Source organism: Terriglobales bacterium (assembly GCA_035651655.1).
Lineage (GTDB): Bacteria > Acidobacteriota > Terriglobia > Terriglobales > Acidobacteriaceae > DASRFG01.
The window spans coordinates 230,687-346,029 of record DASRFG010000023.1 but is presented as its reverse complement, the minus strand read 5'-3'; the positions used below and the strand labels follow the sequence as shown (position 1 = coordinate 346,029).

Annotated in this window: 100 protein-coding genes, 2 tRNA genes and 3 pseudogenes (2 of these 105 running past the window's edge); 56 read left to right on the top strand and 49 right to left on the bottom strand. The window is 56.9% G+C overall.

Features of this window, described 5'->3' with window-relative positions; genetic code table 11:
- The 3 genes from VFA76_09940 to VFA76_09930 all read right to left on the bottom strand — a co-directional run.
- A protein-coding gene (locus VFA76_09940; GenBank protein ID HZR32156.1) for a response regulator crosses the window boundary here: on the bottom strand, positions 1 to 307 show its 5' portion. The gene continues 125 nt to the left of window position 1, outside the view; the window shows 307 of its 432 coding nt (coding positions 1-307); the start codon lies at positions 305 to 307; its stop codon lies beyond the left edge, outside the window.
- Positions 304 to 2,289 carry a PAS domain S-box protein gene (locus tag VFA76_09935; protein HZR32155.1) on the bottom strand — a complete coding sequence of 662 codons (1,986 nt, stop codon included), beginning with the start codon at positions 2,287 to 2,289 and terminating at the stop codon, positions 304 to 306. Before VFA76_09935 ends, VFA76_09940 begins: the two co-directional genes overlap by 4 nt.
- A gap of 188 nt (positions 2,290 to 2,477) precedes the next feature.
- Complete coding sequence (locus VFA76_09930) at positions 2,478 to 2,951, bottom strand: MEDS domain-containing protein (protein ID HZR32154.1); 474 nt, start codon at positions 2,949 to 2,951, stop codon at positions 2,478 to 2,480.
- A gap of 257 nt (positions 2,952 to 3,208) precedes the next feature.
- Between VFA76_09930 and VFA76_09925 the strand changes: the two genes are divergently transcribed.
- The 4 genes from VFA76_09925 (at position 3,209) to VFA76_09910 (ending at position 5,219) form a co-directional block, all read left to right on the top strand.
- Positions 3,209 to 3,613 (top strand): hypothetical protein, encoded by a 405-nt coding sequence (locus VFA76_09925; GenBank protein HZR32153.1) that lies wholly within the window; start codon positions 3,209 to 3,211, stop codon positions 3,611 to 3,613.
- A 52-nt stretch (positions 3,614 to 3,665) separates the two neighbouring features.
- The gene (locus VFA76_09920; GenBank protein HZR32152.1) at positions 3,666 to 4,205 is read left to right on the top strand and encodes an MEDS domain-containing protein; all 540 of its coding nucleotides are present in this window, start codon (positions 3,666 to 3,668) and stop codon (positions 4,203 to 4,205) included.
- A 155-nt stretch (positions 4,206 to 4,360) separates the two neighbouring features.
- Positions 4,361 to 4,434 (top strand) — tRNA-Gln (locus VFA76_09915).
- A 167-nt stretch (positions 4,435 to 4,601) separates the two neighbouring features.
- Positions 4,602 to 5,219: a YceI family protein gene (locus VFA76_09910; protein ID HZR32151.1), complete on the top strand. Its 618-nt coding sequence runs from the start codon at positions 4,602 to 4,604 to the stop codon at positions 5,217 to 5,219.
- Here the strand turns inward: VFA76_09910 and VFA76_09905 are convergent.
- Positions 5,112 to 6,059: a hypothetical protein gene (locus tag VFA76_09905; protein ID HZR32150.1), complete on the bottom strand. Its 948-nt coding sequence runs from the start codon at positions 6,057 to 6,059 to the stop codon at positions 5,112 to 5,114. The two genes, VFA76_09910 and VFA76_09905, sit on opposite strands and share 108 nt — an antisense overlap.
- A gap of 198 nt (positions 6,060 to 6,257) precedes the next feature.
- Between VFA76_09905 and VFA76_09900 the strand changes: the two genes are divergently transcribed.
- Positions 6,258 to 8,549: a DUF5916 domain-containing protein gene (locus VFA76_09900; GenBank protein HZR32149.1), complete on the top strand. Its 2,292-nt coding sequence runs from the start codon at positions 6,258 to 6,260 to the stop codon at positions 8,547 to 8,549.
- A 129-nt stretch (positions 8,550 to 8,678) separates the two neighbouring features.
- Positions 8,679 to 10,895: a discoidin domain-containing protein gene (locus VFA76_09895; GenBank protein ID HZR32148.1), complete on the top strand. Its 2,217-nt coding sequence runs from the start codon at positions 8,679 to 8,681 to the stop codon at positions 10,893 to 10,895.
- Positions 10,896 to 10,992: 97 nt separating this feature from the next.
- On the opposite strand, the gene VFA76_09890 is transcribed toward VFA76_09895, so the two are convergent.
- The 3 genes and pseudogenes from VFA76_09890 to VFA76_09880 all read right to left on the bottom strand — a co-directional run bounded on the left by VFA76_09890 (position 10,993) and on the right by VFA76_09880 (position 13,556).
- On the bottom strand, positions 10,993 to 11,802 hold the full coding sequence (locus tag VFA76_09890; GenBank protein ID HZR32147.1) for a hypothetical protein: 810 nt from the start codon (positions 11,800 to 11,802) through the stop codon (positions 10,993 to 10,995).
- A 292-nt stretch (positions 11,803 to 12,094) separates the two neighbouring features.
- A pseudogene (ftsZ, locus tag VFA76_09885) lies at positions 12,095 to 13,081 on the bottom strand (cell division protein FtsZ).
- Between the two features lie 130 nt (positions 13,082 to 13,211).
- Positions 13,212 to 13,556 carry a DUF4118 domain-containing protein gene (locus tag VFA76_09880; protein ID HZR32146.1) on the bottom strand — a complete coding sequence of 115 codons (345 nt, stop codon included), beginning with the start codon at positions 13,554 to 13,556 and terminating at the stop codon, positions 13,212 to 13,214.
- 318 nt (positions 13,557 to 13,874) lie between these two features.
- Here VFA76_09880 and VFA76_09875 point away from each other — a divergent pair, with 318 nt between their 5' ends.
- Positions 13,875 to 17,162: a DUF3857 domain-containing protein gene (locus tag VFA76_09875; protein HZR32145.1), complete on the top strand. Its 3,288-nt coding sequence runs from the start codon at positions 13,875 to 13,877 to the stop codon at positions 17,160 to 17,162.
- Positions 17,163 to 17,267: 105 nt separating this feature from the next.
- Here the strand turns inward: VFA76_09875 and VFA76_09870 are convergent.
- The 4 genes from VFA76_09870 to VFA76_09855 form a co-directional block, all read right to left on the bottom strand.
- A tRNA-Leu gene (locus VFA76_09870) sits at positions 17,268 to 17,356 on the bottom strand.
- 85 nt (positions 17,357 to 17,441) lie between these two features.
- Positions 17,442 to 17,711, bottom strand: coding sequence for a hypothetical protein (locus tag VFA76_09865; protein ID HZR32144.1), 270 nt, complete (start codon positions 17,709 to 17,711; stop codon positions 17,442 to 17,444).
- Positions 17,712 to 17,943: 232 nt separating this feature from the next.
- Positions 17,944 to 18,849, bottom strand: a complete 906-nt coding sequence (locus VFA76_09860) for a GGDEF domain-containing protein (protein ID HZR32143.1) — start codon at positions 18,847 to 18,849, stop codon at positions 17,944 to 17,946.
- A gap of 86 nt (positions 18,850 to 18,935) precedes the next feature.
- Positions 18,936 to 20,000, bottom strand: coding sequence for an alpha-L-fucosidase (locus tag VFA76_09855; GenBank protein ID HZR32142.1), 1,065 nt, complete (start codon positions 19,998 to 20,000; stop codon positions 18,936 to 18,938).
- A gap of 260 nt (positions 20,001 to 20,260) precedes the next feature.
- On the opposite strand from VFA76_09855, the gene VFA76_09850 reads away from it, so the two are divergent.
- Positions 20,261 to 22,024 carry a D-aminoacylase gene (locus VFA76_09850; protein ID HZR32141.1) on the top strand — a complete coding sequence of 588 codons (1,764 nt, stop codon included), beginning with the start codon at positions 20,261 to 20,263 and terminating at the stop codon, positions 22,022 to 22,024.
- Between the two features lie 85 nt (positions 22,025 to 22,109).
- The gene (locus VFA76_09845; protein HZR32140.1) at positions 22,110 to 22,457 is read left to right on the top strand and encodes a hypothetical protein; all 348 of its coding nucleotides are present in this window, start codon (positions 22,110 to 22,112) and stop codon (positions 22,455 to 22,457) included.
- A gap of 450 nt (positions 22,458 to 22,907) precedes the next feature.
- Here the strand turns inward: VFA76_09845 and VFA76_09840 are convergent, their stop codons facing one another.
- Positions 22,908 to 24,107 carry an aminotransferase class I/II-fold pyridoxal phosphate-dependent enzyme gene (locus VFA76_09840; protein HZR32139.1) on the bottom strand — a complete coding sequence of 400 codons (1,200 nt, stop codon included), beginning with the start codon at positions 24,105 to 24,107 and terminating at the stop codon, positions 22,908 to 22,910.
- A 76-nt stretch (positions 24,108 to 24,183) separates the two neighbouring features.
- Complete coding sequence (locus tag VFA76_09835; protein HZR32138.1) at positions 24,184 to 25,134, bottom strand: branched-chain amino acid transaminase; 951 nt, start codon at positions 25,132 to 25,134, stop codon at positions 24,184 to 24,186.
- 128 nt (positions 25,135 to 25,262) lie between these two features.
- On the opposite strand from VFA76_09835, the gene VFA76_09830 reads away from it, so the two are divergent.
- From VFA76_09830 to VFA76_09775, 12 genes are all read left to right on the top strand, one after another.
- Positions 25,263 to 26,027 carry an SDR family oxidoreductase gene (locus tag VFA76_09830; protein HZR32137.1) on the top strand — a complete coding sequence of 255 codons (765 nt, stop codon included), beginning with the start codon at positions 25,263 to 25,265 and terminating at the stop codon, positions 26,025 to 26,027.
- Positions 26,028 to 26,249: 222 nt separating this feature from the next.
- Entirely contained in the window at positions 26,250 to 29,798 is a 3,549-nt protein-coding gene (locus tag VFA76_09825) for a carboxypeptidase-like regulatory domain-containing protein (protein ID HZR32136.1), read from the top strand.
- Positions 29,798 to 30,055, top strand: coding sequence for a hypothetical protein (locus tag VFA76_09820; protein ID HZR32135.1), 258 nt, complete (start codon positions 29,798 to 29,800; stop codon positions 30,053 to 30,055). The genes VFA76_09825 and VFA76_09820 overlap by 1 nt, the downstream gene beginning before the upstream one ends.
- A 60-nt stretch (positions 30,056 to 30,115) precedes the next feature.
- Positions 30,116 to 30,364 carry a hypothetical protein gene (locus VFA76_09815; protein ID HZR32134.1) on the top strand — a complete coding sequence of 83 codons (249 nt, stop codon included), beginning with the start codon at positions 30,116 to 30,118 and terminating at the stop codon, positions 30,362 to 30,364.
- A 1-nt stretch (position 30,365) separates the two neighbouring features.
- Positions 30,366 to 31,568, top strand: coding sequence for a pyridoxal phosphate-dependent aminotransferase (locus VFA76_09810; GenBank protein HZR32133.1), 1,203 nt, complete (start codon positions 30,366 to 30,368; stop codon positions 31,566 to 31,568).
- Entirely contained in the window at positions 31,569 to 32,906 is a 1,338-nt protein-coding gene (locus VFA76_09805) for an amidohydrolase family protein (protein ID HZR32132.1), read from the top strand.
- Between the two features lies 1 nt (position 32,907).
- The gene (locus VFA76_09800) at positions 32,908 to 33,312 is read left to right on the top strand and encodes a cupin domain-containing protein (protein HZR32131.1); all 405 of its coding nucleotides are present in this window, start codon (positions 32,908 to 32,910) and stop codon (positions 33,310 to 33,312) included.
- A gap of 158 nt (positions 33,313 to 33,470) precedes the next feature.
- Positions 33,471 to 34,808, top strand: a complete 1,338-nt coding sequence (thrC, locus tag VFA76_09795; protein HZR32130.1) for a threonine synthase — start codon at positions 33,471 to 33,473, stop codon at positions 34,806 to 34,808.
- Complete coding sequence (thrB, locus tag VFA76_09790) at positions 34,805 to 35,773, top strand: homoserine kinase (protein HZR32129.1); 969 nt, start codon at positions 34,805 to 34,807, stop codon at positions 35,771 to 35,773. Before thrC ends, thrB begins: the two co-directional genes overlap by 4 nt.
- A gap of 154 nt (positions 35,774 to 35,927) precedes the next feature.
- Positions 35,928 to 36,710, top strand: a complete 783-nt coding sequence (locus VFA76_09785; GenBank protein HZR32128.1) for a BON domain-containing protein — start codon at positions 35,928 to 35,930, stop codon at positions 36,708 to 36,710.
- A gap of 187 nt (positions 36,711 to 36,897) precedes the next feature.
- Entirely contained in the window at positions 36,898 to 37,065 is a 168-nt protein-coding gene (locus tag VFA76_09780; GenBank protein ID HZR32127.1) for a hypothetical protein, read from the top strand.
- Between the two features lie 6 nt (positions 37,066 to 37,071).
- The gene (locus tag VFA76_09775) at positions 37,072 to 38,244 is read left to right on the top strand and encodes a SagB/ThcOx family dehydrogenase (protein HZR32126.1); all 1,173 of its coding nucleotides are present in this window, start codon (positions 37,072 to 37,074) and stop codon (positions 38,242 to 38,244) included.
- On the opposite strand, the gene VFA76_09770 is transcribed toward VFA76_09775, so the two are convergent.
- The 3 genes from VFA76_09770 to VFA76_09760 all read right to left on the bottom strand — a co-directional run bounded on the left by VFA76_09770 (position 38,233) and on the right by VFA76_09760 (position 44,756).
- Positions 38,233 to 40,593: a protein kinase gene (locus VFA76_09770; GenBank protein ID HZR32125.1), complete on the bottom strand. Its 2,361-nt coding sequence runs from the start codon at positions 40,591 to 40,593 to the stop codon at positions 38,233 to 38,235. The two genes, VFA76_09775 and VFA76_09770, sit on opposite strands and share 12 nt — an antisense overlap.
- Before the next feature lie 150 nt (positions 40,594 to 40,743).
- Entirely contained in the window at positions 40,744 to 42,441 is a 1,698-nt protein-coding gene (locus tag VFA76_09765) for an alkaline phosphatase family protein (GenBank protein HZR32124.1), read from the bottom strand.
- Between the two features lie 215 nt (positions 42,442 to 42,656).
- Positions 42,657 to 44,756 (bottom strand): alkaline phosphatase family protein, encoded by a 2,100-nt coding sequence (locus tag VFA76_09760; protein ID HZR32123.1) that lies wholly within the window; start codon positions 44,754 to 44,756, stop codon positions 42,657 to 42,659.
- Positions 44,757 to 44,940: 184 nt separating this feature from the next.
- Between VFA76_09760 and VFA76_09755 the strand changes: the two genes are divergently transcribed.
- Both VFA76_09755 and VFA76_09750 read left to right on the top strand, forming a co-directional pair.
- Positions 44,941 to 45,408, top strand: a complete 468-nt coding sequence (locus VFA76_09755) for a hypothetical protein (GenBank protein HZR32122.1) — start codon at positions 44,941 to 44,943, stop codon at positions 45,406 to 45,408.
- A gap of 260 nt (positions 45,409 to 45,668) precedes the next feature.
- The gene (locus VFA76_09750; protein HZR32121.1) at positions 45,669 to 46,043 is read left to right on the top strand and encodes a hypothetical protein; all 375 of its coding nucleotides are present in this window, start codon (positions 45,669 to 45,671) and stop codon (positions 46,041 to 46,043) included.
- A gap of 36 nt (positions 46,044 to 46,079) precedes the next feature.
- Here VFA76_09750 and VFA76_09745 read toward each other — a convergent pair whose 3' ends face one another.
- Both VFA76_09745 and VFA76_09740 read right to left on the bottom strand, forming a co-directional pair.
- Entirely contained in the window at positions 46,080 to 46,766 is a 687-nt protein-coding gene (locus VFA76_09745) for a PilZ domain-containing protein (protein HZR32120.1), read from the bottom strand.
- 85 nt (positions 46,767 to 46,851) lie between these two features.
- Positions 46,852 to 47,832 (bottom strand): SDR family oxidoreductase, encoded by a 981-nt coding sequence (locus VFA76_09740; protein ID HZR32119.1) that lies wholly within the window; start codon positions 47,830 to 47,832, stop codon positions 46,852 to 46,854.
- Between the two features lie 171 nt (positions 47,833 to 48,003).
- Here VFA76_09740 and VFA76_09735 point away from each other — a divergent pair, with 171 nt between their 5' ends.
- Together VFA76_09735 and VFA76_09730 are read left to right on the top strand one after the other, a co-directional pair.
- Positions 48,004 to 49,413, top strand: coding sequence for a UDP-glucose/GDP-mannose dehydrogenase family protein (locus tag VFA76_09735; GenBank protein HZR32118.1), 1,410 nt, complete (start codon positions 48,004 to 48,006; stop codon positions 49,411 to 49,413).
- Positions 49,414 to 49,422: 9 nt separating this feature from the next.
- On the top strand, positions 49,423 to 50,385 hold the full coding sequence (locus tag VFA76_09730; GenBank protein ID HZR32117.1) for a UDP-glucuronic acid decarboxylase family protein: 963 nt from the start codon (positions 49,423 to 49,425) through the stop codon (positions 50,383 to 50,385).
- A gap of 24 nt (positions 50,386 to 50,409) precedes the next feature.
- On the opposite strand, the gene VFA76_09725 is transcribed toward VFA76_09730, so the two are convergent.
- From VFA76_09725 to VFA76_09705, 5 genes are all read right to left on the bottom strand, one after another.
- Positions 50,410 to 51,336, bottom strand: a complete 927-nt coding sequence (locus VFA76_09725) for a PilZ domain-containing protein (protein HZR32116.1) — start codon at positions 51,334 to 51,336, stop codon at positions 50,410 to 50,412.
- A gap of 116 nt (positions 51,337 to 51,452) precedes the next feature.
- Entirely contained in the window at positions 51,453 to 52,052 is a 600-nt protein-coding gene (gene yihA, locus VFA76_09720; GenBank protein ID HZR32115.1) for a ribosome biogenesis GTP-binding protein YihA/YsxC, read from the bottom strand.
- Between the two features lie 83 nt (positions 52,053 to 52,135).
- A complete protein-coding gene (locus VFA76_09715; GenBank protein HZR32114.1) occupies positions 52,136 to 52,615 on the bottom strand; it encodes a DoxX family protein in 480 nt (159 codons plus the stop codon).
- 51 nt (positions 52,616 to 52,666) lie between these two features.
- Positions 52,667 to 53,665 (bottom strand): tagatose 1,6-diphosphate aldolase, encoded by a 999-nt coding sequence (locus tag VFA76_09710; GenBank protein HZR32113.1) that lies wholly within the window; start codon positions 53,663 to 53,665, stop codon positions 52,667 to 52,669.
- A 197-nt stretch (positions 53,666 to 53,862) separates the two neighbouring features.
- On the bottom strand, positions 53,863 to 54,999 hold the full coding sequence (locus tag VFA76_09705) for a DegT/DnrJ/EryC1/StrS family aminotransferase (protein ID HZR32112.1): 1,137 nt from the start codon (positions 54,997 to 54,999) through the stop codon (positions 53,863 to 53,865).
- 145 nt (positions 55,000 to 55,144) lie between these two features.
- Between VFA76_09705 and VFA76_09700 the strand changes: the two genes are divergently transcribed.
- The 7 genes from VFA76_09700 to VFA76_09670 are packed head-to-tail and all read left to right on the top strand — an operon-like array spanning position 55,145 to position 61,578.
- A complete protein-coding gene (locus VFA76_09700; protein ID HZR32111.1) occupies positions 55,145 to 55,603 on the top strand; it encodes an ArgR family transcriptional regulator in 459 nt (152 codons plus the stop codon).
- Positions 55,603 to 56,649: an N-acetyl-gamma-glutamyl-phosphate reductase gene (argC, locus tag VFA76_09695; GenBank protein HZR32110.1), complete on the top strand. Its 1,047-nt coding sequence runs from the start codon at positions 55,603 to 55,605 to the stop codon at positions 56,647 to 56,649. Before VFA76_09700 ends, argC begins: the two co-directional genes overlap by 1 nt.
- Positions 56,646 to 57,431 (top strand): acetylglutamate kinase, encoded by a 786-nt coding sequence (gene argB / locus VFA76_09690; GenBank protein ID HZR32109.1) that lies wholly within the window; start codon positions 56,646 to 56,648, stop codon positions 57,429 to 57,431. Before argC ends, argB begins: the two co-directional genes overlap by 4 nt.
- 27 nt (positions 57,432 to 57,458) lie before the next feature.
- Positions 57,459 to 58,472, top strand: a complete 1,014-nt coding sequence (gene argF, locus VFA76_09685) for an ornithine carbamoyltransferase (GenBank protein ID HZR32108.1) — start codon at positions 57,459 to 57,461, stop codon at positions 58,470 to 58,472.
- The gene (locus VFA76_09680) at positions 58,465 to 59,673 is read left to right on the top strand and encodes an argininosuccinate synthase (GenBank protein HZR32107.1); all 1,209 of its coding nucleotides are present in this window, start codon (positions 58,465 to 58,467) and stop codon (positions 59,671 to 59,673) included. The genes argF and VFA76_09680 overlap by 8 nt, the downstream gene beginning before the upstream one ends.
- Positions 59,670 to 61,073 (top strand): argininosuccinate lyase, encoded by a 1,404-nt coding sequence (argH, locus tag VFA76_09675; protein ID HZR32106.1) that lies wholly within the window; start codon positions 59,670 to 59,672, stop codon positions 61,071 to 61,073. The genes VFA76_09680 and argH overlap by 4 nt, the downstream gene beginning before the upstream one ends.
- Positions 61,060 to 61,578, top strand: a complete 519-nt coding sequence (locus tag VFA76_09670) for an N-acetyltransferase (protein ID HZR32105.1) — start codon at positions 61,060 to 61,062, stop codon at positions 61,576 to 61,578. Before argH ends, VFA76_09670 begins: the two co-directional genes overlap by 14 nt.
- Positions 61,579 to 61,584: 6 nt before the next feature.
- Here VFA76_09670 and lhgO read toward each other — a convergent pair.
- Positions 61,585 to 62,817, bottom strand: a pseudogene (lhgO, locus tag VFA76_09665) (L-2-hydroxyglutarate oxidase).
- Positions 62,818 to 62,958: 141 nt separating this feature from the next.
- Between lhgO and VFA76_09660 the strand changes: the two are divergent.
- The 5 genes and pseudogenes from VFA76_09660 to VFA76_09640 all read left to right on the top strand — a co-directional run bounded on the left by VFA76_09660 (position 62,959) and on the right by VFA76_09640 (position 66,661).
- On the top strand, positions 62,959 to 64,134 hold the full coding sequence (locus VFA76_09660) for a Re/Si-specific NAD(P)(+) transhydrogenase subunit alpha (GenBank protein HZR32104.1): 1,176 nt from the start codon (positions 62,959 to 62,961) through the stop codon (positions 64,132 to 64,134).
- Positions 64,131 to 64,427: an NAD(P) transhydrogenase subunit alpha gene (locus tag VFA76_09655; protein HZR32103.1), complete on the top strand. Its 297-nt coding sequence runs from the start codon at positions 64,131 to 64,133 to the stop codon at positions 64,425 to 64,427. Before VFA76_09660 ends, VFA76_09655 begins: the two co-directional genes overlap by 4 nt.
- Positions 64,424 to 65,809: an NAD(P)(+) transhydrogenase (Re/Si-specific) subunit beta gene (locus VFA76_09650; protein HZR32102.1), complete on the top strand. Its 1,386-nt coding sequence runs from the start codon at positions 64,424 to 64,426 to the stop codon at positions 65,807 to 65,809. Before VFA76_09655 ends, VFA76_09650 begins: the two co-directional genes overlap by 4 nt.
- A 51-nt stretch (positions 65,810 to 65,860) precedes the next feature.
- Positions 65,861 to 66,313: a hypothetical protein gene (locus VFA76_09645; protein ID HZR32101.1), complete on the top strand. Its 453-nt coding sequence runs from the start codon at positions 65,861 to 65,863 to the stop codon at positions 66,311 to 66,313.
- 12 nt (positions 66,314 to 66,325) lie between these two features.
- Positions 66,326 to 66,661 (top strand): annotated as a pseudogene (locus VFA76_09640) (redoxin domain-containing protein).
- Between the two features lie 26 nt (positions 66,662 to 66,687).
- Here VFA76_09640 and VFA76_09635 read toward each other — a convergent pair.
- Positions 66,688 to 68,622, bottom strand: coding sequence for an ABC-F family ATP-binding cassette domain-containing protein (locus VFA76_09635; protein ID HZR32100.1), 1,935 nt, complete (start codon positions 68,620 to 68,622; stop codon positions 66,688 to 66,690).
- A gap of 223 nt (positions 68,623 to 68,845) precedes the next feature.
- Between VFA76_09635 and VFA76_09630 the strand changes: the two genes are divergently transcribed.
- The 3 genes from VFA76_09630 to VFA76_09620 all read left to right on the top strand — a co-directional run bounded on the left by VFA76_09630 (position 68,846) and on the right by VFA76_09620 (position 71,002).
- On the top strand, positions 68,846 to 69,475 hold the full coding sequence (locus tag VFA76_09630; GenBank protein ID HZR32099.1) for a DNA starvation/stationary phase protection protein: 630 nt from the start codon (positions 68,846 to 68,848) through the stop codon (positions 69,473 to 69,475).
- Between the two features lie 120 nt (positions 69,476 to 69,595).
- Positions 69,596 to 70,435 carry a polyphosphate kinase 2 family protein gene (locus tag VFA76_09625; GenBank protein HZR32098.1) on the top strand — a complete coding sequence of 280 codons (840 nt, stop codon included), beginning with the start codon at positions 69,596 to 69,598 and terminating at the stop codon, positions 70,433 to 70,435.
- A 243-nt stretch (positions 70,436 to 70,678) separates the two neighbouring features.
- The gene (locus VFA76_09620; GenBank protein HZR32097.1) at positions 70,679 to 71,002 is read left to right on the top strand and encodes an antibiotic biosynthesis monooxygenase; all 324 of its coding nucleotides are present in this window, start codon (positions 70,679 to 70,681) and stop codon (positions 71,000 to 71,002) included.
- Between the two features lie 50 nt (positions 71,003 to 71,052).
- On the opposite strand, the gene VFA76_09615 is transcribed toward VFA76_09620, so the two are convergent.
- A complete protein-coding gene (locus VFA76_09615) occupies positions 71,053 to 72,027 on the bottom strand; it encodes a sugar phosphate isomerase/epimerase family protein (protein HZR32096.1) in 975 nt (324 codons plus the stop codon).
- A 305-nt stretch (positions 72,028 to 72,332) separates the two neighbouring features.
- Here VFA76_09615 and VFA76_09610 point away from each other — a divergent pair, with 305 nt between their 5' ends.
- The 3 genes from VFA76_09610 (at position 72,333) to VFA76_09600 (ending at position 75,783) form a co-directional block, all read left to right on the top strand.
- Entirely contained in the window at positions 72,333 to 74,273 is a 1,941-nt protein-coding gene (locus VFA76_09610; protein ID HZR32095.1) for a c-type cytochrome, read from the top strand.
- Between the two features lie 182 nt (positions 74,274 to 74,455).
- A complete protein-coding gene (locus tag VFA76_09605; GenBank protein HZR32094.1) occupies positions 74,456 to 74,698 on the top strand; it encodes a hypothetical protein in 243 nt (80 codons plus the stop codon).
- A 74-nt stretch (positions 74,699 to 74,772) separates the two neighbouring features.
- Positions 74,773 to 75,783: a hypothetical protein gene (locus tag VFA76_09600; GenBank protein ID HZR32093.1), complete on the top strand. Its 1,011-nt coding sequence runs from the start codon at positions 74,773 to 74,775 to the stop codon at positions 75,781 to 75,783.
- Between the two features lie 130 nt (positions 75,784 to 75,913).
- On the opposite strand, the gene VFA76_09595 is transcribed toward VFA76_09600, so the two are convergent.
- Positions 75,914 to 77,098: an aminotransferase class I/II-fold pyridoxal phosphate-dependent enzyme gene (locus VFA76_09595; protein ID HZR32092.1), complete on the bottom strand. Its 1,185-nt coding sequence runs from the start codon at positions 77,096 to 77,098 to the stop codon at positions 75,914 to 75,916.
- A gap of 177 nt (positions 77,099 to 77,275) precedes the next feature.
- On the opposite strand from VFA76_09595, the gene VFA76_09590 reads away from it, so the two are divergent.
- The 4 genes from VFA76_09590 to VFA76_09575 all read left to right on the top strand — a co-directional run bounded on the left by VFA76_09590 (position 77,276) and on the right by VFA76_09575 (position 82,231).
- The gene (locus VFA76_09590) at positions 77,276 to 78,268 is read left to right on the top strand and encodes a zinc-dependent alcohol dehydrogenase family protein (GenBank protein HZR32091.1); all 993 of its coding nucleotides are present in this window, start codon (positions 77,276 to 77,278) and stop codon (positions 78,266 to 78,268) included.
- Positions 78,269 to 78,342: 74 nt separating this feature from the next.
- Positions 78,343 to 80,322, top strand: a complete 1,980-nt coding sequence (gene acs, locus VFA76_09585) for an acetate--CoA ligase (protein ID HZR32090.1) — start codon at positions 78,343 to 78,345, stop codon at positions 80,320 to 80,322.
- Entirely contained in the window at positions 80,303 to 81,151 is an 849-nt protein-coding gene (locus tag VFA76_09580) for an arginine deiminase-related protein (protein ID HZR32089.1), read from the top strand. Before acs ends, VFA76_09580 begins: the two co-directional genes overlap by 20 nt.
- Before the next feature lie 135 nt (positions 81,152 to 81,286).
- Entirely contained in the window at positions 81,287 to 82,231 is a 945-nt protein-coding gene (locus VFA76_09575; protein HZR32088.1) for an alkaline phosphatase family protein, read from the top strand.
- A gap of 338 nt (positions 82,232 to 82,569) precedes the next feature.
- Here VFA76_09575 and VFA76_09570 read toward each other — a convergent pair whose 3' ends face one another.
- Entirely contained in the window at positions 82,570 to 84,933 is a 2,364-nt protein-coding gene (locus VFA76_09570; GenBank protein HZR32087.1) for a DNA translocase FtsK, read from the bottom strand.
- Positions 84,934 to 85,290: 357 nt separating this feature from the next.
- Between VFA76_09570 and VFA76_09565 the strand changes: the two genes are divergently transcribed.
- Positions 85,291 to 85,482: a hypothetical protein gene (locus VFA76_09565; GenBank protein ID HZR32086.1), complete on the top strand. Its 192-nt coding sequence runs from the start codon at positions 85,291 to 85,293 to the stop codon at positions 85,480 to 85,482.
- A 56-nt stretch (positions 85,483 to 85,538) separates the two neighbouring features.
- On the opposite strand, the gene VFA76_09560 is transcribed toward VFA76_09565, so the two are convergent.
- The 8 genes from VFA76_09560 to VFA76_09525 form a co-directional block, all read right to left on the bottom strand.
- Positions 85,539 to 85,910 carry a hypothetical protein gene (locus tag VFA76_09560; GenBank protein ID HZR32085.1) on the bottom strand — a complete coding sequence of 124 codons (372 nt, stop codon included), beginning with the start codon at positions 85,908 to 85,910 and terminating at the stop codon, positions 85,539 to 85,541.
- 56 nt (positions 85,911 to 85,966) lie between these two features.
- Positions 85,967 to 86,284, bottom strand: a complete 318-nt coding sequence (locus VFA76_09555; GenBank protein ID HZR32084.1) for a hypothetical protein — start codon at positions 86,282 to 86,284, stop codon at positions 85,967 to 85,969.
- A gap of 244 nt (positions 86,285 to 86,528) precedes the next feature.
- Positions 86,529 to 87,458, bottom strand: coding sequence for an undecaprenyl-diphosphate phosphatase (locus VFA76_09550; GenBank protein HZR32083.1), 930 nt, complete (start codon positions 87,456 to 87,458; stop codon positions 86,529 to 86,531).
- A gap of 24 nt (positions 87,459 to 87,482) precedes the next feature.
- The gene (locus tag VFA76_09545) at positions 87,483 to 88,487 is read right to left on the bottom strand and encodes a hypothetical protein (GenBank protein ID HZR32082.1); all 1,005 of its coding nucleotides are present in this window, start codon (positions 88,485 to 88,487) and stop codon (positions 87,483 to 87,485) included.
- Positions 88,484 to 90,118, bottom strand: a complete 1,635-nt coding sequence (locus tag VFA76_09540; GenBank protein ID HZR32081.1) for a pitrilysin family protein — start codon at positions 90,116 to 90,118, stop codon at positions 88,484 to 88,486. The genes VFA76_09545 and VFA76_09540 overlap by 4 nt, the downstream gene beginning before the upstream one ends.
- Positions 90,118 to 91,599 (bottom strand): pitrilysin family protein, encoded by a 1,482-nt coding sequence (locus tag VFA76_09535; GenBank protein ID HZR32080.1) that lies wholly within the window; start codon positions 91,597 to 91,599, stop codon positions 90,118 to 90,120. The genes VFA76_09540 and VFA76_09535 overlap by 1 nt, the downstream gene beginning before the upstream one ends.
- A 60-nt stretch (positions 91,600 to 91,659) precedes the next feature.
- Complete coding sequence (locus VFA76_09530) at positions 91,660 to 92,640, bottom strand: threonine/serine dehydratase (GenBank protein ID HZR32079.1); 981 nt, start codon at positions 92,638 to 92,640, stop codon at positions 91,660 to 91,662.
- 67 nt (positions 92,641 to 92,707) lie between these two features.
- Positions 92,708 to 94,375, bottom strand: a complete 1,668-nt coding sequence (locus VFA76_09525) for a ribonuclease J (protein ID HZR32078.1) — start codon at positions 94,373 to 94,375, stop codon at positions 92,708 to 92,710.
- A 108-nt stretch (positions 94,376 to 94,483) separates the two neighbouring features.
- Here VFA76_09525 and VFA76_09520 point away from each other — a divergent pair, with 108 nt between their 5' ends.
- Both VFA76_09520 and VFA76_09515 read left to right on the top strand, forming a co-directional pair.
- Positions 94,484 to 95,146, top strand: coding sequence for an EcsC family protein (locus tag VFA76_09520; protein HZR32077.1), 663 nt, complete (start codon positions 94,484 to 94,486; stop codon positions 95,144 to 95,146).
- On the top strand, positions 95,143 to 95,820 hold the full coding sequence (locus VFA76_09515) for an HAD family hydrolase (GenBank protein HZR32076.1): 678 nt from the start codon (positions 95,143 to 95,145) through the stop codon (positions 95,818 to 95,820). Before VFA76_09520 ends, VFA76_09515 begins: the two co-directional genes overlap by 4 nt.
- A gap of 3 nt (positions 95,821 to 95,823) precedes the next feature.
- Here the strand turns inward: VFA76_09515 and VFA76_09510 are convergent, their stop codons facing one another.
- Complete coding sequence (locus VFA76_09510) at positions 95,824 to 96,648, bottom strand: 2,3,4,5-tetrahydropyridine-2,6-dicarboxylate N-succinyltransferase (protein ID HZR32075.1); 825 nt, start codon at positions 96,646 to 96,648, stop codon at positions 95,824 to 95,826.
- 107 nt (positions 96,649 to 96,755) lie between these two features.
- On the opposite strand from VFA76_09510, the gene VFA76_09505 reads away from it, so the two are divergent.
- Entirely contained in the window at positions 96,756 to 97,556 is an 801-nt protein-coding gene (locus VFA76_09505) for a PIG-L family deacetylase (protein HZR32074.1), read from the top strand.
- Positions 97,553 to 98,638, top strand: a complete 1,086-nt coding sequence (locus VFA76_09500; GenBank protein HZR32073.1) for a glycosyltransferase — start codon at positions 97,553 to 97,555, stop codon at positions 98,636 to 98,638. Before VFA76_09505 ends, VFA76_09500 begins: the two co-directional genes overlap by 4 nt.
- Before the next feature lie 24 nt (positions 98,639 to 98,662).
- Here VFA76_09500 and dapA read toward each other — a convergent pair whose 3' ends face one another.
- The 5 genes from dapA to asd form a co-directional block, all read right to left on the bottom strand.
- Positions 98,663 to 100,096 (bottom strand): 4-hydroxy-tetrahydrodipicolinate synthase, encoded by a 1,434-nt coding sequence (gene dapA, locus VFA76_09495; protein HZR32072.1) that lies wholly within the window; start codon positions 100,094 to 100,096, stop codon positions 98,663 to 98,665.
- Positions 100,097 to 100,140: 44 nt separating this feature from the next.
- Positions 100,141 to 100,821 (bottom strand): 4-hydroxy-tetrahydrodipicolinate reductase, encoded by a 681-nt coding sequence (gene dapB, locus VFA76_09490; protein HZR32071.1) that lies wholly within the window; start codon positions 100,819 to 100,821, stop codon positions 100,141 to 100,143.
- A gap of 208 nt (positions 100,822 to 101,029) precedes the next feature.
- A complete protein-coding gene (locus VFA76_09485) occupies positions 101,030 to 101,326 on the bottom strand; it encodes a hypothetical protein (protein HZR32070.1) in 297 nt (98 codons plus the stop codon).
- A 148-nt stretch (positions 101,327 to 101,474) separates the two neighbouring features.
- A complete protein-coding gene (gene lysC, locus VFA76_09480; GenBank protein HZR32069.1) occupies positions 101,475 to 102,848 on the bottom strand; it encodes a lysine-sensitive aspartokinase 3 in 1,374 nt (457 codons plus the stop codon).
- 13 nt (positions 102,849 to 102,861) lie between these two features.
- Positions 102,862 to 103,914, bottom strand: a complete 1,053-nt coding sequence (gene asd, locus VFA76_09475) for an aspartate-semialdehyde dehydrogenase (GenBank protein ID HZR32068.1) — start codon at positions 103,912 to 103,914, stop codon at positions 102,862 to 102,864.
- 96 nt (positions 103,915 to 104,010) lie between these two features.
- On the opposite strand from asd, the gene galT reads away from it, so the two are divergent.
- Positions 104,011 to 105,030: a galactose-1-phosphate uridylyltransferase gene (gene galT / locus VFA76_09470; GenBank protein ID HZR32067.1), complete on the top strand. Its 1,020-nt coding sequence runs from the start codon at positions 104,011 to 104,013 to the stop codon at positions 105,028 to 105,030.
- Between the two features lie 6 nt (positions 105,031 to 105,036).
- On the opposite strand, the gene VFA76_09465 is transcribed toward galT, so the two are convergent.
- From VFA76_09465 to VFA76_09440, 6 genes are all read right to left on the bottom strand, one after another.
- Positions 105,037 to 106,125: an AI-2E family transporter gene (locus tag VFA76_09465; protein HZR32066.1), complete on the bottom strand. Its 1,089-nt coding sequence runs from the start codon at positions 106,123 to 106,125 to the stop codon at positions 105,037 to 105,039.
- A 47-nt stretch (positions 106,126 to 106,172) separates the two neighbouring features.
- Positions 106,173 to 106,814, bottom strand: a complete 642-nt coding sequence (locus tag VFA76_09460; protein ID HZR32065.1) for a hypothetical protein — start codon at positions 106,812 to 106,814, stop codon at positions 106,173 to 106,175.
- A 128-nt stretch (positions 106,815 to 106,942) separates the two neighbouring features.
- The gene (locus VFA76_09455) at positions 106,943 to 107,617 is read right to left on the bottom strand and encodes a shikimate kinase (protein ID HZR32064.1); all 675 of its coding nucleotides are present in this window, start codon (positions 107,615 to 107,617) and stop codon (positions 106,943 to 106,945) included.
- A gap of 41 nt (positions 107,618 to 107,658) precedes the next feature.
- Positions 107,659 to 108,546 (bottom strand): DUF4097 family beta strand repeat-containing protein, encoded by an 888-nt coding sequence (locus VFA76_09450; GenBank protein HZR32063.1) that lies wholly within the window; start codon positions 108,544 to 108,546, stop codon positions 107,659 to 107,661.
- 22 nt (positions 108,547 to 108,568) lie between these two features.
- Positions 108,569 to 109,258, bottom strand: a complete 690-nt coding sequence (locus VFA76_09445; GenBank protein ID HZR32062.1) for a hypothetical protein — start codon at positions 109,256 to 109,258, stop codon at positions 108,569 to 108,571.
- Positions 109,259 to 109,278: 20 nt separating this feature from the next.
- On the bottom strand, positions 109,279 to 109,881 hold the full coding sequence (locus VFA76_09440) for a sigma-70 family RNA polymerase sigma factor (GenBank protein HZR32061.1): 603 nt from the start codon (positions 109,879 to 109,881) through the stop codon (positions 109,279 to 109,281).
- Positions 109,882 to 110,341: 460 nt separating this feature from the next.
- Between VFA76_09440 and VFA76_09435 the strand changes: the two genes are divergently transcribed.
- Both VFA76_09435 and VFA76_09430 read left to right on the top strand, forming a co-directional pair.
- Positions 110,342 to 111,139, top strand: a complete 798-nt coding sequence (locus VFA76_09435) for a GAF domain-containing protein (protein ID HZR32060.1) — start codon at positions 110,342 to 110,344, stop codon at positions 111,137 to 111,139.
- 228 nt (positions 111,140 to 111,367) lie between these two features.
- Positions 111,368 to 112,984 (top strand): GAF domain-containing protein, encoded by a 1,617-nt coding sequence (locus VFA76_09430; protein ID HZR32059.1) that lies wholly within the window; start codon positions 111,368 to 111,370, stop codon positions 112,982 to 112,984.
- A 3-nt stretch (positions 112,985 to 112,987) separates the two neighbouring features.
- Here VFA76_09430 and VFA76_09425 read toward each other — a convergent pair whose 3' ends face one another.
- Entirely contained in the window at positions 112,988 to 114,448 is a 1,461-nt protein-coding gene (locus tag VFA76_09425; protein HZR32058.1) for an amidase, read from the bottom strand.
- Positions 114,449 to 114,513: 65 nt separating this feature from the next.
- Here VFA76_09425 and VFA76_09420 point away from each other — a divergent pair, with 65 nt between their 5' ends.
- Positions 114,514 to 115,343: the 5' portion of a Gfo/Idh/MocA family oxidoreductase gene (locus tag VFA76_09420; GenBank protein ID HZR32057.1), read on the top strand. The gene runs 304 nt beyond the window's last position; 830 of the gene's 1,134 nt are visible here — the first part of the coding sequence; the start codon lies at positions 114,514 to 114,516; its stop codon lies beyond the right edge, outside the window.

Below are 115,343 nucleotides of genomic sequence, written 5' to 3'. Positions count from 1 at the left end.
TCTGCGCAGTAGCTGCCTGCCCGGAAAAAAGTAATACGCGGCACGTTGAGTATTCTCGTTTCACGGCGATTCCCAACTCGATTCCGCTCATGCCGGGCATGACAACGTCCGTAATGAGGAGGTCTGGGATGCGTGCGTGACATGTCTCGAGAGCAGTTGCACCGTCGTAGGTTGCCCTGGATTCATAGCCTTTGGACTCAAGAATGGCGGTTAACGTGTCTGCGATACGTTTTTCGTCATCGACGACCAGCACGTACCGTTGGCGCAGGTCCCGGTTCGAAGTGTTTGTTGCGCCATTTTCTGTCATACAGCCTGTCTCAGGGTTTCCTGCACGGCAGGTCGTTCGAGCGACGGCAGAACAATCGAAAAAACAGTCCAGCTGTGTCCATGCCGCGTGCTACTCTTCATCCGAATTGAACCGTGGTGTTTCTCAACAATATTCTTGCAGATCCACAGCCCCAGACCGGTTCCAACCTCTCTCTTCGTGGTAAAGAATGGTTCGAACAGTCGCGACCGAAGTTCCGGAGGGATTCCCGGACCATTATCGGCCACCGTAATTCGGATTTTGCGTGCGGTGGAAGCGCCATCCAATGTGTTCAACCTGATGCGCACAACTCCACCCTGATCAACAGCGTCGATGCTGTTGCTTAACAGATTGGCGATGAGTTGGCGCATTTCGCCTGGTACAGCGCAAATGTCGCCATCATCGCGAATCTCGGGCCGAATCATGACGCCTTTGTTTCCTGCACGAGTCGCGAACACGGATACGAGCGGGTCGATAAGCGATCCGACACTCAACAGGGTAGGAGTCGTCGTCTCACGGTAAAACCCCAAAGTTTGTTTGGTGAGATGGGAAATACGGTCCAGTTCGTCCTCGACTGCGCCAAGGAACTCCCGGACGTCACTACGGTCCGCACGGTCCTTGGCCAGGTAAACAAGATTCGTGACTGCCTCAAGCGGGTTGTTGATTTCGTGGGCGACTGTAGCGGCCAGGCGCCCGACGGAAGCGAGTCGCTCGGCTGTTCGGAGAGCTTGTTCGGCTCGTTTTTGATGAGTGATCTCGCGCGCGATCTTAGCTGCGCCAATAATGTTGCCTTTTTCGTCCCGCACGGGCGAGATCGTGAGCGACACGTCAATGCGTTCACCCGCCTTGGTAAGGCGGACGGTTTCAAAGTGCTCGATTCTTTCACCTTTGCCGATCGCCGCTAATATCTCGTCCTCGTCGTCCTGCAACTCGGGAGGAATGATTCTTCTGATCGACCGACCGACCATCTCTTCGGCCGAGTAGCCGAAAATTCGTTCTGCTGCTGGATTCCAGCTGCTGACAATGCCTTTCAGATTCTTGCTGACGATGGCATCGTCGGATGAGTCGACAATCGCTGCTAGTCGCTGGGAAGCAACGAGCGTCGTCTCCAGCGCTTCTCTTGCTTTCACTGCGTCAGTGACTTCCATGGCATGGACGAGAACGCCATCGACGGTTCCTGCCGCCTTCTTCACCGGCTGATAAACAAAATCGAAATAGGCTTCTTCTGGTTGACCCGTATGTGCGCGGTTAAGAACTGCGCGGGCGCCGCGACCGACGTAGGATTCACCGGTTCGGAAGACCTCGTCGAGAAGTGAGACAAATGGCTGTGTCTCGATCTCCGGCAAACTTTCCAGTACCGTTTTTCCGAGGAAATCGGAAGAGCTGCTCCGTCCCGTTAGGCGGACATACTGTTCGTTGACGTACACCCAACGATGTTGAGGTCCGCTCGTCAGCCCAATCGCAGCAGGAGCCTGTGCGAGTAGTTCTTCGACACGGCCGCGCTCAAACTCGGCTTTCGATCGCAGGCGTGCGGTCTGCACCGCCACGGCGCCTTGGTTCGCCGCAACTGACAGAAGCAGGCCATCCGTTTCGCTTGGGAAACTCCGATTCGAACGTGCGACCGCGACAAAACCCTCGTCGGTCGAAAGCCCAATCGGGCAAAGCGCCACTCGTAATTGCGACGGCCAGTCCGGTAACCCGGCGCTCCCGACAAAAAGCGCTGCGTTGCCAGCTTCGGCTCGCAGCCGCTCGGCTTCGCCTTTGAAACCGGGATATTTCGCGGCTCGAAGGCTCTCTGTAACGTTCCCGGAATAGAGCCCGACATATACAGCTTCGGCGCGTAATGTGTGCAGCAGAGTGTCGGCAATTCCGTCGGCGATTTGTATTAGATCGCGACCGACCCAGCCGGCTGGTGTGGTGGCAAGCGCAACCAGATCACGGATGAGGCGGCGTAGCTCCCGGATTTCAGTATCGTGCTCTTGCACGTCGAAATGTGACCTCAAGCAATTGCGCGTGACACTGTGTACGCCCCGCGCTCTCGGAGCTCCGCGAGGAACTCGGCGGGCGGTACGAAGAACGGATTCCGTTGCAGGACGCCTCCAAGAATCACCATCGGATGCGTCCGCAAAATGTCCATTGCGATCCCAGCGCCAAACTTGGCGCAGTCATACGTTCATATAACGGGATCATTGTACTTGGGTAAGACAAAATTCAGCCGCGTTTCGTATTCCACGAGGTCGTCGACGCCGGGAAAATCTTCGAGCGCCCATTCCATATGCGCGACCAGGCGAGTGAGAGTGTAGCCCTCTGCCGGTCCCGCCGACAGAACCTCCTCGATCAAAGCCAGCATTCGATCTTGATCAAAGTGACCATCACGCAGATAGGCGTCTTGCCAGCGCTTCACCAGGAGTTGACCACGCGATCGTGCGCCATCGGCATCGATACCGGCCTCACGCAGTCGAGCGAGATGATCGTCGATCAGACGTGGATCCACGATGTGAAATGCCTTCTCGCCTCGTTCAATGCCTTCTCGAATGAATGGCAACAGAACGCGGTACTCCTCCTCCGGAGAATGGAAGAAGGCGCATATGTGGCGTTGCCTACCGAGCGTCGCACTGGCGAAATGGATCGGCTGTTCCGCAGTCATCACATTGCACCTCGCTGAAATTTTCGACTCTGGGGAATCCACAAGGCACACTTCACCCTCCCCGTGGGATGCAACAATAGCCAGATCGGCTGCTCGGCGCATTAATATCGGCGATTCTGTCAGTTACGGAGCGGAGGGCCGTTGCCGCTCTTTTCCTTTACCACTCTCGAACTGTTGCGCCTGCGATGCGCAGCAAGGCGCTTTTCACTCTCCGCCAACTTAGGCTAACATGTCATCCGTCTGCCGAGGCATGGACGGTGGCCCGTATTCTCTCTATCTCCTATGACACGACGCTCTTGCGAACGCGCGAGCTTTTGCTCACCGGCAAGGGTCATGACGTTGTCTCCGCCCTGGGGTTCCATCGCGGCGCCGAGGCTTGCCAAGCCGGCGGGTTCGATCTTTTCGTCCTCGGCCACAGCATTCCGCAAGAGGACAAACTGGATCTCATCCGATGCTTTCGCGAGAAGAACCCTGGAGTGCCCGTCATAGCGCTCACCCACCCTCACGAGTCGCCCCTGAAAGAAGTCGATCGGTATCTTGACCCTGGCGATCCGGCCGAACTCCTACGGAGCCTCGCTTTCCTGATCGACCCCGCCGCTGAACGTCGCCGTGCAGTCGGTCAGTCCACCCCAATAGCGCTTGTCCGAAAAAAATCGCCTTAGCCGCGAGAGAGACAGCGGAATGCGGTATGCTATTTGGATACGAGGTGAGGAGATGCCGAGCCACCTGCCGCCTGTCCACTCGGTTCACGTGTACGAACACGAAGTGGACCTGATCACCCGCCTCTGTGCCATCGTTTCGACGAGCCTTCGCCTGGGCGATGCTGTTCTCGTCGTCGCGACGGGAGATCACCGCATTCGGCTGCTTGCCGAACTCGAAAACGCCGGTATTGACGTATGCAGTGCGGCGCTCGAGCAACGCTACATCATGCTAGACGCCGCCGAGACATTGGCCACTTTCATGCTCGACGGGTTTCCTGACGCGACGCGGTTTTCCACCAGCCTTGGGACAGTGTTAGAAGATGCTCGCGCTCGCGCTAAGAGCAAGAATCAGGGCCTCACCGTGTTTGGCGAGATGGTCGCGGTTCTCTGGAACGGCGGTCAAAAGGAGGCAGCCCTGGCCCTTGAAGACATCTGGAATTCCGCCCTTGCGGGTAGCACCTTCAACCTGCATTGCGCCTATCCTCGCGCCGTATTATCCGATCCAACCGAGCTACGTTCGGTTTGCGAGGTTCATTCCCACGTCCTGCAGTAGTTCCTACCCTATAGCTCATCCTGGAACGACGGGAGGATGGCGAAGAAGAACACGGCGCAAGCTCGACTGACTCCAGCAGTGCTGTTTTAAAGGATTCCTGGCCTTGGCGGCTCCGATTTGACCAGAAGCCGTAACGTAATGAATAATTTGATGGTTGCCCCCTCGTTCAATGGTAGGACAGCTGACTCTGGATCAGCATATCGGGGTTCGAATCCCTGGGGGGCAGCCAATAAAAATGCGGTTCCCACGTCTGTAATGCCTTTTCTCCTGTTCTGTGTAACCACGTGGATTACCTTGCTCTAATTGCCGCTCCTTCGCATAAAGGTCCGCCGGCGTGGCCTCATCGTGAGCGCAACTCTGATTTATCCGAACGCACCATGTGTAACGGAGGCAAGATTGCGATTAGTAGCGAAAAATGTGCTTAAATCATCGAACGTCGTCGTCTTCTTCTGCGCGTTTCTGCTGTGCCACCTCTCTGTCGCGCAGGATAACGTCGTGCAACTGGATCCGGCCAAAACAACTGTTAAGTTCACCCTCCACGACGTGCTTCACACCATCCATGGAACCTTTCGGTTGAAATCAGGCGTGATCCATTTTGATCCCTCAACTGGAGAGGCCAGTGGGAATGTGATTATTGACGCTACCAGCGGGGAGAGCGGCAACCAATCGCGCGATAAAAAGATGCATAAGAACATTCTCCAGAGCCAGCAATATCCCACGATAGAGTTTTCCCCCAAACAGGTAATCGGAAAAGTGGCTCCACAAGGTTCTTCCCAGGTACAGGTCAAAGGGACTTTTCAACTTCACGGCTCACAGCATGATGTGACTCTCGCATTGCCCGTTCAGGTGACTGGAGACCAACTCTCCGCCACGACCCACTTCGATGTTCCCTATGAGGCGTGGGGACTAAAAAATCCAAGTACGCTCTTTCTGCGCGTCAGCAACACGGTTCAGATTGATATCACTGCGGTCGGAACTTTCCAGGCGCAGCATGGGACAGGGGTTTCCCGCTAGAGCCGCCGGGTGGGGTGAGATGTGAGCCAACTCCTTGCGATAGAGATCATTTTGGGGAAACTCGCACGCGAGGCCCTCAAGCAAATCCCGCGCCGTGTTTTGGTCCTTATCGCGGAGGGCCACCACGGCGAGCAGCAAACGTGCGTACGGCGCAAGATAGTGTCCCTTCTGAGCGGTGAGCCGCAGCTTCTGAACACCCTCGGTTTTATCAGTTTGCGCGCCCCCAAGTCGCAAGATCCACCGGATCGGTGCGGGGTGCAAGCTCAACAGATAATTCTCTACTCCGACCGCAAGATGTGCGTCATAGCAGGTGGGATCCGCCGATAGAACTTTCTCCGCGAGCTCACGTGCCTTTTTTATGTAGCTCAAGGCCGCCAGATTTCTCCTCTCAATGAGGGCCGCGTAATCCCCGCGCAGGCCGTTCGCCATGAGCAAAGCCAGGAGGGCATGTGCGTCATTCGGCGTCGCTGCCAGTTTTCGATTTGCAAGTTGGTCACTTCTTGAAAGTTCACTTTCAAAAGAGGTCTTCACCGTGGGATCGGGAGCCAATTTGGGCCGCTCCTCAAATTTAGCGTTCTCGGTGAACAGATCGAATTCGAGGGTTTTGAGCCGTTTGAACTCGGCGAACAGATAGGCCGCCGCATTTGATACCGGACCTAACGGATCATCGGGATGCAACTGTTCCCATTGGGCGAAAGTCTTGTGAGCTCCTACAAAGTCGAGGTTATACATCTGCCTGTAACCGGTGTTGAGATCGAGTGCCACCGTTTGGGTGTGAGCGGGCGAGTTGGCGGCGATCAGCAATAAGGCAGTTGCGATGCCGTAGTTGAGGAATCTCATGCGCGTTTTCAATGCTAGTGCAATTGTAAGCGCAATCATTGCCCGCCATCGGGGGCTACCCCGGCGGTGAACAGATAGTCTCAATAGAGGAGCTACTCGTTCTGTAAATCTTTACCCCTGCTGCCCATTCCTTGCTTTCATTCTCTTTGTCCGCCCGTCAAAAGCTGCAACGCGGAAGTTCAATGCGTTCGCCGAACAATGAAGCTGCTCACTCGAATACCGCTGGGCCGTTCGGTAGTTCTGGCTCTCGTCTCGTTTTCGGCGGCTTCGTTGGCAGCCCAAGCACCAGTTAATCGGCCATCTGAGCGTGCGGTAAGCATCCCACATATGCAGCAGGCGCCGACAATAGAGGATTTTCTCTCCATGGAGCCGAGCCCACGCATGGCGGGCAAGATGGCCCGCATCGAGGGTTTCCACCAGTGGATTCCGCACGACGGTGAACCGGTTAGCCAACGCACAGTGGCCTATCTGGGATACGACAGAAAGAACTTCTACGCGGTATTCGTCTGTTTTGACAAGGAACCGAATAAAATCCTCACCCACCTGGGCCACCGTGATGACATTTGGGACGATGATTTTGTGGACATCTGGATAGACAGTTTTCACGATCATCGTCGAGCCTATGAGTTCGTTGTGAACCCCTCTGGCATCCAGGGCGACGGTCTGGCCACCGACAATACCGAGGATTTCAGTTTCGATACTGTCTGGTATTCCCGTGGGCAGATCACTACCCAGGGCTGGGTGGCGTGGATGGCCCTTCCATTCAAGTCGCTGCGATTCAGCAACGCTCCCGTCCAGAGCTGGGGGATATCCCTACAACGGGAGATTCATCGCGCCAACGAAAAATCCTTCTGGCCATCAAGCAGCCGCCGTAACGGAGGGATCATCGCCCAGAATGGCGAGATGAACGGGATAGAAAACATCTCGCCTGGGCGCAACATGCAGTTCATCCCTTATGGCCTGATGCGTGCCTTTCGCGGCTTGGATCTGCGTGATCCTAATGCTCCGCGGTTTGACTCTCGCGATGCCAAGTTTGACGGCGGTGTGGACGCCAAGTTCATCATCAAGGACAGCATGGTTCTGGACGCCACCGTTGAGCCCGATTTCAGCCAGGTCGAGTCTGACCAGCCGCAGGTCACCGTCAGCCAGCGTTTTGAAGTTTTCTTCCCGGAGAAGCGTCCTTTCTTTCTGGAAAATTCCAATTACTTCGACACCCCTATCAATCTGTTTTTTACGCGCCGTATCGCTCAGCCCCAATACGGAGTTCGGCTCACCGGAAAAATGGGGAAGTACTCCATAGGCACGCTGGTGGCCGACGATCGCTCTCCTGGTCTGCTCGTCCCCGACAACGATCCGCTGGCCAATAAACGTGCCTACTTCGGCATTGCGCGTGTGAGCCGCGACGTAGGAAAGGATTCCACCGTCGGACTGATGTACACCGACCGCGAGTTCGATGGAAGTTTCAACCGCGTAGGTGGGGCCGACGCCACGCTGCGCCTCTCCAAGACAACCGTCAGCAGATTTCAGGCGGTTGAGAGCTCCACTCGTCAGACGGACGGAACCTACCTGGCCGGCCCTGCTTTCGAGGGAGAGCTAAGCCGCAATGGTCACAGTTTGTATGCCAACCTTCACTACACCGGACGAAGCGATGGCTTTCGCACGGAGACCGGGTTTGATCCTCAACCAGACATCCATAATGTGACCGCCGAGATTTCTTATGATTTCTGGCCAAAGAAATATCTTTTGCGCTGGCAGCCGGATTTTCAGGTTTACCGCATATATGACCACGAGGGGGATCGGCTGAACTGGGGCTACATCCCGCAGCTTACCTTCGAGATGCCGCGGCAGACGAAGCTTCAGGTTGGTTACGCTGAGGAGGCCGAACTGCTCCGTCCGAGGGACTTTTCTGTGTTGAAGGAGAATAGAGATTTTGTTCGTAATACTAGATTCTTCACCTTCCGCTCGGCCCCGTTCAGGCAGGTCATTTTCAATGTGGACTATCGCTGGGGTCGCCGTATTAACTACGCACCTCCGGTTGGCATAGACCCATATTTGGCGCGCCGCAACAGCATCACTACCGATCTAAGCGTTATACCGAGTAAACATCTGCGCATTGACAATACTTACCTCTGGTTCCGCCTGGCGGATGTGAACCACCGTGGCGTTGCCTTCAACAATCACATTCTGCGCTCCAAGTGGAATTATCAGTTCACTCCCGCACTCTCGGCTCGCGTGATCCTGCAGTATTCCACGGTGCTTGCCAACCCATTGCGTACCAGTCTTCCTACTACAAAAAACTTCAACACAGATTTTCTAATCGCGTACCTGATCCACCCCGGTACCGCGATCTACGTCGGATACAACACCAACCTGCAGAACCTCGATCGAGCACTCGCCATTGCGAACGGCGACTTGGTGCGCACTCGCAGGGCTTTTATCAACGATGACCGTCAGTTCTTCGTCAAGGTATCTTATTTGTTCCGATTCTGAGATGTATCTGCGTTTGTTTGAGGTGCTCCTGGAAGCGGCCCGCAAGCCCTCAAATGTGAGCCGCTAGCCGCCTTGATAAGCAGTCTCTTGGCGTGCTAATCTCCGCGATCCGACATGCTCCAGATGATAATGGCAGGGGGAATTGTCACGATCCAATCTGTAAAGGTAAGAACTGCCGCTCGATTTAACATTACTGCCATTTTGGCCTTCACTGTGCTGTTTGCGTCGGGGGAGTCCAGAACAGCTCCCGCTCAATCAAACCCAAGCGTCGGAAGCCAAATCCCAACCGTGCGCGTGGATGTTACTCCAGGCCATGTCATTAATTCCTTCGACCCGGACAGCGCTCTCGGCAGCTCGGTTGATGTTTTGTCTCACGACGACATAGACAAAGTTTATTCTCCCCATATCATCCAGGAATCGCTTTCGGCGGGCTGGGGCCCGATCACCTATCGTAACAACACCGAGCTCCGCATGGCGGTCTGGCACTGGAACGAGAGCGGAAGCTGGAGCGATTCCTCCCACAAGAGCGGGTATTTCACCGGCAGCACTGAACTGATGGAACCGATTCGTTACATTCTGGCTTACGCGTTGCCGCATCGCGGTTTTTCAACCAGCGGCGATCGCCCGGTGCAAGGCCCTAACCTCACTTATTGGAAAAGCAATCCTTATCTCACCAGCAAGTTCACAGGCGAGAGCGACACGTTGCATCCACAATGGGTGGTGGTGGATCTCCAAGTCGAAAAGCCGGTGAACGCCGTCCGCATAGCCTGGGAAAATCCCTTCGCCAGGAGCTACCAGGTTGAGTACTGGATCGGAAAAGATGCGCTCGATTTCGACGGTGGCCCGCAGGGCCAATGGAGAGTTTTTCCGTCCGGAGCGATCAACGATTCCAAAGGCGGAACAGTCACTCTGAAACTGGCGGATGTCCCCGTTTCAACTCAATTTCTTCGCGTCCTGATGACGGAATCTTCCAATACTTGCGATCTTCACGGCTCGGATGACCTCCGTAATTGCGTCGGCTATGCCATTCGGGAGGTTCGAGCTGGCAGCCTGGATTCCAGCGGGGCTTTTGTGGAGGTGCAAAAAGCCTTCAGCGATAAGCCCACCACCTATACTTCTTCTTCCATAGATCCCTGGCACTCCGCTGGCGACGTGAACGCAACCGGCAGTTACCAACACACCGGCTTCGATCTTTTTTTCACCAGCGGCATTACTAACAACCTACCGGCGATGATTCCGGTGACTATGCTTTACGGAACTCCGGAAGATTCCGCCGCCCAGATAGCCTACATTGAAAAGCGCGGCTACCCAATCTCGTACATAGAAATGGGGGAAGAGCCGGATGGGAAGCACGCGATGCCGGAAGACTACGCTGCTCTTTACATTCAGTGGGCCACCGCGATTCAGAAGGTTGATCCCAAACTCAAACTGGGAGGGCCGATCTTCGAAGGCGTGAACGAAGACATCCGGGTCTGGCCAGACGCTCAGGGCCGGACCTCATGGATGGGGCGCTTTGTGGATTACTTGAAGTCGCATGGCCATCTCTCCGACCTTGCGTTTGTCTCGTTTGAGCACTATCCCTTTGAAGCTTGCGACATCACTTGGAAGAGTCTTTACCAGGAACCGCAATTGATGAAACACATTCTCCAGGTGTGGAGACAAGATGGCGTACCCAAGGAAGTCCCTCTGATGGTGACTGAGGACCACCTGGCGGCGCAGCTCACGGGTCCTATGACGACCATCTTCGCGGCGCTGTGGCTCGCCGACAATGTCGGATCGTTCTTTGAGGGTGGAGGCGCCGTATTCCATCATTCCCCGATCCAGCCTCAGGACGTCCACAATACCTGCCTGGGCTGGGCTTCGTGGTCGAATTTCATCTCCGACCAGGACTACAACATCCGGGGTTACACCTCTCCTTATTTTGCCGCCCACATGATCAACCTGGAGTGGGTACACCACCGCTCAGGTGTGCATCACATGTTTCCTTCTTCTATTGATATCAAAGACAGGGAAGGGAACGCGCTCGTCACTTCTTACGCGCTGCATCGGCCGGACGGGAACTGGTCGTTAATGCTGGTCAACCGAGACGAGAACGATCCGCACTTAGTGAGAGTTGTATTTGACGATCTCAAGGCAAAGCGGAACGTGTCATTCGCCGGTCCGGTGAAGCTCGTGACCTTTGGCAGCGAACAATATGTTTGGATCAACGACGGTCAAAACAGTCATGCAGATCCGGACGGCCCGCCGGTTGCCAGCAGCATTGTCGCAAACCCTCAAACTACATTTACGCTGCCCAAAGCATCCATCACCGTTTTGCGCGGCCGGGTACCAGGTGTAAAGGAGTGAGTTGCCGCACACCAGTGTTGGGAAGTTGAACAGAACTCCCGGATTCCGTACAGACGCGAACAGCCTATGCGACTGCTTCGGAGCTTGCGGACACGAACTACGCAACTCGTCGTTGCGGCTTGTCCCCGGTTGAGCTTCTCAGCCTTTGCCCGTACTCTCGTCCGCGCTCATATCCGCGCACGAAAATAGGATCTTCACAAATCTGAGGAGAGGTTCGGCTGAGCAACTCTTTACACTCCGCATAGGTTTTTCCGCGAGTGTCAGGCCGTAGAGCGGCTTCATATCCTGACCGGTAAGTGCGCTCGCGCTCGGCGGCGCTGTCCCCAGGGGCTTGATAGTGTTCCTGTTCCGCGTCCCGCAGGCCGATCCACCAGGTCTCACGTGCCGCGTCAATGCTCTCCGCCCCTCGGGCGGCAAAGATCTTCCTTGCGGCTTCCAACTGCTGATTTTCGTCGCTGAAGACCACAACTACCGTACGGCCCCGCCGCAACGCATCTTCGTAGAAGAAGATCTCATCCTCGGGAAGCCCGGCGGTGTTTGCAGTTTCGAATTTCTCGCCCGCAGCCGCTCCGACCGCGGCACCCCCTACGCCCAGAAGACCGGCAGCTGCCAGTCCGGCGGCAATTACGGGTCCAATGCCGGGAATAAATAAGCTAGCTATCGCCGAACCTGCCGAGAGCCCGCCCGCCGCACCGATTGCGCCACCGACGAGGGCGCCGATTCCTTTCCCAATGCCCGGCTGCTCGGTCTCACTTTTGGGAAGCTGGGCGAGTTCTTGCTCTACAGTATTAAGGTCGCCGGGGGTGAGCAGGTTAATCTTTTCCTGGGGAATTCCGGCTGCACGAAGATCGGCCACGGCTTCATTGGCCTCAGAAATCGAACGAAAGATTCCAACCGCGCTCTGCATCGTTAGCTCCTCCATATTGAGAGAAGCACAGGCGCAAAGCCGGGTTGCAGCGAAGTACTCCTGGCGGGGACATTTAGTTTAAATCCGGCTGCCGCTCAGTTCGGGTGAATACAAGAGGCCACCTCCCCGCGTCTGGAACGTGGATCGGTGACCCTTCTTAGCTCTGGTTTACTGCCGCACGGAGCGGCTCAGCCGGTGCCAATCTCTCGTTAACTTCCCGTGCTTTATAGCTGGATGCAATCCTGGCCTGCGAAATGGCGAGCGACGCGGAAGAAATCCCGGGGTCCCGCTGCTCGGTAGCGTCATAGCGGAAGCCGGTGGCGATCACGGTGATCTTGATCTCGTCTTTCATGCTTTCGTCAAGCACAGCACCGAAGATGATGTTGGCGTCGTCGTCGGCCGCGCCCTGGATGATGCCGCAGGCCTCATTGACCTCGTGCAAGGTAAGCGTGCTCGAGCCGGTAATGTTGATCAGAAGACCCCGTGCGCCAAAGATACCGCCGTTATCCAGCAAAGGCGACGAGACGGCGCGCTTGGCGGCCTCCATGGCGCGGCGCTCCCCGCTGGCGCGAGCGGTACCCATCACCGCATAGCCCATACCCTCCATGGTGGTGCGGACGTCGGCGAAGTCGCGGTTGATAATGCCGGGAATCGTGATGATGTCTGAAATGCCCTGGACGGCCTGCCGCAAGACATCGTCGGCCACACGGAAGGACTCGAAAAATCCGGCGTCTTCAGCCACCGTCAATAGCTTTTCATTGGGGATAACGATGACCGTGCCCACGGAGTGCATGAGTTCCGACACTCCGGATTCAGCCTGCTGCATGCGGCGTTTACCTTCGAATTTGAAAGGCTTGGTGACCACGGCCACGGTGAGCGATCCCAATTCTGCCGCCAACGAGGCAATGATGGGAGCAGCTCCGGTGCCGGTGCCGCCACCGAGTCCAGCCGTGACAAAAACCATGTCCGCGCCCTCCAGGGCGTCCAGGAGTTTGTCCGTGTCTTCAAGCGCTGCTTTACGGCCGATCTCGGGATTGGCCCCCGCGCCTAAGCCATTGCTGAGTTTGCTGCCGAGCTGAATCTTCACGGGCGCGCGCGAGCTGCGTAGGGATTGCAGATCGGTGTTGGCCACCACAAATTCAACCCCTTCGAGCCGGGCCTCAATCATGCGGTTAACGGCGTTAACACCGCCTCCACCAACCCCAATCACTTTGATCTTCGCAGGTGGCATCACACCTGCGTCCAAGCCGACTCGCAATTCCGTGACTTTCTCGCTCATACACTTCTCCCGCGGCGCCAAATTTGATTTGTTGCACTGACCTTAGGGCGATCGTGGGAAACACTCAATAAGGTGATCAGCGTAGAGGATGTAATAAAGTGTGGAAAACGAAGCCATTGCAGATCAGGCGCTACTGCCGGTGGTGGGTGTGCCGGCCGCTCGGCGGGGAAAGCAGATACGAAAGGGCGACTCCTGCCAGCACCATCCAGCCAAGATTGGCGCGCGCGCCTTCATCGGAAACGGCGAGGCTGCCAATGGGTCTATAGGTGAACACGGCGAAGATCAGCGCGGAAACGATACAACCCACTATGCCGGCACTCACACCGAAGCGGAGCGATACACAGAGCACAACAATAAGGAAAACCAGCGGCAAGTTCTCAGGCGCAGGATGGCCAAAGTAACGTATTGCCGTCAATGCGGCAGCGGAGCCACAGATTAGAACTCCGATTATGGGATGAACCCAGTTGATCCTCATGGCACTCCTACTATGATGCCAAATTCCAGAGTTCCGGTCTAAAAACGAGACCCCCGCGCCGTGGAACCTGCAGTACTGTGTTTTCTTATGTTTGCCGGATTCCAGCGCTAGAGCAACAGTGCGGCACACATTACGTCGAAGGTGCTCGGCTAGTCAACAAAATTAAGCTTTCAAAACAAACATCTACCACCGTGAAGCATTCCGAAATTTGGAACAGACATTAACTTCAGTTTGAACTGTCGGCCCCATCGGGGTACATTACTCGTCGCCGCCGGCTTGAGCGGCGGCGTGAGACCATTCCGTTTTCGTAGGTTATGAATGAGAATTAGCAGTGTGGTATTGACGTTATGTCTAGTTTCCTGTTTTGCGCCAATTGCCGGGTCACAGACCTCCAAACCTGAAAGCACTAAGCCGGCCGATTCCAAACCTGCTGACGCCAAACCTGGTGACGCCAAACCTGCCGATTCCAAACCTGCCGACGCCAAGCCGGATTACTCCAAAGAGCCATTCGTAGATGAAGAGGATTCCACCAAAATCGTTTTCGAAAACGACGGTACGGGGACACGGGAGAGTTCGGTACGCGTGCGCATCCAATCCGATTCCGGCCTGAAGCGCTTCGGGGTGCTGACATTTCCTTACCAGGGTGCGGTGGAAAACGTTGAAATTGATTACATTCGTGTGCACAAGCCGGACGGTACGGTAGTGACCACCCCCGCAGAAAACATTCAGGACATGCCGTCTGAAATCACCCGCCAAGCCCCGTTTTACAGCGATTTACGGGAGAAACAAGTGGCAGTTAAGGGCCTCAGCGTGTCTGATGTGCTGGAGTGGCACACCCGCTCGGCCCTAACCAAGCCCCTGGCTCCTGGACAGTTCTGGACTGCGTTTAATTTCCCGCACGATTCCATCATCCTTCACGAAGAGGTCCAAGTCAGTGTTCCCCGGGAGCGGACCGTGCAGTGGAAGAGCCATGATTCCAAGCCGGTGATCACGGAAGTTGGCAAACGCCGCTTGTTCACGTGGACAACCTCCCAGCTGCAGCATCCGTCGCCTGAGCAACAGGAGAAAGAGCAGGAAGAGAACGTCTATCTGGCGGCTCGAGGGAAGTTACCTCCACCCCAGGTCCAGCTATCTTCTTTCCAAAGCTGGGAAGAAGTGGGTGCCTGGTACAACAAGCTGCAACGAGAGCGCATATCACCAAGCCCGGAAGTTCGTGCAAAGGCGGCTGAACTGACGAAAGCCGCAACTGACGAAAACAGCAAGATGCATGCCATCTACGACTACGTCAGCACACAGTTTCGGTACATAGGAATAGCTTTTGGCATTGGGCGATACCAGCCGCACTCCGCGGCTGAGGTGATGGCCAATCAGTATGGCGACTGCAAGGATAAACATACTTTGTTGGCCTCGCTGTTTGATGCGGTGGGCATAAGAGCTTACGCGGCGCTCATCAACAGTTCGCACGAAATCGATGCCGATGTCCCCTCTCCAGGGCAGTTCGATCATGTGGTGACGGCGGTGCCAAAGGGGACCGACTTCATTTGGCTTGACAGCACTGCAGAGGTCGCGCCATTTGCATACCTTCTCAGTGCTTTGCGCGACAAATCTGCCTTGGTCATTGCGGGTGATAAACCGGCCACCTTGGTGACCAGCGCAACTGATCCGGCGATCCCTGCGCTGCGGACATTCCGAATTGATGCCAAGCTCAGCGCGGCCGGCACGCTCGAAGGGAAAGTTGAGCACTCGGTAGCCGGCGATGACAGTGAGGTCGTGCTACGCAGTGCCTTTCGCCGAGTCCCCATGCCCCAATGGAAGGATCTGATCCAACAGATCTCTTACGGTTCAGGATTTGGTGGGGACGTGAGCGAAGTAACCGCCAGCTCTCCTGAAAAAATCAATGAACCATTACATTGGAACTATAAATACACACGCAAGGAATATTCAGACTGGTCTAATCGGCGCATTACACCGCCACTTCCGCCAATATTGTTGCCAGATCCGGAGACCAAACCATCACATCCGGTTTGGCTGGGCTCTGCGCGGGACATGGATCTCGAATCCGCAGTCGAACTTCCGAAAGGCTATCGGCCGTTACTCCCTGCGAAAGTAGATCTAAAGGAAAATTTTGGCGAGTACCACGCCAGGTATAGCGTCAAGAATGGAGTGCTCAAGGCCGACCGCAAGCTGCTTGTGAGGGTCCGCGAAGTTTCGCTCAGCGACTATGACGCCTACAAGAAATTCGTGAAGTCAATCAATAACGACCAGAACTTCTATATCGCTCTTTCCGAGAATGGCGGGGTCACGCCATTTTCCTATATGGATGCTGTTTGGGAACTTCCGTACAGTGACAATCCAGAAGCAGCTCGGGCCTATGATGAAGCGAAAGACGGATACCAGAGACACGATACCGCGGGAGAAATCGCTTCTCTGAAACATGCCGTCGAGCTTGATCCTAAATTCACGCGCGCCTGGCTCTGGATGGCAGACATCTACAAGTATGAAAGGCAGATGGACCTTGCGCTCCAGGCTTATCACTCTGCCATCACCAATGACCCGCAGCAGCCGCTGAGCTATAAAGCCTTGGCTTTTACTCTCATGACCATGAAGAAGCCGGACGACGCCATTCCGGTTTGGCGACAGGTAATTTCACTCGAACCTGACGACCCTGACAATTTTTCCAATCTCGCCGCCACGTTCTTTCTATCAAAGCGTTACAGTGAGGCGAGTGCCGCATTGGAGTCGGCTGTTAAGCTGGCCCCCGACAATCCGGATCTGCACCTGCGACTTGGGTCAAGCTACGTGCGGGCGGGCGACGAGGCGAAAGGAGTAGCCGAACTCAAGAAAGGCCTCGAACTCGATCCCAAGCCGGTGTGGTTCAATAATGCTGCATACGCATTGGCGGAAGCCAATAAACAATTGCCGTTGGCACTTCAGTACGCAGAAAAAGCGGTGCGGGAAGAGGAAGAAGCCTCTGCGAAAGTAAAGTTGGCCGAGTTGAAGAAAGAGGACCTAGGCTACACCCAAAGTTTGGCCGCCTTTTGGGACACTCTAGGATGGGTACATTTCCGCATGGGAAATCTAGACCGCGCGGAGAAATACTTGGATGCTGCGTGGACGCTCTCTCAATGGTCGGTGATAGGGGACCACCTCGGCCAGGTCTATGAGCAGGAGCATAAGAAACAGCAGGCAGTGTACACGTATCAACTTGCACTTGCTGCTGCGGGAGTATCCGGTCGGATGCCCGAGACGCAACTGCGGCTTGAGCACCTGAACGGCAAGACGACTTCAGATCGGCTTGATAACAGCGTGGCTGCGGATTTGAGCCTTCGCCGGACATTCAAACTGCGTCGAATTACGCCAGAAACGGCGAGTGCCGAGTTCTTCCTGGTGCTGGGGCAAGGATCCAAAGTGGAAGAGGTGAAGTTCATCAGCGGCTCGGATAAGCTGAAATCGGCCGACAAGGTTCTCAGCTCATTAAATTTCAAAACGCCTTTGCCCGACGACGGTCCCACTCGTTTGGTTCGAAGAGGGATTTTGAGCTGTTACTTAACAAGCGGCTGTAGCTTCGTGTTTTTAACCCCAGATATGGTCCGGTCGGTGAATTAGCTGACGGTCGGTTGCGCAGTCTGTCGCTGGCTGCTGCCACTGGGCACTGCGTATCGGTGGTAGCCGAAATTCCGAGCGAGGCCGAGCGATCTCTCTCCCAAAACCTGGTGCCCGGGGCCGGAATTGAACCGGCACGCCCCTTTCGGGGCCCGGGATTTTAAGTCCCGTGCGTCTGCCAGTTTCGCCACCCGGGCAATCGCCTCACCTTATAATACTGCTCGGCTGGGGTGTTGGCTCGGCGAAGACCAGGCAGCAGCGGCTCTGGGCCGGACACATTAATCAGTCACCAAGCCTTGAACCTTCTCTCTCTTCCTTCACCTTCACGAACCACAGGTAGATTTCGTCCACTTTGCGTATGTCTTCTGCCAGGATCTCGTAATCCGCATATTTCACTATATCCGCTTCATTGTGCCTGTGTTGTAGGTTCTCAACAATGTTATGCAGTTCATCCACCTTCGAATGCATGATCCGAAGATCGCTGATTAGCCTGACTTCCTGAATATCCAGGGTGAGGCCCTCCATGTCCTTCTTTGAACGGGCGGACATCATGACGGTGCGCCTCCTATGAAAAATATAGCTCTCCCTGCGATCCACATCTCTGTGCAGGAATCGGTGAAATTGTAGCAGTAATGCTGCTGATGAAATCCTCAGACGGGGAGATTATCCATGGTGATCACGGGAAGACTACATGTGGCCAAGGTTCCGTCGGGCTTCTACGCTCCGCCAGCAGACTGCAAGGAGTTCTTCGGGTGCAGCTGTGGAATCTAGTGAATGGACCCCTTTACTTCCCGGCGGCGGCGCCGGCGCCCGACGGCCTAGGCATCATCTCCACTTTTTTATTGGGCTGGGCGAGCGGCGGATGTTTTTTCAGGAGCATGTTGTCCTCGGCCCGGCGCAATACGTCAATTAGTGTGAGCGCCGGAACGTAGGGAGTGGCTACCCAGTCGAACGCCATTTCGTAAGGCGCATTGCTGCTGACATTCCAAAGATCTACTTTCTTCGCGAGCCGGCTGATCGACGGCTCAACTTCGGCTTCCGTGGTATCCGGCATCACTACAAGAAACTCGTCACCGCCATAGCGATAAAGGCCATCGCCCCCGCGGAATGTGCTGGTGAGGAGCCTGGCAAAATGGATGAGCAGTTGGTCGCCGGCTGTTTGTCCTAATCGAGCGTTCAATCCCTTGAAGTCCCGCAGATCGAGCAGCACAAAAATCAAGTTGCTTCCCAGGCGATTAGCGCGTGAAATCTCCCGCGGAGTAATCTGCTCCATTCCGCGCCGATTGAGAAGTTGAGTGAGAGGATCCACCAGCGAAAAATGTTCAATGCGTTCGTTGAACACCAGTTCGCGAACCAGTCTCCGCCGCGTATGATCCAGGGACCGCCGCTGCGCGACTAAATAGACATTCAGCAGGACTACCAGAGAAACCAGTCCCAGAAAGAGCTGAGGCAGGTAACGGTTATCCACCAGCATGGGGCTCGCTTCCGCGGGTAGGTTGGGTCGGACGAGTGTCAAAAAACCCACTGTAAGCACCAGAATCACAAGGCTCCCAATGCCCCATAGTTGCCAGTCGCGTCCGGAGAGCCCCTGAATCTGTGCCTGGATCTCAGCCGAATGGGCGGATTGCCCTAAGTTGGTGTCCCCACGTGCATCCTTGGAAGCCACACTTCCCACAGTTTGGAGTTCCATGTCAATTTGAGAGTTCCACAGGTTGCTAAGCGGCGGCAATATAACGGAGGTGCGGAGATAAATAAGGTCTTCTAAAAAATCGCCGATCACTTCTTAATACGCTTCGCCTTAATACGCTTCGCCACTTCTCGCAGTGTTTCAACCGCCTCGTCCGGCAGGAGGCCACGTTTATCGGGAGATAAATTCAGCAGCAGATTGCAATTGCGCTGCATGCAGTCGCGATACACCTGCGCGATGTTAGCCGCATCCATGGTTCTGAACTCCTCGCGCCAAAACCAACTATGCATCGGAGGCAGCGGCTTGTATGGCGGCCCGGTCGGGATCCACGCCTCCATGGGCATGTAATAGGTTTTGCCCTCGAACCCAATGTGCGGATTGTGCCCTTCGGGAGGCGGCAGCGTGTCCTCAGCGTTGATGACGTCCGTGGGCCAACTCTTGGGCTCGCAGATGCGGCCCAGGTTGCGCCGGCTCTGGTAATACGCCTGGTTCATGACCACAATACAGTTCGGGCTGTAGTGCTTGATGAGCCGATACAGTTCCCATCGTTGTTCCGGCGAAATCTTCCAGGTGATATCGAGGAGCTGGTAAAAGGTATGCGGATATTTGGAGTGCAGCTCCGTCAGATGGTGCTTGATGAGTTGGTAATATTTGTCCCCGATGGGTGCGTCCCAGTCGAACTTACCTTCGTTGTGGGGGTCGAGAATGCAATAATAGAAGCCCGGCTTCAAACCATATTCGCGGCAGGCTGAGACGAACGCCGCGACTACGTCCGTTTTGTTGCCGCTCGCGGCCACATCATAGTCATAGCCCTTTGAATCCCAGAGACAGAAGCCTGACATGTGCTTCGCGGTAAGCACTGCATAGCGTGCTCCGAGGTCTCGCGCGACCCGAATCCACTGCCGCACATCGAGGTGAGTTGGGTTGTAGATGGTGGCGGGCACTTTGCCGGTTTCATAATCGTCACCGGTGAACGTGTTCATGCTGAAGTGGTAGGAAACTCCGAAGCGCAGACGCTCGTAGGCGGCGAGCGCAGGTGTGCGCTTGGTGGCCGGCGCCGGCGTAGCGGCGGCGACAAGCGGCTTCACCAATCCCGGCGCCAAAGCTCCCGCGGTTGTTCCCACCGCGAGTTTCAGCAATTCTCGTCGATTCAAGATCTCAGCCCCTCACGGTATTCCTCGCTCGAATACAGCTCTCCTATGACTGCCCGCCCCGGCGGCAGCTTGCACTTGAATGGGGATCGAACCTGGGCCAGGGTGGAGAAGCAGGGCGGCAATGATCGACGCATCGGCGGTGCAGATTATACGACGGCTGCACACAAGATGACCGCTGGCCCAATCGAGATCTCGGCGATTTCCCTACTGTGTAAGCCTCGGTCAGGTAAGATGCTCTCCACAATTCTTGGGGAGGAAAAATGCTCAAGCGGCTGTCGTGGATAGTCTTGTTCGTCTTCGCGCTTGGATCATCACTTTGGTGCCAGATTCAACCCTCCGACGTTCAACCCTCCGCCGTTCAACCCTCCGCCGTTCAAACCTCCGCGGTCCAGCCCTACGACCTCGTGATCCGTAACGGCCACATCATTGATGGCACCGGCTCCCCGTGGTATTCCGGCGATGTTGGAATCCGCGATGGACGCATCGCAGGCATCGGCAATTTGGCAGATGCACCCAGCAAGCGAGCCATTGACGCGCACGGAATGGTAGTAGCTCCGGGATTTATTGACATGCTGGGACAATCTGAACTGACCATCCTGGTGAATCCCCACCTGCCGTCCAAGATTTTTCAGGGCATCACCACCGAAATCACCGGCGAGGGCGGCTCGGTGGCGCCGCTGAATGACGCCATCATCAAAGCCGACCAGGTAACTTTCGATCACCTGCAGATCACTCCCACCTGGCGCACTCTGGACCAGTACTTCGCTCGCCTGGAGAAACAGGGAATGGGCATCAACCTCGCCACCTATGTGGGCGCAACCCAGGTGCGGCGCATGGTGCTCGGCGATGTTGATCGCGCGCCCAGTCCGGCAGAACTCGAGCAAATGAAGCAGTTGGTGCGGCAGGCAATGCAACAGGGAGCGGTCGGCGTTTCCACGTCGCTCGAATACGCGCCCGCTCCCTATGCCAAGACCGATGAGTTGATCGCCCTGGCTAGCGAAGCATCGCGGTTCGGCGGCATCTATGCCTCTCACATGCGTAGCGAAGGCGACGCCGAGATGGCGGCGCTCGACGAGGCCATACGCATTGGGCGCGAAGCCCACCTTCCAGTGGAGATTTGGCACTTGAAGGTTGCGGGCAAGCAGAACTGGGGCAAGATGCCGCAGGTGATCGCAAAAATCGAAGCTGCGCGTGCATCGGGCGTGGATGTCGCCGCTGACACCTACGCGTATCCGGCATGGTTCAACAGTTTTTCAGCATTCATTCCTCCGTGGGCACACGATGGCGGCGATGCAAAGATGATCGAGCGCCTCAAAGATCCCGCGATACGCGGCCGCATCCGCAAGGAGATGCAGAATCCGAGCGCGGATTGGGACAACGAGTGGGACGAGATTCCCGGGCCACAATCAATTCTGATTGGGGTCGTACAAAAGCCCGAGCTTGTCCCGTTACAGGGAAAGACGCTGGCCGAGGTCGCGAAACTTTGGAACAAAGATCCCATTGACGCGCTCTTCGATCTTCTCATTCAGGACAATGCTTTTACCGAAGTTGCCGTTTTCGGAATGTCCGAGCCGGATGTCGCGCTCGCACTGCAGCAGCCCTGGGTCGCAGTGGACAATGACTCTTCGGGCACAGCTCCCACAGGGATCTTGGGAAAGGAGCATCCGCATCCGCGCGCGTATGGCACTTTTCCTCGCATTCTGCGCAAGTATGTTCGCGAAGAGAAAAAGCTGCGGCTGGAAGAAGTTATCCGTAAGTTTAGCGCGCTGCCGGCGCAACGCATGCGGCTGGTGGATCGCGGTGTGCTGAAAAGAGGCATGTGGGCAGATGTGGTGGTGTTCGATCCCGCAACCATTCGTGATCTGGCGACCTTCGCGAATCCCAATCAGCTCTCGCAAGGCATGGAATACGTGCTGGTGAATGGGGTGCCGGTGGTGGATGGGGGGAAGCCCACTGATGCTTTACCCGGAAAAGTGCTTCGCGGAGCGGGACACGACATCCCGGTGTCATGGGCAGCTAAGTGATCTCGGAAAGTACCGCGAAAGAATAAGGCCGACCTCAACAGTCGGCCTTTGTTTGTAGTTGTAACCGCTTTACCGCTGCGGCGGAGTGCTGCTCGCAGGAGGAGTGGTCCCGTTGGTGCTGCTCGGCGGAGTCGCGGTGTTCGGACTGCTGCTCGGCGACGTCGTGCTGCCCGGAGTAGTCGTGCTGGGGGATGTTGTGCTCGGAGGCATGTTGCTCGGGCTGGTGCTCGGCGTCGTGGTGTTGGTGCTGCTTGGGGAGGTAGTTGCAGGCGTTGTGGTGCTGGGCGTCGGCGAAGCAGTGCTCGGTGTTGGACTCGCTGTGCTGGGAGCCGGTACTGGCGTTGTAGCGCTCGGCGAGCTGGCACTGGGAGCCGGCGTCGGGGACGTTGTGCTCGGTGAAGTCGTGCTGGTTGACCCCGGTGTCGTAGTCTGATTCGGAGTAGCGGTAGATGGAGTCGTCGTTGTCGTCCCGGTTTGGCCAGGCATAGTGCTGTCTGGAGTAGTAGTCGTGGTGGTCGTGCTCTGAGTGGAGCTGCTTCCGGTGGTCGCACCCGGCGTTGCCGTGGTGCCCTGAGTTGCGGTGCTGCCGGTTGTGCCTGTACTGGTGGAACCCGTTGTGCTCTGTGCCAGGGCAAGCGCCCCTGTCATCAGCAGTGTCGCTGGTATTAGCAAATATGTTCGCATTCCCTGTGCTCCCTTATTTTGAAGATTTTTTGGCAGAGTGGCTCAGCTACACAATCCCATCGTGTCCTCAGTAGTTGGATGGCTATTCGCTAAGGGCGGTGGGCCCAAAATCGAGAGCAGGAACGGCTTGCAGCAGAGAAGCCGACGTGCAGAGACTCTACTCTGCAGTTCAACTTGCGACGGTCGAATCCATGCAGGTCTACCCTACGTGGGCGTGCTGCCGAGCGGTGATGGCAGCGAATGCCTGGTCGAGATCCGCGATCAGGTCATCCGCGCTCTCAATTCCGATCGCCAGACGCACCAATTGATCGCTGATCCCCATCTTCTTTCTTTCCTCCGGCAGGACCATGGCATGAGATGTGAGCACGGGGATGGTAACCAGCGAGTCCACCCCACCGAGACTGGGCGCCAAAGCGAAAAGATTGAGTGACTCTACAAACTTCCGAGTATCTTCGCCGCTGCCATCAACCTCAAAGCTGAGCAGGCCACCGCCGCCATTCATCTGCTTGGCAGCGAGCGCATGCTGAGGATGAGTGCTCAGGAAAGGGTAGTGCACGCGCTTTACCCGCGGATTGTTTGCCAGAAATTGGGCCACGCGAAGCGCGTTTTCATTCTGCCGCTCCACCCGAACTGCCAAGGTCTTAATCCCGCGCAGGAGAAGAAATGCCGCGTGCGGGTCCATCACCCCGCCCAGTTCGGTGCGGGTGCCATGAATTTCGTGAATCAAGTCGCGCCGTCCAGCGGCGACGCCACAGATCAGGTCGCCATGGCCACCTAGATACTTGGTTGCCGAATGCAGCACAACATCCACCCCAAACTCTGCGGGCCGCTGATTGATGGGCGTGGCAAAAGTATTATCAATCAGCGTGACCAAGTTGTGCTTTTTTGCGATTCCCACCGCGCGTTCCAGGTCCAGGAGCTTGAGGGTTGGGTTAGTGGGTGACTCCAGATACATCAATCGTGTGTTGGGCCGGATCACGCGTTCGAATTCTTCGACCTGCGTGGTTTCAACAAACGAGGTTTCGATTCCCAACTTCGGCAACCACTGGCTAAAAAATTTGAGGGCGCCGCCATAAAGATCGGCTTGCGCAACAATGTGATCGCCTTTACGAATCAACGCCAACACTGAAGTGGTAATGGCTGCCATTCCGGAAGCGAATAGCAATGCAGCATCGGCGCCTTCCAGGCTCGCAATGGCTTCTTCGACCACGGTATGGGTGGGATTGCCATATCGGGTATAAAACCGGTCGCCAGCGATGGCCGCGGTCTGCTCGTCGTTGTCGGCCACCTGGAATGTCGAGCTCTGATAAATCGGTGTGTTGATGGGGCCGCTCTTATGTTCCGGCAAGGATTCACCGCGCACTGCAACGGTCTCAATCCGATATTTTTTGCGTGACATGATTCAGCTCCTGGCTGCAGCTTCGGGCGAAGCTCTGCGTAATTCGATGACTAGCAATCTGTCGAGCTACAATATTTCAAACCACTTTTGACGCAGTTCGGCCCTGCCCGACTTCCACCGGAGTCAGCCATTCAGTCGAACGCCGGTGTCGTCCCCGCGTAAGCGCCTCAAATTCATCCTGCAGCGCAAGCGTTATCGGACCAGCCTTCCCGGAGCCGATTTTGCGGCCATCAATTTCGCGCAGCGCGATCACTTCGGCAGCAGTTCCGCAAACGAATACCTCATCAGCTATATAAAGCTGGTCGCGGGAGATCGGCTCCTCAACTACGGTGTGCCCCAGATCGCGCGCTAAAGTGATGAGAGCGTCGCGAGTAATGCCTTCCAGGATGGCCGCCGTGGATGGAGTGAAGATGGTGCCGCGTCGAACCACAAACAAGTTCTCGCCCGTGCACTCGGCCACATACCCTGTTGGGTCCAGCATGATGGCTTCGTCAAAGCCCAGCCGCTGTGATTCGCTTTTTGCCAGCACCGAGTTCACGTAGTTGCCGGCGATCTTCGCTTTGGTCATCGCGATGTTTGGGTGGTGCCGCGTAAACGAGGCGATGTTGGCGCGAATGCCGCGCTGCTTGGCCTCCTTACCGAAGAATTCCTTCCACTCCCAAACCGCAACCGCGAATTCCAGCGTTCCCGACTCGATCACCAGGTTCATGGCGCCGTCGAGGTGAATGATCGGTCGTATATAAGCGTCGCCGAAGCCATTGGCGGCCAGTGTCCTCTTAATGGCATCAACCACGCCCTCGCGCGTGACCGGAAGATTATGAAAGCCAATGACGTTTGCCGAATCGAGCAGGCGGTCCACATGTTCATCCAGACGGAAAATCGCAGGGCCATTCTGAGTGGCATACGAACGGATGCCCTCGAAGACGGCGATGCCGTAGTGCAGGCCGGCATTAATCAGGGGGACCTTTGCGTCCTTGGAATCGACCAAGGCGCCATTCATCCATGCATAACGGGAAAGCGGAGGCATTTGGGGTCTCGAAACTCAGCCTCCAGCGTACCTTTTGCGGCGCTACTTGGGCAAGTCATAGTTCACGAGGAGCTGCGCAGGGTTATTTGTATAATCCTTTGCCTATGGAAACAGGCTTGAAAGACCGAGTGGCAATCGTAGCCGCGTCGAGCCAGGGGTTGGGAAAAGCCACCGCCGAGGGATTGGCTGCGGAAGGCTGCAAGCTGGCGATGTGCTCGCGCACGCAATCCAGCATCGACGCCGCGGCTGCACAGATTTCCAAGAAGCATAAAGTGGAGACCTTCGCCCAGGCGCTGGATGTCGCCGATCCGGAAGCGGTGCGAGCCTTCGTTGCCAAAGTGGCAGAGCGTTTCGGTCGAATTGATATCTGTGTCACCAATGCCGGTGGTCCACCCGCCAAAGGCTTCCTGGCCACCACCCTCGAAGAATGGCGCCGAGCTACAGAGCTCAATTTCCTGAGCGCGGTTTATTTCGCGCACCAGGTGATCCCGCACATGCAGCGCAACCAGTGGGGCCGCTTCATCACCATCACCTCGGTCACGGTGAAACAGCCGGTTCCGGATCTTGTCCTTTCCAATGCTGTCCGTGCCGCAGTGGTTGGGTTGATGAAAAGCTTGTCCAACGAATTCGGTAAAGACGGCATTCTGGTCAACAATGTGAGCCCAGGCTACATGGCCACTGACCGGCTAAAGCAACTCGCTACAACCCGGGCAAAGGCCACCGGAAAGAACGAAAAGGAAATATTCGAAAGTTGGGCAGTTGACAGCGCGGTGAAGCGCGTCGGCGACCCTCGCGAATTTGCCGACACGATCGTGTGGCTGGCTTCTGAGCGGGCTTCGTATGTTACCGGCCAGACAATTCTTGTGGATGGCGGCGCCTACAAAGGACTTTAATCGCGCGTCTCCGAACCATAAAAATTCAGAGTTAAACTTGAGACCGTCTTTCCAAGTTGCCGTCTAAGGTGTAAACTTGCGGGCCAATCCCCAGTAAGGCTAGCCCGGGATACCGCTGATCTCAAGCTGTTTCATATGAAGCGGCGAGCTCGTGCATTCGTGTAGCCGAGCACTGCTGTTCGGAATAACCGCCCAGCGGAAAAGTTCAGGATGAGGTGGGTTATGAAAAGAGCTGCAAGCATTTTACTTTCGTTTTTGTTCTTGATGGCCTTACCCGCCAATGTTTTTGCCCAAGGCGGCGCTACCGGCGCCATCACCGGAACAGTGACTGATCCCACCGGCGCGGTTGTTCCCAACGCCGAAGTGCGCATCGTCAACAAAGGCACCGGGGAAGTGGCGCGCGTGGTGAAGACAGAGCCTAGCGGCGTGTTCAATGCTCCGCTGCTACCAGTCGGCAACTATGACATCACTGTTTCTGCCCCCGGATTCGCCAGCGGCACCGTAGCCGATGTCGTGGTCCGTATCACCGAAACCACGCGTATGACGGCGAGGCTGCGGCCAGAAACTGTTCAAGAGAAGATTGAAGTCACGAGCGAAGTGCAGACGGTGGAGACCACGACCGCCACCACTGGGGAGTCAATCAACGCCCGCACCATCCGCAACCTGCCCCTGGCGACGCAAAACTTTCAGCAATTGCTGACTTTGTCGCCAGGTACGGCCAGCGCCCTGAATGCTTCCGCATCCCTGGGCCGAGGCGATGTCCGCATTGAAGTGAATGGCCAGCGTGAAGACAACAACAACTATCAGATCGAAGGCATCAGTGCCAGCGACTACAACGTAGCCGAGCTCACCAATACACCGCTGCCGAGTCCGGACGTGGTGCAAGAATTCAAAGTCCAGACCAGTTTGTACGATGCCACTCAAGGTCGCAATGGCGGAGGCAACATCAATGCCATTCTGAAGAGCGGCACCAAGGATTTTCACGGTGATGCATTTGAGTTTTTCCGCAACGATGCGCTGAACGCCAATGAGTTTTTCCTGAAGGGACACGGCCAGCCTCGTCCGGTGGTGAAGCAAAACATCTTCGGAGGCAGCCTGGGCGGCCCGGTGCTGCCAAGCGGAAAACTTGGCTTTTTCTTCTTTAATTACCAAGGAACACGGCAGCGCAGCGGCTTGTCTCCGGGGACCTTCGTCAGCACCATTATCCCGTCGCTTCCCACGGATCGCTCCGCGACTTCATTGGCCACTACTCTTTTGGGAGGCCCAGCGTTTGCGAACAACATTGATCCTGTTGCCCTGAAGCTGCTGCAGTTCAAGAGTAACCAGTTTGGCGGCGCAGGCGGCGGCTGGCTGATTCCTTCCGTGCCTAATGGTCAACTGACCGTCAGTACCCCAGGAAAATATACCGATGACCAATTCACCGCCAATTGGGACCGCGAATTCCGCGGCGGCAATGACCACCTCTCCGGCCGTTTCTTTTTCTCCAACTTTGAGTCGCTGCTGCCTTATGGCGCAGGTGGACTGACCGCGACCCTCGGCGGAGGGATTGTGCCCAGTGACCTGAACTTCCCCTTGGACGAACCGGTGCATGATCGCTTTCTCAGCTTGGCGGAAACCCACGTGTTCAGTCCACGTGTGGTCAATGAGCTACGGTTCGGGTACGTGCGGATTGATAACAAGGCGATCAACACCCCGATCGTCAACGTAGGCGACCTGGGCATTAACCGGCCCAATGACAACATCTACAAGACGATTTACAAACTTACACTCTCCACCATTAACATCGGACCCACCCCGGGAGCGGACCAGAGCCAACTGCAGAACAACTACACCTGGTTGGACACGGTGAGCTGGACACGTGGCACACACCGCCTGCGTTTTGGCGGCCAGTATGACAAGATCCTGTTGGACAAGAACTTTCCGCAAACGTTTAACGGAGAGTTGTTCTTTGCGCCGTCGCCTCAGCCGACTTCGTTACCGGCGTTCGTTTGCGGAAAAGATCTTACGAATCCCGCAGTTCCCGCGCCGTGCTCCGATTTTCAGAACCTCCTGCTAGGCGCGCCCTTCTTTTCGTTTGGCGGAAGTGGCGTTTCCAACCATGAATACCGCATCAATGACTACGCGTTCTTCGGTCAGGACGACGTTAACCTCACCCCCAACCTGACCATGAATGCCGGCCTGCGGTTGGAAATCACCGGAGCAGTTCGTGACAATCTGGATCACATAGGTAATACGGTGGCCGCGCTAGCGGCGGCGGGACAGAGCCCGTTTATCTACCCAAAAGGTGTGAACCGATTCAAGATTCCTGGTTTCGTCGGCACTGCCAGCGAAACTACAATGAACAATAACTATGCGAGAAATTGGGGACCGCGCATCGGGTTTGCCTACGATGTTGGCGGTCACCACACCACTGCCGTTCGCGCCGGCTATGGCATCTTTTACGTGCGTGAGGACGTTGGAACCATTGATCAATTGTCCTTCACCACGCCCATTCTGCCGATCACATTTGCTTCTGGGCCTCCGGGAACTATGTCCACACTTTTCTCCACGGGACCGGGAAAACTTCCGGCCGCTGGGGTTATTGATCCCGCCTACGTCCCAGTGTACTCGCACTTTCAGGGCTTCGTGGACTGCGCATCGGGTGCTCCGACCACGGACACCACACAGTGCCCGGCTTTTGACGGCAATACCATTAACCTGTTCGGACTGGAAGTGCCGCGGCACTTTGTTTCCCCCAACACTCAGCAATGGAACCTCACGGTCCAACGTGAAATCAAAAAGGATTGGATCGTTGAGGTGGGATACGTGGGCACCAAGGGCACGCACTTGCGCGAAACTCGCGACAACATTCAGGCCAGGATAGCGAGTCCGAGCAACCCTATCGTGCTCACCACGCCCGGTGGGCAGACGTTTAGGATTACGGAAAATAGCGCGACCAACGCCGCGGCACGTTCCCCCGCGTTAGGTTTGGCACCCTCCGGTTATCAGCTTTTCGCGAATGACGCCTATTCGCACTATCATTCGTTTCAGACCAGCCTTACGCATCGCTTGTCTAAGGGCGTGTACGTGCTGACCTCATACACCTTCTCCAAAGCAATTGACGCCACCTCCAGCGGCAACACGGCATTCAACACCGCCTTCAACGATCAAACCAGCCTCGATGCTTCCCGTGGTCTCTCAGACTTCGACCGGACTCATCGTCTGGTTATCAGTTACACCTGGGACTTACCATTCTTTTCGACGGCAAAGGGATTCACCGGCGGGCTGCTGGGTCACTGGGCTTTGAGCGGGATTACCACCTTCCAATCGGGCGTGCCCTTCAGCATTATTGACTCTGCTGGTGGCAGCGCCTACTCGCTCAGCAGTCCCAACACCACCACGGCAAATCTGGCGCCGGGCGCAACCATTGACAGCGCGCTGACCCATGGCGGAACCGAAGATCGGCTCAACAATTATGTCAACATTAACGCCTTCGCGCCCGTCCCGGCGGTCCCTTTCGCCGCCGACGGTGTAAAGGGCTACGGCACTCTGGGGCGCAACATCTACCGCGGGCCGTTTCAGCAGAATTGGGACTTCTCATTGGCCAAGACATTCCACATCACCGAACGGCAGAACTTTAAGTTCGGCGCCGATTTCTTCAACCTGTGGAACCACCCTGCGTTCAACGCGCCCTCGTTCACTGACATCGAGAACCCGGCGAGCTTCGGCCATATAACTTCAACTGCTGGAACTCCGCGACTGATTCAGTTCTCCATGAGGTACGCGTTCTAATGAAAGGTCATGATCACGGCCGGATTCCGATGCTGGAGCGCGACCAGGTCACGCCCGAGATTCGCCAGCTTTACGACATTCTGCTCGAGCAGCGCGGCGTGGTGCCGAACATGTTCAAGACCATCGCGCACGACCCACCTCTAGCCTTGGGAATTGCAGGCTTTCTCAAGCCTTTGATGGGCGATGGCGCTTTGCCGGGATGGTACAAGGAGCTGGTGGCCACACGAGTGGCGCTGCTGCAGGGGTGCGATTATTGAACTTCTGCTCACTCTGCTTCGGCGAAGCAGAAAGGCGCCACCGACGCGCAGGTACACGGCTTGCAGGATTACGAGCGCGGACCGTATAAAGAATCGGAAAAGCTGGGCTTCCGGGCGGCTGATCGGCTGCATCGCTCGCCCTACGAAGTTGACGATGACCTTTACGCAGAGTTGAGGCGGGCTTACACCGAACCGCAAATCATCGAACTCATGTGTACCGCTGCCGCTTTCGAATTCTTCACCCGCTTTGTTGACGTTCTGCGGATTCCCACCACCCCGGTGCCAGCCCTGGCCGAGAGGAAGGCGTAACGTGCGCAAGCCAGCTTCGCGCATCGGCGTGATGAGCGGCGAAGGCGCGCTCTCGGTATTTGCGCGCGCCAAAGAACTGGAGGCCGCCGGGCGTTCGATCATTCACCTTGAGCTGGGCGAGCCAGATTTCCATCCCGCCGCCGATGTTGTTCAGTCGCTCAAGGACGCCCTGGATGCCGGCAAGGACCGCTACTGTCCAGTCATAGGAATTCCGGCGCTGCGCCAGGCTATAGCTGAGTATCTGCGGAATACACGCAATATTTCTGTAGACGCGCAGAACGTCGTCATCGCGCCGGGATGCAAAATTGCTCTCTTTATGGCGATGATGGCCTTGATCGAGCCGGGAGACGAGGTGCTCTATCCCGATCCTGGGTTTCCTGGATACGCATCCATTACGCATGCCTTCGGCGGAGTGCCGGTGCCGTTCCAGTTGGCTGAGCGCAACCAGCTCCAGCCTGATCCCCAGGAAGTGAGTTCAAGGATTACTTCAAGAACCAAAATCTTGATCACCAACTCGCCGGGAAATCCCACCGGCACGGTATACAGCGACGCTGTCCAGCGCCGGCTCGCTGAGCTCGCCGTGAGGCATGACTTGCTCGTCCTCTCCGATGAGATCTACGCCCGCATTGATTACACCAGTGGCTTCAAGTCCATGCTCAGCTACCCTGGGATGCAGGAGCGCACCTTCATTATTGACGGCTTCTCCAAAAGCTTCGCCATGACCGGATGGCGGCTCGGCTACGCGGTAGCCCCGGCGCGATTTGTTTCCGCTCTCGATATGCTGGCGGTGAATACCTATACCTGCGTCGCGGAGTTCACTCAATACGCTGCCATTGAAGCGCTGCGCGACCAGCAGGGAATGACGAAGCGGATGGTGGGCGAGTTTGCTGCGCGCCGCCAGCAGTTCATCGGTGATTTGAACCGCGTTCCCGGTTTCCGTAGCCTGCCTCCAGATGGCGCGTTCTATGCCTGGGTAAACGTTTCAGATACCGGACTCAGCGCCGAAGAATTGTGCCGGCTCATGTTGGAAGAAGCGGGCATCGCCGCCATTCCCGGAGCCGCATTTGGTGACGTGGGCAGGGAATTCGTGCGCTTCTCCTTCGCTTCCTCTTCCGTAATACTTAGAGAAGCGGTTGAAAGAATCCAGAAGCTCTCGTCGGTGTGGCGGCGTGCTACCGACCGGGAGCTGGCGGGTAAACCATAAATGAACCTTCGCCAATTCATTCGCGCGGTCTGCGTCTTCGCTGTTGCCGCATTCGCAACCTCGGCATGGGGACAGGCGCGGCCTTATCCGGGGCCTGATCTACAGGCCACGTATCAGCGGCTCCTTGCCGCGATCGAGAAGATTCCTATCTTCGACCATCACGCGCACCCTGGATTTCCGGATGATCCCGATGTTGACGCCATGGCCGCCCCGCCGGGAAGTGCTCCTTTGCGCGAGCGCCTGGATAATCCCGAACTTGTTGCCGCAGCTAAAGCACTGTGGGGCTATCCTTACGATGATCTTTCTACCGAGCACGCCCGCTGGCTCATAGATAAGAAAGCCGAGTTGAAGAAGGGCGGCGGCACCGCCTATTTCGATCAGGTACTGGACAAACTAGGTATCGAAACTTCTGTCGCCAATCGGGCAGCCATGCACGATTATTTGGATCCCAAACGTTTCCGTTGGGTCTTCTTTGTAGATTCCTTCATGTACCCCTTTAACAATCGACAATTGACCGGGCGCAATCCCGATCAGCAGGTCTACATTCCACTGCAGGAGAAAATGCTGCACCGTTATATGCAGCAGGCGAGCCTCAACCAGTTGCCGCCGAACTTCGACGGCTACTTAGCCTTCATTTCGCGCATACTGGAGGAGAACCAGAAAAAAGGCGGCATCGCCATGAAGTTCGAAGCGGCCTATTTCCGGCCGTTGCGCTTTGGCGATCCCAGCCGCGAACAAGTAGACCCGATCTACCGCAAGTATCGGATGGGCGGAGTGCCCACACTTGAGGAATATCGTACCTTCCAGGACTACATTTTCCGCTACTTGGCAAAAGAGGGAGGCCGCCTGGGCCTGCCGGTGCACATTCACACGGCGGTCGGGATTGGAGATTACTACAACATCAGCGAGGGCAATATCCTGAACCTGGAAAATGTATTGCGCGATCCTCGCTACTCTAATGTGACCTGGGTAATGATTCATGGCGGATACCCATACGAGCGGCAGGCCATCTGGCTGGCGGCCATGAAGAACGTTTACATGGATTCGTCGTTGATAGAGATTGATCTCTATCCCTCAGAGTTCAAGCACTCCTTGAAGGAATGGCTGGAGCTTTTTCCGGATAAAATCACCTTCGGCTCAGACGCCTTCCCGTACAATGAGGCCTTGGGGGCGGAAGAGAGCTACTGGCTGGGGGTACAGTCTGCCCGCATGTCACTGGCGGCGGCCCTGGCGGAGATGGTCTCAGCCGGCGAAGTGAACGAGACCAAGGCTTTGGAAATGGCGCACGCGTATCTGCACGACAACACCGCACGAATTTATCAGGAGAGGGCGCACTGACATGGCCACTGCCTCGCACACCAAAGGATCAAAAGAGGAAGCTTCCAAGGGCGAACTGAAGTACCTTCGCTGGAAGAACGTCGAGCTGGAAAATCTGAATCCGCTCCTCCAGCGGCAAATGGTGGTCGGCCAGGATGTGATGGTCGCAAGAGTGCTCCTTAAAAAGGGCTGCGTCGTCCCTCTGCACAGCCACTTGAACGAACAGGTCACCTACATTTTAGAAGGCGCCCTTAAGTTCGAAATTGACGGCAAAGAAATCGTTGTTTCCGCCGGCGAAGTGCTTTGCATCCCGCCGCATATGCCTCACAAAGCTACCGCCATGGCGGACACGGTTGATCTCGACATCTTCACACCTCCGCGTGCTGACTGGCTGGGCAAAACAGACGACTACCTGCGCCGCGGCTGACCTCATTCGCCGCGATTCCCCGACCAGCTTCTGGTCTATGATTGCTGTTCTCGTGTGCATTCCAATTCTGTGACCCTTGTTCAATGACTGACGCGGCCAAAGCCAAGACGCAAACCCTTCACGGAAGAGCGCCGAAGGGAAGTGCCCGGCAGAAAACAGTGGCTTCCTTTCGCTGCGTCGGATGTGGCGCTCTGACTAACAGCCCGGAGCAGAATTTTCGCTGTATCGCGTGCGGCGATCTGCTGGAGATTTTCTATCCGACCTGGACTTCGGCTGATGGTCGAGCGCATGCCCCCGATCCGAATGTCCTGAAGCAAACCTGGCTTCAGCGAAAGGTTTCGCGGGAGTCAGCCGATGAAAGCGGCGTTTGGCGATTCCGAGAATTGCTGCCCTTCGGCGATGACGAAAAAATCATCAGCTTGCGCGAGGGCAATACCCCGGTTTACCAGTTACCGCGCTGCGCTCGCAGTGCCGGAATGAAGCGGCTCTTTGCCAAGCACCAGGGCATGAATCCCACCGGATCATTCAAGGACACGGGGATGACAGTTGCCATTTCGGTTGCGGCGCAGAATGGCTTCCGTTGGGTGGCATGCGCCTCCACCGGGAACACCTCGGCTTCTATGGCAGCCTACGCGGCACGTGGCGGGCTGCGCTGTCTGGTGCTCATACCCGAAGGCCGAATTTCCTGGGGCAAGCTTGCGCAGTCCCTCGATTACGGAGCGCTTACGTGCCAGCTGCGCACCGATTTTGATGGTTGCATGCGCGTGCTTAATGAAGTAATGAAACAATTCCCCGTGTACCTTCTTAATTCACTAAATCCCTATCGCATTGAAGGCCAAAAGACGGCTGCAATCGAATTGCTGGAGCAATTGGACTGGCAGGTCCCGGACCATGTAATCGTCCCTGGCGGTAATCTGGGAAATTCTTCGGCACTGGGCAAAGCGTTTCTCGAATTGCGGGAGCTCGGGTTTGTGCAATCCTTGCCGAGGATCTCGATTATCCAAGCGGAATGCGCAAATGCACTGGTGCGAACCATGCAGGAGAATGGCGGCAAGAAATTGATCCCCGTGCAGGCGGAGACGCTCGCAACCGCAATTCGCATTGGCAATCCGGCCTCATGGAAGAAGGCCGTGCGTGTGCTGGAGGCAACAGGAGGACGCTGCGAACAAGTCAGCGAGGCAGAGATCGCCATCGCAAAAGCCGAGATCGGATCTGACGGCGTAGGTTGCGAGCCAGCTTCCGCGGTGACTCTGGCAGGACTGAAGAAACTCGTCCGCAACGGGTTCGTCAAGACAAACGATCACGTGGTTCTGGTCCTTACCGGCCACTTGCTCAAAGATCCTGAGTACACCCTGAAATTTCATCAAGGTGAGCTCTTCGATCCGCGCGACGCACAGCAGGAAGCGAAACTCCGTGTACATCGCCGTACGCCGCAGGTGCTCGATGCTGATGCGAGTGCTGTCCTGAAACTGCTGGAGCAGTCAGGCGCAGCGTGACCGTGCCAGAAAAAAGGAAATCCGCGCGCCTGCTGGATCTCAAGTTGCCGGCAACCTCCGCGAACCTGGGCCCAGCATTCGATGCGGCCGCCTTGGCCATGGACATTTATTTGCGCGTGGAAGCCGTCTCCGCCGACAAATTCTCTATCATTGCCCAAGGCCGAGACACCGGCATTTGTGAAAGTCTGAAAAATAATCTGATTGTGGAAACCTATCGTGAAGTTCTGCGAGCAGCAGGGAAGCAGCCACAACCCGTACATCTACACATTCGCAATGAAATTCCGATTGGTAAAGGCTGCGGTTCATCCGCCGCGGCGCGCCTTGCTGGAATTGCACTGGCGGTGCGTGTGGGTAAGCTTGGCTGGGATGACAACCGCATTATTGAAGAGGCTTCCAGACGTGAGGGACACCCCGATAATTCAGCAGCGTGCTGGCTGGGGGGCGTCGTAGTGGCGCGCATGGGGACCGGGCCGGCGAGCAAACTCGAAGCAGCGCGCATCAACCCCGCAAAATCGTGGCCTCTGCTGCTCGCCATCGCAGATCAGCCGTTCTCAACCGAAAAAGCGCGACGCGTCCTCCCCCAACAATACCCGCGTGCGGATGCGGTGGCTAACGTGCAGAATGCAATGCTTCTATTGGCGGGTCTTGTTCAGGGCAGCAATGAGCTCTTAGCCGCCACTCTGAACGATCGCATCCACGAGCCTTATCGCGGGCCGCTCTGCTCCCTGCTGCCAGTGTTGCGAGAACTGGCTCCCCGCGACGGCATCCTCGGAGTCGCGCTGAGCGGCGCAGGGCCATCGGTGCTGATGTTTCTCAATACAAGGAGTTCGGCTGAGAAGATCAAGAAGCTCGTCGCCGCACACCTTCGCAAACGTAATCTTTCGGCCGAGCTTTTGTTGACTTCGATTTCAGACCATGGAGCTACGCAAAGCTTCCGTTCGGCAGCGCTTTCGGAGCGCTCGTAAATTACCCAACTAACACTGGCATACTGTTTAACCCGCAAGGCCCACGAACCCCTGCCAATCTGCCCGAATCCAAATTCCACGCTCCGCATCCAATTAATTAACCAAATAGTTAGTTCTGTAAAGTTTTGTAAAGAGCACATGAAAGAGGGTAAGTATGATGAAAAGCAAACAACTTTTGCTATTGGGTGCTTCGGTCCTGGCTGGTGTACTGGTGATCAGTTCGGCTTCGCTTCCGGCGCTGGCCAACACCGGAAGCGCGTCTCGTTATGACGCTGCAATCCAATCCAAGGTCTCGCAGTTGCTTACGAAGGATGAGTTTCGCAACGTGCAGGCCAGCACTGAAGATGGCATCGTGACGTTGCAAGGATCCGTGGATCGTTATCGCGCCAAACTGGACGCAGAGAAAAAGGTCCGCAAGGCCGATCACGTTCAGGGAGTCCGCGACCTACTGGATGTTGCCGGCGCCTCCATCCCTGATTCTGAGCTGCAGGCGAAACTGGCCCGCAAGCTGGCTTATGATCGCTATGGATACGGTCATGTTTTCAATGCGCTGACACTCGGCGTGAAGGATGGTGTTGTCACTTTGGGTGGGGAAGTAATCAACTATCCTGATCGCGATTCCGCCATCAGCTTGGTTCAGAACGAGCCCGGCGTTAAAGATGTAGTGGCCAACATCAAGGTGCTGCCCACTTCGATTTTTGACGATCAGCTCAGGTTGCGCCTGGCACGCGTGATCTATGGTGACCCAGTGCTGAGCCGGTATGCGATTGATCCACAGGCCCCGATCCGCATCGTGGTTGACAACGGGCACGTTACGCTTCTGGGCATGGTGGATTCGGCTATGGACAAACAGATCGCCGGCATCCGGGCAAGCTCGGTGTTTGGCGCGTTCAGCGTTGACAACGATCTGGCGGTTGCCAAACCGATAGCACGCTAGTTTCAGTTCACATCGAAGTGCGCACAAGCTGCAGAGCGACTCCGAGCGGGGTCGCTCTTTCAGCTTATGAATCACCCACTCCTTGACTTCTGTCTAGCTCATCACTACACTCGCCCACACTTCGGGTAACCGGGCCGAACCTCAGAAGAACACCCCTTTTTTCCATTTCCCTATTCAGGAGGAGAACATGGCCCGCAAACGCCGTCCGAGAGGGAAGAAACAACCACCTTCGATAGCGGAGATCCGGAAGCAGATTCAAAAAGTGAAGCGCGAATTGTCCAAGGAAGTCAAAGGCCTTGAGGTGACGCTTGAAAAGCTGACCCTCCTTCCCTGCAGGGGCTTTCAGCGCTCCTAGTGCTCCATGCATAGGAGCCGACAGGGCGCGGCTCGCAATCATTCAGCGGCGTCCCGAGCAGACGTTAAGAATTCCAAAGAGATTCTTTACCGGCGTTCTCGTCACCTCGTCTTTTACTGGAAGAACGGCGCACTCGTGGTCGAGAACTATTTGTCCCAGACGCGGACTTCCGCTGCTCCCACCGTATTGCCCATACTGGAGTTTTTCGGCGGTTGGCGCTCTGCAGACGCCTTTTGCCGCCATATGCGCGGTTACAGCCGGACGTCGCTGCGCAGGATCCTAGCTGAACTGGTCAGACATTCACTTCTACAGCGATCCGATCGTCCTCCCAACAATAATGAAGACAAGCTAAAAAACTGGACAGAGTGGGGACCCTCAGCCAGCTTTTTCCATTTCTCCACAAAGAATGGCGACTACGAGTTCGACCCTGTTACCCTTCGCCGCCAGTCATGTGAGCGCGCTGCACATTACGCAAAACCGAAGCAGGTCAAGCGCTACCCTGGCGTGCGGCAGGTTCCGCTTCCGCGACCTCAGCTCCAAGCGGAGCTTCCGCAAGTCTTGCTCGCCCGCCGCACTTGGCGGCGTTTTTCGACGGCACCGGTGGGCTTGTCTGATATCGCCACCCTACTCGGTCTCACGTTCGGCGTGCAGAGTTGGGTGAAAGAGCCTATCCTAGGGCGCCTACCGCTGAAGACTTCTCCATCGGGCGGCGCGCGTCATCCGCTGGAAGCGTATGTGCTGGCCCGCGACGTGACGGGTTTGCAACCTGGTCTTTACCATTACGCGGCTGACCAGCACCAACTGGAATTTTTAAGGCGCGGCGCCACGCCGGGGCAGATCTCGCGTTACCTTGCCGGCCAAAAATGGTTCGGTGCAGCGGCTGCCGTGATGTTCATGACAGCAGTTTTCCCGCGTACGCAATGGAAGTATCAGTCCCCGCGTGCCTATCGGGTGGTGCTGGCGGAGACCGGGCATTTCTGCCAGACATTCTGTCTTTTGGCGACCTGGTTAGGATTGGCGCCTTTTTGCACCATGGCTCTGGCTGACTCCTTAATAGAAAAGGATCTCGGGCTGGACGGAGTTACCGAGTCAGTGTTGTACGCCGCCGGTGTCGGAAGTAGACCCAAAGGGATCACCGGGGGCGCCTTGGCAGGGGTGACGTACCCTCTATTCAGGTAATCCGATTTTGCGTAACAGTTCCTGGAATCGTTGGTCAGCATGCAAACGCTGAAACGCCGGGTGGACCCGCAGATTCCCCATGCGGACGTCATGCTGGCGGTAAGCCTGCTCCAGATACTTCAAAGTCGCGTCACCGTCACCCAAGCCCGCGTACGCCATGGCAAAAGGGTAGGCTGAACCGACGCGACTTCTGGAACCCATCTGGCTGATCACGGTGAGGGCCTGCTGTTTCTGGTGAGAAAGAGCTAACGCATAAGCCAATTCGCCTTCAATCGAGAGGTCTCCAGAAGCAAGAGCTGCGGCTTTTTGAAGCTCGGCCACAGCTTGTGAGCTGTCACCGGTTTCAGCGTATGCCTGGCCCAAGTATTCGTGCGCCACCGGAAACTGAGGGTAGAGCTCCAGCGTCTTGCGCGCCTGCTCGATTGCCCGGTCATACTGGCGTGCCAGGTAATGTATCCATGCCACGTTGGAAGCGATGATTGGTGACAGCGGATCAAGTTCTTGGGCCCGCCGGATTTCCTTGAGCGCCTCTTGAGTCCGTCCCAGCGCTGCAAGATAAAGAGCGTACCAATGATGAGCGGTGGCATAGCTGGGGCTCAGATCCAAGGCGCGCCGATACTGATCTTCGGCTCCCGCCCAGTCCCAATCAAGATTCTGCGCCACGTTGGCGAGTGCGGTGCGTGGCTCGGCCAGCTCAGGGTCGAGTTGCAGCGCTTTTTCTGCGGCCGCCCTGGATTTAGGCAAGGCTTCCGATGCCGGCAACATGCTGTATCCGGGCAGCAATCCGTAGCCGTCCGCTAGGCCGGCATAGGCGAGTGCGTAATCGGGCTGTTTCGCAATAGCGTGCTGAAAGTAGGTCACGGCTTTCTGCAGTGCCGCTGGGGTGCGCTCATTCAAGTTGAAGCGCCCATGCAGGTAATCTTCATAAGCTTCAGGATTCACCGATTGCGCGGCACGCAATCCCACCTTCTCCTGCGACGTCAGCGTGACGTTAATCTCCTGCACGATGGTTCGTGCCACGTCCCGCTGTAAGCTCAGGACGTCCCGCAAATCGCGTTCATAGCTCTCACTCCACAATTGTCGGTCGTCGGCGGCGTGAACCAGCTGCGCATTGATGCGCACCCGATTTCCTGCGTGTAACACCGAACCCACAACAATGGCATCTACCTTAAGTGCCTGCGCAATCTCCGGAAGTGGTTTGTTGACGCCTTTGTACTGCATCACGGAGGTTCGCGAGATCACACGTATCGCCTTCACCTTGCTCAAGTCGGCGATGAGTTCATCAGTCATGCCGTCCGCAAAATAGTCCTGCGTCTGGTCATGCGAAAGATTTTCCAGTGGAAGGACCGCCATCGAGGTAATGCCGCCACCGGCGTAAGTCGGATGTCGACGGTTTCTTGCCAGGAGCCAGGCCGTGAAAGCTACTACAACGAGCGCTGCGACTATTCCCAGTGGAAGCAGTTGGCGCGCGCGATGAGGACGTGCATACTGAAGCGGCATGCCCTGGCGCAGGCGTTGCAGGTCCTCACCGAGTTCCTTGGCGGATTGATACCGCCGCCCCGCATCCTTTTCCAGGCATTTCAGAATGATGTCCTGTAAATGCCTGCGAATAGAGGCGTTGAAAAGCACTGGAGGCGGAGGGCGACGGTGCAGGATGCTGCTCATCAGCACTGTCGTGGTCTTGTCCTCAAAAGGCCGATGACCGGTCGCCATTTGATACAACACGGCGCCCATTGAGTAAAGGTCGGTACGCACATCTGCCGGTTCGCCCCGAAGCTGCTCCGGAGCCATGTAGGCCAGGGTGCCGGGAATAGGAGCTGAAATCGTGGCGCTGGTAGTGACGTCTTCATTCTTCGGCGTCACCAACAGTTTGGCGAGCCCGAAATCGAGGAGCTTGACCTGTCCTTTGGGCGTCACCATGATGTTCCCCGGCTTCAGGTCGCAATGCACGATGCCGGATTCATGCGCTAATTGCATGGTGCTCACGATCTGCTCGGCTATTTCAATCAGCTCTTGATCGGGCAAGGAACCGGTTCCAAGCTTGTCAGCTAGCGTTGCTCCGGCGACGTACTCCATTACCAGGAAATCAATTCCATCAACACTGTCGAACTCATATACCGTGGCGACATTGGCATGATTGAGCTTTGAGATTGCCAAGGCCTCGTTGCGGAACCGCTTGCGTGCTGAATCTTCCCTCAGGGCTCCGGGAGGAAGCACCTTAATGGCGACGTCACGGTCGAGCCGTTCGTCGCGTGCCCGGTATACGACCCCCATTCCTCCTGCGCCGATCTGCTCCACTAGAAGGTAGGGTCCAAGTGTCCGGCCGGCGATGGGGAAAGAACTCGCCATAGCCGGGAATGTTAGGCCGGCAAGTTAGGGCGGTCAACTTCTGAAACAAACGTCGAAAAGAGGCAAAGCTGGGGCGGACTCTCTTCAGTAACTGAAAACGAGATGATCTCCTGAACGCCCGGAAGTTCAGACCAGATTACAAGTTACTACTTACGGCAGGTGATTTAGATAACATCTGCCGGGGAACCTCACTTGAGCTGGCGGCGCCGGAGGAGTCTCCCACGGCATCTTTTCAAAGTCGAAAAATTCGGTCATGTCAGGCTGCGCCGCGTCCCGCTTCGTAAGAGGATCAAGGCCGAAGCGGGTCTCGATCAGCTTCAAAATGGCTGTGTAATCAGCAGGGGTGTTGGAAACGTAGTTCTTCTTGCTGAACGGCGAAACTACGATTAGGGGCACCCTAAAGCCGGTGTACTTGAAGTCACAAACGGGACTTGGATTTAGGCTCCCATCCGGCCTCATACAGATGTCAGTAGGTCGCAAATCCAGCGGCTTCACATTATCGGGGCTTACCGTTTTGAAGGGTGGGACGTGATCGTAGAATCCTCCGCCTTCGTCCCAGCTCAGGATGAAAACCGAGTCTTTCCACGACGGACTCTGCATTAAGGCATTAATAAGGGATGAAACGTAGGTAGCTCCGCCCTGTACGTTGCCCGAGGGGGCGGTGTCGTCGCCACAAGGGTGTTCGTCCGATCCACTGCTGTAACCGCCTTCGATCATTGCTACCTGAGGCAGCGTCCCGTTGGCCACGTCCAGCTTGTATTCTGCAACCGGAACTACCTTGGACCTCACTGCCGGGTTCCTATAGTAATAGCTGAACATTGTCAGATAGTTCTCAGGGGAGTTGGGATTGCCCCCGACGTAATCGGTAACGTAGACCTTCCAGCTAATGTTGTGCTGGTCAAGCGCCTCGAAAATAGTTTTATTGGGCAGCGGTTTTCCTCCGACCGGAGGAATTGGATAGACGTGCCCAGCGGACGTGCCGGCCATTAGAAACATGCGATTCGGCTGAGTGCGTGACATCACCGGTGCAAACCAGCGATCCGAAGTCCCGAAATTCGACGCCATGAAATAGTAGTAATTCAGGTCTTCTCCGTTGTAATAGCCCATCACTCGCGCCCCAGCCTTGTCGAAGTACGGCTGACCTTTTAATGGACCAGCTTGATTGGTCTGTCCGGCTGCCGTGTGCACGAAGCCGTTCATCTCTGGATTGGTTGAGTAAACATCGCGCAAGTTCCAGTCAGAGTGACTCTCATTCCATGACGGGCTGGGATTTTCCAGGCACATCGCATTCAAGTGGAACGCGGTGATGCTCGAAGAACCGTCTGCAGTGGGGTTCGAGGCATGAAGCGGCTCTGCGTCGAAGTGGGTTCCGTTCGTAAGCTGAGGGTAGTTGTGCGCCTGCCAATAATCCGGAAGGTGACCAAAATAGTGGTCCATTGACCGGTTTTCCTGGAGCATGAAAATGATGTGGTTGATCGCACTGATGTCGCCGCCGCCCTTCTTTTCTTTTGTGAACTCCGCGGCTACCGATTGATCAGTAGTAAGCGTCAGCTGGCAGGTTTGCTCGCTGCCGCTACAGGCTGCGTCCCATTTCACAAAACGAGAATTTCCCGATGGCTCGGCGCTTAAAGTGACGGCCGTCCCCGCCGGAAACCTCGCGCTGCAAGTACCGCTTGTGCAGGTGATTCCGCTCGGGTTGCTAATAATGGTGCCTTTGCCTGGGCCTGAAACCTTCACCGTCAGTTGGACGTTACTTAACGGCGAGCCATTCCCACCGGTCGCCGCATCGCACCCGCTGAGAACGGCTAGACAACAACTTAGTAATAGGAGAGTGCCGAGCGATTTCATCCTCTTGATCCACTTCGAAAAGACTCGCAGATGGGATGATGCCACCCAGGATTACTGTTGCATCAGCAGCTTCGCTTGGCCGAGTAACTTCCACTATGCCGAAATTATCACCAATTAAAGGCAGCTACCGCTCCACCGTTCGGTTCATTTTCGAGTTGAGCCTTACGTGTTACAGCTTTCTGCAAATTCCGGTGTTGCGCACTGCTTCTGCGCTACTAGGGAGAAACCGTTATGTCTTCGCTGCTAGCTACTGGAGTGCTCGAATTACTGAGCACTGTGATCTTATGTGTCTCGGGTACTGTTACCAGTTGAGGCGCAGTATAGAAGCCGCTGTCCGTGATCGTCCCCACCGTGGCATTTCCGTTCAGGATGTTATCCACATACCATGACACGCTGTTAAGCATTGGGGGATCGTTTGCTGTCACGGTGAATTGTTGAGACTGGCCGGCAACTACGGTGATGGGCGCGGGTGGCCCAATTGTGATGTTCGGGAAAAAACAAGGGCCGTTCATCACCTGCGTAGGAGGAGTTGGCGGTGTAGCCCAGGGTACGTTCACGAAATCAAAGAACTCGGTCATGTCCGGCTGAGCGGCATCGCGGGCGGTCAGTGGTGGGAGTCCAAAGCGCGTCTCAATAAGCTTGAGCATGGCCGTGTAATCCATAGGTGTGTGGGAAACGTAGTTCTTCTTGGCGAAGGGTGAAATCACAATTAGAGGTAAGCGGTAACCAGTAGCCTCGAAATTGCAAGCCGCGAGACTTGTGTTCGGGTGACCGGTAGGAGTGCCGTCTGGGATCAGGCACTTATCTCCGGGTCTCAAGTCAATCGGGGCTATGTTGTCCGGGCTGACCGCGATATTCCCTGGGTCATTGGTTCCCTTTACTTGTGGTGAAACGTGGTCGAATAACCCGCCGGCTTCGTCGAACGTAAAGATGAACGCCGAGTCTTTCCAAGATGGCCCGGACATCACGCTATTGATCAAAGATGCAACGAACTTGGCGCCAGCTTGGATCTGGACGGGAAATTGGGTGCTGTCCGAAGGATGTTCGTCGAGTGACGATTCAGATGGGGGATCAATGTAGGCCACCTGCGGCAGGGTGCCATTTTGGGCGTCTAAGATGAATTGATCTGTGGTTACTATTCTCTCGGGATGCGTGTGGAGAATAGTTCCTCCGTATTGGAACATATTGATGTAGCTCTGTCCGAACAAACAGGGAGCAGTGGTACACGGCGGAGGTTGACCTGGCTTTTGTGAGGTCGGGTGTACATATATTTTATAGGAGATACTATTGGCATCCAGTGCTTCGAAAATCGTCTTCACCGCCAGAGGTTTGTCACCAGGATTACCTTTAGAGGGTCCATGCAACGGATACGTATGCCCCGCCGAAGTGCCCGCTAGCATATACATGCGGTTGGGCTGAGTGCGCGACATGATGGGCGAGAACCAGCGGTCCGAAGTTCCGAAATTCGAAGCCATGAAATAGTAGTAGTTAAGATCATCGCCGGTGTAATAGCCCATCACCCGTGATCCAGCCAGATCAATCGGAGGCGGACTTGACGGCGTAACCGGGCCTTCCTGTCCAGCTGTGTGAGCAAAGCCGTCTCCAAGGTAAGCAGGAGGAATAGATCCCGACCAGTTCGCGTGCCAGTTAAAGTCCGTGTGACTCTCATCCCATGACGGACTGGGATTTTCAATGCACATGCTTCTTGCGTGATAGATCGGCAGGATGGCGCTGGCTAAACCTGATGCAGGCGGGTTTCCGACGTTGCAAAAATCAGCTGCGCCGGTGCAGGAACCCGGCACCGGATTGGTAGACGGCTCTCCATCAAGGGTGGTTCCATTTGTCGCCTGTGGGTAATTGTTCTTCACCCAATAGTCCATCAGATGTCCGAAATAGTGGTCAAACGACCGGTTTTCCTGCGACATGATGATGATGTGATTAATCGAGGTGATGTCACCGCCGGGGCTGCTCTTGGTGAAAGTCGCAGTTACCGACTGATTGGCGCTCAGCGTCAATCGGCATGCGCCAATACCACTGCAGGCGCCGCTCCACCCACCAAAGGTTGAATTTTGAGCCGGTGCAGCAGCGAGCGTGATCGCAGTTCCTTGCTGAAAAGTTGCGCTGCAAGAACCTGTAGTGCAATTCATGCCAGCGGGTGTGCTGGTCACGGTGCCCGTGCCCGTGCCTGCCAGATTAACCGTTAATGTTTCCTGCGGAGGAGGAGGAGGCTGTCCGCCAGAATCTTTTACTGCATTACATCCACTCAGAAAAGTTAGACCTGTAAATACAAGACTAATCGCTAGGACAGCTCTCATTGGCGGGCGCTACTCCTGGGGAACGACCCCTTGGTGTGGATCGGTACTGCGAGACATGAGATGCCCTGCTCACGTGTTGCTGTTGCATCCGGCAGCTTTGGTCTCATTTCTCAGGGTTTTAGCCTAGAGACGCCTCCAGAGGAGCGGGCTATAGTCGACTATTCCCCCAGAAAAGGCCGGCTAGATGCGAATTGTGGGCTGTGGCGTACTGCTCATCGCACTCGGTTTGCATAGTGCTGCACAGGAAGCTCGACTGAACGCCCCCCCAACGCCCACAATTGTTAGGGAATCGCAACCACCGCTTAGCGGAGTGCTTTCGCAGCCAGCGCCTTTGGACGAACAGCACGTCTTTTTTGATAAACGAAATGGAGTACTGCACTCGTGGAACCTGGCAGCGGAGACTTTTGACGCCGTCACCACTCGCCGCGCTCAGCACGGCAGGCCCATTAATGAGCTGAATCCGTTCGGCGCGGTCTTTGTCAACCGCGGTTGGGGTGGGCAGGTTGCATTCAGTTATGGATTTGGAGTAGGCGGACCGCTGCTGACCAGCTATTTATTGCACCGCACCGGCCATCACAAACTGGAACGCTGGGTACCCGCATGCAACGCGGCCGGATCCACATTTGCCGGTTTCTGGAATCTAAAGCACTGAGCAGCTGGCCCATCCATCACCAAGAATGTGCAATGTGTTGCGCCATCGTTTGCAAGGCGCTCGTCCTTAAACTTTGAGGCTTCTGGTCTACCGGCGGCCATGGCTTGCCTAAGTCAAGAGAACTAGGACACTTACGTGTCTTTGTCGGAGTGGTAAGGCACACCCGCCTCGGGTTTATGGGGATGGAATCGCTCTTGCACCTTTCTTCAATTGTGCCGCAGTCGTTTTCAGCCTATGCTGAGTAGTCCCGGGAAGGTGGTATGGTAAGTATCGGTTTACCGCTGGTTAGAAAACTACGCATTATTGCGTCTGACGACCCCAGCAAGAAGCAAAATGGCCGGAAAGGCGTTTCCCGCTGGTTGTGGCCCATCGGCGTGGTAGGTACCGGGGTTGCTGCTGCAGCTGTGGTTTTAATGCGTGGTTGCTGGCATCGCAAGATGAGCTGGCCTATCCGGGTGGAAGGTTATTCGTATCAGGTCTGCCTGGGGTGCGGCATCAAGCGCTTGTTCGACGAAGCTACATTCCACGGATTTGGGCCTTACGACTACGATCTTCGGCAACTGATCGCCCGCGACCGCGCAGCACGGATAAAGTCCTTGCGCGACGCCGAAGAAGAAATCAGTTCTGCAAGCTAGCGCACGGGCTGAGAATTATCCGAAAATCAGGACCGCTCAGGCATTCATCCCTGCGAAGTATTTTGTTGCCAGCCACTGCTCCAGGTTGCGCTGCATACGCTCAGAGATTTGGCTGAAGCGAATGCCGATGTTGCCGCGGGCGTCAGTCCACGCAATTTCGCCGCGGGCTTCCACGAAACTGTCAATTTCCGGCAGGTCGAAGCGCAGACGCATGCCTTCCTCAGGATCCAGTGATCCCGCCATGCGTAGGCCAACCCCGCCCTGGCTAAGATTGGTGATTACCCCATCCATACGTTCTCTCTCGGCGAAGGTGAGTGCCACGGGAATCTTTACCTCCTGCCGAAAATAGCGAAGCCTGCCACGCAGCATCATATTGCGGGCCGCGGAAAGAGTGCGGACTGCCTGTTCGAGAGCAATTGGTTTTTCCAGCACGAACCGCGCTCCTAGTTCGGAGAGCTGGGCAAGTCCCACACCGCTGCTCGCGATGGCCATCGGGACAGAACTGCGGCAGGATGGATTCATGCGCAGTGTACGCAAAAATTCCTCTGCCCCAGGCACTTCACAGTCAACGATCACCGCGTCATATTTGGAGCGGAGCAGACGGTCATGCGCTGTGGCTGGTTCGGCGTCAACGTGAACGCCGATTCTTAAGTTGCCGAGAACGCTTCCCAAGACGCTGATCGCTTGCCAGTCGTTGGAGAGGACAACCGATTCCAGCGTCATAATCGCTCATGTTATCTGCCGTTTTGTGCGGGCCGAAGATCACGAAAGTAGGTAGACCATCAGACCAAAAGAGGGAGGAGAGGGGCTAGCTGCCGATTTTTCTGCTCACCGCTACGCTCGGGGTCCCCATTTGCTCCCGATACCAGGCGACAGTACGTTGCAGTCCATCTTCAAACCCAACCCGTGCGTGATATCCCAGGTGTTTAGCGGCCAGTGACACGTCAGCAAGTGAGTGTTTGATGTCGCCGGCGCGCTCCGGGCCGTGATGGACAGGGCCGCTGTAACCCGTCATTTTTTTTAGAAGAGTCACCGTCTGGTTGAGCGAAATGCGGTGTCCGTTGGCAATATTAAAGACTTTCCCCGCCACTTCGTTGGCGGGCGCGGCACACGCCAGCACGTTGGCATCAACTGCATTGTCCACGTAGGTAAAATCGCGGCTCTGCTCACCATCGCCGAAAATCGTGGGCTGTTCTCCGCGCAGCATCATCATGATGAAGCGGGCCAGGACACCCGAATAGGGTGAGTTTGGGTCCTGCCTGGGGCCGAACACGTTGAAATAGCGCAGGCAAACGGTTTCCAATCCATACACTCGATAAAAGCACCGCATGTACATCTCACCCGCCAGCTTTGAAACCGCGTAGGGAGAGATTGGATCAGGCGGCATGTCTTCGCGTTTAGGCAGGGTGGGCGTGTCGCCGTATGCCGAGGATGACCCGGCATAGATTAGACGTTTGACCTTGGCCTCACCGGCAGCCACCAGCAAATTGAGCGTGCCATCCACATTGCTGCGGTTGCTTTCTAGCGGCTGGGCGACGGATCGCGGCACGGACGCGATCGCTGCCTGGTGCAGCACATAATCCACTCCTTCGCAGGCCTGCTTAACGCCCTGTTTGTCAAGCAGATCTAATTCCCGAAAGTCGAGCTCACGAGCGATTTCGTCCAGATTCTCGCGATGGCCGGTGGAAAAATTATCGAGACCTCGGACTTTGCCCCCATTTTTGATCAGAGCACGCGCCAGTGCTGATCCGATGAATCCAGCAACACCCGTGACCAAGTATGTGGCCATGGCAGAATGATAAGCGAAAAATGAACGCACGGCTCGAGCGAAACTGCTACTATTCTGCTGATTACAGCTAGGTTGAACTTGAAATGAGCAGCACGGCGTATTCACTTGTGTGCAATATAGCCGGGCAACTTCCTAAGAAAAAAGCTAGTTCCTAATAGTGGGTATCATTCAATGCAAATTGCCATTGTAGGATCGGGATACGTCGGATTGGTTGCCGGCGCCTGTTTTGCTGAATTGGGCCACCAAGTGGTTCTGGTGGACAATGATCAAACCAAATTAAAAGCCTTGGAGAACGGCACTGTTCCCATCCATGAACGTTTCCTTCCGGAACTGCTGCAACGCCATCGCGGATCGCGATTGCTGTTTTCGGATGATCTGGCGAGGGCCGCGAGAGACAGTTCTGTAATCTTTATTGCAGTCGGCACTCCTCCCACCGAGCACGGGGAGGCCGATCTCTCCTACGTGGAGTCTGTCGCGCGCGAGATCGCAGGCGCCCTGAACGGCGGCTATAAGGTGGTCGTGGAGAAGAGCACCGTACCTGTCTACACCAGTACCTGGATTCAAAAGGTAATGCTATTGAATGGCGCGTCGGCAAACTCCTTTGACGTGGCGTCCAATCCAGAATTTCTGCGCGAAGGCACGGCAGTTACAGACTTCCTCTACCCCGACCGCATCGTTCTCGGTGTGGACAACGAGCGCTGTGCGGCTGTTTTACGTCAGGTTTATGAGCCACTCTCCAATGGCAGCTACTATCGCGGGAAAAATGTCATCCCGGAGCCAGATGGGGCCAACTTTCCCCCGCCGGTGATTGTGACCAGCGCGAAGAGTGCCGAGCTCATCAAGCATGCTTCTAATGCCTTTTTGGCGATGAAGATTTCGTTTATCAACGCAGTTGCTTCGGTCTGCGAGAGTGTTGGCGCTGACGTGGAGCAGGTGTGCCAGGGGGTTGGATCGGATTCCCGCATCGGGCGACGCTTCTTGCGTCCGGGAGTCGGTTATGGTGGCTCGTGCTTCCCCAAAGACCTGATGGCATTCCGCGCTGTTGCGCGTGACAGTGGTTACGACTTTCGCCTGCTTGATGAGGTAATCCGTATTAACGAAGACCAGCGGCAGCGCTTTGTGCGCAAGGTTCGCAATGCATTGTGGACCCTCAAGGGAAAACGGCTGGCGGTGCTCGGCCTCGCCTTCAAGGGGGGCACTGACGACATTCGCGAATCTCCGGCGATGGAGTTGATCGAACTGCTGTTGAAAGAGGGAAGCCAGGTGTCAGCCTACGATCCTGCCGCTATCGAGCGTGCGCGAGAGGTTCTGGGCGATCGGGTGAACTTCGCGGCCAACGCGTATGAAGCCGCTGAGGGTGCCGATGCTCTTCTAGTGCTCACTGACTGGGAGGAGTTTGCTTCTCTGGATCTCGATCGTGTTCAAACCGTGATGCGTTATCCTATCGTGGTTGATGGCAGGAACATGTACCGTCCCGAGGACATGGCGGCACGAGGATTTTTCTATTACAGCGTCGGACGGCCCCTTGCTGCGCCGAAAAGTCAGCCTGCCCGCGCGGGAAGCGGCCAAGGAACTGAATAACTCCCACCTATGAGCAAGCTGCGCGTACTGGTAACTGGAGGCGCCGGCTTTCTGGGCTCACATTTGTGCGATGCCCTTCTGGCTGACGGCCATTCGGTAATCGCAGTAGATAATCTGCTCACCGGAAACACCAGTAATCTTGAGCACCTGCGGGCCGAGTCGCGTTTTGAACTGCAACAGCACGACATCTGCGAACCGTTCGACTTCGGTAAGGTGAATTATGTTTTTCATCTGGCCTCGCCGGCCAGCCCGGTTGACTACGGCATCCACGGCATCGCCACGTTGAAGGTGGGCTCGTTGGGAACATTCAACGCCTTGGAGGTTGCTCACAAATACGGGGCCGGTTTTTTCCTTTCTTCTACCTCGGAGTGTTACGGCGATCCCGAAGAGCATCCCCAAAAGGAAACTTATTGGGGACACGTGAATCCCATCGGCCCCCGGTCGGTGTACGACGAAGCCAAGCGTTTCTCCGAGGCGGCGACGGTCGCCTATCGTCGTTATCACCAGGTGAACACCCGCATCGCTCGCATTTTTAATACCTACGGCCCGCGCATGCAGATCAATGACGGCCGGGTAATTCCTAACTTCATGAAGCAAGCATTGCGCGGCGAGGAACTTACCATTTACGGCGATGGCAGTCAGACTCGCAGCTTTTGCTACGTCTCTGATGAGATTGACGGCCTCTTGCGGCTCGCCTGGTCTGACGAGGCTGGCCCAGTCAACATCGGTAACCCAGCGGAATTCACCATTCTGGAATGCGCGCGCCGCGTGCTCGATGTAACTGATTCCAAGAGCAAGCTGAAATTTCTGCCGCTACCACAAGACGATCCCAAGCAGCGTCGGCCCGACATCACCAAGGCACGCTCTGTGCTGGGCTGGGAGCCGAAAATTGACCTGGATCACGGCCTCAAGCTGTCGCTCGACTACTTCAGGAAAGCAGTGTCAAGCCTGGAGCAGGCAGCAAGAAAGTGACTGAGGCAGTGAGCGCCTCGTGCGCTATTCAGGATCGGCACCCTTGGATTGCTCCAAAAACCGCCTAAACTCTTCTCTGGTAAGCAAATCGTTTTCGCTGAAAAATTCTCGCACGGCTGCCAGAAATTTTACGGGATCGCATTGTGACTTCGGCGCCCGGGCACGATTGGTTGCTGGAGGTGGCGCTTCTGTGGCTTGCGGCGCCGGAACTTCCAGTGCCAGCCCGGAATTCGAAGGACTGCTGGTTTGTGTCGCCGGCTCTGGGGTCGGGGACGTCTTGCCTAAAATCTTAGGCCGGGCTTGACTGAGTATTTCCTCAAGACGCTGGCGAGCATCGCCTTTGAATGCGGTAAATTCCACGCCCATTCCCAGACCCGTCACTGAGGTTCGCACCTCGCCGGAAACGGCGAATTCCAGTCCCCGCGCCTGAAGCCTGAGTTCAACCTTGCTGTTCTTGGGTGCAGGCATGGCCACTTCGATGTAACAACCGCCGAGGCTCAGGTCCGCCAATTTACCCCAGGTACTCCGTTCACATCCTGGCGCGAGGAAGCCGACGTCGCCCGGAATGCGGTATCGCACGTGCTGCCTACGCTCGCGCTGCTGTGCGCCCGCAACTGTGAATCCTATAAGGCGCTCTTGTTGCAGTGCGGACGGCAGAGCCTGTTGCCAGATGCACTTTTCTGGCTCCAAGGCGCGGATGCCGATCTGATCGGTGGGTGTGCCCTGAGGACCTATCCATACCACACGAAAACGCGCCTTTTGTTCCTGATATTGAACGCCGACAATTTCGCCCACGCTCTTGATTGAATTGATCCCGTCCAGCCGCGCCCCATGGGAACTCAACTCACTGGCCAGCGCGGTGACGCTGAATGGCTTTCCATCAGAACCCATGCCCCAAACTCTCACGGGCAAGCCTTCCACCTTCGCCGCTGATGTACCGCTTTCCGGCATTTCTCAGACATAGAACGACCGCCGCGGCCAAGTTCGACCGCCGTCGCCATGCTGAGAAAAGTGTGCTGTCCGCCAGGCAGGGTCAGCAGATTACGAAGGACTACGATGCACTAACTTCAGGGCAGTTCGGCCTTGGCCACTCCGGCCAGAGCGTCCGTCGCGGCGCGAATTTGCTGCCATAGTTCTTCGCGTCCGTGCCCGCTGCGCGCGGAATAGGTAAGAATTCGTTCTGTTCCCAGCGCTTGTGCCAGAGTTTGCAGCGATTGCCGAAGCTGGTTGCCGGAAACACGATCAGACTTGGTCGCCACCGCCACAAACGGACGCCCGTAACTATGTAAGGCCTCGCACAGTTGCTCGTCGGATTTTTGCGGTGGAATATTCGAATCCACCAGCACCACACAAAGTGCCAGGTTGGAACGTTCCTTCAAATAAGGCTCTATGAAGCTCGGCCATTCCGCCGAAATCTCGCGCGAGAGCTTTGCATATCCATATCCCGGAAGATCGGTGAACATCACTTCCGGCCGGGGTCTGCCCGGCCATCGCACCGAGTAAAAGTTAATGCTGCGAGTGCGACCTGGGGTGGAACTGGTGCGCGCCACCTTGGATCCGAGCAGGGAATTGATAACACTGGATTTCCCCACATTAGAACGCCCGAGAAACGCAACCTCCGGCGCTACTGGGACAGGAAACTGGCGCGCGTCAGTGGCTGCGGTCACGAATTGGGAGAGGACCCTCAACGTCTCATAGTTTAGCCTGAAGGGAAGGAGTTGTCCGGAAGGAAGAACGGTAAAGCTTCGGCTCACGCCCTCGAGGGCACTGGGGTGGAGGCGCTGCGAGTCAGGGAACGGCTAACAGCATGATCTAAGGAAAATGCACCAGCTCCTCTGACGAAGATGGCAATCAGCAGCGCTAATGCCAACAGATGAAATTCGTATCCCTCGCCTTTTTGCGTGCCCAACCAGTTCATGAAAAACCCATAAGGGAGATGGACCTTGAAGATTGCGACAACCATGTCCACCGCAATGCCCAAGGCAGCTACCCTGGCCATAAAACCGATGATCAGGCCAATGCTGCCAAGAAATTCGGAAACGATGGCGAGAAAACCGAACACCGGCGGAATCCCCTCACGTGCAAAGCCAGCAATGCTGGCGTGATAACCGTAGCCACCAAACCAACCCAATAGCAGTTGCGCGCCATGAGGGAAGATCACAATTCCGACTACCACCCGCATCAACGTCAGCACCCAATCGTCTTCAGTGTTGAGCACCTTCCGGAGCACAGGATCTTCCTCCAAGCGCGGCTGGCAGGCCCTTCTTCGGGACCGCTTAGTTTATGCGCCGACCATCGCCGGCTCTTTCACCTCGTAGATTGCGTACCAGGAAGTTGCCGCCTTCAGCCGTTGGTTGACGTTCTCGATGTTCTTCACGCCCTGGTCCAACAACCACTTGCGGAAAGCTTCTGGGCCTTGCTGCGCATAAATCGGGATGCCGTCTTTCCAAGTTGCGCGGCCACACAGCACACCATTGAATTTCACCTGGGCCTCGGCCGCCAGCTCCAGCGACTCGGTGAATTCAGCGTTGCTCACTCCCGCTGAAAGATAAATAAATGGCTTCTTGGCAGCGGCTGCGGCGCGGCGGAAGTGGTCCATGGCTTCTTTCTTGGAGTATGCCTTCTGCCCGGCGAATGCCTTCGTGCCCTCGACGAATTTCATGTTCACCGGCACCTCGACCTTCAGCACGTCAACCCCGTAGCGTTCTTTGCTGAATTCCTCGATGCTCCGGGTCACAATCTCGGGCTTCTTTTTCGCGTAGTCCAAGCCCTTTTCGTCGGCGCCTTCTTCATAGCCGACAAATTCCAGGAAATAGGGAATGTCGTTGCCGCGGCATTCGTCGCCGATGCGCTCCACCCAGGCATGCTTTCTTTCATTAATGTCCTTGGGATCGAAGGGCGTGTAGTAGAGAAGGATCTTGACGGCGTCCGCGCCGGCTTCTTTCAGGCGGCGGCCTGACCAATGATCTAGCAGATCAGGCAGACGGCCGGGCCCGGTCTTGTCATAGCCTGTCTTCTCATAGGCGAGCAGCAGGCCGGCGTTCTTGGCGCGGCGCTTGGCGGCGGGAAGGCCCCACTCGGGATCGAGCAGGATGGCACTGGCATGCGGCGTCAGCACCTCTGTGACCAGCGCTTTGAATTCGGTAAGTTGCGCGTCTGTGGCGTTGGCACCCAGAGCTTTTTTTAGCGAGCCGCGCTGGTCCATTGCGGCGGCAGCGATAACGCCGCGCTCGTTCGAAACGGCCTTCAGGCCTTTCAGCTTTCCCGGTGTGAGCTTCATATATAAGTCCTCCCCATGAGTACACGAATCCCTTACAAGGGCTTTCATTTTATAGTGTGATCGCCGGGAAGGCCACACACCGTGGGGCACCCGCAGAAGGTCGGGTAGCGCGGGCGCTCTCGCCCGCGAGAGTGCTGCAGGGCGTGCGGCGGATACCAGTGTCCGCCGCATATTTCTTACGCTTAACTCTTAGTTTCTCAGTCTGCACCCGCCGCCAGGCGCTGAGCGCTAGTGCTCCAAGCCAGGACTTCTTCGGCCACCCGCTCGACCTCGGCGTGAGTAAGTTCGGGATACATCGGGAGCGAAAGGACGGTCGCCGCCGACCTTTCAGAAACCGGCAGCGGACTTAGTTTCGCAGCCCGCCCCCACGGAAATCCTTCCTGCTGGTGAATCGCAATCGGGTAGTGCGTGAGTGCGGTAATGCCTTGGGAGGCGAGATACGCCTGCAGATCATCGCGGTCAGTGCATTCGATCACATACAGGTGATAGACATGCTCGTACCCCGCAGGGGTGTAGGGGAGTGCCATGGGCGCGTCTTTTAATACTTTGTCATAAACCCGCGCCAACGCGCGCCGGGTCTCGCTCCATTCGTCTACTCGCTTCAGCTTTACCCTCAAAATCGCTGCCTGCAGCTCATCCAGCCGGCTGTTGTAACCAATGCTGTGATAAGAGCGCTTCAGTGAACCGTGATTGCGCAGCCTGCGGATAGAGGTGGCCAGCTCTTTCTGGTTCGTGACCACGGCCCCACCATCGCCGAAACAACCGAGGTTCTTCTGAATGATGAAGCTCAAGCACACGGCGTCACTCAGCTCGCCAATAGCAAAGGTGTCGCCGCGCGCGCCGATAGCCTGGGCGCAGTCCTCCACCACGAATAGTCCGTGCGCCTTGGCAATTCTTGCTACTGCCGGCATGTCGGCGGTCAATCCATACAAGTGCACCGGCACAATGGCGCGCGTCTTCGGGGTGATGGCGGCTTCGATCTTGGTCACGTCAATGTTGCGTGTCTTCGGCTCGGAATCCACGAACACAGGGGTTGCGCCTGCCAGCCAGATGGCCTCAGCCGTCGCAAAGAATGTGTTCGCGGTGGTGATGACCTCATCCCCCGGGCCGATTCCCAAAGCGAGGAAGCTCAGCAAGAGTGCGTCTGTGCCCGAATTCAGGCCGACCGCCTGCTGCGTGTTCATGTATTGCGCAAGCTCTTCTTCGAACTTCGTGAGTTGCGGGCCGAGCACATAGGCGCCGCTCTCCAGGACGGAGTGAATGGCTTCATCAATCTCCTGTTTGAGGCCGTGATACTGCTTGACGTGACCGTAGAACTCAATTTTGTTGGTCAAATTCTTACGCTCCTCCCTGCCGTTTCTGCCTGGGGGGCCCAGTTGGGCGGTTTTCTGGTCAGGTCCGATGGGTCCGGTGCCGAACTTCAGGCTTGACAGCAGCAACGATTGCCTAGGACAATAGCACGAATAATTATTCGTTGTCATGAATATTTTTTCATACGGGAAAACGGCACGGCAAAAAGCAATCCTGGAGTTAGTCAGCAAAGACTCTATCGGTAATCAGGATGAGCTGCAGCATGCGTTGAGCAAAAAAGGATTCAAGGTTGGGCAGGCCACTCTCTCTCGCGACGTGCACGAACTCGGCTTGGTCAAGACCGGGAGTGGTTATGCGCTGCCGGAAGGTGGGCTCGCTCTCGAAGCCGCTCTGCCTTCAGTCTCACGGCTGGTGTGGGAGTTCGTGCTCGAGGTGCGGGCGGCGCAAAACCTGCTCGTAATCAAGACCACCGTGGGCAGCGCGCAGCCTGTCGCGGCGGCGCTGGACGCAGAGAGCTGGCCGGAGGTGGTTGGAACGATTGCAGGAGACGATGCGATTTTGATTGTGACTCCAGACAAAAAGGCGGCCAACAAGCTGGCGCTCAGGATCAGGGAGATGCTCGCGTAATGCCCTCGCAATTGAAGGTCGCAGTGTTGGGCGTCACTGGTTATGCCGGCCTGGAACTAGTGCGTCTCCTCTCTCACCACCCACGCCTCGCGAAGCCAACATTCTTGCGGCGCCAGAATGGGGAAGTCGGACCGGAGAATCTCGCGGACGTATTTCCCGCCTTGTCTGGGAACGGCGGTTATCCTCTCGAAGCATTTTCATGGTCAAGGCTGAAAGAAAGTGGTGTGGAACTCTTGTTCCTTGCCACTCCCCACGAAGTTTCCCGCAGCCTGGTGCCGGAGGCGGCCGAGGAAGCTCTTCGGGTAATAGACCTGAGCGGCGCGTGGCGACTCAAGCAGGCGCAGTACCGAGCGGTGTACGGCTTTAACGACGCCGACCCGGCGACTGCCGCCACGCTTATTGAAAAGGCCGTGTATGGCTTACCAGAGCTGAACCACGATGAAATTGCCAGAGCAAGCCTGGTCGCAAATCCCGGTTGCTATTCGACATCCGTGATTCTTGCGTTGGCGCCGTTGCTGCGGGCCAGCCTCGTGGATCGCGAGCGCGGAATTGTTTCTGATTCTAAATCCGGCGTATCCGGGGCAGGGAAGGAGCCGAGCTCGCGCACCCACTTTGTCTCCGTGGCGGAGAACGTGTCGGCATATTCGGTTTTCGGACACCGACACACCGGAGAAATTCTTGAGCAGCTGGCTCTAAAGAACTGCGAGCTGACCTTTACACCGCACCTGCTGCCGATTCCTCGCGGCATCATGTCCACCATCTATGTGCATTTGCGCCAGCCCACAGATACGGCAGCCATAGAAGAGTGTTTTCGCAGTTTCTACAGTGGCCGACCGTGGATTCGGGTTTTTGCCCCGCCAACTCTGCCTCAGATCCAGTTCTCGTTACGCACCAACTACTGCGATCTCGGCTTCTGCCTTGCCGAGGACGGACAGCGCCTGGTGGTGATTTCCTGCGTGGACAATCTGCTGAAAGGCGCGGCTGGCCAGGCGATCCAGAACATGAACGTCATGTATGGCTGGAATGAAACGGAAGGCCTGAATTGAAAGTAGTGGTCAAACTCGGCGGGGCCGCGCTGGAAGATAAATCAGTGCTGCACAAATGCGCGCAAGCGGTGGTTCAACTGGCTCAGGACGGCCACAGCATCGCCGTGGTCCATGGGGGCGGCGCTGCTTTAACGCGCGCTCTGAAACACCTCGGAAAAGAGAGCGAATTTGTAAACGGGTTGCGTGTTACAGATGCCGAAACCCGGGACGTTGCGATTATGGTGCTGGCAGGAATTGTCAACAAGACTTTGGTGGCGGCGATCAGCGCCGCTGGACGGCCCGCAATCGGCCTCTGCGGCGGCGATGGCGCCAGCTTCCGCGCACGCAAGAAGCAGACAGACGGCTGCGACCTCGGGTTTGTGGGCGAAATTGCGTTGGTTGAATGTCGCTGGCTGGAGGCGATCTGGATGAATGGCGGCATACCGGTGATCGCCAGCGTGGCTCTCGGATCCGATCGCGAGTATTACAACGTCAATGCCGACCAGATGGCGGCCGCCTGTGCGGTCGCCTGCCAGGCCAACGCGCTCATATTTCTAACCGATGTTCCCGGAGTAAGAAACGCAGATGGATCCGTCATGCCCTGGCTCGACCTGAAAGAGATCGCCGGGCTGGCAGCAGGCTCGATCATCGGCGGCGGCATGATTCCCAAACTCGAGGCCTGTGGTCACGCTCTTAAACGCGGCGTGCGCCGGGTGCGTATCCTGCCAGCCGCTCAAGCCGATGTTCTACCGCAATTTTATTTTTCCAAGCTCGACTGCGGCACGGAGGTAATCGTCGCATGAACTTTCCTTTAGTAGGAGGGACCCAACATGGCCACCCGCACGCTTGATGCTGCGCCAGTCACCAGCACTCAGGTTGCGAAGGGATTCTGGTCGCAAGACTTGATTTCGATTCGCGACCTCACGCCCCATGACGTACGGGCTGTGCTCGATCTCGCTAGTCTGATCAAGGCTCGACCGCACGATTTTCGCGCCGCCCTGGCGGGCAAACAAATGGTGATGTTCTTCGAGAAACCTTCGCTGCGTACCCGATTGACTTTCGAGGCTGGCATGGCGAGCCTGGGTGGGACTTCTTTCTTCGTGGACCAGACGGCGGCGCGCATTGACGCTCGCGAACCCCTCAGCGATGTGGCCCATAATCTGGAGCGCTGGGTAGACATAATTGTTCTGCGCACTTTTGATCACGCCACTGTGGAAGGGATGGCCGCGAATGCCTCCATTCCAGTAATCAACGCGCTCAGTAATCTTGAGCACCCTTGCCAGGCGCTGGCGGACTATTTCACCTTGCAGGAAAAGTTCGATGACCTGCAGAGCATTCACCTGGCCTACGTCGGCGATGGCAATAACGTCGCCAATTCACTGCTTCTTACCTGCGCCTGCCTGGGCTCCTCGATTCGGATTGCCACTCCCAAAGGTTACGGGCCGGATCCACACCTTCTGGCAGCCGCTCGCAAAATCGGCCGCAAGACCGGGGCCACCATTGAGGTCGGGCATTATGCGCAAGTCGCAGTGTGCGGTGCAGACGCTGTCTACACCGACACTTGGACGAGCATGGGCCGCGAGCAAGAGGCCGAGCAGCGAGCCGCGATTTTTGCCTCCTATCAAGTGAATGAAGATCTGATGAAACTGGCCGCGCCCCACGCCGTTTTCATGCACTGTCTTCCGGCACACCGCGGCGCTGAAGTCACTGCCGGAGTCATTGATTCGCCGCGCTCGGTTGTTTTCGACCAGGCGGAGAGCCGCATGCACGTGCAAAAAGCCATTCTTCTATTGCTACTCGGTGGCGGAATGAACCGTTTTCCGGTAAGGAGCGCCAATGCGTGAAAAAATCGTCCTCGCATATTCCGGAGGTCTGGATACCTCGATCATTATTCCTTGGCTGAAGGAGAACTATTCCTATGACGTGATTGCCATGGTCGGCGATGTCGGCCAGGGTGATGATCTCGAGGCCGTCGTAAAGAAGGCATACGCCACCGGCGCCAGTAACGTCGTGGTGGAGGACCTGCGCGAGGAGTTCCTTACTGACTACGTCTTTCGGGCACTAAAGGCAGGCGCGGTGTACGAGCACAAATACCTGCTAGGCACCTCGCTGGCGCGACCTGTAATTGCCAAACACCAGGTTGAGGTCGCCTTGCGCGAGGGCGCTACCGCCGTCGCACACGGCTGCACCGGCAAAGGCAACGACCAGGTTCGTTTTGAACTGGCGTATCAGGCGCTCGCACCCGAGCTGAAAGTCATCGCGCCGTGGCGGGAGTGGAACCTCAAGTCTCGCGAAGATTGCCTGGATTACGCCGAGCAGCACGGCATCCCGGTGGCAGCGAGCCGGGAGAAGATCCACAGCCGTGATCGGAATTTGTGGCACATCAGCCATGAAGGCGGTGAACTGGAAGATGCTGCCAATCCGCCGTTTGCCAGCACCTGGCAACTCACCCGCTCACCGCAAGATGCTCCCGATCGGGAAGAGCAGGTCGAGATCGGCTTCGAAAAGGGCGTGCCGGTATCCGTGAATGGGATGTCTATGGATGATCCCGTTTCGTTAGTGGAACTGCTGGATGAGATTGGCGGCCGCAACGCAATCGGTAGAGTGGACCTGGTAGAGAACCGGTTCGTGGGAATCAAGTCACGTGGCTGTTATGAGACTCCGGGTGGCACCCTGCTTCTGACTGCACACCGCGAACTGGAGGCGCTCTGCCTGGATCGCGATCTCATGCATTTCAAGCAGCACATCGCCCTCAAATATGCCGAACTGGTCTATTTCGGGCTATGGTTCACGCCGCTGCGCGAATCTCTCGATGCATTTGTGGAGACCACGCAGAAAGACATCACCGGCAGCATAATGCTGGGTCTTTACAAGGGAAACATTGCCGTCCTCAGCCGGCATTCCGTACATTCGTTATACCGTACTGATCTGGCAACGTTCACCATGGGCGACAATTACGATCAAAAAGACGCAGCAGGTTTCATTCGCATTCTCGGATTGCCATCACGGTCACGCGCGCAGGTGCGCACTGAGGTGACCAAATGAAAATGTGGTTGGGGCGTTTTCGGCAGCCGCTCGATCCTGAGTTTGAAAGCTGGCAAAGATCATTTCCCTTCGATCAGCGACTTTTGACCCACGAACTCGCCGCCAGCCGTGTGCATGCACATGCGCTGAAGAATGCCGGAGTGCTGTCGCCTGCCGAGCTGGATGCAATTCTTGCGGGCCTTGATCAGATCGGGGAGCAAGCCTATGTCTCACCAACATTTCTAAAAGATGCCGATGCCGAAGACGTTCATCACTTCGTCGAAAAGCATTTGGTCATGCTGATTCGTGACACCGGTTACAAGCTGCATAGTGGCCGCAGTCGCAACGAGCAGATCGCCACGGACCTGCGGCTCTACATCCGCGACAGCATTGATCAGCTGCGAAGCGAGATTACCGAGCTAGGCAACGCACTGGTATCTCGTGCCGAGCAGGCTGGGAGCGCCGCCATGCCCACTTATACCCATCAGCAGCGCGCTGAGCCGGTACTTGTAGCGCATTGGCTACTGGCATACGTCGAAATGTTACTTCGTGACCTCGGCCGATTGGCCGATTGCCGGAAGCGGCTGAACCTTTGTCCGCTCGGCTCTGGGGCAGTTGCGGGCGCGACATTACCGCTGGACCGGCGCGCCATGGCTGCCAAGCTTGAATTCGAGGCGCCTACGGCGAACAGCATTGACGCCACCACCGATCGCGACTTTGTGCTGGAATTTGTGAATGCTCTGGTCCTCTTGGGCCTGCACCTCAGCCGCTGGGCTGAAGAGATGGTTCTTTTCTCTACTCAGGAATTCGGGTTCGTGGCCCCGCCGGAAAAATACTCAACCGGCAGCAGCGCCATGCCGCAAAAGAAGAATCCAGACCTGCTGGAGCTGACCAGGGCAAAAGTCGCTCGAACCATTGGTGATTTCACCACCCTGGTAACCGTGCTCAAAGGCTTGCCCCTGGCCTACAACAAGGACCTTCAGGAGACGCAGGAACCATTGTTCGACGCCACTGAAGGTCTGCTCTCGCTTCTTCCGCTGGTTACGGGATGGATGAAAGCGGCGGAGTTCAATTATCCGCGCATGCAGCACGCCGCCCAATCCGGTTTTCTGAATGCGTGGGCCGCGGCCACATACCTGGTTGGGCATGGAGTGCCATTCCGCCTGGCTCACGAGCGCGTCGGCAACGCCGTCCAGCATTGTCTGGCAAAGGGCTGTGAGCTTCAGGATCTCGCGCTCGAAGAACTTCGCCAGTTCAGTCCCGAGTTCGAGAAAGACGTCTATTCCCGCCTCTCTCTGGAATCCGTGCTTTCCATTCATGATGTCGAGGGCGGCACCGCCCCGGCACAGGTGGCGCATGCAATCGCGGAGGCAAAGCAAAAGTTAACATCGGTTCTTGAGGAGGCCCATGCGCACGCGTGACGCCGTCCTCCGTGACGCCGAGCAAATACACGAACTCATCGCGAGCTATTCTGGCGATGGCACCCTACTGCCTCGTCGCCTGGCTGAAATCTGCGAGAATATTCGTGATTTCGTGGTGGTCGAAGATAGGGGACGAATTATCGGCTGCGGCGCGCTGCACCTTTACGGATTGCACTTGGCGGAAGTCCGCTCCATTGCGGTCCACCCGGAATACAAGGGCAACGGCTCCGGCAAAAATCTGGTAAATGCTTTGCTGAAACACGCTGAAAAGCACCGGGTGAGCTGCGTATGCCTGTTCACACGCATTCCGGAGTTTTTTGAGAGGATGGGTTTTGCCGTGGCCGAGCGGCAACAACTCCCGGATAAAATCTACAAAGATTGCTGCAATTGTCCCCGGCTGCACTGCTGCGACGAAGTCGCAATGGTAAAGGGAGTCCTGCCTAAATTCGCCATTCTCGAACCAGCGGTCGAGTTGACCCAAATCATGGATTCAAGCGCAAATTAAGCCGTTTCAGTCCGCTTGCACCGCCTGTTCAACCGCAACACCCTCCACAGCCATCCGCGCAATCACCCGACCGATGGGAAGGGAAGCGGTTGCCGCCGGTGAGGGAACATTGCACACGTGCAGCATGTTCTTGCTTCGCACGAACATGAAGTCGTCCACCAACTTGCCATCGCGACTGACGGCTTGAGCCCGTACCCCCGAACCACCCGGGCGTAAGTCGGACGCCTGCAATTCCGGCACAAGCCCCTGCAGCGCTTTCAAGAATGCCTGCTTGCTAAATGATCGCCGAAATTCGTTCACGCCGGTCCGCCAATGTTTTATCGCCATGCGCCAGAAGCCTGGGAAAGCGAACATCTGCATTACCTCTCGCGGACTGATGCTACTGGGAGTGTAGCCTTCGCGGCTCAGGGCCAGCACCGCGTTCGGCCCGGCATCCACTCCTCCGTGCACGCGCCGCGTAAAGTGGACACCCAGAAACGGCAGCTCCGGATCAGGCACGGGATAAATCATGCCACGCACCAGGCCGGTGCGCTCTGCCACCAATTCGTAGTACTCGCCCCGGAAAGGCACGATCGCTAGGTTCGCTTTCTCCCCCGCCATTCGAGTCAGAAAGTCGCTGTATAGTCAGGCACAATTGATCACGTAGCCTGCACTGAATACGCCGTTCGTAGTTTCGAGAACGACATCGCCAGCATCACGCCGCAGCCCAGTCACACGGTTGTTCGTCAGGAGCTTTCCGCCGCCGTGTCGGATCAGCTCGGCGAACTTACCACAAACCGCAGAGTAATCGGTTATAGCTGCGCTGGGAACATGCAGCCCTCGTATTCCCGCACAGTGGGGTTCCAAGTCACGCACCTGCGGCCCATCGATCAATCTAATGTTTGGCACGCCGTTCTGCCGTCCACGTTCAAGCAGTTGTTCGAGCCGCGCGGCTTCGTTCTGGCCTGTTGCCACTATCAGCTTGCCGCAAACCTGATGCGGAATCCCATGCTGTTCACAGAATTCAATCATCGCCGCTGCACCTTCTACGCACAGCCGCGCTTTGAGTGAGCCCGGACGGTAGTAGATTCCAGAGTGAATCACCCCACTGTTGTGGCTGCTCTGGTGGGTTGCAATGCGGTCTTCCTTTTCCAGCACCGCCAGACCCAATCTAGGAAAACGCCGTGTGATCTCCAGTGCTGTCGCCAATCCGACGATACCTCCACCAATGATCACCACCTCGAAATGCGCATCACGCATAGAATTCCGTCCGCCGTTGCCCGAAGCTGATTGGATCAACCTCCGTCAGGTATATTGTTTGGTGCGACTCACGCCTGAAATTCGACTCAATTTATCAGTGCCCCATGCACTTAGTAAAAGGAAGGGCCCGTGATTATTGGTGTGCCAAAAGAGACCTATCCGGGAGAGCGGCGGGTCGCTCTGGTTCCCATGGTGCTTCCAACCCTGAGCAAAGCTGGGTTCGAAGTCGTCATCGAAGCCGGTGCAGGTGAGCAGGCAGGATACCCGGACCGTTTTTACGCCGAAAAGGGAGCCAGGATTCTCGCTGAGCGCGCGGCGGTGTTCAGCGCCGCCGATATCGTGGTGCAGATCCTTTGCTACGGATCGAATGATGTAAGCGGCAAGGCCGATCTGCCGCTTCTTCGTCGGGAGCAGGTCCTGATTGGATTTCTTCGCCCAATGGGCTCACTCGAAATTACCCGGCAAATTGCCCAAACCGGTGTGACCTCGTTTGCGGTTGAGTTAGTTCCGCGGACCACCCGTGCGCAAAGCATGGACGCCCTCTCCTCCATGGGCACGATCTGCGGTTACAAAGCTGTGTTGCTGGCTGCGGACCAACTGCCGAGGCTCTTTCCTATGCTCACTACAGCCGCCGGAACCATCACTCCCGCTCGCGTTTTTGTGATCGGTGCCGGGGTGGCCGGGCTCCAGGCCATTGCCACGGCGCGTCGGCTGGGCGCGGTCGCGTCAGCCTACGATCTCCGGCCCGCGGCCAAAGAACAAGTGCAGAGCCTGGGCGGCAGATTCGTCGAGCTTCCCGTAGAGGCCAAGGATGCTCAGGATGAGCGCGGCTATGCACGCGCTCAGGACGATACTTTCTACCAGCGCCAACGTGAACTTCTGGGCAGCGTAGTGCGGGAGAGCGATGTGGTGATCACCGCCGCCGTTATCCCCGGCAAAAAATCGCCAGTGCTGGTGACGCGCGAGATGGTGAAGGGAATGGCTCCGGGTTCGGTGATTCTCGACTTGGCAGCTGAGCGCGGCGGCAACTGCGAACTCACCCGCACCGGTCAGACGGTTGTCGAGGACGGCGTCACCATTATTGGCGCCATTAACCTCGCCAGCGGCGTGCCCTACCATGCCAGCCAGATGTATGCCCGCAACGTCACAGCCTTCCTGCTGCACCTCGTCAAAAATGGGAAGCTTCAGCTCGACCAGGATGACGAAATCATTCGCGACACGCTGGTCACTGCCGCCGGCGAGATCGTAAATCCACGCGTGCGCGAGTTTTTCTCGCTGCCGCCCCTGGTTCCGGCAGAACAATTGGAGGGACGATGAGCACCGATGTAATTAATTTGCTGTTCATCTTCATGCTGGCTGGGTTTATCGGCTTTGAAGTCATCCGCCGGGTTTCACCGTTGCTCCATACCCCACTGATGTCCCTGACCAATGCTCTCGATGCGATTGCGGTGGTCGGAGCGTTGGTCATCGTCGGCGAACACAAGAGCAGGTTGTCCACAATTCTGGGAACGATCGCTGTCATCGCGGCCACCAGCAACGTAGTGGGCGGATTCCTGATCACCGATCGAATGCTCAAGATGTTCAAGACCGCCCGCCCACCCAAATCATGACCGATCAGCCCATCATTCAGATCGTCTATCTGATCGCCAGCGCACTTTTTATCCTTTCGCTTCACTGGATGAGTTCGCCGGCAACGGCGCGGCGTGGCGTTCAGGCTGGCGAGCTTGGCATGCTGCTGGCAATCGGCGGAACGTTATTGCACCGCGGCATCGTGGACTACAAATGGATCGCTATCGCCCTGGTACTGGGAACGATCATCGGAATCCCGCTCGGGCGCGTGCAGATGACGGCAGTCCCCCAACGGACAGCTTTGAGTCACGCCTTCGGAGCGCTGTGCGTCACTTTGGTCGGCACCGCAGAGTTCTATTTGCGAACTCCCGACGTTCCACCATTCATGATGGCCGTGCTCTCGGCTGAGGTCATTTTGGGATCGTTGACCTTTACCGGCAGCCTGATGGCCGCGGGCAAGCTCCAGGAAATTCTGCCCCAGAGGCCGATCACCTATCGTGGCCAGAATTTCGTAAATCTTTCCTTGCTAGCGGTCGCGGTTGGAATCGCCGTTCACCTGGTGAAGCATCCGGAATCGGAGCATCTTTTCCCGGTCATGCTGGGGATTCCGCTGGTTTTTGGCGTGCTCATGGTCATCCCCATTGGCGGCGCCGATATGCCGACGGTGATCTCCTTACTCAACTCCTATGCTGGTCTTTCGGCTGCGGCAATGGGATTCGTGGTTGATAGCAAGCTGTTGATCATCGCCGGGGCCCTGGACGGTTCCTCCGGCTTCATTCTGTCAGTAATCATGTCCAAGGCCATGAACCGTTCGTTTACCAACGTTCTATTCGGCGCTTTTGGACAAGTGCAAACCTCAGTCACCGCTGGGCAGGAAGCAACGCCGGTTCGAAGCGCCACTCCGGAAGAAGCCAGCGCAATCCTTTCCGCAGCCAACAAGGTTGTAGTGGTACCGGGCTACGGCATGGCGGTCGCCCAAGCGCAGCACAAAGTTCGCGAGCTCTATGACCTCCTTACCAAACGCGGCGTTGACGTGCGCTTCGCCATCCACCCCGTCGCCGGCCGCATGCCGGGGCACATGAACGTCCTGCTCGCGGAGGCAGACATTCCCTATGATCGCCTAATCGAGATGGACGAAATCAATGGCGATTTTCCTCAAACCGATGTCGCCCTGGTCATCGGTGCTAACGACGTCACGAATCCAGCCGCGCGGACTGATTCCGCCAGTCCCATCTACGGAATGCCTATTCTCGACGTGGACAAAGCCCGCACGGTGATGGTGATTAAGCGCGGTATGAGCCCGGGCTTCGCCGGCATAGATAATCCGCTCTATTATCTGGATAGCACTCTGATGTTGTTCGGTGATGCCAAAGCGTTTGTGGGCAGCATTGTGAATGAGCTTGGCGGGAGAGGCCATGGATGATTTCTGTATCTTCTTGCTTTTTTCTTCGTCTATTTGGCTGAGCGAGGCGGCATGAATAAACGAAACTGGAACTGGATGTTGTGGGTGGGATTCCTGCTGGCCTTGCTGGCGCCGATCGCCTACCTGAAAGTTTTTGTGAATTTCCCCTGGACGCGGGATTTCCCCTGGGGCAGCGCAGCAATGGTTGCTCTCGCGGCGGTGCTGTTGATCCTGGGCATCCGCCGGGCCTCCAGCCGGCCGGATTTATATCGAGGCAAAGTTGCGGGTCCGGTTCTCGCCGTCCTCAGCGCTGCTATCTGCGGCTTTTTTGCCTTCGGCTTGATCCATGCCTCTGCTGGTCTTCCTTTATCCGCAGGCTCTCCCCGCATCGGACAGAAAGTTCCCGACTTCACCCTTGCGGATACTCATAACAAGCAGGTATCACTTCACGATCTGCTCTCCGCCCCTATTGGAAACACTGCTCCCAAGGGCGCTCTGCTTATCTTCTACCGAGGATATTGGTGACCGCTTTGCAACTCCGAGTTACGGGGTGTCGAGCATCACTTGGTCGAATTTGAATCGCGGGGAGTTCGGGTGGCAGCCATCAGCGTTGACCCGCCGGAGGTCTCGCGGAATCTTTCCGCAAAACTGGGTTATACCTTCCCGATTTTGTCGGATCCTAATGCGGACGTAATTCGACGTTACGATCTCCTGCATCCTCATGCCGGCCCGGAGGGCCACGATATTTCGCGACCAGCCGAATTCCTAATAGATGCCAATGGAGCAGTGCGCTGGTTAAATCTTACGGAAAGCATCCTGGTCCGTGCCCGGCCGGAGCAGATGCTGAAAGAAATGGATAAGCTAGCGAGGTAAGGCAGGTGCCTAAGAGTAGAGAAAGTCTAGTTCACGCTCTCCAGAGATTGCGAAACTTGTTCCCACTCCGCTAGCATCTCGCTGAGCTCGCGGCGGCGCTCCTCGAGCCGAGTTGTCAGCCGGACAGTCTCTTCGGCGCTTACGAAGGTCAAGACACCTTGCTCGAACTCGCTAATGTCTTTCTCGGCGCGTGAGATCTCTAGTTCGAGTTCCTTGCGCCGATCTTCCATCTCGCGCAGTTTATAGGGGTTGATCTTTGGCTTTTTTGGTTTTGGCGGCGAGACTGACTCGGCCGAGTTGCCATTCCCGGATGGCTTGGTGGCAGCCGCCTCCGGCATGGTGGCAGGGATCTCTCCTCGGTTCTGCTTCCGCCATAGGTAGTCTTCGTAGTTTCCGGGGAAAACGTGTACCTCTCCGGCGCCAATCTCGAACACACGAGTCGCGAGTTTGTCTATGAAGTAGCGGTCGTGCGAGACGAATACCACGGTGCCTTTGAATTTCTCCAATGCTTCCAGCAGCACATCTTTAGCCCGCAGATCGAGGTGGTTCGTGGGCTCATCCAGCAGAAGAAAATTCGAGGGCTGCAGCAGCATGCGGGCCAGGGCATACCGATTTCGCTCCCCGCCGGAGAGCACCCCGAGCCGTTTGAAAACATCGTCCGCCGAGAAAAGAAAGCACCCCAGCAGGTTGCGCAACTCCGTCTGGGTGGAATGGCGCGCCACCTGCCAAATGTCATCGAGCATGCGCGCGTCCGGATTGAGTTCCTTGTACTGGTCCTGCGCGAAGTAGTCCGGCTCCACGTTGTGGCCCAGGCGCAGTTCGCCTGCAGTCACCGGTTCAGCGCCGGCCAGCAACTTGATCATGGTGGATTTGCCGGCTCCGTTCACGCCCACCAGGGCCACGCGGTCGCCGCGTTCTATAACGAAGTCCACCCCACGAAAAACTTCCTTCGCGCCATAACTCTTGGCCACTCCTTTGAATTCCGCGACAATGCGCCCACTGGGCTTGGGCTGCGGAAATGAAAAGTGGATCGTCTTCTCGTCCGGCGGGACCTCGATGCGCTCGATTCGTTCCAGCTCCTTAATACGGCTCTGTACCTGCTTCGCCTTGGTGGCCTGGTAACGGAAGCGATTGATAAATACTTCCAGCTGCTCGATCCGGTCACGTTGGTTCCGGTATGCGGCTTCCAGTTGCGTCTTGCGCTCGTTTTTCTGCTTCAGGAATTGCTCGTAATTTCCCGTATAGAAGGTCACCCGCTTGTTCCAGATTTCCGCGGTCTTGCTGACGGTCACGTCGAGGAAATAACGATCGTGTGAAATCAGCACATAGGCATACGGATACTCTTCCAGGTACTCCTCCAGCCAGTTGCGGGCTTCAAGATCCAGGTGGTTCGTCGGTTCGTCCAGCAATAACAGGTTCGGCTTTTGCAGCAGCAGCTTGGCCATGGCGAGCCGCATTTGCCAGCCGCCGCTAAATTCTTCTGTGCGCCGTGTCCAGTCTTCTTTGCCAAAACCCAGTCCCACCAGCACTGCCCCGACTTGCGCCTCTAGGGCATATCCGTCGCGCGCATGGAACTCGCCCTGAATGCGGTGGAACCGGTCGGCAATCTGGTCGTACTCGGCACTGGTATGGTCCACCTCAGACATGCGGGTGGTGAGCGACTCCATCTCCCGCTCCATGGCATGCAAGTCATCGAATACGGACATGCACTCTTCAAATACAGTGCGCCCGGAGAGAGTTAGCCCGTCCTGCGGAAGGTATCCTGCGGTGATCCCCTTCATGGCCGTCATGGAGCCATAGTCGAGCGATTCCAGGCCCGCGAGGACCTTGAGGAGCGTAGATTTCCCGGTGCCGTTCGCGCCCACCAGGCCTATGCGATCGCGGGGCGTGATCAGCCAATCGAGATTTTCGAAGAGAATTTTAGGGCCGAAGCGCTTTCCGGCCGCGGATAGTTGAATCATTCAGTACAGCTATTGTCTCAGAGCGGCATGTTTTTCGGAAACTTCAACATCTGGGCCTTCGGGCGCCCAAGCGCCGTTTCACGCCCCGCCGTTGGGCCGAATAGCAAAAACATGCTCCCAATACAGGAATTCGAGCATCAACACAACGGGCCGCCGAGTCTTGTTTGACGGGCTATGCAATAATGTCGCCCGGCTCATGTTGCGAAATTTAAGGAGAACTTCGATGGCGAAGAAAGAATCTCGCGGAAATCACAAACAGAATATCATCAGCGCGCAACCTCGGCTTCATCAGAAAGCGCGCGAAATTCAGGCATATGGCACGGTCGAGTTCCTGCTGCCCCTCGATCTGGAAGAGCCCGTTCGTCTGGAGATGACCGAGCAGCTCAACGTGCTATTGGCCGATACCATGACCTTGCGCGACTTGTACAAGAAATCGCACTGGCAGGTTGCCGGCCCAACTTTTTATCAACTGCATCTGCTCTTCGACAAGCACTTCGATGAGCAGGTGGAACTCGTAGATGCGATCGCCGAGCGCATCCAGTTGCTGGGCGGCGTCAGCATCGCCATGGCGCCGGACGTGGCGGAAACCACTCGCATCGAACGTCCTCCCCGCGGTCGCGAAGAGGTTCCCGTGCAGCTTTCCCGCCTGCTGGACGCTCACAAGGTCGTGATCTCAGGCACTCGAAAACTGGCTCGCCGTGCTTCCACTCTGGGCGACGACGGCACGAACGACCTGCTGATTAGCGAGGTTCTCCGCACCAACGAGCTGCAGGTCTGGTTTTTGAGCGAGCACCTGGTGAATGTGCCGCTGGTGGAAGCGGAAGATCCCGGTCTGAAATCGCGTTCCGCCTAAATCAAGGAAGCCTTGGACATCACGGTGCCCCCCAATAGGGCGGGAGTGATGACCAAGGCATTTTCTTGGGTGCCCGGCTGAAGAAAATTCAGCGCACATGTCCCTGTCCACTCGCTCAGCATGAAAAACCTGAAGCAGTATCTGGTGAAGCCGGGCAAAAAGGTAAAGCTTGCAGACTTAGATCCCGGCTATACCGCAGACGTGAAGGATTCGAAGCACGCCGACAAGTTGCTGGAGAAGCATCGCCAGCGGTTGTTTGACCTGCAGGAGCTGCTCTACGCAGAAGATAAGCACGCTTTCCTGGTAGTGCTTCAGGGGCTGGATGCAGCCGGCAAAGATGGCACCATCCGCCACATTTTCACTGGCCTGAACCCACAAGGCTGCACTGTTACGCCGTTCAAACAACCTGTAGGCGAAGAGACGCAGCACGATTACCTGTGGCGCGTCCACAAGGCGGCACCAAAGCGCGGAATGATTGGTATTTTTAACCGGTCACATTACGAAGAGGTGCTGGTGGTGCGCGTACATCAGCACTTGTCGCGCGGCGAACTCAAGCGCAGGTTCGAGCACATCAACGACTTTGAGCGGCTGTTGGCCGAGACTGGTACTACGATTGTTAAGTTCTTCCTCCACATCAGCCGCGAGGAGCAAGCGAAGCGGTTGCTAGCGCGCCTGGAGCACCCCAAGAAATACTGGAAGGTCAACGAGGGCGATCTGATTGAGCGTAAGTTCTGGGATCAATACGAGGATGCTTATGAGGATGTTTTTCACCACTGCAGCACGAAGTACGCGCCTTGGTACATTATCCCGGCCGACAAGAAATGGTTTCGCAACGTCGTAATCTCGCGGATTCTGGTGGAAACACTAAAGGGTTTAAAGATGGATTATCCCAAGCAGCCGCAATGGCAGCCGTTTCCCGCCCTCAGCACGTCCAAAAGTCAAGCTCGGCTATCACGCTAAACCGTGATACGGATCACATCATCCCTCTGGTCCCGGAAGCATGATGTGCTCGAATCGGGCGCATGGTGCAACGATTCGGGCCTCATGAGAGGCAGCCCCTCGCAGCAGGAAAACAGTCGAGGGCACCGGCATAATAAATCGTCGATAGACCGTGCGCCCGACGAGAAATGCCGTTTTCGGAGGCCAAAGATCCAGAGTGTTTGATGTACAGCAAGATAGTTCTTTATAGAAAGGAGCCCTCCTATGTTCGCACGCATGTTGGAACTGGTCGTAAAACCGGAGAAGAAACCCGAACTGTTCAAGAGAGTGAAAGAAGAAATTCTTCCCATCCTGAACAGATATGACGGTTTCGTGGACATCCTCGCATTTGAAAACGAGACCGAGCCCACGAAGGCTGTCACCATTACGCTCTGGCACACCAAGGCAAACGCCGAGCGTTATGAGCGGGAGTTCTTCCCCAAGGTGAAGCAGATCGTTGAGCCGTACCTGATGGTTCCGGTCACGGTAAAGTATTTCAAGCTGGAGACCACCATCTCGGACAGGCTGCTCTCCGCAGTTGCGGCTTGATGACCTGTATCAAACCCGGCAGGTGTGAACCTGCTGGGTTTTTCTTTTGGTCACAAATATTTCAGTGTCGCTGCAATCAACTGCTGGGTTCCATGGTAAGGATCGCCCGCGCCTTCCCACTCCATGGAGCAATATCCGCGAAACCCGCTCGCCTTCAGGATGCCAAAGGTCTTGGGCACGTCCACCCGCTCAACCTTCCCCTTGTCCCCTACTTCTGAATCTTTTACGTGACAAATGTTGTAGGCGTGCTTAAACATTGCCGCAACCGCCCTGTAATTGAAATCGGCATTGCCTCCCATCATCGAGTTGCAGAAGTCAGGCAGCGCTCGCAACCACGGGCTGTTCACCTTCTCAATGACCTTCACGATGAAAAAGGCGTCCTCGCTGGTCAGATCATCATTCTCCAGGTTCACAACTACGTTCTTGCTGGCGCCATATTCAGCCACTTGTTTCAGCCCCTTGGCTGTGACCTCCACGTTAGGAGCAGAGCTCTTCGCTCCCCCAATGTGGTTTCTAATACTGGGCGAGCCAACGGCCACTGCGACATCCACCCATTTCTTTCCCAGCTCTACCGCTTTCTTCCTGACTTCCGGATCGGCATCGTAATAGCTCTCCTGCCCGCCCATCGGAATATCGACTATGTGGGAGCCGGCCTTCTCCACCGCAGTGCGAAATTCGTGCAGGTAATCGGGATCTGTGGAGCGGAAATGCATGCTTAACGGCTCAATGTTGTGGACGCCAAATCGGTCTCGCACGTGGGCGGGGAACTCCGTGAGGTCCATTCCTTTAAGCTTTGGATCGCGGTACTCGGTGTTGTACGGGCTTTCCATGTACATGCGAAATGGCCAGGAGGCAACCGCTATGCGATCATGCTTTTTGGCCGGAAATGTAATGTCTGGTACGGAGTGATTGTTAGGTGTAAGTCGCCCCGCTATCGCAGTAACACCCGGCACGACGCTGGCTCCTGCCACTGCCGCCAGGCCTGCTGACCGACGCAGAAAATCCCGTCGCGAAAACTCGCTCATTCTTTAGCTCTCCATATTGTTTAAATGCTGACCGCAGGTCGAGCCAAGCAGTATTCCACAAATTCGCCATCTCGGCTTCTTTTTCGGCGCGAACCGGAAACCCTCTCTACGCGAGGCCCTGCGCAATACTCCATTCGGCAGAATCGCCTTCGCCAACCCCGATCTTTCTGGCGTCACGGACCTTCGCTATTCCAGCCAGGAAGCTGACCGCGCCGCAGGCCAGTTGCTCGATCAGGGGCTCACATCGGTATAATTCCTGTCTTTGTCAAACACCCGGCCATACCTTTCGCCTCTGGGAGATACGCGTGTTTCAACGAGCACTATTTGTTCTTTTTGTATTTTGTTCTTTTGCGACTTTGTTAGCGTCGGCACAATCCGGCCAGTGGCTCACCTACGGACACGATCTCCAACGCTCAGGATTCACCCCGGAGGAGCGGGCGTTCTCCCCCGCGAATGTGTCCCAGCTGGGACTGATATGGAAGACGGTAGTTCCTAACCAGCCATTGTCAATGAACGGGCTGACGGCGCCCCTGGTGGTGCGCGGAGTAAAGACCCCGGGTGGTAACAAGAATCTGGTGATCGTTGCCGGGAGCTCCGACCACATGTTTGCGCTCGATGCCGAGACAGGAGAGTTGGTATGGAAGACCGAGGTCGCTGGCGAGGATCCCCGTCCGGGCGCAAGCACCTGGCTTTGCCCTTATTCCCTTAATGCCACGCCAGTCATTGATCCTGCCCGAAGTCGGGTTTTCGTTATTGCGAGCGACGGTCGCCTGCACACGCTCGCGCTCGCGGATGGCAGCGTGCTTATTCCCCCCATTCAGTTCGTTCCCGCATTCTCCAAGATGTGGAGCCTCAACTATTCAGGGGGTGTGCTCTACACCAGTCTCTCGCAAGACTGCAACAACGTGCGTTCAGGGATCGTCGCTCTTGACCCGGAGGCGCCCGGAAAACCTGTCGTCAGGTTCTACAGTGCGGGCCAATGCGAAAAATCCTTTTGCGGTGCCGGGATCTGGGGACGCGGCGGACCTTCCATTGATTTCGACGGTTTCATTTACGGCGCGGCCGGAGACGCCGATTTCAAGCCCGAGGCCAACGCTTTTGGCGACACCATCCTCAAACTGGTGCCGCGCACGCTACAGCTTGCCGGCTATTACACCCCCTCAAACTGGGAATATCTAACCCGTCGCGACCTGGATATGAGCACATCCACACCGGTGATCTTTCGCTGGCGCGATCGCGTGCTCACCGCTGTGGGTGGAAAAGAGGGCGCCATCTATGTGGCCGATATCGCCACCATGTCTGGCCCAGATCATCATGCTCCCGCTTATATTTCTCCCCGCTACACGAACAAGGAACAAACGTTCGAAAAGAACGGCATCTGGGGCGAGATGAGCGTATGGAAGGACAACACCGGCCAGACCTGGCTGTATGTTCCCTCATGGGGATTGCCCACAGAAGCCGCCCAGTTCCCGCAATCCTACGGTCCGGTCAAAGCAGGCAGCATAATGGCCTTTAAGATAGTCGCCGGAGCCCAAGCCAAACCTGTGCTGCAGCCTGCGTGGATTTCAAGAGACATCTCCGTCCCCGACCCGGTTTCAATTGCCGGAGGAGTGGCTTTTGTCCTCGGCACGGGCGAGAACACGGAGCAGGTTCGCAACGGAGACATCTCACAGCTGCTCGAAAAGCGCGAGCTACGTAATCAAGGTCACGCAATTCTGTACGCGCTCGACGCCCGCACCGGCCGCGAACTCTGGTCTAGTGGTGACACGATCGCCGGCTGGACGCATTTTTCTGGCCTCGCCGTGGCTGACGATAAAATACTTGCCACCACTCACGACGGCGCCGTCTACGCCTTCGCATTGCGCGCTCCGGGCGCTCCCGCGCCCCGGACGACCATTGTTCCCGGGCCGCCTCCCCCAACCAGTACGGTGGAAGCTGCTCCCGAAACTCCTAAAGCCGAACCTCGACCGGCAACGGTCCCAGAATGCGGCGATACCAACGCTCTTTTTGCCAAAACGTGCGCGTCCTGTCATGGCGCTGAGGGACGGGGAGTTTCGGCAGTGCATACTCCGAACTTTACCGATCCGGCATGGCAGCGCGCCAAAGGCGACGCTGAGCTTCTGGACGCGGTGAAGAACGGGACCGACGGTGGCATGCCCGCCTTCGGCGACAAGCTAACCGCAGAGCAAATAGATCGCCTGGTTCACTGCATGGTGCGCGGCTTCGCCAAACCACAGGCACGCTGACCGGCTCTGGCGCCTGTTTTCAACGGCGTAATATCGCTGCAACATGGCCAGGAGCACCTGATTTTCACCATAGACGGGCAGCAGCAGTATCCCCTTTGATAGTGGTCACATCCCAATAGTGAAGTCTCACACGACCCAAATTGGAGTTGCCGCTGCCGGGACGGCGGCTTAAGAGGGGCAAAATGACGGTCAAGGAAGGTGTGTACGTTCTTGAACCTAGTGAGGGGGAACTTGTTTTAGAGTTTGAGGAAGGTGGTCCGGTCTTTTACCGCCAATGGAACGGCAGAGTCGAATTCCGCACGGCTATCTTCCCGTGGCGACCTCTGGCCAGCAACGAAGTCCAACAGCACCTAATTCTAGATACCCCGGTTGCAGATTGGCTGCAACGTCGCTTACCCGAATTCGGCCTCGAAGCTGCCGCCTGATGCTGCCTTGGGCACAGTGGTGCTTCCGCGTGGCAAGCGAATCGCCTACTGAGGCGCAATGTTAGTCTTACCGCATGTCTGCGGTTCTGGTCCTGCGCGAGTCAGAAATCCGGCGCCTGCTCGACCCCGCCGCATGCGTGCAGGCGGTTGAAGAGGCGCTCGCTGCTTATTCGAGTGGCAAAGCAGAGCTGCCCGCAGTTATTGGCCTCGACATACCTGAGCATCGCGGCGAAATTCACATAAAAGCTGGGCACCTCCACGGCGGCAGTCACTACGCCGTAAAAATCGCTTCCGGTTTTCCCGAGAATACTGAGCTCGGAATTTCGCCCAACGGCGGCATGGTGCTGGTGTTCGATGCCATGACCGGTGCTCCCGCAGCCTTCCTGCTTGATAACGGATTCATCACCGATTTGCGCACCGCCGCCGCCGGAGCGGTTGCTGCCAAGCACTTAGCTCGCAAGGAAATTCATTCTGTCGCCGTGATCGGATCAGGCGGCCAGGCCCGCTATCAGACCGAGCTTATCTATCTGGTGCGAGAATTCCGTGAGGTAAAAGTCTGGGGTCGTGACCCGGGGAGAACAGCTCGGTGCGTGGATGATCTCAAAGCCCGCTTCCAACTGCTGGGCAACGACAAGGGAATTAGCTTTCGCACGGCCGGATCAGCACGCGAAGCAGCCGCAGGCGCCGACCTGGTTGTGACCACCACGGCCAGCCGCCGGCCGCTGGTCCAGGCCGAGTGGCTCAAGGCGGGAGCTCTGATCATTGCTGTCGGCTCCGACGCGCCTGATAAACAGGAACTTGAGGTTGACGTGCTCGCTCGCGCCGACCGCATCATTGCCGACAGCATCCCACAGTGCATACGGCTGGGCGAAATCCATCACGCCCTCGAGGCCGGTGCCATCTCGAAAGAAAAAATATGCGCCGAACTGGGCGAGATAGCTTCCAGCGGCAAACCCGGTCGCCGCACCGAACAAGAAATCATCGTTTGCGATCTCACCGGCGTGGGTGTGCAGGACGTCGCCTCCGCGGCCCTGGTGCTTGCACGCGCCCGTGCCGCCGGCGTGGGCGAACGGCTGCAACTCTGAAAGATCACAAGAAGATTTCGCTAGTTAAAGCTGGAGCGAGCTACTCCGGACGTGTGAACTGCGGTGGAAGCGTGGGCCTCCAGGCCCCCGAAAAAGCTCCACAAATAATGCGGGCTTTGGCAACGCAGCTCTACGCCGCCCCGCTTCTTGTCGCGGCTACCCGCATTTGCCGCGGCGCGGCTTTCTTCTGCAGCTCTTCAAGAGTTAAATCCACCCGCGCCAGACCGCGCAATGTGTGCTCAATGTCATACCCATACCCGATACGGATATATTTACCCATCGCAAAATGTTCTCCGGGCGTAATTAACACTGAACGCTCTTGAATCAATTTTGTCATCAGCGCCTCGGACTTTATCGGCAGCTTGTAGCCAACATACGCAATCGCTGCCGCAACCGGGGGAATATAGGTAAAGATGTCGTCGTGCGTATGGATCCAGCGTTCTAGTGCCGGCAGTTGCTTGCGGATGATTGCCCGAGTGCGCTGCAGGATTTTCTCCCGCCGCATCGGCTCCATCACGATTCGCGCCAGATGCTCCGAAACCGTGCTCGGCGACAGCGTCGTGTAGTCGTGATAACTGCACACCTTTGCAATCATCTTCGGTGGACCAACAATCCATCCCAGCCGCAGCCCCGGCATTCCGAACGCCTTCGATAATCCGGATGTGATCAGCAGCTTGTCAAAGCGTCCCCAGAAAGTCGGCGTGAGCGGCCCGCCAGCTTCCGCGCCGCGGTAGATCTCGTCCACCAGCAACCAGGCATTCGCCTTTCGCGCCACGGCAACTATTTCGTCCATTTCTTCTTCCGTCAGTACCGCGCCCGTAGGATTGTTGGGATTGCACACCGTGATGAGCTTGGTCTTTTTGCTCACTGCCCGGCGCAGACCCTCGAGATCCAGCCCCCAACGCATTTTGCCATTCTCTCGCCGGGGTTTCAGCCAGAATGCGTCGGCGCGTCCGGCGTAAGCTCGGGCCAATCCCCAGGTCTGCATGTAGTTGGGCAGCATGACAGCGGCACGGTCAGTCTTTTCCAGCAGTCCCCAGACCGAAATGTAGTTAGCCTCCGACCCTCCGTTTGTGACGGTCACATGGTCCGCGGTAGCGCCGGGGTACCAAGTCGCGATGTTTTGCCGCAACTCTGGGGAGCCATTGGAATACGCGTATTTCAGTCCAAGCGACAGAAACTTCGCCGCATCCTCAGCGCCCCCCAGCACCTCCTCGATGCGCACCGGCAAGACGCCGCTTTCGGAGAGGTTGTACTCCACCTCGTTCTCAAACAGGCACTGCGTCCGTTCCATCTTGAAAAGATCAATGCGCACGTGGCCTCCTTGGCCGCTGATCGGGTTTGTGTAACGCGGTTAGCTCAACCGCGCCGACTTTAACAGACTGCACAACTGCTGTAAACGCGCTCGCTGCTCGGCACTTTCTTAGCCAAAGCCAAGCCGCTTCTTGCGCCGGCAATAGGCCTCTCATAGACTGGCCTCGTTATGCGAGCGATGGTGCTGCAAGCGCCGAAGAATGCAGACGAAAATCCGTTGCGCCTGCTCGACATCACCCCTCCTTCTCCGGACGCTCGCGAAATTTGCGTTCGCGTTCAGTATTGCGGTGTTTGTCACACCGATTTGCATATCGTCGAGGGTGAGCTTCCATTACCCAAGCTGCCGCTTGTGCCCGGCCACCAAATCGTAGGGGTGGTAGAGGCCCTCGGCAGCAACGCGCACAAATTCCGTGAAGGTGACCGCGTCGGCATTCCCTGGCTGCACTCCACCGACGGCGTTTGCAGATACTGCCTGTCCGGCAACGAGAACCTTTGTGATCACGCGCGATTCACTGGCTACCACGTAGATGGTGGATACGGAGAGACAACTATCGTTGCCGAAGACTTCGCTTACGCGCTTCCTCACAGTTTTTCTGGAGCTAACGCCGCGCCGCTGCTTTGCGCCGGCATCATCGGCTACCGTTCATTTCGGTTGAGCAATGTACAGAAGGGGGAGCTGTTGGGTCTGTACGGTTTCGGCGCATCCGCACACATCGTTCTCCAATTTGCGCGCTACCTGGGTTGCGAAGTGTACGTTTTCTCCCGCACCTCGGCCCATCGCGAATTAGCGACGAGCTTAGGTGCAGCGTGGGTAGGCGGAAGTGACGAAAAACCTCCACACCAACTGGATGCAGCCATCATCTTTGCGCCCGCTGGACAATTGGCCATAACAGCGCTGAGCGCTGTCCGGCGAGGGGGAACGGTTGCCCTGGCAGGCATCACAATGAGTCCTATCCCGCAATTTAGTTATGCTGCCATCTACCACGAGAAAATCTTGCGTAGTGTGGCGAACAGCACCCGCAGGGACGCCCTCGACTTTCTGGAGCTGGCCGCCGAGGTGCCGGTGCACACAGAGATCGAAGTATTCCAACTGGAGCAGGCCAATCTGGCCCTGCAAAAGCTCAAGCACAGCCAGATAAAAGGCGCCGCGGTGCTGCGGGTTGCGACTTGACCCTGCCAAACCCGCTCCTTCCGTTGTACCATTGCGGGTTGCGCGTCTCCTGATCTTCGATCCGAGGCCTCTGAATGCCCCAAGATGCAGCCACCGTCCAGCCACAATCCAACATTGACTCCGTCCTCCAGGAGAGCCGCAGTTTTCCTCCTCCAGTTGAATTTGCCCGCCAGGCGCATGTAAACAGTTTGGAGGAATACCACCGCCTCTACGATTTGGCGGACTCTGATCCCGAAGCATTCTGGGGAGCAATTTCCCGCGATCTACACTGGTTCAAACCCTGGGAAAAGGTTCTGGAGTGGAAAGCGCCCTGGGCGAAGTGGTTTGTTGGCGGCCAAATCAATCTTTCCTATAACTGCCTCGATCGCCATGTCGCTACTTGGCGCAAGAACAAAGCCGCCATTATCTGGGAAGGTGAGCCTGGTGACACCCGCACCCTTACCTATCAGCAGCTGCACACTGAGGTACAGCGCTTTGCCAATGTTCTGAGGTCACTCGGAGTTGCCAAAGGCGACCGGGTGGCAATTTACATGGGCATGGTACCGGAACTGCCGATTGCGATGCTGGCCTGCGCGCGGATCGGAGCGGTGCACTCGGTTGTGTTCGGAGGTTTTTCTGCCAACGCTCTAGTGGATCGCATCACCGACGCTCAAGCCAGCGCTGTCATCACGCAAGATGGCGGGTTCCGCCGTGGCTCCGAAGTTCCGCTGAAAAAGGCGGTCGACGAGGCGCTGCCCTCATGCCCCTCAGTGAAAAGTGTAGTCGTCTATCGTCGCACCGGAAGTAAAGTCCACATGGAGCCCGGTCGCGATCATTGGTGGCACGAGTTGATGGCGGGCGAGACCAACGCGATCTGTCCCGCCGAGCCGCTCGACGCCGAACACCCCCTCTATATTCTTTACACCTCGGGCACCACCGGTAAACCCAAGGGCGTGGTCCACACCACCGGCGGCTATTCCGTCGGCACTTACATCACCACGAAGCTGGTATTTGATTTGAAGGACGAAGACACCTATTGGTGTACTGCCGACATCGGTTGGGTCACGGGACACAGCTACATTGTGTACGGTCCGCTGCAGAACGGCGCCACCACCCTGATGTACGAGGGAGCGCCGAACCATCCCGAGCCCGACCGGTTCTGGCACATGATTGACCGCCATCAGGTCACGATTTTCTACACCGCTCCTACCGCGATCCGCACCTTTGTTAAATGGGGCGAGCAATGGCCACGCCGTCACAAGCTCGACAGCCTTCGGCTGCTGGGTACAGTCGGCGAGCCCATCAACCCGGAAGCCTGGATGTGGTATCGCGACGTCATCGGCCACAACCGTTGCCCCATCGTGGACACCTGGTGGCAAACCGAGACTGGCATGATGATGATTACTCCGCTGCCGGGGGCGATTTCCGCCAAGCCCGGTTCGGCCACCCGCCCATTTCCAGGTGTAGCCGCTGACGTGGTCACCCGCGAAGGCAAGCCGGTTCCGCTGGGCTCAGGCGGGTATCTGGTGATCAAGAAGCCCTGGCCTGCGATGCTGCGTACCATCTACGGCGATCCCGACCGCTACGTCAAACAATACTGGTCGGAAATTCCCAATATTTATTTCACTGGCGACGGCGCTCGCAAAGATAAGGACGGCTACTTCTGGATCATGGGCCGCGTAGACGACGTCATCAACGTGGCTGGCCACCGCTTGAGCACGATGGAAGTGGAGTCAGCGCTGGTGGCTCATCCCAAGGTGGCTGAAGCCGCCGTCGTCGGTCGCCCCGATGATGTAAAAGGTCAGGCAATTTCCGCTTTCGTCACGTTGGAGCAGGGGAATGCTCCCTCGCCCGAACTCAAAGAAGAACTGCGCCGCTGGGTGGCAAAAGAAATTGGTGCCCTCGCTAAGCCAGACGATATTCGCTTCTCCGACGTTTTGCCCAAGACCCGCTCCGGCAAGATCATGCGTCGTCTTCTGCGCGAGCTGGCCAGCAGCGGCGAGGTCAAAGGCGACGTGACTACGCTTGAGGACTTGAGCGTCATTGCCAAACTGCGTGAGAGCGAAGAAACATAAATCAAAGCCCCGCGTCCTCCTCTGTCCGCCGACTTACTTTGAAGTCCGTGGCATTACCAATCCGTACATGAAAGATGCGCCGCCGGTTGACCATGCGAAGGCGTTGGCGCAATGGGATGCTCTCCGCCGTGCATTCGACGACGCCGGCTTTGTGACCCACACCATTGATCCTGTCCCAAATCTGGAAGACATGGTGTTTACTGCCAATCAGATATTCGTGGGACATTCCCCCAAACACGGCAAGTTCGCCGTCCCCAGCCAAATGCGCTTTGCCTCCCGCCGTCTCGAGGTGCCGTATTTTGTCGAATGGTTCAGGGCTCGCGGATACCAGATCATAGATCTGGATCTCGGGGACGAATTCCTCGAGGGCCATGGAGACTTGCTCTGGGACGCCGACGGGTCACGGATTTGGGCTGGCTATGGCTACCGCTCTTCGCGCGGCGGCGTAGAGAAATTTGCTGACGCCATGCGCCAGGTCGAGATTCCTGTGACTCCGCTTCAGCTTGTGGATCCTTATTTCTATCACCTTGACACCTGCTTCTCCCCACTAAAGCCCGGAGCAGTCATGATTCACCCTGGTGGATTTTCCCCAGCTGCTTTGGCCACCATTCGCGGCGCTTTTCCCCGCATTTACGAAATAGATCGGGAAGATGGCTTGGGGTTCGCGTGCAACGGGACCGTCGCAAATGGCAGGTTCATCATCTCCCACCTGACAGAATGCGTCGCCGCAGCTCTGAAAAAAGAAGGCCTGACGCCCGTAGTGGTTGATACCTCGGAGTTTGAAAAGTCCGGCGGCAGTGTCTTTTGTATGAAGCTTTTCTTCGATTGAGCCACTCCGCATACCGGCTACTCCCGATTTACCGCAGAGAAGGTCCCGCATTCCGCCCCCCATGACAACTTTCTCCACACACTCTGGCTCTAACTCTTAACAGGTTAAGTGTGACATAGCTTCAGGGAGCTGAATGTGAGACATACGTTCGAACTGTTTTTATTGACTCTGTTGGCAGTCTGCTTGGGTACCGGTTGTGGCGGCGTGAAGGGCCTGACCTCACCAGGCGGCAGCCCTCCGCCTCCGCAGGCGGTTAAGCACGTTTTCTTTGTAGTCGAAGAAAACCACAGCTACTCTAGCGTGATCGGCAGTACGGCGATGCCGTTTCTAAATAGTTTGGCCAATCAGTACGGGTTGGCGACTAACTATTTCGCCAATCTGCATCCTTCAATTAACAACTACTTTTTATTGACCACCGGCAAAATAATCACGCAAGATCTCCTGCCCGTCCCCGACTCGTTCAGCGGTATCGTGAACGACGACAACATCGTCCGCGAGCTCATCTCCGCGGGCAAGACCTGGAAGTCATATGCACAGAGCTTGCCTGGTGTCGGCTACACCGGGCCTGATGCTTATCCCTACCTCGAGCGGCACAATCCGGCTTCTTATTTCAGCGACGTGAGAAATAGCGCCGTGCAAGTTGCCAATCTTGTGCCATTTACCCAGTTTGCTGCCGATCAGACCAACGGAACATTGCCGAATTTCTCTTTTATCGTGCCGGACGCGCAGCACAGCGCCCACGATTGTCCGGACGGCACCCAGAACTGTCCCGATGCTGTCCGACTCTCGAATGCAGACAATTGGCTGCGTTCCAACATCGGCCCGCTGATTTCCAGCCCGGCCTTTCAACAGGATGGGTTACTGGTGATTGTCTTTGACGAATCTTTCGCCAGCGACCTGCGGTTTGGAGGCGGTCACGTGGCAGCCATTGTGGCCGGTCCAAGGGTCAAGAAGTCCTTCAAATCGCAGACTTTCTTTCAGCATCCCAGCACGCTGCGGCTGCTGGTGGAAAGCAGCGGCGCGGCCGACTTGCCCGGCCTCTCGGCCATCGCTCCCGATATGGGTGAGTTCTTCAAATAATCCGAAAAGTGCAGGACCGAGCACTACCCATTCTCCTGGGAGCGGACTGTGCTCTCAAAACGCCAGGGAGCTGGTCGCGTGGACAGCCCACGCTACCAACTCCTTGACCGTGCCGCTCTCCCCCGTGGGACCAGCACGGTGGCATTCGTTGGGCCGCAAGCACTGGCGTGAACAGCCGCTACGTGGCACGCGCCATGCCGCGTCCGGAGCCATCAACTGGGCCGCAATCCGTGTGACGATTGTTCCGATTGTGCTGCAGAAAACAATTCAACGCAGTGACCCGAGTCACGACCGTAAGTGACTCTGTGGAAAACTCGAAAACTGGGGACTGCCCCTGCCTACCTCATACTCTCTTCCACTTCGCTGATCCAGTTCGGACGCTTCAGTACTTCGCGCGGCTTCGGCCCGTCCGCAGCGCCCACGATTCCATCGCGCTCCATCAGATCAATCAGGTGTGCGGCCCGTCCATAGCCGATCCGCAGCCGCCGCTGCAGCAGGGAAGTGGAGGCCTTGCCAAACTCCAGCACTAGCCGCACGGCATCTTCGTACATCGGATCGTGTTCCGCCTCTCCTTCTTCGCCCCCGTCACCCGCAGCGCTCGCCTCGCCTTCCTCTTTCGGCGCCTCCAGAAATGCCTGCTGATATTCCGCCGTTCCCTGCGAGCGCCAAAACTCCACCACCGCCGCAATCTCTTTTTCCGTGACAAAAGGCGCGTGCAGACGGTGCACCCGCGCCGAGCCCGACGGCAAATACAGCATGTCGCCGCGTCCCAGCAGTGCTTCCGCCCCGTTCGCATCGAGAATCGTCCGCGAATCTACCTTGGTCGCCACCCGGAACGAAACTCGCGCGGGGAAATTCGCCTTAATCAGCCCGGTAATAACGTCCACTGAGGGCCGCTGCGTCGCCAGCACCAGGTGAATTCCCACCGCGCGCGCCATCTGTGCCAGCCGGGTAATGGACTCTTCCACGTTGCTCTGGTCGAGCATCATCAGGTCGGCCAGTTCATCAATAATGATCACGATATATGGCAATGGCCGCTCTTCTGAGCCTTCGTCAAAAAGGCTAGGCGTATCTTCGTCGAAAAGATGGTTGTACTGGTCAATATTGCGGACGCCCTTTTGCGCCAGCAGCTTCAGCCGGCGCTCCATCTCCCGCACCGCGTTGCGCAATGCGTTCGCCGCCAACTTTGGCTCGGTGATAATGGGCGTATAAAGATGCGGCACGCCTTCGTAATTGCCCAGCTCCAGCCGCTTCGGATCCACCAGAATCAGCCGCACCTGCTCCGGCGTCGCCTTATACAGCATAGACATGATCATGGCATTGATGGCCACGCTCTTGCCCGCGCCGGTTGAGCCCGCGATCAGCAAGTGCGGCATCGTGCCCATGTCCGCCACTGTGATTCGCCCATTGATGTCCTTGCCCATGGCCAGGGTGAGCTTCGACTGGCACGCCGCGTACTCCTGCGACTCGATCATCTCCCGCAGCCAGATGGTCTCGCGCTGCCGGTTCGGGACCTGAATGCCTACCGTTGATTTCCCCGGCATGCGCTCCACCAGGATGCTCTCCGCCCGCAGCGCCAGGCACAGATCGTCGGTCAGGCTGATGATGCGGCTGTACTTGATACCCGCTTCCGGCTTGAATTCAAACGTGGTCACCACCGGCCCGGGATTGATCTGCGTCACCTGCCCATGCACGTCGAACTCGGCGTACTTCTGGGTGATCATCTGGGCCAGCATCTTCAGTTCGTCTTCGTCAATGACCTGCTGTTCGTCCGGACGATGCAATAGACTGCTCGAAGGCAGCTTGTACCCGCCGGCGATCCGCGGCAGCGTCGTCTTGGGCTGGGCGGATGCGTCGGCACGCTCTGCCACCTCGGGTTCTGGCTCCGGCTGCGGCTCAGCCGGTTCGGTTCCCAGCACCTGCGCCGCATGGCGCGAAAGCGCCTCTGAGCGCCGCTCCTCTTCGTCTTCGCGGTCGATACCCGATTTCCCAACCATTGTTGTCTGCTTGCCCGGGACCAGTTGCGCCGTTACCACCGGCTTGGCAGCGCGCCGCCGGTCAAGCTCCTTCTGCAGCTTCTCTTTGCGCTTGGCGGTGCGCCAGTCTTTCCAGCGCTCCCACAGCGCAATGGCAAAGCCAAAATGCGACGGTAGCCACACCTGCATCGCGCTGAAAGAAAACGCCGTGGAGAGGTAGAGCGCCACCGCAATCACCGTGATCGAAATAATGTAAGCGCCGATCAGGTTCAGGTAATGGATCAGAAAATCGCCCATCACCCGGCCCAGCAACCCTTCCACTGGAATCTCGTGCCGCCAGCGCAGGTGACCGGGCAGCAGCGCTAGGAGCGCCGGCACAAATGCCAGCAGCCATACCGCTCCCATGGCTTTGGCAATCGGCGACGAAGTTCGCCGCGAGCGGAACCAGCGCGCCCCCAGCATGGCCAGCACAAACGGCAGGATGAACACTCCGATGCCAAAGAATTGCAGAAACAGGTCGGAGGCGATGGCGCCGGCAATGCCAATCCAGTTGCGGGCGGCGTGCGAGCTGGTGAGAGAAGACGCGCTGTTGAACGAGGGGTCGAGCGGCGAGTACGACGCCAGCGCGAGGAACAGGAGGGCCGCGGAGACGATCAGCAAAAACCCAATCAGCTCATTGAGCCGCCGGTTGCTGGTCGGCACGAGGGCGCTTGAAAGATATCTCATAGGCGCAGGGCACACTTCCATGATGACGTCGCTTCAGCCACAGCCAAAGACACACCTTCACCCGTGTGCATCGCATTACGCCAGAGCCAGACGATTATGCCAAAAACCTTAGTCCGGGAAAGGAAATATTCTGAGGCTAGTGACGAGTTAGGTGACGGGGGGGACAAAACAGGCCCCGTTCAGCCCTTAGTACAAGGAAATAACCCGGTAGGTTATTTAAAAAATGGCAGCACATCGAGTGGTCCGAATATAGGTAAGTCGTTGACTGGTATAGAAGGGAGGGGGATAGTTCGCGCGAGCCTTGCCAAACTTCATGCCGGCGTCAAGTACATTGATCAACGTACACTGGGGAGCACGATGAGAATCTTGAACATTGTCAGCGGAATTGCGGTTCTACTCACCACGCTGCACCTAGGACATGGGGTGCACTTCTTTCTTACCACCCAGCCTCATGCCGGCGCTGCTTTTTGGGCAGGGATGACGACGGCTGTGGTGGTCGGCACCTTCTCATTCATTGGTGGCTTTTTATTGCTGAGGCGAAGCTGCTGAATCCCGGACCCTCCTGGTGTCAGCAACACCACGGTGGGATACGCAAGAATTGTGCTTTATCTGAAATCGGTGTGCATGTGGAAGAAAAATAACCACACGAAAAATCCGGCCAGAGAAAGCAACAGTGCGCACCAGGCAATGGAGAGCAGGGACAGCATTTTGCGCGTGCCGTGCCCAGTGGAGAATGACCTCGTTAATAAGACGATTGCGGTTGCAGGGACTATGAACACCGTCGCCAAGCCTACCGTACAGAGTACCTCGCTCCATCCCCCCGCTACCGCACCCAGCCCCGTAGCTTTCTGCGATTCCATTCCCTTGAAGGCGTTGTACACCCCGAACAAAAAGAAGGGAAGCGATGGGAGCCAGGCGAGCGCGACGCCCCAAAGAAAGCGTTTCCTTTTCAGATCGTCGGTGTGAACTTCTTCCATGTGGCAGGAGAGGTTGTCACAACCTCAGAACAAAAAGCAAGTAAGGTCTTTCTGGATTAAGAGTGCGGGTGGTCCCGGCTAAGATCTCTCACTTCCTGCTTCAGTTCTCTGAGCGCAGCCGTCAGGTCCTCGTCCTGAGGCAGAACGATAACGCGGGCCCCAGGCGCGTTCTTACCGGCCCATGCCAGCATTTCCATGCGATCCTGCACCTCAAAGCCGATGAGCACGGCGTCAAACAGAGCGGGATCATGCAAGGTGCCCAATTCCTGCTTGGCCAGGACTGAGGTGACATAGTATCCAGCCGCCCGCAACAAATGGTGTCGGTCTTCAAGCAACATTTCATCGTACCCGATGGAGAGAACCCGCTTGGACATGCGTTCTCCTGAGAACGCCAGCTATTCTTAAGTGTATAAGACTAATTCTGGTGGCACAAGTGAGAGTGCAGTAGAAAGGCAAGCGTTTTTAAGTTCGCAACATGAGAGTACTAGAAAGCGAACATGGAAAAGGCACGGCCGCTGGGCGGAATTGGGGTCGAAACAGCAAAGCTAGGGCCAGCGGCAGGGGCCCTGATTCGGTAATAGAAGTGGGGATCTCGGGGGGGAGGTCGCGTTGGGAGAGTTAGTGCACCGCGGCCTTCGCCGTCCAAATCAGCACTGCCACTCCCAGCGCGATGCGATACACCGCAAACGGCGCGAATCCCCGGCGGCGCACCCAGTTCATGAACCACGCGACCACCAGGTAGGCGACGATAAACGAAACCAAAAAACCAATCCCCAGCACCAGCCACTGGTGGGCATCCGCCGGGGCGACACCAATTTCAGTCGCGCCCGGTTTGTGGTGCAACGACTTGAAGAGATCGTAGCCGGTGGCCGCGATCATGGTAGGTATGGAAAGGAAAAACGAAAATTCGAGTGCCGCTGGTCGCGACATGCCAGCCAATTGCCCGCCGGTAATGGTCGACATGGAACGCGATGTCCCCGGAAACACTGCCGAAAACAGTTGGCAGAGGCCGATCCAGACCGCCTGTCCCAGGCTCATTTGCTCGACTTTTTCTGTGCGGAAGCCCACTATGCTCGCCTCCGACACCGCGCTGGCCGCGCCTACCGAACCCGCCGGCAACGGTCGAGGTTTTCCGTACACCGCGTCCACCACCCACATAATCACGCCGCCCACGATGAGCGAGGTCGCCATCACGTGTACGCTCTCCAGGTTTTTCCCAATCACTTTGGTCAGCAAAAATGCCGGGACAGCCGTCACCACAAAAGCAACAGTAGTCAGCGTCAGCGGATGGCTCCAAACGCTGTGCTTGCGATCAGGCCCATAGGGAAAGGTCGAAACAAAATCGCGGATGCGCTCCCGGAAATAAATTGGCACGCAGAGGATCGCGCCCAGCTGGATGACAATGGAGTACATCTTCCAATATCCGCTCGCCAGGTCCATGCCCACAAATTTCTCAAAGAGCCGGAGATGCGCAGTGGAGCTGACAGGAAGAAATTCCGTCAGGCCTTCGATGATGCCGAGTAAAAAAGAGAGCAAGTAGTCGTGCAAATTGGCTCCGGGTGGGCGCGGCCGTCAATCTGTCGCGTTGCCGTAGGTTGGAATGTTTTGCTGCATCATGTATAGCAGGGTTTGGGCGCGCGCGCCCCAGTCGCTTTGCGGATACTTGGAAACAATTTCCTGCGCTATCCGCATTCCATCAGCCTTGGCCTCGTCAGCTTTCTTGGGCTGTTCTTCGGTTTTGTAGATATCAATCAGGGCTGCGAGCCGCCAGGCGGCGTCATAAAGGGCTTCGGGAGCAGCCGTCGAATTGGGGTATTCGCGGGCGTACTTCTCGTATTTCTCGGCCTCTTTGCGGGGGCAATCGGCGCTGCCTTGCCAGTCCCCGCAAAGCTTGTTCTCAATCAGGTGGAACGCGGCCAGATCAGCCCACTTGGTATGAGGGTATTTCTTCATGACCTGTTTCATCAGTTCTTCGTTCATGCCCGAGCGGAGGAAAGCTTCTTTTGTCCGGGCGGAGGGACGCGACATTACATCCTCACGGTCCAGTTGCCAGCGAATATCCGCTGCACGATACAGTGCTTCACCGGCCAGTGGCGAGTTGGGAAAATATTCCTGGGTCCGCGAATACAAGTAGAAAGCATCCTGAGCGGCGCCTTTGCGTCCGTGCGCACGACTGGCCTCGGCTTCGGCGTCGGCCGCCGCACCGTAAAGAATCTGGTCGCCGTTGGGAGTTGACGCGCGCACCACGCCTTTGTCGAGGATCCAACCGGTAATGTCGCGCTCGTCGGGATTCTCGCTCTCCTCCGTCATCGCTCGGGTGGTTCGCTGCCCCAAAAGCGTCGCCAATACGTGGATCCATTTGTTGCTCTTTTCCAGGATGGCGACCTCGCGTCCGCGCTCCACGTCAGCCATTTTGGACGATGTGTTGTCCGGCGAGAGGTAGATCGTTGCCACGCGAACAAGCACTCCGTGCTCCGCCTTGCCTGGCTCAGCCGCTTGAGCGCACGCCGTTAAACCCAGGAGAAAAACGGCGCTGAGTTTGGCAAAGGTCGCTCCGCTGTTAACTTGCATCCTCAACGGCTTTCTCCGGCTGGCGTCTCCGCGGTCTCGAACATGTCGGCAGCTTTGACCACTGAAATGTTGGCGCGCGGAATGTTCAACGGAAACGCAGCCCAGCGTTTATCTTGCTCGAGCATTTGCTGTTTCTCGGGAGGGATCGGTTCCGATATGTGGTATTCCGCTAAAGTTTTCGACTGCACGTTCGTGCTGTTGGCAATATCGTCGGCCAGCTTGGCGCCTTCTTTTTCGTTGGTGACGATCACGTAGTCGAGATTTTGTTCCTGCAGGTGCTTCTTGATGGCGGCATTCACCTGCTCCGGCGTGACCGCATCAATTTGCGCCAGCATGGTATCAAGATAACCATGGTCGCGCATGTTGTAGAACAAATCGTCGAGCTTGTACCCGAGCTGCCTGGATTTGCTCTCCGCGTAATTCAGGTAGAGCGTCCGCGCTTTAATCTTTGCTTCGGCCACTTGTTGCGGCGTCAGAGCATTTTGCAGGAAGTCGTCCAGTTCCGCGGTCATGGCCTTCATGATGAAATGCGTATATTGATGTGCGACTGGACGTATCCAGATGCTGAAATATTGCTGGTCGCGGGGAGTGCCAGGAGGGGGAAACAAAAATTGCGGTCGCCCGTAATAGTACTCGGTGTATGAATAATCGCCGTAGTTATAACCACGCTCACCGCGAATATCGTGATACAGCTTGCCAAAGCTGTCGCGGTGAATGCCCAGAAAAGTATTGCCGACAAACAGTGGCCAATAATCAGGGTCACCCCGCTTCACGTCAATGGGGAAGCCGAGGTGCAGCCCGGTGGCAATGGCGTTGGGTTGGGTGATGATGAGCACGTGGTGTCCGGGGGCCGCAACCGTGCGCGACACATTCAGCGGCTTCATCGGCATTTCGCCGGGCGGCAACGCCGACATCAGTTTTTCCAAGGCGCGCGGGTCATTGATGGTGGTGGCCACGTACATGTTTCCGCCGACGTAGAACCGCTTGGAGAAGTGGTTGAGATCGTCACGCGTGATCGCCTTCAACCCCTGCACCGTGCCCGCGGTGAGATTGCCGAGTGCAGTGCCGGAGAAGACGTAATTGTCGAGGGTGAGCAGCCCGAGAGATTCTTCATCTTCGAAACGCAAGCTCGATTGGATGTCGGTGAGGGATTCGCGCCGCAGCCGTTCCACCTCCGGCGCCACCCACAACGGCTGGTTCAAAATGGGCTTCAGCACGCGTGCTACAAACTCGTCGAAGTTCTCGCGCGGAACAGCCATCGAGAATGTCGTCGTTTCTTTGTCCACCAGCACCGTAGGAAACGCCGCGGAGCCCCATGGGCGCGTGATCTCCGCCAGCTTTTGCGTGGTGGTCGGATTCTTAGGATCGCCGAAACCCGCCTCGATCAAGCCCCGCGCCGCGAGCTTGGCTGTTCCTTCTTTGCCGGCGGGATCGTCCGCCGATCCGGTGCGCGCCATGATCTGAATCTCGTAGAGCGGGGAAGCGGAAGGTACCGTTACCAGGTTCGTGCTGAAGACATGGACATCTTGCGGGCGTATCGCTTTGCGCTTAGGAGGATGTTGAGCGGATGCCGCCAATGTGCAAATCAAAATGCACGCGGTGATCGCGCCGCTTCTGAGCATTCGCAGTTGGCCCATTACCGGACCTCCTGCTTGCCTTTGGTTGGATTTGTTGCCGCGCTTTGTGCTCCCTGCCAGAGTGTGGTTACAATCCTGCCCCGGGGGATGAAATATTTTGCGGCGTAAGCGTCAATGTCCTTCGGTTGAAGCCCGTCAATCGCCTGCATGAGGGTGTCGAAGACGTGCGCGTCGCGATTGAGGCGGTAGTACCAGGCAAAACGCTCGGCGATGTCGCCGGTGGAATCCAGACTGGCTAGAAAGTCGTTACGTACTTTGCTCTTCACGACCTTTAGAACCCGTGCAGCATCGCGCTGCTTAGAGAAACTTTTCAGGTCGTCCACCCCGCCTATGACGTCATTCTGGACGTCGCTGACGTAGGCTTTGTCGTCCTTACGGAAGCGATCGAGGAGCAGTTGTGAATCGAGCACCAGCAAGTGAGGGTCGGTGGACTCCAGCAGTTCTGGGCCGTTCAGAATAGAAAAGTCCGTGACCGTCTGCTTCTGGTAGCGCAATTTCTGGAATAAGGGCGCTGAACGCGAGGTCAGCAACTCTGGTAAGACCATTGTGACTGCTGTTTCTTTGGTTCCAGGCTGCATGGCGGGAGTGTGGTATCCCACAAAAAGCCGCGGTGAGACGTCAGCGTCCCAAGGCACGTGCAGTTGCTGCGGCCCCTGGGGTTGCTGCTCGGCAGGAATCTGCGGCGGCTGCGATGGTTTCCAGTCGCCATAATGCTTTTCCGCCTGCGCGAAAATCATCTTCGGATCGACGTCGCCCACAACCACGAGGGCGACATCATTCGGCTTATAGTAGTTACCGTAGAACTCCCAGGCCGCATCCCAGGCGTTCGGCATGTTCTCTACGTCTTCTCTATAACCGATCACTGTGTGTCCATAGGGGTGGTTGGGAAACGCCAGTGGCGAAAACTGCTCAATCGCCTTCTGACCTGGATCGGAAAAATCGCGGCGATATTCGCCGAGCACCGCGCCCGCTTCCACCTGAAAAGTTTTGCGGTCGAGTGTGAGTTTCTTGAAGCGCGCAGCCTCAAGCTCCATAAGACCCGGAGCAGGACCGTCGGCACGCTGCACCGGGCCCACCAGGTTGTCAGTAAAAGTAGTGGGGTGGTAATAGGTCAGGTCATAATCGGTCCAGGCGTTATTGAAAGCGCCCAGGCGACGCACTTGGGCCTCATATCCACCGGGCTGCCCGCCATACTCGTGGCGGAACATGATGTGCTCGAACAGGTGTGCCAGTCCGGTCTTGCCCTTTTTGGTTTCGTTTCGCGAACCTGCAAAGACGGCAGTCGAGTAAGTCACCATCCCGTGGAACTCGGGCGTGGGAATCACGACCACGTCCAGACCGTTGGCTAGCTTCTTGGTCTTGACCTCGTAAGGGAAGAAGCGGGGAGGATTTGTGGACTTCGGCGCTGGCGCGGCGATCAGAGCAGTAGTGAACACGAGTAGAACCGGGGCTATAAAGCAGGTTTTTCCCAGGAACATCATTGACCTCACGTGAACCTAAAATTCTACACGAGTAGCGGGATTTGCAGACCGGAGGGCGCTTCAGGCTGGCTTGTGATGTTCACCCAAAATCTCTGACAGCAACTTTGGTTCAACATTGCCGCCGCTAACGACGGCGACATTTACCCGGGTGCGCGGCAGTTGATCGCGGTGGAAGAGAAAGGCGGCTACGCTGACCGCCCCGCTCGGTTCGGCAACTACCTTAGGGTCGCCGGCCAGACGCCGCATGGCCTCGCGGATTTCCTCTTCCGTTACGGTGATCACATCATCCACAAAGCGCCGCATGTGATTGAACGGAATCTCGCCGACGCTCTGGGTGCGGAGGCCATCAGCAATCGTCCGGGCGGTCTGCTCGGCGGTAAACGCCACCACGTGTCCGGCGCGCATGCTGGCGTTAGCATCCGATGCGAACTCCGGCTCTACCCCGATTACCCGGATTCGTGTTCCGTTTCTGGACTGCCCAGCGCCGCTCCCACGGCTCAGCTTGAGCGCGGCGGCGATACCGCTTACCAATCCGCCTCCTCCGACCGGAGCCAGCACGGTTTCGACCTCCGGCAGGTCTTCGAGTATTTCCAGGCCAATGGTTCCTTGGCCGGCGATGATGCTCTCATCGTTATAGGGCGGAACAATGACGTACCCATGCTCTTTCGCGAGTTCTTCAGCGCGCGCGCGCCGTTCTTCGCTGCCGGGTCCGACCAGTACAATCTCGGCCCCCATTGAGGCCGTGCTCTCGCGCTTAATCGCAGGTGCGGTGCGGGGCATTACGATGACCGCCCTGACGCCTAGAGCGCGCGCTGCGTAGGCTACGCCTTGAGCATGATTTCCGCTGGAATATGCGATCACACCGTGACTGCGGTCTTCAGCCGAAAGAGAAGAGATTTTGTTATACGCGCCACGAAGCTTGAAGGAGCCAACCGGCTGGAGGTTCTCCGGCTTCAAGTAAAGGAGTTGTTCCTCTTTACTCCCAGGTTGGGACTGCAAGTGCGCCAACAGCAACGGAGTATGAACAGCAACATCGCGCAGCCGCGCCTGAGCTTGTTGGATTGCCTCCAGGGTGACTATAGCTGCGCCCTCCTCGGTGATGGTGGTTTCAAATTTCTAGAATCACCGGCATGATCAGCGGCCGTCGGGAAGTGTTCTTTGAAATAAAGCGTTTCAAGTCCTGGCGAATTTTTTCCTTGATCACGCCGTAGTCAGCTTTTTCCTCATCGCTGGAAGTCTCAAGCGTCTGCATCACCGTTTGCTTTGCCTGCTCGACAAAGCCGTTCTCCGCCGCGGCGGCGAATCCGCGGGTTACGATTTCGGGCGAGCTCTCAACCCGGCCGGTCAGTTTATTAATAGCAATAATCGGCAGCACGATACCGTCCTCGCTGAGGTGACGCCGGTCGCGGATGACCAGGTCTTCCACCACATCGGTCCGCGAGCCAGAGTCAATACAGACGCGGCCCACCGGCACCTTTCCGGTTTTGCGGGCGCCCAGTTCGTCGAACTCGAGCACGTCGCCGCTTTGCAGCATGATGACGTTGCCGACCGCGCCGTGCATAGAACCTGCCAGTTCCGCGTGCCGCCTTAACTGCCGGTATTCACCGTGAATGGGAATGAAATATTTTGGCTTCACCAGATTGATGATCAGCTTGAGTTCTTCCTGGCTGGCATGCCCGCTGACGTGAACTGGCGGGGAAGACCCATCCTCATAAATAACGTGGGCTTCGCGGCGGAAGAGGTGGTCAATCATGCGGTAGATGGCCTTTTCGTTTCCAGGGATGATGCGTGACGAAAGCACCACGCTGTCCCCAGGTTCGATGTGAGCGTGCTTGTGATTATCTACCGCTGCCCGCGAGAGAGCGGACATAGGTTCACCCTGAGTGCCGCTGATGAGTACGCAAACTTTTTCGGGAGGGTAATTCTTGATTTCGCCGGGATGGATCAGCAGCCCATCGGGAACATCTATGTAGCCCAGGTCGGCGGCGATCTCCGCGGAATCCGCCATCGAGCGCCCCACCAGCGCCACTTTGCGGCGGTATTCATAAGCCAATTCCATGGCCAATTTAATGCGATGGATGGAAGAGGAAAAGCAGGAAATGAACAAGCGCCGCTCGGTCCGGGCAAAGACTTCATCAAACTTGCGGCGCACTGCACGCTCGCTTGGGGTGTAACCCGGGCGCTCGATATTGGTGGAATCCTGAAACAGCGCCAGCACGCCCTGCTTACCGTACTCGGCGAAGGAGTGCAAGTCGAAGAGCCGGTTGTCGGTCGGCGTGGGATCAACCTTGAAGTCGCCGGTATGGATGATGACTCCTAGCGGCGTATGAATCGCGAGCGACACGCAGTCCACAAGGCTGTGCGTCACCTGGATCGGATCTATAGCAAACGGACCAATGCGAAAATGTTCGCCCGGTTCGATCTCGTTAAGTTCAGCATTGTCGAGTAGCTGATGTTCTTCGAGCTTATCTTCGACGTAGGCGAGCGTGAACTCGGTACCGTAGATGGGAACGTTGATTTCGGACAAAATCCACGGCAAGCCACCGATGTGGTCCTCGTGCCCATGGGTGAGGACGATGGCGCGAACTTTATCGCGATTCTCGATCAGATAGCTGATGTCCGGAACCACGATGTCCACGCCCAGCAGTTCGGATTCGGGGAACATCAGTCCGGCATCAATGACAAAAATGTCGTCGCCCCAGCGAACCGCCATGCAGTTCATACCGAACTCGCCCAGTCCGCCTAAGGGCACGACTTGTAATTTGCCAGATGGCATCGGCAGTATTCGATGCTAGCACACGGACTAACGCGAAGCTTTAGCCAGGCGTGTACCCAAGCGGAAGCAGATTGCTCAGCAGCATCGGCTGCGGTAAGGTGGGGTCAGATGTCAGAGTCCAAACAGAATTCCTGGCTGGTGCGCCAAGCGGAGAACGCCCTGCGACGCGGCTTTACCCAGGCGTACGAAACCATTCGTGTGGACCCGGCGCGCTATCTATTGCAGCTTCAGGCGGCACACGGGTTGCCCATTTCCAACTTCCAAGGTGTGTACTCGGTGGATCTTCCGCTGATTGACGATATAGCCGAGCAGACCATTCGCAGCGGGATGAGAATCGCGGCGGTTGAGGGCGCCGGCTTCGGCCTCGGCGGAATTTTTACCGTGCTCCCTGACTTGAGCATTCTCGCCGCCGTCACCCTCCGTACCATACAAAAACTCAGCCTGGTGTACGGGTTCGAATACAACACTGACGACGAAGTAGCTGAGCTCTGGATGGCCACCGCCAGCGCCGCCGGCGTGGACATTGGCCGCGAGTTGCTGGAAAAAGAAGTGATCAACCGGCTGGTACCACGATTCATACGCGCTATTGCGGTGCAGGCGAGCAAGGAAGTGGTGGAGAAGTGGTCGGGGCGGTTGATTCCGATTGCCAGCTCCTTTATTGGCGGCGGACTCAATTATTACTTTGTGCGGGCCTGGGGCGAGCGGGCGCGAAAACACTTTCGTGAAAAACATCTGCGCTTGCGCGCCCAACACGCGCTGACCACCTCATGACCGGCGGCAACAAAAAGGAATTCATCTGTGCCGCCATCCTCTTTGACCTCGATGGAGTGCTGGTGAATTCCACGCCCGCTGTTGCACGGCAATGGCGGCTCTGGGCCAGGAAGCACAGCATTTTGCCAGAAGACGTCCTGCGCATTGCGCATGGACGCCGAACTGTGGAAGTTGTTCGATTGCTGGCCCCACATCTAGACGCCGATGCAGAGTCGGAGAGAATCGAGAAGCGTGAAGCTGACGACGTCGAAGGGGTGACGGTCGTCCGGGGCGCGCTCGAGCTGGTGTCGTCACTTTCCGATGGGCTCTGGGCAGTGGTGACTTCCGGCACGCGCTACCTTGCGACTTCGCGTTTAGGACGGCACGGACTGCCAATTCCGAAGGTGCTGGTAACTGCCGATGATGTGCAGAATGGCAAGCCGCATCCCGAGCCATATTTGAAGGGTGCGCAGCTTCTTGCTGTGGCGCCCGAGGAGTGCCTGGTTATTGAGGACGCGCCCGCAGGAATTCAATCCGCCCATACGTCGGGGATGTACGTGATTGCGGTCTCCACAACGTATCCTGTGGGTGCGCTTTCAGCGGCTGACGCCATTGTGAATGATCTGAGCGGTATCCGCGCCCGCCTGGCGGAGGATGGACGAAAATTGGCCGTAGTAGTGACTAGCCAAGCCTAAACTTCAGCGCAGTAACTCTTCCAACTCAATCGCCTGGTCCGTCTTTTGGTCGCGATACTTCACGATGACGGGCGTGTACAGCGAAATGTTCCAGTCGGCAGCTTTGCCTTTCCGCACTGCGCGAGAGCCGGGCACAACCACCGCATTTTCCGGAACCTCCAGCGGGGAATCGTCTGAGGCGCGATACACCTCGCCGCGGACAATGTCATGAATAGGGGTAGAGCGCGTGAGAATAGTTCCGGAGCCCAGCACGGCGCACGTCCTCACGCATGTGCCTTCATAGACACCGCAATTTCCGCCCACCAGTACGTCATCTTCAATGACCACGGGTGCCGCATTCACCGGCTCCAGTACACCGCCAATCTGCGCCGCCGCGCTCAAATGAACACGCCTTCCGATCTGCGCGCACGAACCTACCAGCGCGTGTGAATCCACCAGCGTGCCTTCATCAACGTAAGCGCCAACATTTATATACATGGGCGGCATGCAGATCACCCCCGGCGCCACATAGGCGCCCTCCCGAATGGAAGATCCGCCGGGGACCACACGCACGCGATCGGCGGCCCGAAAATGCCGTAGCGGGAAAGTATCTTTATCCACAAAAGAAAGGCCACTGGGATCGCTGCTTTCTACCAGTTCGCCGAGCCGGAAGCCGAGCAGGATCCCTTGTTTTACCCATGCATTCGCAACCCAGCGTCCGTCATGCTTTTCAGCGGCCCGCACGCGGCCCAGAGTGAGGGCCTGGCGGAATTCCAGGAAGATGCTGCGAGCCTCGTGCCTATCTTTAATTTCGCCGGCTGCAAACAGTCGCTCGATTGCGGAGCGCATTTCAGAGATAGGCGCTGCAGTCATTTTGCGGAGTATACAAGGAAAAACGCCATCCAATTTTCGTCCTCATGTAAACACGTTGTGGCTTCAATGCATCTCACATAACCATGGCAGAACTCGAAATCCTGCTCGGGAAAACAGTAGTGCTCGTGGCCCACCCCGACGATGAGGCCGCTGGTTGTGGCGTGCTCCTGCAAAGGATGCAAGAACCGATTGTTGTATTTGCTACGGATGGCGCTCCCGCAGATTCGTTTTTCTGGGCGAAACACGGCTCGCGGGACGCTTACGCGCGGTTGCGTCGAGACGAAGCCCGCCGCGCGCTGAAACTTGCGGGCGTGAGTCAGGTCGAGTTCTTGGGCGAGCCTGATCATTCCATTCGCGACCAGACGTTATTTACTTCGCTTGATCTTGCGATCCAGGAGCTGGAGCGGATCATTGAGCGTAATCAGCCGCAGGCGCTACTTACCTTGGCTTACGAGGGCGGCCATCCCGATCACGACTCTTGTAATTTTTTGACTTCGCTGCTGGCGCGCCATTTCGGTCTGCCAGCGTGGGATTTCCCACTTTACCATCGCGCTACAGATGGTCTGATCGTGCACCAGCATCCGCTGCCCAGTGGGAGCTCTCAAGCGGATGACTCCGAAGTTGTGCTGCAGCCCACCCCCTCCGAATTGGAAATTAAGAGAAGGATGCTGCAAACCTACGCTTCCCAGGGTGACCTGAAGGAATTTGCCGCGGTGATAGAGCGTTTCCGGCCGTTGCCCGTCTACGATTACTCGCGCCCGCCGCACGATGGAGTTCTGAACTACGAAGCCTGGGGCTGGCCCATACGCGGCACCCAGGTTTCACATGCCTTTGTCGAGTTCATGAAGTCGAATTCGGAAATGGCAGCGGGCTCGCGCATATGAGTGCAAAATTGCGGATTCTCTACGTCGCATATCCTCTGGCCTGTGTGTCGCTGGAGAGCGCCGGTGGTGCTGAGCAAATGCTCTACGTCGTGGAGCGCGAAATCTTTCTCCGCGGACACGCCACAACGGTGGCCGCTTGCATGGGATCACAAATCACCGGGGATTTATTCCCGACGGGCCGAGTTCCATGCCAGCCTGACCGATTCGCGCAACGCAATGCCGAGCACACCGCGCGCGTGCTGGGTTTCCTGCGATGCCGAGAGAAATCCACGCAGCCTTTCGACCTGGTGCACGACAAGAGCGGCACCTTCTGGCCCAATGCCGGCGAGGTGGATGTGCCTGTGCTGGCCACCCTGCACCTGCCGCGCGGATTCTATTCGCCGCACATGTTCGAGAATATTCCGCCCAATGTCTTTTTCAACTGTGTTTCGGAATCGCAGGCGCGCTGGTTCAGTGATTTGCCAAACGATATGGGCGTGGTGCGCAACGGAATCCGTCTGGAACAATTTTCGCCCGGTACCGTTCGAGGCGATTACCTACTCTGGGTGGGCCGGTTCTGTTATGAGAAGGGCGCGCATCTCGCCATCCAGGCGGCGCAATGTGCAGGCTTGCCGCTGGTGCTCGCGGGACAGATTTATCCCTTCTCACACCATCAAGAATATTTTGAGCGGGAGATTGCGCCATATCTCAACACGCCGGGGGCCTCAGTCAGTTATGTGGATTCCCCCACCGCCGATCAGAAGCGCACACTTCTTCAGAACGCTCGTGCCGTGTTGGTGCCCAGCATCGCTGAAGAGACCAGTTCCTTGATTACGATGGAAGCCTCCGCATCCGGTACCCCGGTGATAGCTTTTAACCGCGGCGCATTACCGGAAGTCGTGGCCGAAGGAGTAACCGGTTTTGTAGTGGATTCGGTCGAAGAAATGGCGGCGAAAGTTTCTGCTGCCGGCCTCATCAATCCTACCGCATGCAGGCGTCACGCCGAACTACATTACTCGTCCAAGCGCATGGCCGCTGAATATGAGCGTCTCTATGCAGCGGTGACGAGGGCCGCGGAATTCCGTGGCCTGGCAGCGGCTTAAGGTTCCCGCGATTCAGGAGAGAAACTAGCGGCTCGAGATGCACTTGCATTCACTGCGAATGAGGACACCGGTCATCCCACGAGAAGCTCCTCGGGCTTCATCAATGGTCGAGAACGGGCCGTGCCAGCGCGAGCGTGAATCCGCGGCGGGTTCCGTTTTTTCGCTGCCACCGCGTCCATTGCGGTAGATGCCGCAGTTGGAGCGGTGCAGCACCGTCTTGTGTGGCCCTGCCTGCCAGTTTTCAAACAAGTAAAACGTAATCGGCTCAGCCGGGGCAACCGTCTTTGTGGGAGTTGTGGGGTGGGCGGCAGGCGGGGCTTCCACCTGAACCGCGCTCTCCGCCGCTTCCGCCGCCCGGGCCTCTGCGGCAGGCGCCACGTCTAGCGGTGCCTCGCCTTCCGACTCGAGATCGAGTACGTCCTCGTGATTTGCCGCTGGTGCGGCGGGAACGGTGGATTCACCGCGGGGTTCTGACTCAGCTGCCACCGGCAGAGCCCCTTCAGGCGCTGCGGTTCGAGCAGCCGGCTCCGACTCGGGTGCAACCTGCCGCGGTGCCGGTTCCTGCGCAGCCGCCTTGGTCGGCAACCCTGCCTCAGCGGCAATCTTCTGCAGTTTTGCTCGATTTTCATCCTTCATTCGGACTAGAGGCAATCGGTAGGTTTCACGCAATTTGCCCATCATCGCCAGCACAGCTTTGACCGGTACGGGGTTCGACTCTATGAAGTTGGCCTCCATCAGCGGCAGGTACCGCCGATGGATGTGCCGTGCCGACTCCCAATCATTGTTTAAGGCCGCGCTAGTCATCTCCGTCATCTCGTGTGGGATCTCGTTCGACGCTACCGAGATCACGCCTGCACCGCCCAAAGCGATTATCGGGAGGGTGATGGAGTCATCTCCAGAGAAGACCAAAAAACTTGCTGGCACGGCATTGAAGACTTGCACAATCTGGGAGATGTTGCCGCTGGCTTCTTTTACGCCGACGATGTTGCGGATCTTTGCCAGATTGGAAAGTGTGGCCGGCTCAATGTTCGCCCCCGTCCTGCCGGGAACGTTGTAGACGATGATCGGTTTCCGGACCGCCTGGGCGATAGCGCGGAAGTGCTGATACTGGCCATCCTGGGTAGGTTTGTTGTAGTAGGGCGACGCTGTGAGGATGGCGTCCACGCCTTTGCGCTCAGCGGCGGTGCGGGCTTTTTCAATGGCATCGCGGGTGCAATTGGAGCTGGCCCCAGCTACGATCGGCACTCGCCCGGCGGCCGTTTCGATGGTAAGTTCCAGGACCCGCAGCCACTCCCGACGGGAGAGGGTCGGAGTTTCCCCAGTGGTACCGCAGGGGACCAGGAAATCAATGCCCGACTCGATCTGCCAGGTTACAAGGTCGCGCAGGGCAGTTTCATCGAGCGCGCCATCTTGACGAAACGGGGTGACTAAAGCGGTGCCGCAACCGCGCAAATTCATAACCCATTAGGATAACGCAGAGCGCGCGTGGAACGCACCGGAGTTTACAATTCCCGCCAGACGTCCTGGAAATCGTAAAAACCTTTTTTGCCGGCGAGCCATTCCGCGGCGAGCACCGCCCCCTCTGCGAAGGTACGACGCGACTTGGCATCGTGGGCCATGCGGATGCTGTCACTCGCGCACTCCAGCACGACCTCGTGCAGGCCGACAACTTCGCCTTCGCGGAAGGAGACGATTTCCAGCTCGGTACCGCTCACCTCTTCAATAATCTTTTGTAGTCTAAGAGCAGTCCCGGAAGGCGCATCTTTCTTTTGCGCGTGATGCCGTTCCATGATCTCGCCGAAGTATTTGTGCTTTAGAGCGACCGCAGCTACGCGGGCAACATCGTAGAAGATATTTACACCTATAGAAAAGTTGGCGCCGAAGAGCAGTCCCGTCCCGCTTTTTTCCACTAGTTCGCGTACTTCTTGCAAGTGTTCGTCCCAGCCGGTGGTCCCCACCACCACGTTCTTCCCCGCTCGAACGCAGGCACGAACGTTCGCCAGAACGGCATCCGGAGTAGTGAAATCCATGACCACATTGACGTCGCGGAGCGCCCCATCAGTGAGGGCCTTGGCGGAGTGGTTTTGCGCGCTACTCAGGACCCTCACTTTGTGCTCGCGCTCGCGGGCCACTTCGGCCACCACCGCGCCGGTTTTACCGCGTCCCAGAACAAGAATGGTCATTTAAGAGTGCCGATGGTGGCAGGGTGCGACAAAGGCTTACGCGGCCCAGGCCAGCTTTCTTGCTCTCCGCACTCAAATAATAGTGGCCGCAGATTCAGTTAGCAATCTGCCGACAGTCGTAGCTGAGGTAGTTGCTGGAGTAAGCCGCAGACAAGAACGGGCCGGGAGCAGTATTACCCCGGCCTTAAATCTGACGATTGAGCGAAGATTAGTGGGAAGGCTCGCCTGCTTCGCCGCCGACGTACTCTACTCGACCTTGCTCGTTACGCACCCATCCGTGCCGGGCCAAAACCGAGCCAAAGATGTTCTCTGTGGCTTCGTTTATTTTCTTCTGTTCTTCCTCGCTGAAGTGCTGTTCGAGCTGCTCCTCGAATTCGGCAGAGGCTCGCGCCACCTGTTTGGCTTTCAGCCTCTCTGCTGTCGTGTTCGTTGAGACTTTACCCGAGACCGGCTCAGGTTCATCCATCTCTATCTCGTTCTTCTTTTTTCCTACCTTTTTAGGCACACTCTTCTCCCGTATTTCGTCTTTCGGACCTCTTTTCATTGGGGAGTCCGTTGACGTAGATAACTGAGAAGAGGGGCTTTTATTCCCGCCGAGAGTTCCTTTCTGGGTAGGGGCTGGGGAGGGCAGGCTTGGCGCCCGGGCCCTGGCTTCAGGCGAAAACCACCGGGTCAGGGTCGGCGAAGAAGGTCCCGTGCAGGCACCGAATCACCTCCGGGACATCGTTCTCCTCGATCACGAAGGTAAGATTTATCTCCGAGGCGCCTTGAGAGATCATATGAATGTTGATGTCCGGAATCGCGCCAAAAACCTTGGCAGCGATTCCGGGAGTGGACTTTAGATTGTCGCCCACCAGGCAAACAATGGCTTTTCTGCCTTCATATTTAACATCCGCCAGTTCGGCCAACTCGGCGGCGATCGCCGGGATGGCTTCGTTAGAGTCTACGGTCAGGGAAACGCTTACCTCTGAGGTGGAGACCACGTCCACGGGACAGCGGTGCCGGTCGAAAACCTCGAAGATCGCACGCATGAAGCCATGGGCCATAAGCATCCGGCTGGAGACCACATCCACAACGGTTATGCGCTTCTTAGCGGCGATCGCCTTGAAAATGTTGCGGGACTGCGGTGCTCGGGCGGTAATAAGAGTGCCTTCGCACTTCGGATTGCGCGAGTTCAAGACATACACCGGAATGCCTTGCTGGACAGCAGGCAGAACGGTCGCAGGGTGGAGCACCTTGGCGCCGAAGTAGGCAAGCTCCGCAGCCTCTTCGAAGCTGATCACCTTGATACGGCGCGCCTTCGGGCAGAGGCTGGGATCGGTGGTCATCATCCCGTCGACATCCGTCCAGATCTCTATGCGCTGTGCTCCCAGGCCGGTACCCACGATGGCAGCAGAAAAGTCAGAGCCGCCACGACCGATGGTCGTGGTGATGCCATCGCGGGTCGCTCCGATGAAGCCACCCATAACCGGCACCTCGCCGGCTTCGATCAGCGGCTTCACCTTGGTGCGCAGTTTGTCGTTGGTTTCGTCGAAGAGAGGTACAGCCCGGGTGTGGGTGGAATCGGTAACAATGCATTGCCGCGCGTCTACCAGGCGAGAGGGAATCCCGCGCGCAGAAAATGCCGCATTCACGATTCGGCTCGAGAGCCGCTCCCCGAATGAGGCAACGTTGTCAGCGGTACGTGGCGTCAGCTCGCCGACGGCTAAAATGCCGCGCAGCAGCTCATCCAGCGAGTCGCATTCCGCCTCGAGCTCGGCGTGCAGTTTGGTAAAGAGCCCGGTTCCAAGTAGTTCGCCGGTTGTGGTGTAATGCCTCTCTCGCAGCTGGCGAGAAAGATCCAGCGCCAGGTCACGTTGGCCTTTTCCTGCCGCTTGTCCCATGGCCAGCAGGCTGTCCGTGACTTTGGCCATGGCGCTGACCACCACCACTGGCTTCTCCGGCAAGCGCCCGCGAACGATATCGGCGGCGGCCTCGATAGCAGGGGCATCCTGCACCGAGGTGCCGCCGAATTTCATCACCAGCATGGAGGCCCCGCGCTCAATCCAGATAACCCTGCGCCTTTAGCAGTTCAGCGTTGAGCAACGCCGCACCAGCCGCGCCGCGGATGGTGTTATGTGAGAGGACGGTAAACTTCCAATCCAGAGCGTTGCATTTACGCAGGCGTCCAACGCTCGTGGACATCCCGTTCCCGCGATCAACGTCCAGGCGAGGCTGCGGCCGGTCCTGAGCCTCCAGGTAAAGCACTGGGTGCTCCGGCGCGCTGGGCAGCCGCAACTCCTGAGCAATTCCGCGGAAGTGTCGCCAGGATTTGAGGATCTCTTCTGCCCCGGCCTTTTTGTGCAGCTTTACTGAAACCGACTCGGTATGGCCATCTTCAACCGCAACGCGATTGCACTGCGCGCTCATGGAGAAATCCGCCGATTCAATATGGTGTCCGTTCACCCTTCCCAGGAGCTTGCAGGTCTCAACTTCCATCTTTTCTTCTTCATGAGAAATATAGGGAATAACATTTCCCAAAATGTCGAGCGATGCCACTCCGGGATAGCCTGCCCCACTGACTGCCTGCATGGTGACAGCAATCACCTTATCCAACCCAAATTGCTGATGTAATGGAGCTAGCGCCAGCACCAATCCCATGGCGGAGCAATTGGAGTTGGTCACCATAAATCCCCCTGAATTCCGGCGCCAGGATTGACACTCCAACACTTTGAGGTGGTCAGGGTTGACCTCAGGAATTACGAGAGGAACATCTTTTTGCATGCGGAAGGCGCTGGAGTTAGAGATCACCGCATGGCCGGCCTCGGCGAAACGGGGCTCCAGTTCCTTGGCAACCGCGGCATCAAGCGCGGCAAAAATGATTTTGGGGGCGTTCTCGGGATTGGCCGACGAAATCCGCATCTCGGCGGCGCGAGCCGGCACCGGTGTCTTCAGTTTCCATCGTGCAGCCTCGCCGTACATGCGTCCGTCGGAACGCTCGGAAGCTGCAAGCCAGGCCACTTCGAACCAGGGATGGTGTTCCAGCAGCTGCACGAAGCGCTGGCCCACAATGCCGGTCGCGCCCAGGATTCCGACGGGTAATTTCTCTGCCATGGGAAATTTGTTTTGGATTTTACACGATGCGCAGCAGCTTAGTTTGCAGCTGATCACACACTGAAACTTGCGGCGATCAACCGGGGGGAATAATTCATGCCGGAACTACGTCAGAACCGTTTCACAAAGGAATGGGTGATCATTGCGACTGAACGCGCCAAGCGTCCCAAGGACCTGGCGATGCAGCGGCCGCTGCGCCGTTCGCCGAAATACGACGCGAAGTGCCCCTTCTGCCCGGGTAACGAGAATCTTACGCCGCCGGAACTATTACGCGTCTCCGCGGGTAGAAATGTATGGCAGGTACGAGTTGTGCCCAATAAGTTTGCCGCGCTCTTGCACGATCAGGAGCCGGTGCGAACTGTCCACCGTTCCAAACGCGTCATCAATGGTTTTGGATTTCACGAAGTCATTGTGGAAACTCCTGACCACTCGAGCACCCTCGCTCTGCTCACCGACGATCAGGTTGCATCAGTGCTGGGAGCTTTCAAGGCCCGCTATGACGAGCTGAGCCGTGACCCCAGGATCGAGCACATCACCATCTTCAAGAACCACGGAATCGAGGCCGGCACCAGCCTGGAACATCCCCATTGCCAACTGATTGCCACGCCCGTGATTTCTTCACAGGTGCGGAGCCGTTTGCACGAAGCTCTTCGCCACTTCGACGACTTTGGAGAGTGCATCTTCTGCACCGTGCTGGCTGATGAACTGGAAGAGGAGGAGCGTATTGTCCTGGCCAGCAAGCATTTTGTCGCTATGGAACACTTTGCCTCAGCCAGCCCTTTTGCTACACAGATCTATCCCCGGCGACACATGGCGAGCTTCGGCGACATCACAAAAGAGGAGCTCGAAGATATGGCTCAAGTGCTGCGCAGCGTACTGGCGAAGCTATATTTTGGGCTTAAAGACCCGGATTTCAACTTCACTATCCGGTCTGCGCCCGCTGAGAATGCAGGCGTGAAGTACTACCACTGGTATTTGAGCATCATCCCGCGAATGAGCCGGGTGGCCGGATTCGAGCTGGGCTCGGGGATGTTCATTAATACAGTCCTGCCAGAGGCTGCCGCCGAGTTTTTGCGTGGGGTGGAGATCGGCGCTACAGCGTCGGCAAACGGGTAAACCCCTCTAATGGGTGCCGATTGGAGGAAGATCAGCGGCAAAGCCTTCGAGGGGACCAAATTTGCGCTTCTCCGCGTAAATTCGCCAGCGTCGCCAGACGATTCGCATGCTCGCCATAATCGGAATGGAAAGGAATACGCCGATCACCCCTGCCACTTCGGCGCCCGCCAGCACGCCAAAGATTGGCGCCAGGGGATGCAATTCCACGCTCTTTCCCATAATTCGGGGCGCGGTCAGATAGTCCTGTATAAGTCGCCAAATTCCGAGGAATAAAGCGACGACGAGCACGTGGGGGTAGCTCGTCAAAAACGCCACAACAAGGATCGCAGCGGCAGCAGTCAAAGGACCCACCACCGGAATGAATTCCAAGATGCCTCCCATGGTGCCCAGCACCAGGGCGTAGGGTACGCGCAGCAAGGAAAGCGCTGCGATATAGGCCACCAGTGCCAGCCCCGCCAGGGTCAGTTGGGCGCGAATGAAATGGGCCAGCATCTCGTCCAAATCGTTGATGACCCCTTCCAGGAACTCGCGGTGACTACGGCTGCTGAAGATCCCCAACAGAGAGTCAATAAACCTACGGCCATCTTTCAGGAAAAATGCCGCCAGAATGGGAATGAGGACCAGCCACCAGATATTTTGCGCGAGCTCGGCCAACCGGAAACCGATGCGGCTGGCCCAACGGTTAAGATCGGAGCGATGGTTTTTCAGGAAATTCTGCACCTGGCGTTGCGTACTCTCACTCCAACCGCGGTGTGAGCCGACCTGGATCGCGATCTGGCCGCTGCTCACTTTGTCCAGCAGTGGTGGCAACGATGTAGTCAGCTTCCCGCTCTCCCGCGCGATCTGTGGTCCAACAAAAAAGAACACCACGCTCAGGACGATTGCGAGCAGCACGTACACACCGGCAATGGCCCACCCACGACTCCGTACCCATTTATGCAGGCCTGAGACCAGCGGCTCGATCAGGTAAGCGAAGAAAATTGCAAACAGGAAAATGATCAGGGTGTGGCGCGCAAGATAGATGAACGCCAACGCGCAGGCGAACAACAACGCGGTGAACAGCACTCGTGCTGCGCGTGTATCAATGAGCGTCACCGCTGGTTCCTTTCACTTGTTGCCGCGCCGTGTGACCCTGAACGGCGCTAGTCGCGGACGACTTCGGTATCCGCACCGGCGACTACGACCCGAATCAATTTATAGCTGGCGTCCAGCCAAAGCGACCAATCAGGTCCATCCCACTTTAGATTCAGGCGGTAGAGGTCACGCTGTACTCCGCGCACCGTCACCTTCTCCAAGCCGCCGTATTCCATCGTCACCTGGGCTGACGTTAATTCCTGCGGAATCAATACCCCGAACTTCGCCGGAGGAAGGCGGCACTCCATGTTGGCGCCGCTGGGCTTGCAACCGCTGGCGAGATACCGCCAAGCGAGTATCTGACGTAGGAGAATGAAATTGTGGTCCAGAATCAATGTGGTGTTGGGCAGCATGAAGGGCTGGTCTACGGGCTTCTGTTCCGGGCTGAGAATCAGGTGCTCCATGAGGAACGGGTCGCTGGGGGTGACTAATGCCTCCGCCTTCACCGGCGTGAGTTCGTGCCACTCATAGCGCCTCAGCTCTCCGGCTGACGATAGCTCAATCCTGGCGGTCTGGCTGGGATGTTTGCTCCCGTCATCAACCTTGATTTCGGAATTAGCCACGCTCCCACCCGGTTGCTCCTTCACGGTGAAGGTTTCGGTGGCCACTCGCTTTCCGCCCTGAAAAATGCCAAAGGAGCCAGAATCCACTAATTTTTCATTCTTGTCAGGCCAGGCTAGAACGCTTGTGCACAAGCAAACCGCGATAATCAGCATTCTACTTTTCAATTCAACTCTCCATACCCTGGGTACGTACGCATTGTGCGTCTACTTCCAATTTAGAGTTCTTCGTCCATCAGCCCCAACCGCGTGAGCACCTCTGTCACCGTGACCTCAATAGCTCGTTCGGCGGTGGGCACATACACACCAGCTTCCATATAACGCGGGCGTCTCAGCTCATACAATTGGCGGAACTGGTTCTCGAAGGCTGCCAGCGGGCGTTTTCCGTTCTTCTGGGCCCGCCGCCAGAGCTCCTCCACCGGAGCATCCAGGAAGACGCACATTGCGCCGGAGCGGCGCACGAGGGCGGCATTCTTATCCTGGATGAGGGCGCCGCCTCCCAAGGCAACGATCGCCGGTTTGGATCTGAGCCGAGGCTTTAGGACGCGCTGCAGCTCGGCGCTCTCTATGCGCCGAAATTCCGGCTCTCCTGAAGCGCGAAAGATCTCTGCGATAGTCAGCCCTTGGCGCGCCTCAATGCGTTCGTCAAGGTCTATGAATTCCCAGCCCAGGCGCTGTGCCAGGGCTAGCCCGATAGTGGTCTTGCCAGCTCCCATAAATCCCAAGAGGATGACGGTGTTGGATTTGGGCCGCAACTTTCGGCTGGGCTTGGTGGCGGTCTTTTTCTTCGTATGCGGGGAAGGTGTGCGCGACGAAGCTTGGCGTGGCGAAGCTGTGCCTCGCAAACCTCGCCTTTGTGAGCCTCGGTCAGGCAAACCGCGGCCAGTATTCATGCGGACGCCTTCTAAGCCGGCGGGTCCACCGCCACTGAAATTTATTGTTTCTTGAGGCGGATTTTACCACTGAAGGAAAGCAGGCGAACCGAAGAAGACCCGGAATTCGACATTCCGGTTAGCGCCTTTCCCGGGACCGGCTGGAATGCGTTGTGCTGGCGCTGCTGCAGAGGAACATCGCTATCCACGCTGCCCGTGATTGAGCGTGCCGAAATATCCACCGATGCTGCGGCGGGAATCGTGACTTCAATGTCACCCGAGTGGTTGGTAAGCGAGTAATCGCCCCCACCACTGAAATCGCCTGTGTAAGTGATCTTGCCACTGGTGGTGTTCACCGACACGCGCGTCCCTGCAACGTGGGTGAGCGTCACGGGGCCGCTCAAAGAGCTGGCTTCGACATGGCCATTGTTGATGTCTTGGAGCGCAATGGAACCGGTAAGGGTTCGCACATGTACATGAGCGTCGCTCACCCGACTTACATTGACCTGGGCTGCGTCACCTTCGAGGATTACGTCGCCCTTTAAGCCCTCGGCCGAGATTGGTCCGCTAGATGAAACCACGTTGACGCTGGCATCGGTGGGCACGCTGACTTCGTAATCAACACGCCGCTCTTCGGGGGTGCCAGCTTGTAAGAAATGGGTGCTCAGTGAGAGACGGTCTCCTACTTGTGTAGGCTCCACCTCTACTTTGCTTGAGTGCAGCGTGGCGATAACACTGACCTGGTTATTGTCGGAGGGCTTGACGACCACCGCTCCCGAGGGATTGCGGATGCTGATGCTGGCGTGGCGACCAACGGTGTAGTGGAATTGCTTCACGCCGTCTGCCGCAAATGCACGAACCGTCCCCGCGCTCAGAAGCACGATGGCGACAAACAGCCACAAGCAGGCAAGCTGCTTGCTAGCATTCACGTTGTTGGCACCCGCTCGCAACTGGCTTCTTCCTCCTTCAAAATCAAGGTACTGATTCTTGTGCAGCCATATCGTACAACACTGCTTTCTGTTGGTAAGCCTGCATCAGCGCTTCTTGCGCATCTTCATCGTCAGGGTCGGTCTGCACTGAGCGGCGGGCATCCGCGATATAGGAGTTAACGCTGCGAAGGTTTTGCTCGTACGCAGGACGCAGGCTGGGCACATGTTCGGACAATTGCAACAGCAGTTGCTCATCCTGCGTTTCCCCCATGCCATCCGAATTTACAAGAGTCATGGTGGCCGAGGGCGAAACTCTCTGGTCAGCGCTGTATGAGTTGTCTGGGTTGGTTCTGTTCCTGTAAAGGAACAATCCAATCACCACGAGCACCAGGGCCGCGACCGGCAGCAACCACGCGGCCGGACCCCAGCGAGAACGGGTTGGGGATTCTAGAAGACGCCCCCGTACGCCGCTCTTGGTGGCGCTTCTCTTTACCTGGCCTGACTCTTCAAGGGAATGCTTAATTCCATTCCAAACCCGGGGGTTGGGGTCCATCATAGGAACCAGAAGTTTGGCCTGGTCGGCGATGTAGGTGAGGTCGGCAACCAAATCAGCGCATATGGGACAGGTTTTTAGATGTTCTTGCTCGCCGACGTTTCCGCCGCTATCAATGATGTAAGGCAGAACTTTCTGAAACTCTGCACAGGTCATGCTCACCTTCCCCCCGGACGGCATTGCATCCTCACCTCTCCCCCTCAGCTCCTGGTGGCCTTTTCGGCTCTGCTCGCTTTGAGGAGGTCACGCAACTTCATACGCGCTTTGTGTAACTGAGACTTGCTGTTGCCGATTGAACAACCCATGATCTCGGCAATCTCGTTGTGCTCGTAGCCTTCAACATCATGCAGCACAAAAATAATTCTGTAGCCCGGAGGCAGATTTTCAATCGCCCGTTCCAGATTGACCCGGTCGATGGAGCCCGCCAAAACGTTGTCTCGGGCGCCAATGTCCCTTTTCGGCCCGTCTTCCTGCGGCTCCAGGCTCTCTTCCAGAGAAACCTCCGGAAGGCCTTTTTTGCGCAGGTGCATTAACACCACGTTCACGGCGAGACGGTGAAGCCAGGTCGAGAACGCCGATTCGCCGCGGAAGGTCGCGATCTTGCGATACAGCTGCAGAAACGCTTCCTGCGTCAGATCTTCGGCCTCGGCGGTGTTACCGGTCATGCGCAAGCATAGCGAGTAAACCCGACGCTTGTGCAGTCCGTACAGGGCCTCGAACGACTCCGCGTCACCTGCCTTGGCCCGGTCAATGGCCTCCGCCTCGGAGAGCCCGGGAACCAATGTTTTTTTCGCTTGTGTCAATTCGCCTTTTCAGGCCGCATGTGGATAGATGCGGCTAAGTAGCTGTCCGTTGTACGCTTTGCACGCCGACAGCCAAAATAACACCCTATAGTAACGCGCGCAGCATTGTCCGCAGAGCCGCCGCAAATCCAAGTACTTACAGTGTAAATTTCCCTTTGATTGCTCAAAACAGGTTGCACGAATGGTTTGTCCCCAACGACCGCTTATTGTAACGGAAAGTCAGTAGGGTTGCTGGAGGGCAGGGGGATGCATAGAAGTGGCATGCAAAGCTTCAGCTACCAATCAGTCTTCCACAAAGGAGATAGCGGTCAGCAATCCGCGATAAGAGGCGAGTCCTGAACCAATCGCGTTACTTATCATTCACAGAGATCACCATTTATTCTCGCGCTTCCGCTGCACTGGTTTTTTTTCGTCACTCAGGTATTGGAACGAACCGGCGGCGGGACTCGGAGGAACTCGGATGGGACTGTGGGCGCCGCGCGCTGATCTGAATTTCTTGTCTCTGCAACGGGCCGTCTTCTGCATCGAATGCGAGCTGATCCATGAGAACAACACTCCCACTTGCCATGCTTGTGGCAGCCAGGCGGTGCTCAGCCTGTCCCGTGTGATGGGGGGATCGCTTTTGCACGAGCCCCGAGCGACTCTATTGCAGGATTCAGCAATGGATGATCTGGTACGCGATCTGCTTTCCACCGTGCCGGTTGCGGCGGAGATGGTGACAGACCGCGGCTTAGTAGCTGCGCGGAGTGCCGTGGACGAGAAACTCACAGCCGACGTATTAACCGCCGGACCAGCTCAGCTTAATCTGGAGCCGGCGATCAGCGTCATCGCCGGGCGGGCAGCCACTATGACCGGCGCTACAGGCAGCGCGATTGGATTGCGCTGGGGCAAGGACGTGGTCTGTAGCGCCCGTGCCGGCCGTACTGCTCCCGACCTTGGAATGCGCCTTCAGACTACGGCAGGGCTCTCTGGCGAGTGCGTCCGCACCGGGCAAATCCTGCGCTGCGACGATTCCGAAGAGGACCCCATTGTGGATAAAGACAGCTGCCGCCGACTGGGCGTGCGCTCAATCCTGGTAGCGCCACTGCAGCATTTCCGCAAGAGCTTGGGGATTTTCGAGGTGCTTTCCTCCGAAGCCTATGCCTTTGATGATCTCGCAGTCGCTAACCTGCAGATGTTGGCCGGTTTCATGGTTGCGGCGATCGCGCGGGCGGTGGGCTGTGGTACAGGGTCGAGTCCAGCGAAGATGCTTTCTTGAACTCCGGATTTGGCCGGTGGTCCAGGCCTCGCTGGGTCATTACGCTTTTGGGGAACCAAACAGATGAGCAGGCAAATTAACCACTGCGCGAAGGGTCTCCCGCAAACTGGGTCAGGAGCAACACCTCGGCTGTGACAACAGTGTCATTTTGGGAGCAATTGTGATTTCTGCTTGGGGTTTTCAAGCAATCAATCGTACTATGTCAATTGCAGATTTAGGACAAGCGAAATGTACCCCGAACGTCGCCGCGAAGCCAGGCAACGAGTCCGCACTCCTGCATACGCCAGCATTATGCAGGCCTCCGGCAAGGGCATAACCGGGGGCAACATTCTGAATGTAAGCCAGCGGGGCTTGGCCTTGGCGACGCTGGGCCAGTTGGACCCTGATTCCCTTGTTAGTCTCCGGCTTGATCTGCTTGAGACCCGCAACTCGATTGCGACTCCCGCGCGTGTCTCCTGGACAGACGATCGCGGTCAAGTTGGTCTGGAGTTCCTGGAACTCACACGAGAGACTCGCGGGCAATTGCAGCAATGGCTCATGCTTAACTCGCTGGCCTTAGCCGAGCAGCATCCGCGGCCATTCTCTGAACTGATAACCCGTGCAGAAGGTACTCGGGCGGAGATTGCGCAACCGGCGTCAGCGGCCGTCGAACTCCAGCGCATCGTCGAGGAAGGGCTCACGGCGACCGGCGCCGATGGCTGTGCCATTGCGCTACGTGAGAGCACCGCGGTGGTATGCCGGGCCAGCGCGGGCCATCTCGCTCCGCCAACTGGATCAACTCTCAATTCCGAGTCGGGTATCTCCGGAGCCTGTATCACCACCGGCCGCCTATTGCGGTGCGATGATTCGGAGAAGAACAGCTATGTTGATCGCGAGAGCTGCCGCGCCTTAGGTATCCGGTCGGTGGTGGCTGTGCCTATCCTCAGGCGTGGGGAGGTCTTGGGTATCCTGGAGGTTCTCTCCGCCAAAGTGGGCGCGTTTAATGCAGCCGCATGCATGGAGCTACAACGTTTGGCACAACGTGTTGCAACTCCTACGCCCGAGGAGAGCTTACCCCAGCAGATTTCGCGCAAGCCCGAAGCAGCGCCGGTACAAGCTAATTCCACAACGGTCATCCAAAATTCTTCAGCTGCTCATCTGGGTACTTCGGCGGCGCTAGATGCCTGGGCGGCGGAGCCCGAAAAGGCGCCCAATGCGGGATTGAGGAGCGGTTTACCTATTCTGCTAACCATAGGCATCTTTGTCCTGGCCGCAGTTTGGTTCGGATTTGCCAATTTTCGCATGTCACGACTGGCGCAGGCGGCCGAATCTAGAACTGCGGGTTTGACGGCGCGAGCATTAGCGTCAACCCCGGAGTCCGAGTCAGATCAGAACTCTAGTTCAGCCAGCGGATCGGCCTCTCTGGATCAAGTGCGCCGACTGGCCGACCAGGGCGACGTAAACGCGGAGTTCCAACTGGCCGCCAAGTACGCTGGTGGTGACGAAACTCCTCAGGACTATTCCCAGGCTGTGAAATGGTTTGCCAAGGCTGCCGGCCAGGGACACGTGCTTTCAGCGGCAACCCTGGGCGCTTTCTATTGGGCAGGACGTGGCGTCCCGCAGGATTATCTTGCGGCTTATATGTGGTCAGCCATAGCGGCGGGGGCTGGAGACGAAGCCAGCAAGTATCGAGTCACCATCCTGCGCTCTCGCATGAGTTCGGCGGATTTGGCTGAAGCGCAACGCCGGGTCGCGGCCTGGCTCGCCTATCATCCGATGTTGGTGGAAAAAGGGAGCCCGAGAGCTCACTCCAAAGAACGCTTTGCCGCGAGCGTTCGGCCAGGCACCCGAACCGACACTGATTGAGAACTACGTTCCTGCCGTTCTGTGCGCGGACTCGTAAGCATGCGCCAACGCTAGCACCGACCCCTCGTCCCACCCCTTTCCGCTGATCTGAAGGCCGACGCATCGGCCGTCGCGTGCGACTCCACAGGGAAGCGAAATGGTGGGTAACCCGAAGACGTTAAACGGGCGCGTATTGCGCAACAGAAGCAGTTCGCGAGCACGCAGGGCGGTGGGATCTGCCTCAAGTTCCGCGAAAGACGGAGCAAGCACCGGAGTTGTCGGCGTAACGAGCAAATCCACTTCCGCAACGGTCACGGCGATCTCCTGCCGAAGTTGCTCTAATTCTCGACGCTTCTGGATGTAAGCGGCGGCGGTGAGCTTCTCGCCCGTGCGGATTCTTCTTAGTGTCTCCGGCTGATAAAGGTCAGCGTGCTCGGCAACAAGTTTCTCGTGAAAGGTCCAAGCCTCGGCGCTGGAGGCAGAGCGGTCCGTATCTACTGGCAACGTCATCTCGCGCACTCCAGCCGTCAGCTCGGAAATAAGTTGCAGGGCAGTTTGTATGCTATCGGCGATTTCGGGATCAACATCATCGTAGAAGAGCTGGCGAGGCGCTCCTACGCGCAAGCCCCGGGTGTCTTTCTTTAGAGCTGCAACATAGTCGGGCACGGGTACATTAACGCTTGAAATGTCTGATGGGTCATGGCCGGCGATTACCTGCAGCAGGAGCGCCGTGTCTTGGACAGTTCGGGTCATCGGGCCGACGTGGTCGTAAGACCACGAAAGTGGAATCACGCCGCGGGTGCTCACCCGCCCATAGGTTGGCTTCAGGCCGACAATCCCGCACAGTGCCGCGGGCAGCCGAATCGAGCCGGCTGTGTCCGTACCCAGAGCCGCGTAACAGAGCTCGGCGCCCACGGCTGCCGCTGAGCCGGAAGATGATCCGCCGGTGATGAAGCTTGCGTCCCTTGGATTCCGCGCCGCCGGGAAATGCCCGATGATGCCGCTTCCGCCATAGGCAAACTCGTGAAGGTTGAGCTTGCCCAGCAAGACCGCCCCAGCAGCTTTCAAGCGGCGCACCACTTCAGCGTCCTGATGAGGTATGCGATCCTGAAAGACCGCGCTGCCTGCCGTCGTCCGTATTCCAGTGGTATCGAATAGATCCTTAAGAGCAATGGGAATGCCATGCAAAGGCCCTTTCCAGCCGTCGCGCTGAATTTCAGCCTCTGCCGTGCGCGCCTCTTGCATTGCCGTCTCGGCGGTCACAGTAATAAATGCGTTGAACGTGGGATTTAATTGCTCAATCCGCTTCAAACACGCTGCGGTCAACTCGATGGGCGATACCGACTTGCGGCGTACAAGTTCGGAGGCGTCCGCCAGGCTGAGTTTCGAGAGTTCGGTGGCTACGATGGCCATGCGAGCGATAAGTGTAAATGGTGCGAAAATTCCGCGGGCCGAACTCGCCCGATAACCACCCAAACTCGCCACCTAGCCTGAAAGAGTTGGTATGATGGCGCTCTTTGATTTCAACCCGAAACATCCCGGAAGCGTATATGACCGCTAACCAACCAAAGCAGACGCTGAACGTTGCCATGATCGGCCAGGGTTTTATGGGCCGCGCCCACTCAAACGCCTTCCACCAGGTAACGCGATTTTTTGATACGCCCTACGATTTGCGGCTGAAGGTCATTTGCGGGCGCAATCGCGAGAGCCTTGAAGCAATGGCCAAACGCTGGGGATGGGAAGAAACCTCAACTGACTGGGAAGCGGTGGTGGCCAGAAAAGATATTGACGTAATTGACGTGGCCACCCCCAACCTGCTGCACGCACCCATAGCGATTGCCGCGGCAAAAGCAGGGAAGATCGTGCTATGCGAGAAGCCGTTGGCCATGTCAGTGGATGAAGCTGAGCGCATGGCAACGGCAGCGCGCAATGTACCCAACCTGGTCTGGTTCAACTACCGCCGTGTTCCTGCTGTTTCCTTGGCCAAACGACTCGTGGACGAGGGCCGGCTGGGGAACGTCTATCACTATCGCTCGGTTTACCTGCAGAGTTGGGGAGCCGATCCGGCGCGCAAAGGAGTGTGGCGATTTAATCGCGCTGAAGCCGGTTCCGGCGCCATAGGGGATTTGCTAACGCACACCCTCGATCTGGCATTGCTCCTCAATGGCGAAATCGAGGAGCTGTCGGCGATGATCCAGACCTTTGCACCCGGACGCGAAGTTGACGATGCGGTGCTCTTGCTGGCGCGTTTTGCGAATGGCAGTATTGGCAGCTTTGAAGCTACGCGCTTCGCCATCGGCTGCAAGAATCGCAACGCCTTCGATATCAATGGTTCGAAGGGGATGCTGCGCTTTAATCTGGAAGACCTGAATCGCCTCGA

Coding starts and splice junctions, on each gene's coding strand:
- VFA76_09590 (HZR32091.1), top strand. CDS start 77,276: ATGGTGCTGCAAGCGCCGAAGAATGCAGACGAAAATCCGTTGCGCCTG.
- VFA76_09605 (HZR32094.1), top strand. CDS start 74,456: ATGACGGTCAAGGAAGGTGTGTACGTTCTTGAACCTAGTGAGGGGGAA.
- VFA76_09755 (HZR32122.1), top strand. CDS start 44,941: ATGCGAATTGTGGGCTGTGGCGTACTGCTCATCGCACTCGGTTTGCAT.
- VFA76_09510 (HZR32075.1), bottom strand. CDS start 96,648: ATGCGCTCCGCAATCGAGCGACTGTTTGCAGCCGGCGAAATTAAAGAT.
- VFA76_09820 (HZR32135.1), top strand. CDS start 29,798: ATGAAAGGTCATGATCACGGCCGGATTCCGATGCTGGAGCGCGACCAG.
- VFA76_09800 (HZR32131.1), top strand. CDS start 32,908: ATGGCCACTGCCTCGCACACCAAAGGATCAAAAGAGGAAGCTTCCAAG.
- VFA76_09760 (HZR32123.1), bottom strand. CDS start 44,756: ATGAGAGCTGTCCTAGCGATTAGTCTTGTATTTACAGGTCTAACTTTT.
- argF (HZR32108.1), top strand. CDS start 57,459: ATGGCCACCCGCACGCTTGATGCTGCGCCAGTCACCAGCACTCAGGTT.
- VFA76_09710 (HZR32113.1), bottom strand. CDS start 53,665: ATGAAGCTCACACCGGGAAAGCTGAAAGGCCTGAAGGCCGTTTCGAAC.
- VFA76_09505 (HZR32074.1), top strand. CDS start 96,756: ATGGCAGAACTCGAAATCCTGCTCGGGAAAACAGTAGTGCTCGTGGCC.
- VFA76_09750 (HZR32121.1), top strand. CDS start 45,669: ATGGTAAGTATCGGTTTACCGCTGGTTAGAAAACTACGCATTATTGCG.
- VFA76_09930 (HZR32154.1), bottom strand. CDS start 2,951: ATGACTGCGGAACAGCCGATCCATTTCGCCAGTGCGACGCTCGGTAGG.
- VFA76_09880 (HZR32146.1), bottom strand. CDS start 13,556: ATGAGGATCAACTGGGTTCATCCCATAATCGGAGTTCTAATCTGTGGC.
- VFA76_09525 (HZR32078.1), bottom strand. CDS start 94,375: ATGCCATCTGGCAAATTACAAGTCGTGCCCTTAGGCGGACTGGGCGAG.
- VFA76_09565 (HZR32086.1), top strand. CDS start 85,291: ATGAGAATCTTGAACATTGTCAGCGGAATTGCGGTTCTACTCACCACG.
- VFA76_09500 (HZR32073.1), top strand. CDS start 97,553: ATGAGTGCAAAATTGCGGATTCTCTACGTCGCATATCCTCTGGCCTGT.
- lysC (HZR32069.1), bottom strand. CDS start 102,848: ATGCTGGTGATGAAATTCGGCGGCACCTCGGTGCAGGATGCCCCTGCT.
- VFA76_09825 (HZR32136.1), top strand. CDS start 26,250: ATGAAAAGAGCTGCAAGCATTTTACTTTCGTTTTTGTTCTTGATGGCC.
- VFA76_09900 (HZR32149.1), top strand. CDS start 6,258: ATGAAGCTGCTCACTCGAATACCGCTGGGCCGTTCGGTAGTTCTGGCT.
- VFA76_09655 (HZR32103.1), top strand. CDS start 64,131: ATGAGCACCGATGTAATTAATTTGCTGTTCATCTTCATGCTGGCTGGG.
- VFA76_09765 (HZR32124.1), bottom strand. CDS start 42,441: ATGAAATCGCTCGGCACTCTCCTATTACTAAGTTGTTGTCTAGCCGTT.
- VFA76_09540 (HZR32081.1), bottom strand. CDS start 90,118: ATGGGCCAACTGCGAATGCTCAGAAGCGGCGCGATCACCGCGTGCATT.
- argC (HZR32110.1), top strand. CDS start 55,603: ATGCCCTCGCAATTGAAGGTCGCAGTGTTGGGCGTCACTGGTTATGCC.
- VFA76_09635 (HZR32100.1), bottom strand. CDS start 68,622: ATGATTCAACTATCCGCGGCCGGAAAGCGCTTCGGCCCTAAAATTCTC.
- VFA76_09860 (HZR32143.1), bottom strand. CDS start 18,849: ATGGAACTCCAAACTGTGGGAAGTGTGGCTTCCAAGGATGCACGTGGG.
- VFA76_09680 (HZR32107.1), top strand. CDS start 58,465: ATGCGTGAAAAAATCGTCCTCGCATATTCCGGAGGTCTGGATACCTCG.
- VFA76_09920 (HZR32152.1), top strand. CDS start 3,666: ATGCCGAGCCACCTGCCGCCTGTCCACTCGGTTCACGTGTACGAACAC.
- VFA76_09850 (HZR32141.1), top strand. CDS start 20,261: ATGCTCAAGCGGCTGTCGTGGATAGTCTTGTTCGTCTTCGCGCTTGGA.
- VFA76_09895 (HZR32148.1), top strand. CDS start 8,679: ATGGCAGGGGGAATTGTCACGATCCAATCTGTAAAGGTAAGAACTGCC.
- VFA76_09535 (HZR32080.1), bottom strand. CDS start 91,599: ATGATGTTCCTGGGAAAAACCTGCTTTATAGCCCCGGTTCTACTCGTG.
- VFA76_09865 (HZR32144.1), bottom strand. CDS start 17,711: ATGATGTCCGCCCGTTCAAAGAAGGACATGGAGGGCCTCACCCTGGAT.
- VFA76_09770 (HZR32125.1), bottom strand. CDS start 40,593: ATGGCGAGTTCTTTCCCCATCGCCGGCCGGACACTTGGACCCTACCTT.
- VFA76_09730 (HZR32117.1), top strand. CDS start 49,423: ATGAGCAAGCTGCGCGTACTGGTAACTGGAGGCGCCGGCTTTCTGGGC.
- VFA76_09780 (HZR32127.1), top strand. CDS start 36,898: ATGGCCCGCAAACGCCGTCCGAGAGGGAAGAAACAACCACCTTCGATA.
- VFA76_09785 (HZR32128.1), top strand. CDS start 35,928: ATGATGAAAAGCAAACAACTTTTGCTATTGGGTGCTTCGGTCCTGGCT.
- VFA76_09435 (HZR32060.1), top strand. CDS start 110,342: ATGGGACTGTGGGCGCCGCGCGCTGATCTGAATTTCTTGTCTCTGCAA.
- acs (HZR32090.1), top strand. CDS start 78,343: ATGCCCCAAGATGCAGCCACCGTCCAGCCACAATCCAACATTGACTCC.
- argH (HZR32106.1), top strand. CDS start 59,670: ATGAAAATGTGGTTGGGGCGTTTTCGGCAGCCGCTCGATCCTGAGTTT.
- VFA76_09890 (HZR32147.1), bottom strand. CDS start 11,802: ATGCAGAGCGCGGTTGGAATCTTTCGTTCGATTTCTGAGGCCAATGAA.
- VFA76_09725 (HZR32116.1), bottom strand. CDS start 51,336: ATGCCGGAAAGCGGTACATCAGCGGCGAAGGTGGAAGGCTTGCCCGTG.
- dapB (HZR32071.1), bottom strand. CDS start 100,821: ATGACCATTCTTGTTCTGGGACGCGGTAAAACCGGCGCGGTGGTGGCC.
- VFA76_09570 (HZR32087.1), bottom strand. CDS start 84,933: ATGAGATATCTTTCAAGCGCCCTCGTGCCGACCAGCAACCGGCGGCTC.
- VFA76_09600 (HZR32093.1), top strand. CDS start 74,773: ATGTCTGCGGTTCTGGTCCTGCGCGAGTCAGAAATCCGGCGCCTGCTC.
- VFA76_09515 (HZR32076.1), top strand. CDS start 95,143: ATGACCGGCGGCAACAAAAAGGAATTCATCTGTGCCGCCATCCTCTTT.
- VFA76_09445 (HZR32062.1), bottom strand. CDS start 109,258: ATGCCGTCCGGGGGGAAGGTGAGCATGACCTGTGCAGAGTTTCAGAAA.
- VFA76_09430 (HZR32059.1), top strand. CDS start 111,368: ATGTACCCCGAACGTCGCCGCGAAGCCAGGCAACGAGTCCGCACTCCT.
- VFA76_09745 (HZR32120.1), bottom strand. CDS start 46,766: ATGACGCTGGAATCGGTTGTCCTCTCCAACGACTGGCAAGCGATCAGC.
- VFA76_09875 (HZR32145.1), top strand. CDS start 13,875: ATGAGAATTAGCAGTGTGGTATTGACGTTATGTCTAGTTTCCTGTTTT.
- VFA76_09630 (HZR32099.1), top strand. CDS start 68,846: ATGGCGAAGAAAGAATCTCGCGGAAATCACAAACAGAATATCATCAGC.
- galT (HZR32067.1), top strand. CDS start 104,011: ATGCCGGAACTACGTCAGAACCGTTTCACAAAGGAATGGGTGATCATT.
- VFA76_09620 (HZR32097.1), top strand. CDS start 70,679: ATGTTCGCACGCATGTTGGAACTGGTCGTAAAACCGGAGAAGAAACCC.
- asd (HZR32068.1), bottom strand. CDS start 103,914: ATGGCAGAGAAATTACCCGTCGGAATCCTGGGCGCGACCGGCATTGTG.
- VFA76_09835 (HZR32138.1), bottom strand. CDS start 25,134: ATGCCTCCGCTTTCCCGTTATGCATGGATGAATGGCGCCTTGGTCGAT.
- VFA76_09645 (HZR32101.1), top strand. CDS start 65,861: ATGAATAAACGAAACTGGAACTGGATGTTGTGGGTGGGATTCCTGCTG.
- VFA76_09740 (HZR32119.1), bottom strand. CDS start 47,832: ATGGCCACATACTTGGTCACGGGTGTTGCTGGATTCATCGGATCAGCA.
- VFA76_09700 (HZR32111.1), top strand. CDS start 55,145: ATGAATATTTTTTCATACGGGAAAACGGCACGGCAAAAAGCAATCCTG.
- VFA76_09625 (HZR32098.1), top strand. CDS start 69,596: ATGAAAAACCTGAAGCAGTATCTGGTGAAGCCGGGCAAAAAGGTAAAG.
- VFA76_09735 (HZR32118.1), top strand. CDS start 48,004: ATGCAAATTGCCATTGTAGGATCGGGATACGTCGGATTGGTTGCCGGC.
- VFA76_09670 (HZR32105.1), top strand. CDS start 61,060: ATGCGCACGCGTGACGCCGTCCTCCGTGACGCCGAGCAAATACACGAA.
- VFA76_09555 (HZR32084.1), bottom strand. CDS start 86,284: ATGTCCAAGCGGGTTCTCTCCATCGGGTACGATGAAATGTTGCTTGAA.
- VFA76_09615 (HZR32096.1), bottom strand. CDS start 72,027: ATGAGCGAGTTTTCGCGACGGGATTTTCTGCGTCGGTCAGCAGGCCTG.
- VFA76_09905 (HZR32150.1), bottom strand. CDS start 6,059: ATGAGATTCCTCAACTACGGCATCGCAACTGCCTTATTGCTGATCGCC.
- dapA (HZR32072.1), bottom strand. CDS start 100,096: ATGAATTTGCGCGGTTGCGGCACCGCTTTAGTCACCCCGTTTCGTCAA.
- VFA76_09775 (HZR32126.1), top strand. CDS start 37,072: ATGCATAGGAGCCGACAGGGCGCGGCTCGCAATCATTCAGCGGCGTCC.
- VFA76_09455 (HZR32064.1), bottom strand. CDS start 107,617: ATGAATACTGGCCGCGGTTTGCCTGACCGAGGCTCACAAAGGCGAGGT.
- VFA76_09520 (HZR32077.1), top strand. CDS start 94,484: ATGTCAGAGTCCAAACAGAATTCCTGGCTGGTGCGCCAAGCGGAGAAC.
- VFA76_09840 (HZR32139.1), bottom strand. CDS start 24,107: ATGTCACGCAAAAAATATCGGATTGAGACCGTTGCAGTGCGCGGTGAA.
- VFA76_09805 (HZR32132.1), top strand. CDS start 31,569: ATGAACCTTCGCCAATTCATTCGCGCGGTCTGCGTCTTCGCTGTTGCC.
- VFA76_09650 (HZR32102.1), top strand. CDS start 64,424: ATGACCGATCAGCCCATCATTCAGATCGTCTATCTGATCGCCAGCGCA.
- VFA76_09560 (HZR32085.1), bottom strand. CDS start 85,910: ATGGAAGAAGTTCACACCGACGATCTGAAAAGGAAACGCTTTCTTTGG.